119 protein-coding genes, 1 rRNA gene, 3 pseudogenes and 1 riboswitch are annotated in these 112,267 nt (G+C 50.3%); of the genes and pseudogenes, 92 read left to right on the plus strand and 31 right to left on the minus strand.

Annotation, left to right across the window (positions count from 1 at the left end):
* Positions 1-219, plus strand: a pseudogene (locus EDM52_RS17075) (3-phosphoserine/phosphohydroxythreonine transaminase); the annotation flags it as partial.
* A gap of 76 nt (positions 220-295) precedes the next feature.
* Here EDM52_RS17075 and EDM52_RS17080 read toward each other — a convergent pair.
* Together EDM52_RS17080 and EDM52_RS17085 are read right to left on the minus strand one after the other, a co-directional pair.
* A complete protein-coding gene (locus EDM52_RS17080; RefSeq protein ID WP_122910163.1) occupies positions 296-1,084 on the minus strand; it encodes an MFS transporter in 789 nt (262 codons plus the stop codon).
* Positions 1,085-1,150: 66 nt separating this feature from the next.
* On the minus strand, positions 1,151-1,678 hold the full coding sequence (locus tag EDM52_RS17085) for a GNAT family N-acetyltransferase (protein ID WP_122910164.1): 528 nt from the start codon (positions 1,676-1,678) through the stop codon (positions 1,151-1,153).
* A 171-nt stretch (positions 1,679-1,849) separates the two neighbouring features.
* On the opposite strand from EDM52_RS17085, the gene EDM52_RS17090 reads away from it, so the two are divergent.
* The 5 genes from EDM52_RS17090 (at position 1,850) to EDM52_RS17110 (ending at position 6,687) form a co-directional block, all read left to right on the plus strand.
* Positions 1,850-2,941 carry a sensor histidine kinase gene (locus tag EDM52_RS17090; protein WP_122910165.1) on the plus strand — a complete coding sequence of 364 codons (1,092 nt, stop codon included), beginning with the start codon at positions 1,850-1,852 and terminating at the stop codon, positions 2,939-2,941.
* A complete protein-coding gene (locus EDM52_RS17095; RefSeq protein WP_122910166.1) occupies positions 2,916-3,572 on the plus strand; it encodes a response regulator transcription factor in 657 nt (218 codons plus the stop codon). The genes EDM52_RS17090 and EDM52_RS17095 overlap by 26 nt, the downstream gene beginning before the upstream one ends.
* Positions 3,573-4,348: 776 nt before the next feature.
* The gene (locus tag EDM52_RS17100; protein WP_122910167.1) at positions 4,349-4,510 is read left to right on the plus strand and encodes a cytochrome c oxidase subunit 2A; all 162 of its coding nucleotides are present in this window, start codon (positions 4,349-4,351) and stop codon (positions 4,508-4,510) included.
* A gap of 27 nt (positions 4,511-4,537) precedes the next feature.
* Positions 4,538-5,005 (plus strand): cytochrome c oxidase subunit II, encoded by a 468-nt coding sequence (locus EDM52_RS17105; RefSeq protein ID WP_122910168.1) that lies wholly within the window; start codon positions 4,538-4,540, stop codon positions 5,003-5,005.
* A gap of 14 nt (positions 5,006-5,019) precedes the next feature.
* A complete protein-coding gene (locus EDM52_RS17110; protein WP_122910169.1) occupies positions 5,020-6,687 on the plus strand; it encodes a b(o/a)3-type cytochrome-c oxidase subunit 1 in 1,668 nt (555 codons plus the stop codon).
* A gap of 71 nt (positions 6,688-6,758) precedes the next feature.
* Here EDM52_RS17110 and cyoE read toward each other — a convergent pair whose 3' ends face one another.
* The 3 genes from cyoE to EDM52_RS17125 form a co-directional block, all read right to left on the minus strand.
* On the minus strand, positions 6,759-7,616 hold the full coding sequence (cyoE, locus tag EDM52_RS17115; RefSeq protein ID WP_122910170.1) for a heme o synthase: 858 nt from the start codon (positions 7,614-7,616) through the stop codon (positions 6,759-6,761).
* A gap of 18 nt (positions 7,617-7,634) precedes the next feature.
* Positions 7,635-8,168 (minus strand): TetR/AcrR family transcriptional regulator, encoded by a 534-nt coding sequence (locus tag EDM52_RS17120; RefSeq protein WP_245997035.1) that lies wholly within the window; start codon positions 8,166-8,168, stop codon positions 7,635-7,637.
* 407 nt (positions 8,169-8,575) lie between these two features.
* On the minus strand, positions 8,576-9,334 hold the full coding sequence (locus tag EDM52_RS17125; protein WP_122910172.1) for an SDR family NAD(P)-dependent oxidoreductase: 759 nt from the start codon (positions 9,332-9,334) through the stop codon (positions 8,576-8,578).
* 121 nt (positions 9,335-9,455) lie between these two features.
* On the opposite strand from EDM52_RS17125, the gene EDM52_RS17130 reads away from it, so the two are divergent.
* On the plus strand, positions 9,456-10,070 hold the full coding sequence (locus EDM52_RS17130) for a nitroreductase family protein (protein WP_122910266.1): 615 nt from the start codon (positions 9,456-9,458) through the stop codon (positions 10,068-10,070).
* A 49-nt stretch (positions 10,071-10,119) separates the two neighbouring features.
* Here EDM52_RS17130 and EDM52_RS17135 read toward each other — a convergent pair whose 3' ends face one another.
* Genes EDM52_RS17135 through EDM52_RS17145 form a run of 3 tightly spaced genes read right to left on the minus strand, consistent with a single transcriptional unit; the run spans position 10,120 to position 13,638 of the window.
* The gene (locus tag EDM52_RS17135) at positions 10,120-11,523 is read right to left on the minus strand and encodes a HAMP domain-containing sensor histidine kinase (protein ID WP_122910173.1); all 1,404 of its coding nucleotides are present in this window, start codon (positions 11,521-11,523) and stop codon (positions 10,120-10,122) included.
* Positions 11,510-12,223 carry a response regulator transcription factor gene (locus tag EDM52_RS17140; protein ID WP_122910174.1) on the minus strand — a complete coding sequence of 238 codons (714 nt, stop codon included), beginning with the start codon at positions 12,221-12,223 and terminating at the stop codon, positions 11,510-11,512. The genes EDM52_RS17135 and EDM52_RS17140 overlap by 14 nt, the downstream gene beginning before the upstream one ends.
* Before the next feature lie 50 nt (positions 12,224-12,273).
* On the minus strand, positions 12,274-13,638 hold the full coding sequence (locus tag EDM52_RS17145) for a VCBS repeat-containing protein (protein ID WP_122910267.1): 1,365 nt from the start codon (positions 13,636-13,638) through the stop codon (positions 12,274-12,276).
* A gap of 129 nt (positions 13,639-13,767) precedes the next feature.
* Here EDM52_RS17145 and EDM52_RS24375 point away from each other — a divergent pair, with 129 nt between their 5' ends.
* Positions 13,768-13,929, plus strand: coding sequence for a hypothetical protein (locus EDM52_RS24375; RefSeq protein WP_183185163.1), 162 nt, complete (start codon positions 13,768-13,770; stop codon positions 13,927-13,929).
* A 24-nt stretch (positions 13,930-13,953) separates the two neighbouring features.
* Here the strand turns inward: EDM52_RS24375 and EDM52_RS17150 are convergent, their stop codons facing one another.
* Positions 13,954-15,123: a cation:proton antiporter gene (locus EDM52_RS17150; RefSeq protein ID WP_122910175.1), complete on the minus strand. Its 1,170-nt coding sequence runs from the start codon at positions 15,121-15,123 to the stop codon at positions 13,954-13,956.
* Between the two features lie 231 nt (positions 15,124-15,354).
* Positions 15,355-15,795 (minus strand): MarR family winged helix-turn-helix transcriptional regulator, encoded by a 441-nt coding sequence (locus EDM52_RS17155; protein ID WP_122910176.1) that lies wholly within the window; start codon positions 15,793-15,795, stop codon positions 15,355-15,357.
* Between the two features lie 119 nt (positions 15,796-15,914).
* On the opposite strand from EDM52_RS17155, the gene EDM52_RS17160 reads away from it, so the two are divergent.
* The 3 genes and pseudogenes from EDM52_RS17160 to EDM52_RS24970 all read left to right on the plus strand — a co-directional run bounded on the left by EDM52_RS17160 (position 15,915) and on the right by EDM52_RS24970 (position 17,378).
* Positions 15,915-16,502, plus strand: coding sequence for an NAD(P)H-dependent oxidoreductase (locus EDM52_RS17160; protein WP_122910177.1), 588 nt, complete (start codon positions 15,915-15,917; stop codon positions 16,500-16,502).
* 78 nt (positions 16,503-16,580) lie between these two features.
* Positions 16,581-16,943: pseudogene (locus EDM52_RS24965) on the plus strand (DUF2500 domain-containing protein); the annotation flags it as partial.
* 54 nt (positions 16,944-16,997) lie between these two features.
* Positions 16,998-17,378, plus strand: a complete 381-nt coding sequence (locus tag EDM52_RS24970) for a cupin domain-containing protein (protein ID WP_221175557.1) — start codon at positions 16,998-17,000, stop codon at positions 17,376-17,378.
* 38 nt (positions 17,379-17,416) lie between these two features.
* On the opposite strand, the gene EDM52_RS25475 is transcribed toward EDM52_RS24970, so the two are convergent.
* Together EDM52_RS25475 and EDM52_RS17170 are read right to left on the minus strand one after the other, a co-directional pair.
* Positions 17,417-17,551 (minus strand): hypothetical protein, encoded by a 135-nt coding sequence (locus EDM52_RS25475; protein ID WP_276330125.1) that lies wholly within the window; start codon positions 17,549-17,551, stop codon positions 17,417-17,419.
* A 36-nt stretch (positions 17,552-17,587) separates the two neighbouring features.
* Positions 17,588-17,863 carry a hypothetical protein gene (locus EDM52_RS17170; protein ID WP_122910268.1) on the minus strand — a complete coding sequence of 92 codons (276 nt, stop codon included), beginning with the start codon at positions 17,861-17,863 and terminating at the stop codon, positions 17,588-17,590.
* A gap of 213 nt (positions 17,864-18,076) precedes the next feature.
* On the opposite strand from EDM52_RS17170, the gene EDM52_RS17175 reads away from it, so the two are divergent.
* The 5 genes from EDM52_RS17175 to EDM52_RS17195 all read left to right on the plus strand — a co-directional run bounded on the left by EDM52_RS17175 (position 18,077) and on the right by EDM52_RS17195 (position 22,428).
* The gene (locus EDM52_RS17175) at positions 18,077-18,670 is read left to right on the plus strand and encodes a winged helix-turn-helix domain-containing protein (protein WP_122910179.1); all 594 of its coding nucleotides are present in this window, start codon (positions 18,077-18,079) and stop codon (positions 18,668-18,670) included.
* Positions 18,667-18,933 carry a hypothetical protein gene (locus EDM52_RS17180; RefSeq protein ID WP_122910180.1) on the plus strand — a complete coding sequence of 89 codons (267 nt, stop codon included), beginning with the start codon at positions 18,667-18,669 and terminating at the stop codon, positions 18,931-18,933. Before EDM52_RS17175 ends, EDM52_RS17180 begins: the two co-directional genes overlap by 4 nt.
* A gap of 21 nt (positions 18,934-18,954) precedes the next feature.
* Positions 18,955-19,554: an ATP-dependent Clp endopeptidase proteolytic subunit ClpP gene (gene clpP, locus EDM52_RS17185; RefSeq protein ID WP_122910181.1), complete on the plus strand. Its 600-nt coding sequence runs from the start codon at positions 18,955-18,957 to the stop codon at positions 19,552-19,554.
* A 23-nt stretch (positions 19,555-19,577) separates the two neighbouring features.
* Positions 19,578-20,591: an NAD-dependent epimerase/dehydratase family protein gene (locus tag EDM52_RS17190; RefSeq protein ID WP_122910182.1), complete on the plus strand. Its 1,014-nt coding sequence runs from the start codon at positions 19,578-19,580 to the stop codon at positions 20,589-20,591.
* 154 nt (positions 20,592-20,745) lie between these two features.
* On the plus strand, positions 20,746-22,428 hold the full coding sequence (locus EDM52_RS17195) for a methyl-accepting chemotaxis protein (RefSeq protein ID WP_245997062.1): 1,683 nt from the start codon (positions 20,746-20,748) through the stop codon (positions 22,426-22,428).
* A gap of 70 nt (positions 22,429-22,498) precedes the next feature.
* On the opposite strand, the gene EDM52_RS17200 is transcribed toward EDM52_RS17195, so the two are convergent.
* A complete protein-coding gene (locus EDM52_RS17200; protein ID WP_338068325.1) occupies positions 22,499-23,878 on the minus strand; it encodes an MFS transporter in 1,380 nt (459 codons plus the stop codon).
* Here EDM52_RS17200 and EDM52_RS17205 point away from each other — a divergent pair.
* Together EDM52_RS17205 and EDM52_RS17210 are read left to right on the plus strand one after the other, a co-directional pair.
* The gene (locus EDM52_RS17205) at positions 23,812-25,632 is read left to right on the plus strand and encodes an SgrR family transcriptional regulator (RefSeq protein WP_122910185.1); all 1,821 of its coding nucleotides are present in this window, start codon (positions 23,812-23,814) and stop codon (positions 25,630-25,632) included. The genes EDM52_RS17200 and EDM52_RS17205 overlap by 67 nt on opposite strands.
* Before the next feature lie 38 nt (positions 25,633-25,670).
* On the plus strand, positions 25,671-26,039 hold the full coding sequence (locus EDM52_RS17210; protein WP_122910186.1) for a cupin: 369 nt from the start codon (positions 25,671-25,673) through the stop codon (positions 26,037-26,039).
* A gap of 61 nt (positions 26,040-26,100) precedes the next feature.
* Here EDM52_RS17210 and EDM52_RS17215 read toward each other — a convergent pair whose 3' ends face one another.
* A complete protein-coding gene (locus EDM52_RS17215; protein ID WP_122910187.1) occupies positions 26,101-27,747 on the minus strand; it encodes a DUF6583 family protein in 1,647 nt (548 codons plus the stop codon).
* 329 nt (positions 27,748-28,076) lie between these two features.
* On the opposite strand from EDM52_RS17215, the gene EDM52_RS17220 reads away from it, so the two are divergent.
* The 3 genes from EDM52_RS17220 (at position 28,077) to EDM52_RS17230 (ending at position 31,416) form a co-directional block, all read left to right on the plus strand.
* Positions 28,077-28,988 (plus strand): LysR family transcriptional regulator, encoded by a 912-nt coding sequence (locus tag EDM52_RS17220; RefSeq protein WP_122910188.1) that lies wholly within the window; start codon positions 28,077-28,079, stop codon positions 28,986-28,988.
* A gap of 115 nt (positions 28,989-29,103) precedes the next feature.
* A complete protein-coding gene (locus tag EDM52_RS17225) occupies positions 29,104-30,207 on the plus strand; it encodes a citrate synthase/methylcitrate synthase (RefSeq protein ID WP_122910189.1) in 1,104 nt (367 codons plus the stop codon).
* A 171-nt stretch (positions 30,208-30,378) separates the two neighbouring features.
* A complete protein-coding gene (locus EDM52_RS17230) occupies positions 30,379-31,416 on the plus strand; it encodes an NADH:flavin oxidoreductase/NADH oxidase (RefSeq protein ID WP_122910269.1) in 1,038 nt (345 codons plus the stop codon).
* Between the two features lie 45 nt (positions 31,417-31,461).
* On the opposite strand, the gene EDM52_RS17235 is transcribed toward EDM52_RS17230, so the two are convergent.
* From EDM52_RS17235 to EDM52_RS17265, 7 genes are all read right to left on the minus strand, one after another.
* Entirely contained in the window at positions 31,462-32,376 is a 915-nt protein-coding gene (locus EDM52_RS17235) for a Nif3-like dinuclear metal center hexameric protein (protein WP_122910190.1), read from the minus strand.
* Between the two features lie 26 nt (positions 32,377-32,402).
* A complete protein-coding gene (locus tag EDM52_RS17240) occupies positions 32,403-32,825 on the minus strand; it encodes a DUF5937 family protein (RefSeq protein WP_122910191.1) in 423 nt (140 codons plus the stop codon).
* Positions 32,826-32,992: 167 nt separating this feature from the next.
* On the minus strand, positions 32,993-34,315 hold the full coding sequence (locus EDM52_RS17245; RefSeq protein ID WP_122910192.1) for a DUF4129 domain-containing protein: 1,323 nt from the start codon (positions 34,313-34,315) through the stop codon (positions 32,993-32,995).
* Positions 34,312-35,502, minus strand: coding sequence for a DUF58 domain-containing protein (locus EDM52_RS17250; protein WP_122910193.1), 1,191 nt, complete (start codon positions 35,500-35,502; stop codon positions 34,312-34,314). Before EDM52_RS17250 ends, EDM52_RS17245 begins: the two co-directional genes overlap by 4 nt.
* A 3-nt stretch (positions 35,503-35,505) precedes the next feature.
* The gene (locus tag EDM52_RS17255) at positions 35,506-36,444 is read right to left on the minus strand and encodes an AAA family ATPase (protein WP_122910194.1); all 939 of its coding nucleotides are present in this window, start codon (positions 36,442-36,444) and stop codon (positions 35,506-35,508) included.
* A 138-nt stretch (positions 36,445-36,582) separates the two neighbouring features.
* Positions 36,583-37,824, minus strand: coding sequence for an MFS transporter (locus tag EDM52_RS17260; RefSeq protein ID WP_245997041.1), 1,242 nt, complete (start codon positions 37,822-37,824; stop codon positions 36,583-36,585).
* On the minus strand, positions 37,821-38,885 hold the full coding sequence (locus EDM52_RS17265; RefSeq protein ID WP_122910196.1) for an ArsR/SmtB family transcription factor: 1,065 nt from the start codon (positions 38,883-38,885) through the stop codon (positions 37,821-37,823). Before EDM52_RS17265 ends, EDM52_RS17260 begins: the two co-directional genes overlap by 4 nt.
* Before the next feature lie 196 nt (positions 38,886-39,081).
* Here EDM52_RS17265 and EDM52_RS17270 point away from each other — a divergent pair, with 196 nt between their 5' ends.
* A complete protein-coding gene (locus EDM52_RS17270) occupies positions 39,082-39,924 on the plus strand; it encodes an EcsC family protein (protein WP_122910197.1) in 843 nt (280 codons plus the stop codon).
* Between the two features lie 76 nt (positions 39,925-40,000).
* Here EDM52_RS17270 and EDM52_RS17275 read toward each other — a convergent pair whose 3' ends face one another.
* Positions 40,001-41,302, minus strand: coding sequence for a homocysteine synthase (locus EDM52_RS17275; protein ID WP_122910270.1), 1,302 nt, complete (start codon positions 41,300-41,302; stop codon positions 40,001-40,003).
* 102 nt (positions 41,303-41,404) lie between these two features.
* A riboswitch (SAM riboswitch) is annotated at positions 41,405-41,516 on the minus strand.
* A gap of 128 nt (positions 41,517-41,644) precedes the next feature.
* Here EDM52_RS17275 and EDM52_RS17280 point away from each other — a divergent pair.
* The 6 genes from EDM52_RS17280 (at position 41,645) to EDM52_RS17305 (ending at position 46,287) form a co-directional block, all read left to right on the plus strand.
* A complete protein-coding gene (locus EDM52_RS17280; RefSeq protein ID WP_122910198.1) occupies positions 41,645-41,869 on the plus strand; it encodes a hypothetical protein in 225 nt (74 codons plus the stop codon).
* Positions 41,870-42,343: 474 nt separating this feature from the next.
* Positions 42,344-42,658 (plus strand): rhodanese-like domain-containing protein, encoded by a 315-nt coding sequence (locus tag EDM52_RS17285; protein WP_122910199.1) that lies wholly within the window; start codon positions 42,344-42,346, stop codon positions 42,656-42,658.
* A gap of 82 nt (positions 42,659-42,740) precedes the next feature.
* Positions 42,741-43,379, plus strand: coding sequence for an SCO family protein (locus tag EDM52_RS17290; RefSeq protein WP_122910200.1), 639 nt, complete (start codon positions 42,741-42,743; stop codon positions 43,377-43,379).
* A gap of 203 nt (positions 43,380-43,582) precedes the next feature.
* A complete protein-coding gene (gene rnjA, locus EDM52_RS17295; RefSeq protein ID WP_183185167.1) occupies positions 43,583-45,256 on the plus strand; it encodes a ribonuclease J1 in 1,674 nt (557 codons plus the stop codon).
* A gap of 85 nt (positions 45,257-45,341) precedes the next feature.
* Positions 45,342-45,773, plus strand: coding sequence for a BrxA/BrxB family bacilliredoxin (locus EDM52_RS17300; RefSeq protein ID WP_122910202.1), 432 nt, complete (start codon positions 45,342-45,344; stop codon positions 45,771-45,773).
* 133 nt (positions 45,774-45,906) lie between these two features.
* Positions 45,907-46,287: an SDR family oxidoreductase gene (locus EDM52_RS17305; RefSeq protein ID WP_415783064.1), complete on the plus strand. Its 381-nt coding sequence runs from the start codon at positions 45,907-45,909 to the stop codon at positions 46,285-46,287.
* A 57-nt stretch (positions 46,288-46,344) separates the two neighbouring features.
* Here EDM52_RS17305 and EDM52_RS17310 read toward each other — a convergent pair whose 3' ends face one another.
* Positions 46,345-47,574 (minus strand): MFS transporter, encoded by a 1,230-nt coding sequence (locus EDM52_RS17310; protein ID WP_122910203.1) that lies wholly within the window; start codon positions 47,572-47,574, stop codon positions 46,345-46,347.
* Positions 47,575-47,813: 239 nt separating this feature from the next.
* On the opposite strand from EDM52_RS17310, the gene EDM52_RS17315 reads away from it, so the two are divergent.
* From EDM52_RS17315 to EDM52_RS17345, 7 genes are all read left to right on the plus strand, one after another.
* The gene (locus EDM52_RS17315; RefSeq protein ID WP_122910204.1) at positions 47,814-48,812 is read left to right on the plus strand and encodes an LCP family protein; all 999 of its coding nucleotides are present in this window, start codon (positions 47,814-47,816) and stop codon (positions 48,810-48,812) included.
* Between the two features lie 198 nt (positions 48,813-49,010).
* On the plus strand, positions 49,011-50,663 hold the full coding sequence (locus EDM52_RS17320; protein WP_122910205.1) for a peptide ABC transporter substrate-binding protein: 1,653 nt from the start codon (positions 49,011-49,013) through the stop codon (positions 50,661-50,663).
* A 254-nt stretch (positions 50,664-50,917) separates the two neighbouring features.
* Positions 50,918-52,552, plus strand: coding sequence for a peptide ABC transporter substrate-binding protein (locus EDM52_RS17325; protein WP_122910206.1), 1,635 nt, complete (start codon positions 50,918-50,920; stop codon positions 52,550-52,552).
* A gap of 130 nt (positions 52,553-52,682) precedes the next feature.
* Positions 52,683-52,940: a hypothetical protein gene (locus EDM52_RS17330; RefSeq protein ID WP_122910207.1), complete on the plus strand. Its 258-nt coding sequence runs from the start codon at positions 52,683-52,685 to the stop codon at positions 52,938-52,940.
* 104 nt (positions 52,941-53,044) lie between these two features.
* The gene (locus EDM52_RS17335) at positions 53,045-53,440 is read left to right on the plus strand and encodes a hypothetical protein (protein WP_245997044.1); all 396 of its coding nucleotides are present in this window, start codon (positions 53,045-53,047) and stop codon (positions 53,438-53,440) included.
* Positions 53,441-53,670: 230 nt separating this feature from the next.
* Complete coding sequence (locus tag EDM52_RS17340; RefSeq protein ID WP_122910209.1) at positions 53,671-55,344, plus strand: N-acetylmuramoyl-L-alanine amidase; 1,674 nt, start codon at positions 53,671-53,673, stop codon at positions 55,342-55,344.
* A gap of 27 nt (positions 55,345-55,371) precedes the next feature.
* On the plus strand, positions 55,372-55,929 hold the full coding sequence (locus EDM52_RS17345; RefSeq protein WP_122910210.1) for a GerMN domain-containing protein: 558 nt from the start codon (positions 55,372-55,374) through the stop codon (positions 55,927-55,929).
* A gap of 43 nt (positions 55,930-55,972) precedes the next feature.
* Here EDM52_RS17345 and EDM52_RS17350 read toward each other — a convergent pair whose 3' ends face one another.
* Positions 55,973-56,167: a DUF378 domain-containing protein gene (locus EDM52_RS17350; protein WP_122910211.1), complete on the minus strand. Its 195-nt coding sequence runs from the start codon at positions 56,165-56,167 to the stop codon at positions 55,973-55,975.
* A 186-nt stretch (positions 56,168-56,353) separates the two neighbouring features.
* On the opposite strand from EDM52_RS17350, the gene EDM52_RS17355 reads away from it, so the two are divergent.
* The 4 genes from EDM52_RS17355 to pstB (EDM52_RS17370) all read left to right on the plus strand — a co-directional run bounded on the left by EDM52_RS17355 (position 56,354) and on the right by pstB (EDM52_RS17370) (position 60,114).
* Positions 56,354-57,292: a phosphate ABC transporter substrate-binding protein gene (locus tag EDM52_RS17355; protein WP_122910212.1), complete on the plus strand. Its 939-nt coding sequence runs from the start codon at positions 56,354-56,356 to the stop codon at positions 57,290-57,292.
* A gap of 204 nt (positions 57,293-57,496) precedes the next feature.
* Complete coding sequence (gene pstC / locus EDM52_RS17360; RefSeq protein ID WP_122910213.1) at positions 57,497-58,438, plus strand: phosphate ABC transporter permease subunit PstC; 942 nt, start codon at positions 57,497-57,499, stop codon at positions 58,436-58,438.
* Positions 58,435-59,325, plus strand: coding sequence for a phosphate ABC transporter permease PstA (pstA, locus tag EDM52_RS17365; RefSeq protein ID WP_122910214.1), 891 nt, complete (start codon positions 58,435-58,437; stop codon positions 59,323-59,325). The genes pstC and pstA overlap by 4 nt, the downstream gene beginning before the upstream one ends.
* 15 nt (positions 59,326-59,340) lie before the next feature.
* Positions 59,341-60,114, plus strand: coding sequence for a phosphate ABC transporter ATP-binding protein PstB (pstB, locus tag EDM52_RS17370; RefSeq protein WP_122910215.1), 774 nt, complete (start codon positions 59,341-59,343; stop codon positions 60,112-60,114).
* A gap of 87 nt (positions 60,115-60,201) precedes the next feature.
* Here pstB (EDM52_RS17370) and pdxR read toward each other — a convergent pair whose 3' ends face one another.
* Positions 60,202-61,599, minus strand: coding sequence for a MocR-like pyridoxine biosynthesis transcription factor PdxR (gene pdxR, locus EDM52_RS17375; protein WP_122910216.1), 1,398 nt, complete (start codon positions 61,597-61,599; stop codon positions 60,202-60,204).
* A gap of 114 nt (positions 61,600-61,713) precedes the next feature.
* On the opposite strand from pdxR, the gene EDM52_RS17380 reads away from it, so the two are divergent.
* Together EDM52_RS17380 and EDM52_RS17385 are read left to right on the plus strand one after the other, a co-directional pair.
* Positions 61,714-62,352, plus strand: coding sequence for a LysE family translocator (locus EDM52_RS17380; protein WP_122910217.1), 639 nt, complete (start codon positions 61,714-61,716; stop codon positions 62,350-62,352).
* A 28-nt stretch (positions 62,353-62,380) separates the two neighbouring features.
* Positions 62,381-63,091, plus strand: a complete 711-nt coding sequence (locus EDM52_RS17385) for a B3/B4 domain-containing protein (RefSeq protein WP_122910218.1) — start codon at positions 62,381-62,383, stop codon at positions 63,089-63,091.
* Between the two features lie 20 nt (positions 63,092-63,111).
* Here the strand turns inward: EDM52_RS17385 and EDM52_RS17390 are convergent, their stop codons facing one another.
* A complete protein-coding gene (locus EDM52_RS17390; RefSeq protein ID WP_245997047.1) occupies positions 63,112-65,151 on the minus strand; it encodes a methyl-accepting chemotaxis protein in 2,040 nt (679 codons plus the stop codon).
* 199 nt (positions 65,152-65,350) lie between these two features.
* Here EDM52_RS17390 and pstB (EDM52_RS17395) point away from each other — a divergent pair, with 199 nt between their 5' ends.
* From pstB (EDM52_RS17395) to EDM52_RS17415, 5 genes are all read left to right on the plus strand, one after another.
* The gene (pstB, locus tag EDM52_RS17395) at positions 65,351-66,103 is read left to right on the plus strand and encodes a phosphate ABC transporter ATP-binding protein PstB (protein ID WP_122910220.1); all 753 of its coding nucleotides are present in this window, start codon (positions 65,351-65,353) and stop codon (positions 66,101-66,103) included.
* A gap of 190 nt (positions 66,104-66,293) precedes the next feature.
* Positions 66,294-66,686 (plus strand): hypothetical protein, encoded by a 393-nt coding sequence (locus tag EDM52_RS17400; RefSeq protein WP_122910221.1) that lies wholly within the window; start codon positions 66,294-66,296, stop codon positions 66,684-66,686.
* Positions 66,687-66,692: 6 nt separating this feature from the next.
* Positions 66,693-67,292, plus strand: coding sequence for a gluconate 2-dehydrogenase subunit 3 family protein (locus tag EDM52_RS17405; RefSeq protein WP_122910222.1), 600 nt, complete (start codon positions 66,693-66,695; stop codon positions 67,290-67,292).
* Between the two features lie 52 nt (positions 67,293-67,344).
* Complete coding sequence (locus tag EDM52_RS17410) at positions 67,345-68,919, plus strand: GMC family oxidoreductase (RefSeq protein WP_122910272.1); 1,575 nt, start codon at positions 67,345-67,347, stop codon at positions 68,917-68,919.
* Positions 68,920-69,108: 189 nt separating this feature from the next.
* Positions 69,109-69,444, plus strand: coding sequence for an ArsR/SmtB family transcription factor (locus EDM52_RS17415; protein ID WP_122910223.1), 336 nt, complete (start codon positions 69,109-69,111; stop codon positions 69,442-69,444).
* Between the two features lie 16 nt (positions 69,445-69,460).
* On the opposite strand, the gene EDM52_RS17420 is transcribed toward EDM52_RS17415, so the two are convergent.
* Positions 69,461-69,712, minus strand: coding sequence for a glutaredoxin family protein (locus tag EDM52_RS17420; protein ID WP_057134162.1), 252 nt, complete (start codon positions 69,710-69,712; stop codon positions 69,461-69,463).
* Positions 69,713-69,922: 210 nt separating this feature from the next.
* Here EDM52_RS17420 and EDM52_RS17425 point away from each other — a divergent pair, with 210 nt between their 5' ends.
* The 26 genes and pseudogenes from EDM52_RS17425 (at position 69,923) to EDM52_RS17545 (ending at position 90,463) form a co-directional block, all read left to right on the plus strand.
* A complete protein-coding gene (locus tag EDM52_RS17425; protein WP_122910224.1) occupies positions 69,923-70,096 on the plus strand; it encodes a gamma-type small acid-soluble spore protein in 174 nt (57 codons plus the stop codon).
* 238 nt (positions 70,097-70,334) lie between these two features.
* Positions 70,335-71,048 (plus strand): HAD family hydrolase, encoded by a 714-nt coding sequence (locus EDM52_RS17430; RefSeq protein WP_122910225.1) that lies wholly within the window; start codon positions 70,335-70,337, stop codon positions 71,046-71,048.
* Positions 71,049-71,063: 15 nt separating this feature from the next.
* Positions 71,064-71,906 carry a MurR/RpiR family transcriptional regulator gene (locus tag EDM52_RS17435; RefSeq protein WP_122910226.1) on the plus strand — a complete coding sequence of 281 codons (843 nt, stop codon included), beginning with the start codon at positions 71,064-71,066 and terminating at the stop codon, positions 71,904-71,906.
* The gene (locus EDM52_RS17440; protein WP_245997050.1) at positions 71,903-72,661 is read left to right on the plus strand and encodes an MBL fold metallo-hydrolase; all 759 of its coding nucleotides are present in this window, start codon (positions 71,903-71,905) and stop codon (positions 72,659-72,661) included. Before EDM52_RS17435 ends, EDM52_RS17440 begins: the two co-directional genes overlap by 4 nt.
* A gap of 21 nt (positions 72,662-72,682) precedes the next feature.
* On the plus strand, positions 72,683-74,275 hold the full coding sequence (locus EDM52_RS17445; RefSeq protein WP_122910227.1) for an ABC transporter substrate-binding protein: 1,593 nt from the start codon (positions 72,683-72,685) through the stop codon (positions 74,273-74,275).
* 15 nt (positions 74,276-74,290) lie between these two features.
* Positions 74,291-75,235 (plus strand): ABC transporter permease, encoded by a 945-nt coding sequence (locus EDM52_RS17450; RefSeq protein ID WP_122910228.1) that lies wholly within the window; start codon positions 74,291-74,293, stop codon positions 75,233-75,235.
* Positions 75,236-75,240: 5 nt separating this feature from the next.
* The gene (locus EDM52_RS17455; RefSeq protein ID WP_122910229.1) at positions 75,241-76,059 is read left to right on the plus strand and encodes an ABC transporter permease; all 819 of its coding nucleotides are present in this window, start codon (positions 75,241-75,243) and stop codon (positions 76,057-76,059) included.
* Between the two features lie 12 nt (positions 76,060-76,071).
* Positions 76,072-77,055: an ABC transporter ATP-binding protein gene (locus EDM52_RS17460; RefSeq protein WP_122910230.1), complete on the plus strand. Its 984-nt coding sequence runs from the start codon at positions 76,072-76,074 to the stop codon at positions 77,053-77,055.
* Positions 77,052-78,032 (plus strand): ABC transporter ATP-binding protein, encoded by a 981-nt coding sequence (locus tag EDM52_RS17465; protein WP_122910231.1) that lies wholly within the window; start codon positions 77,052-77,054, stop codon positions 78,030-78,032. Before EDM52_RS17460 ends, EDM52_RS17465 begins: the two co-directional genes overlap by 4 nt.
* A complete protein-coding gene (locus EDM52_RS17470) occupies positions 78,029-78,841 on the plus strand; it encodes a metallophosphoesterase (RefSeq protein WP_122910232.1) in 813 nt (270 codons plus the stop codon). Before EDM52_RS17465 ends, EDM52_RS17470 begins: the two co-directional genes overlap by 4 nt.
* Positions 78,842-79,003: 162 nt before the next feature.
* Positions 79,004-79,390, plus strand: a complete 387-nt coding sequence (gene acpS / locus EDM52_RS17475; RefSeq protein ID WP_122910233.1) for a holo-ACP synthase — start codon at positions 79,004-79,006, stop codon at positions 79,388-79,390.
* Positions 79,391-79,626: 236 nt separating this feature from the next.
* On the plus strand, positions 79,627-80,667 hold the full coding sequence (locus EDM52_RS17480; protein ID WP_122910234.1) for an outer membrane lipoprotein-sorting protein: 1,041 nt from the start codon (positions 79,627-79,629) through the stop codon (positions 80,665-80,667).
* A 174-nt stretch (positions 80,668-80,841) separates the two neighbouring features.
* Entirely contained in the window at positions 80,842-81,345 is a 504-nt protein-coding gene (locus EDM52_RS17485) for a hypothetical protein (RefSeq protein ID WP_122910235.1), read from the plus strand.
* Positions 81,346-81,507: 162 nt separating this feature from the next.
* Positions 81,508-81,705 (plus strand): hypothetical protein, encoded by a 198-nt coding sequence (locus tag EDM52_RS17490; RefSeq protein ID WP_148038774.1) that lies wholly within the window; start codon positions 81,508-81,510, stop codon positions 81,703-81,705.
* Positions 81,693-81,914 (plus strand): annotated as a pseudogene (locus tag EDM52_RS25225) (amidohydrolase family protein); the annotation flags it as partial. The gene EDM52_RS17490 and the pseudogene EDM52_RS25225, both read left to right, overlap by 13 nt.
* A gap of 43 nt (positions 81,915-81,957) precedes the next feature.
* The gene (locus EDM52_RS25230) at positions 81,958-82,155 is read left to right on the plus strand and encodes an adenine deaminase C-terminal domain-containing protein (protein WP_245997055.1); all 198 of its coding nucleotides are present in this window, start codon (positions 81,958-81,960) and stop codon (positions 82,153-82,155) included.
* A 161-nt stretch (positions 82,156-82,316) separates the two neighbouring features.
* Positions 82,317-82,757, plus strand: coding sequence for a hypothetical protein (locus EDM52_RS17500; RefSeq protein ID WP_122910237.1), 441 nt, complete (start codon positions 82,317-82,319; stop codon positions 82,755-82,757).
* Between the two features lie 2 nt (positions 82,758-82,759).
* Positions 82,760-83,932 carry an alanine racemase gene (alr, locus tag EDM52_RS17505; protein ID WP_122910238.1) on the plus strand — a complete coding sequence of 391 codons (1,173 nt, stop codon included), beginning with the start codon at positions 82,760-82,762 and terminating at the stop codon, positions 83,930-83,932.
* Positions 83,933-84,170: 238 nt separating this feature from the next.
* On the plus strand, positions 84,171-84,470 hold the full coding sequence (locus EDM52_RS17510) for a CopG family ribbon-helix-helix protein (RefSeq protein WP_122910239.1): 300 nt from the start codon (positions 84,171-84,173) through the stop codon (positions 84,468-84,470).
* Positions 84,471-84,473: 3 nt separating this feature from the next.
* Positions 84,474-84,824, plus strand: a complete 351-nt coding sequence (locus EDM52_RS17515) for a type II toxin-antitoxin system PemK/MazF family toxin (protein ID WP_023556675.1) — start codon at positions 84,474-84,476, stop codon at positions 84,822-84,824.
* A 243-nt stretch (positions 84,825-85,067) separates the two neighbouring features.
* Complete coding sequence (locus EDM52_RS17520; protein WP_412850236.1) at positions 85,068-85,475, plus strand: anti-sigma regulatory factor; 408 nt, start codon at positions 85,068-85,070, stop codon at positions 85,473-85,475.
* Positions 85,476-85,498: 23 nt separating this feature from the next.
* Entirely contained in the window at positions 85,499-86,497 is a 999-nt protein-coding gene (locus EDM52_RS17525) for a PP2C family protein-serine/threonine phosphatase (RefSeq protein ID WP_122910240.1), read from the plus strand.
* Between the two features lie 23 nt (positions 86,498-86,520).
* Positions 86,521-86,841 (plus strand): STAS domain-containing protein, encoded by a 321-nt coding sequence (locus tag EDM52_RS17530; protein WP_122910241.1) that lies wholly within the window; start codon positions 86,521-86,523, stop codon positions 86,839-86,841.
* Entirely contained in the window at positions 86,841-87,335 is a 495-nt protein-coding gene (rsbW, locus tag EDM52_RS17535) for an anti-sigma B factor RsbW (protein ID WP_122910242.1), read from the plus strand. The genes EDM52_RS17530 and rsbW overlap by 1 nt, the downstream gene beginning before the upstream one ends.
* Positions 87,304-88,107, plus strand: a complete 804-nt coding sequence (sigB, locus tag EDM52_RS17540; RefSeq protein WP_122910243.1) for an RNA polymerase sigma factor SigB — start codon at positions 87,304-87,306, stop codon at positions 88,105-88,107. The genes rsbW and sigB overlap by 32 nt, the downstream gene beginning before the upstream one ends.
* A 193-nt stretch (positions 88,108-88,300) precedes the next feature.
* Positions 88,301-90,463, plus strand: coding sequence for a Tex family protein (locus EDM52_RS17545; protein WP_122910244.1), 2,163 nt, complete (start codon positions 88,301-88,303; stop codon positions 90,461-90,463).
* 23 nt (positions 90,464-90,486) lie between these two features.
* On the opposite strand, the gene cmpA is transcribed toward EDM52_RS17545, so the two are convergent.
* Together cmpA and EDM52_RS17555 are read right to left on the minus strand one after the other, a co-directional pair.
* Positions 90,487-90,609 carry a cortex morphogenetic protein CmpA gene (cmpA, locus tag EDM52_RS17550; RefSeq protein ID WP_122910245.1) on the minus strand — a complete coding sequence of 41 codons (123 nt, stop codon included), beginning with the start codon at positions 90,607-90,609 and terminating at the stop codon, positions 90,487-90,489.
* A gap of 83 nt (positions 90,610-90,692) precedes the next feature.
* Positions 90,693-91,025: a hydrolase/acyltransferase gene (locus tag EDM52_RS17555; RefSeq protein ID WP_122910246.1), complete on the minus strand. Its 333-nt coding sequence runs from the start codon at positions 91,023-91,025 to the stop codon at positions 90,693-90,695.
* A gap of 106 nt (positions 91,026-91,131) precedes the next feature.
* On the opposite strand from EDM52_RS17555, the gene EDM52_RS17560 reads away from it, so the two are divergent.
* The 7 genes from EDM52_RS17560 (at position 91,132) to EDM52_RS17590 (ending at position 98,011) form a co-directional block, all read left to right on the plus strand.
* Positions 91,132-91,584 (plus strand): SprT family protein, encoded by a 453-nt coding sequence (locus tag EDM52_RS17560; protein ID WP_122910247.1) that lies wholly within the window; start codon positions 91,132-91,134, stop codon positions 91,582-91,584.
* 117 nt (positions 91,585-91,701) lie between these two features.
* Positions 91,702-92,721, plus strand: a complete 1,020-nt coding sequence (gene thiL, locus EDM52_RS17565; protein WP_122910248.1) for a thiamine-phosphate kinase — start codon at positions 91,702-91,704, stop codon at positions 92,719-92,721.
* Complete coding sequence (tsaE, locus tag EDM52_RS17570) at positions 92,718-93,179, plus strand: tRNA (adenosine(37)-N6)-threonylcarbamoyltransferase complex ATPase subunit type 1 TsaE (RefSeq protein ID WP_122910249.1); 462 nt, start codon at positions 92,718-92,720, stop codon at positions 93,177-93,179. Before thiL ends, tsaE begins: the two co-directional genes overlap by 4 nt.
* Positions 93,179-93,901, plus strand: a complete 723-nt coding sequence (gene tsaB, locus EDM52_RS17575) for a tRNA (adenosine(37)-N6)-threonylcarbamoyltransferase complex dimerization subunit type 1 TsaB (protein WP_122910250.1) — start codon at positions 93,179-93,181, stop codon at positions 93,899-93,901. Before tsaE ends, tsaB begins: the two co-directional genes overlap by 1 nt.
* Positions 93,902-93,905: 4 nt before the next feature.
* Positions 93,906-94,364, plus strand: coding sequence for a ribosomal protein S18-alanine N-acetyltransferase (gene rimI / locus EDM52_RS17580; RefSeq protein WP_122910251.1), 459 nt, complete (start codon positions 93,906-93,908; stop codon positions 94,362-94,364).
* Entirely contained in the window at positions 94,361-95,446 is a 1,086-nt protein-coding gene (gene tsaD, locus EDM52_RS17585; RefSeq protein ID WP_122910252.1) for a tRNA (adenosine(37)-N6)-threonylcarbamoyltransferase complex transferase subunit TsaD, read from the plus strand. The genes rimI and tsaD overlap by 4 nt, the downstream gene beginning before the upstream one ends.
* Before the next feature lie 306 nt (positions 95,447-95,752).
* A complete protein-coding gene (locus EDM52_RS17590; RefSeq protein ID WP_245997057.1) occupies positions 95,753-98,011 on the plus strand; it encodes a hypothetical protein in 2,259 nt (752 codons plus the stop codon).
* 5 nt (positions 98,012-98,016) lie between these two features.
* Here EDM52_RS17590 and EDM52_RS17595 read toward each other — a convergent pair whose 3' ends face one another.
* Positions 98,017-99,948, minus strand: coding sequence for an ABC-F family ATP-binding cassette domain-containing protein (locus EDM52_RS17595; protein WP_122910253.1), 1,932 nt, complete (start codon positions 99,946-99,948; stop codon positions 98,017-98,019).
* 110 nt (positions 99,949-100,058) lie between these two features.
* Between EDM52_RS17595 and EDM52_RS17600 the strand changes: the two genes are divergently transcribed.
* From EDM52_RS17600 to EDM52_RS17625, 6 genes are all read left to right on the plus strand, one after another.
* Positions 100,059-100,631, plus strand: coding sequence for a 5-formyltetrahydrofolate cyclo-ligase (locus tag EDM52_RS17600; protein ID WP_122910254.1), 573 nt, complete (start codon positions 100,059-100,061; stop codon positions 100,629-100,631).
* Between the two features lie 97 nt (positions 100,632-100,728).
* On the plus strand, positions 100,729-101,244 hold the full coding sequence (locus EDM52_RS17605; protein ID WP_122910255.1) for a MogA/MoaB family molybdenum cofactor biosynthesis protein: 516 nt from the start codon (positions 100,729-100,731) through the stop codon (positions 101,242-101,244).
* A complete protein-coding gene (locus tag EDM52_RS17610; protein ID WP_122910256.1) occupies positions 101,238-102,239 on the plus strand; it encodes a molybdopterin-binding protein in 1,002 nt (333 codons plus the stop codon). The genes EDM52_RS17605 and EDM52_RS17610 overlap by 7 nt, the downstream gene beginning before the upstream one ends.
* Positions 102,240-102,281: 42 nt before the next feature.
* A complete protein-coding gene (gene tatA, locus EDM52_RS17615) occupies positions 102,282-102,689 on the plus strand; it encodes a twin-arginine translocase TatA/TatE family subunit (protein WP_122910257.1) in 408 nt (135 codons plus the stop codon).
* An 18-nt stretch (positions 102,690-102,707) separates the two neighbouring features.
* Complete coding sequence (gene tatC, locus EDM52_RS17620; RefSeq protein WP_122910258.1) at positions 102,708-103,481, plus strand: twin-arginine translocase subunit TatC; 774 nt, start codon at positions 102,708-102,710, stop codon at positions 103,479-103,481.
* 116 nt (positions 103,482-103,597) lie between these two features.
* On the plus strand, positions 103,598-104,041 hold the full coding sequence (locus tag EDM52_RS17625) for a hypothetical protein (RefSeq protein WP_122910259.1): 444 nt from the start codon (positions 103,598-103,600) through the stop codon (positions 104,039-104,041).
* A gap of 40 nt (positions 104,042-104,081) precedes the next feature.
* Here the strand turns inward: EDM52_RS17625 and EDM52_RS17630 are convergent, their stop codons facing one another.
* Entirely contained in the window at positions 104,082-105,416 is a 1,335-nt protein-coding gene (locus EDM52_RS17630) for a CAP-associated domain-containing protein (RefSeq protein WP_122910260.1), read from the minus strand.
* Between the two features lie 261 nt (positions 105,417-105,677).
* Here EDM52_RS17630 and groES point away from each other — a divergent pair, with 261 nt between their 5' ends.
* The 7 genes from groES to EDM52_RS17665 all read left to right on the plus strand — a co-directional run.
* Positions 105,678-105,962, plus strand: a complete 285-nt coding sequence (groES, locus tag EDM52_RS17635) for a co-chaperone GroES (protein ID WP_122910261.1) — start codon at positions 105,678-105,680, stop codon at positions 105,960-105,962.
* Between the two features lie 58 nt (positions 105,963-106,020).
* Positions 106,021-107,652, plus strand: coding sequence for a chaperonin GroEL (gene groL, locus EDM52_RS17640; protein ID WP_122910262.1), 1,632 nt, complete (start codon positions 106,021-106,023; stop codon positions 107,650-107,652).
* A gap of 195 nt (positions 107,653-107,847) precedes the next feature.
* Entirely contained in the window at positions 107,848-109,164 is a 1,317-nt protein-coding gene (locus tag EDM52_RS17645) for an ABC transporter substrate-binding protein (RefSeq protein WP_245997058.1), read from the plus strand.
* A gap of 161 nt (positions 109,165-109,325) precedes the next feature.
* Complete coding sequence (locus EDM52_RS17650; protein ID WP_122910263.1) at positions 109,326-110,285, plus strand: carbohydrate ABC transporter permease; 960 nt, start codon at positions 109,326-109,328, stop codon at positions 110,283-110,285.
* A gap of 9 nt (positions 110,286-110,294) precedes the next feature.
* Complete coding sequence (locus EDM52_RS17655) at positions 110,295-111,116, plus strand: carbohydrate ABC transporter permease (RefSeq protein ID WP_122910264.1); 822 nt, start codon at positions 110,295-110,297, stop codon at positions 111,114-111,116.
* Complete coding sequence (locus tag EDM52_RS17660; protein ID WP_122910265.1) at positions 111,113-111,904, plus strand: HAD family hydrolase; 792 nt, start codon at positions 111,113-111,115, stop codon at positions 111,902-111,904. The genes EDM52_RS17655 and EDM52_RS17660 overlap by 4 nt, the downstream gene beginning before the upstream one ends.
* 264 nt (positions 111,905-112,168) lie before the next feature.
* Positions 112,169-112,267, plus strand: a 16S ribosomal RNA gene (locus EDM52_RS17665); the annotation flags it as partial.

Here is a 112,267-nt window from a genome sequence, read left to right on the forward strand (position 1 = left end):
GATGTGAACAGCCGTTCCTTGATGAATCTGACCTTCCGAGTCAAGGATGAGGAATTGGAGAAAAAATTCCTCGCCGAAGCCAAGAAAGAAGGCTTTGTAGGCTTGAATGGCCACCGTTCTGTAGGTGGATGCCGTGCTTCTGCTTACAACGCGGTTCCGTATGAAGCATGCAAGGCATTGAGCCAGTTTATGGTTTCGTTTCAACAAGCAAATAGCTGATATTCGAAAGAGACCCTCTTGTAGGGTCTTTTTTTGTACTATCGGAAAGTTTAAGTGCGCTAAAGCGTTAAAGAGATTAGCGGAAGATAGTATAAGTGCAACTAAGGCTCCGCCAAAAGCTTGGCGTAGCCAAGTTTTCTAATGGTGCAGGACGCAAGCTGCACAGACTGGCAACGAGGGCGACAGCGGCACTCAGGTAGGCAAGCTTGGAAAAGCCGGCGACCTGATAGATGGGACCGCCCAGATAAGCACCCAGCGTCATGCCGATATACATGCCTGTTATGTTCCAGGCCATGATCAAACCCAGATGGTGCGGGTATTCTACAGAAAGGCGCGATTGATAGGCTGGCACAAAAGCATAGCCGCCAAAATCCCAAGCAAATAGAAGCAGATAGAGCCAACCCGCATATTGATACAAGAGCCCAACAGCACCAAGAAGCACTACCAACCCCAACAGACTGGCAGACGAGACGTTCTTTGCTCCCCATCTGTCCGCCATGCGTCCGCCGTTCAGACTGCCGAGCATCGCACCCAGTCCGTAAGCGATCAGGGAAGAGGCGAGCTGTGAGGAAGTAAGCTGGCTGTCCTCTGTCAGGGCAGTCCCCAGATAGGTATAGACGGCATACATTGCCGTCGCCCAGAAAACGGTGACCAGCACAGAACGCAGCATCAGGCTTGTAGGCGCTGGGGCTATGCGGATAGCGATCGGGGCGGAACGTTTTTGTTTGGGCCATATGACGAGATTGACCCATGCGAGAAAAAAACTGAGAGACGGAAGTATCGGAGAAACGATAAAGACATCTGTCCCCACAATAAATAAAGTGGAGGCTCCTGTTACCAGCCAAGAGATTTCCTTGTTCACCATGAAACCGTTCACTCCTCAGCGAATAGGCCTTGTTACCAGTTATATGGAGCCAGATGCCCTTGGTGTCTAGATTTCACCTCCTGTGCCAATCTCGTATTTCATGCAGATGACACGCCCCAGCTTCGGTGTCACCCGCTCCTCATACACCGAAAAGCCAAGCTTTTCATAAATAGGAATAACGACTTGGTTCTTTTCCAACACTGCCAGATGCAGGGAGGAATAACCGTTCTCCGCATACCAGTCAATCAGGATGTCGAGAAATTCACGGGCGTATCCCTTCCCTTGATAGTGATGATCAAGCATGATCAATCCGAGCCAGGCCTGCTCGTCACGGGGATTGCGCAGAATAAATTGACTGATGCCGACGAGGGCGTCGCTGCATTGCTCTCTCAGCATGACGCTGTAGGAATCCGGAAAAGCGAGATTGTCTTTGTGATCCTGTTCGACGGTCTCCAGGGTGACAGTACGGTTTCCAAAGGCGTATTCCATGTAGTCGGGATTGGAATTGTAAAGACCCAGAAGCTCTGAAAAATCGTCAGGCGTGACAGGTACAAAATAAAGGCGATTGCTCGCGGATGGAAATGGGGTAGGCATGAAGGAACCTCCTTATGAAATTAAATATTTATCTAATTAGATATTAATCAAAATAAGGGAAGTGTCAAGCGTCCTACTGCGTTTTCTACAGTTAAGGGAATTCCCCGATACACATTCCCGCCTGTTCACTCTACAATAGCGATAGAATGTTTCTAGGAAAGGGAGGAGCGCATGAGTACGTTGTGGGAAGAACCGGGCCAGGCAAGTGAAGCAGTCTCTTTGATGGAGTCTATCTTTGCCAACGTAAGTGATGCGATCCTGGTGGTAGATGAGGCAGGCGTCATTGTGCGGGCGAATGCTGCACTGGAGCGAATGACTGGCTGGACCACCGAAGAGTTGATAGGAAAAAAACACATTTGCGAACTATGTCTGGGCATGGCGACTTGTATGGAAGATTCGACGTGTGCCGATTGTTTTTTCAAACAGGTGCAGATGCCGTCTTTTGAGATGCGCCTGCGAACCAAAGATGGACGAGAATACCCGGTAACCGCCAGCTCGGCAAGGCTTCCAGAGGAGTCCAAAAATAAAATCGTCATGATTATCCGCGATCTGTCTGTCCAGCAACGGACCGAAAAGGAGCGGAATCAGTACAAGCTGACCCATTTTGCGATCCAGGCTCAGGAAGAGGAGCGCAAGCGGATTGCCCGTGAGCTGCATGACGGAGTGGGACAGGCGCTTTACAGCATTCTGGTCGGGTTGAATGTGATTGGGCAGGACAATTTGACGGATCCGATCAAGCAGCATGTGAACGACCTCCTGCAAATGACGTCCAAGGCGATGGAGGAAGTGAAGCGCATGGCCTTGGAGCTGCGGCCTTCTGCGCTGGATGATCTGGGTCTTTTGCCAGCGCTTCGCTCGCTGATGAAGCGGGTGGAAAAAAGCTTTCACATCCAGGTGGAAATGCATGTACAAGGGGAGAAACGTCGGTATTCGGCTGCGATGGAAACAGCCTTGTACCGCATCGTGCAGGAAGCGATGACCAATACAGCCAAGTATGGCAAAGCCAGTCAGCTGGGGATCGTCTTTGAAAACAGGGAAAAGGAAGTCGTCGTGACGGTTGTAGATGACGGGGTCGGCTTTGATGTGGAGCAAGCCTTGAATGCAGGAAAAGGGCTCGGGCTGTTCGGCATGAGAGAGCGTGCCCAGCTCTTGGGCGGAACCTTCGATATTCGCTCTGCACCGGATGACGGCACGACTGTAATTATCCGAATTCCAGTGCCAAAGGAGGGAACGGAAGATGACCATTCGCGTATTGGTAGCTGACGACCATGCCATTGTACGGTCAGGTCTGGGGATGTTGATTGATGCCCAGGAAGGGATGCAGGTAGTCGGATTCGCAGCAGACGGGAAGGAAGCCTGTGAAAAGGCGATGGAGCTGCGTCCAGATGTTGTGCTCATGGATTTGAGCATGCCGCCAGGGGAGAACGGACTGACTGCTACAGCCAGACTGAAGGAAAACGCGCCGCAAATCCAGGTGCTGGTGCTGACCATGCATGATGATGAGGAGTATTTGTTCCGTGTGCTGCAAGCAGGAGCGGCAGGATACATTTTAAAAAGCGCTCCTGATCTGGATTTGATCCATGCGATCCGCACTGTCCATTCGGGAATGGCGTATCTCTACCCTTCGGCAACGAAATCGCTGATCGAGGAATTTCTGCACATGGTGAAGAACGGTGAGGAACAGGCAAAGTACGAAATCCTGACCGACCGCGAGAAGGAAGTGCTCGTCTTGATTGCAAAAGGCTTCAGCAACAAGGAGATTGCCGAGCAACTGGTCGTGTCGGTCAAGACAGTCGAGTCTCACAAAGCGCATATCATGGAAAAGCTGCACCTGCGCACACGTCCAGACCTGGTTCGCTATGCGATCAAAAAAGGCTGGCTGGATTTTGAATAAGGAAAGAATGGGATCAAATCCTTTGTGAAAGCGACCTTTGCGGGTCGTTTTTTTACGATAGGAATTTTAAAGTTTTTGGGATAGCCGAAAATGCCATGTTTTTTAATGATGGAAAAAGGGCATATCCCTCCAACCGCAGTGGCGGGCAGGAAACAGGAGAAAACGCTCCAGCTTCTTGGGCTACCAGCAGGGGAGACTCACTGCCCGACTCCATGAAAAAAACGAAACCGCGTCCAAAGCAGCCGTCTCCGAGGAGTCTCTCAGGGGTGGATGCTTAAAGGCGTGTTTCTTTTTTTTCACTCCGTATCGGTAGGTAGCCCAAGGATCTTCGCGTATTTCTCCTGTTTCCTGTGGACAGCTTTGTTTTAGCCCCGTTTTTGATTATTTAAAACCTGCTACGAAGCGAGTGCCAGCAAGGTATTAACTTAGATCAAGCCATTAAGCTGGTGAGAGAAAAAAGAAGAAAATAGCGAAAGTCTTTGGGTTTCCCTTTTTTGATGGAGCTGGGCAGGGATGACCCCCAGCAGGAGTCCCAAGAACTTGGAGCGTTTTCTTCTTTTTTCTCTCCTCCACCAAAGCACGACTGATTCCTTTGCATCGAAACAGCCCGTCCTTCTCTTATGTCCATAATGTGACAAAATTTAGGGAATATCAGGAGGTTTCCCGACCATTATAGGGGATTTCCCTGAATTACTTCCTCCATGCTCCGCAGGTAGAATGAAGGCGTAAAGAACAACGCCTCTGATGATCGGACGGAAGAAAGGAGCGTAAGCGTGATGGAGACACAACCAAACACCCAGCGTGATGTGAAAAAGGCACCTCAAACCAAGCCGCATCAGGAGAATCTAAAAGGGACGTTTGCTGCCGTAATAATCGTGGGACTCATTATTCTCGTTAGCTGGTTCGGCATCTTCGGACTTTTCCTGGATCGGGCGTAAGAGAGGACGTAAGGGAGGTTAGGGATCATGCATTTACACCGTTATGAAAAAATTTGGTTGATTTTGGGTGCTGGCGGACTAGCGCTGTTCATCCTGCTATTATGTATCAATGCTTTTGCGATGGGAATGGCACCGCCCAGCAATATGACCATGATCGATCCGACCAAGGTGACGGAAACACCACCGTTTGACAACCCTGGTCTGACAAAGGTGGGCGATCAGGAGTATGACGCCTACATGACTGCCTTCGCTTTCGGGTTTGCTCCCAATAAGATGGAGGTGCCGCTTGGTGCAAAGGTCAATTTTCATGTGACCAGTCCGGACGTCATCCACGGCTTCCAGATACCAGGGACCAACGTGAACTTCATGGTTTTGCCAGGACATATCAGTTCAGCGACCTATACATTTGACGAACCTGGTGAATTTCTGATTCTTTGCAATGAATACTGCGGAGCCGGTCATCAGGTGATGGCGACTACGATTATTGTGAAATAAGGTAGGTGATCGAGATGAATATCTTGCAAAAGGGTCAAATCCAGGAGGCAGCCGTTGATCGTCCTGCTGCCCGACTCAGTCTGGCGTATGTTTGGGTGGCGTATATCGCATTCGGTGTCGCAGCACTAGCAGGTATGCTGCAGGGCATGGTGCGTGGAGGAATCATGGAGCTGCCGAGCTGGATGAACTACTATCAAATTTTGACTGCGCACGGCGTATTAATGGCACTTATTTTTACAACCTTCTTCATCATCGGGTTCCTCTACTCAGGGGTAGCCAAAACGACAGGCGGGACTTTGCACGGCTCAGCACTTGGCTGGGGATGGTCAGGCTGGATTCTGATGGTCATCGGTACCTTGATGGCGGGCGTCATGATTATCCTGAATGAAGCCTCTGTCCTGTATACGTTTTATGCACCGCTCAAGGCTTCACCGGTCTTTTATATCGGAACGGCTCTGGTTGTCGTCGGCAGTTGGCTGGCAGGCTTCGGGATTTTCTCCCGCTACCGCAAATGGAGACGCTTGAACAAAGGACAAAACTCTCCGCTGTTCTTGTACATGTCTGTTACTACGTACATCCTGTGGATCGTCGCAACGATTCCCGTAGCGATTGAGGTATTGTTCCAATTGATTCCCTGGTCGCTCGGCTGGACGCCTACAATCAATATCATGCTAAGCCGCACCTTGTTCTGGTTCTTCGGACACCCATTGGTCTACTTCTGGTTGCTGCCAGCTTACATTGCCTGGTATGTCTGCGTACCGCGCGTGATCGGCGGCCATGTGTTCAGTGACTCGCTGAGTCGGCTTGCTTTCATCTGTCTCTTGCTCTTCTCTATCCCGGTCGGATTTCACCACCAATTGATGGAGCCGGGTATTTCCGAAGGGTGGAAAATGATTCACGTCATCCTGACCCTGATTGTGGTGGTTCCTTCCTTGATGACTGCCTTCTCCATGTTTGCGATCTTTGAGACAACAGGACGCAAAAAAGGCGGAGTTGGTCTCTTCGGATGGTTCAAAAAACTGCCTTGGACCGATGTGCGCTTCTTCGCACCGTTTATGGGGATGCTTTTCTTTATCCCTGGCGGAGCAGGGGGAATCATCAATGCAAGTAACCAGCTAAACGCGGTTGTCCACAATACGATCTGGGTAACCGGTCACTTCCACATCACGGTCGGAGCGGCTGTCGCTCTCACTTTCTTCGGTGTCAGCTTCTGGCTCGTTCCGGTATTGACCGGTCGCACGCTGACTCCGACTGCCAACCGGATGGGGATGGTGCAAACGGTCTTCTGGTCGGTAGGGATGTTCATCATGTCGGCTGCCATGCACACCATGGGGCTGGAAGGCGGACCTCGCCGTACGGATTACACGACTTACATGGATCACCCATTAGCCTTGGGCTGGATGGATTACCAACGCGTGATGGCGTTTGGCGGTGGTCTGCTCTTCGTAGCCGCGGTCCTGTTGATCCTGATTCTGCTCTATCTCACCTTTATGGCGCCAAAAGGGCATACGGAATATCCGATTGCCGAGACGGAGGAAGCTCAGCCTGTACCGCGCATTTTGGAGCGTTGGACCGTCTGGGTAGGCGTTCTCGTGGTACTGATCGTGCTGGCATACGGTTATCCGATCATGGAGCAAATTCAGCACCAAGCACCGGGTTCTCCGCCGTTCCGTACCTGGTAGGAGGGCTGCAAGTAAAAAAGAAGGGGCTGTCCCATTGGGGGATAGCTCCTTCTTTTGGCTAGGCGACTGAATTATGCGCTTACTGTATCGATCATCATCGTCACAAACACGATCATCAAATAATTGATGGAGATGAAAAAATTCGTTTTCGCCCACTTTTCCTCTTCCTTCGCACTGAAGCCGTATAGCGTGTGGACGAGCCACACCAAGGCCAGCACGATCGAGATGACGAGGAAATAGATGCCGACATAGTCATAGGTGTACATCAGGATGGAAGCAGGAAAAAGCAGCAAAATATAGGGAATCATCTGCTTTTTCGTGCGAGTGATTCCTTTTACGACCGGTAGCAGCGGAAACCCAGCCGCCCGATACTCTTCGACACGGCGGATGGCGAGGGACCAGAAATGGGCAGGCTGCCACAAGAACAGCAGAGCGAACAAAATCCACGCGCCCGCATCCAGCTCACCGGTGACGGCACAATAGCCAATGACCGGAGGCAGGGCACCGGATATACCACCAATAGAGGTGCTCCAGGTTGAATGGCGTTTCAGCCAGAGCGTATAGATGACATCATAGACAAAAATTGCGAGAAGTCCGAGCCATCCGACCAATGCATTGACCAAGCCAAACAGGATACTGATCCCGGCGACACCGAGGATGATCGCATAGAGGAGTACGCCTTGGGGCTTCATCCGTCCCTGTGGCAAGGCGCGATCGCGGGTACGCTCCATCTTGGTGTCGAAATCCCGATCCAGGTAGTTATTGAACACACAAGCCGAAGCCATCGTCAACGTGGAGCCGAGGAGCATCCACAGCAGGGTCCACAGGTCAAAATTCCACTGTGAGGCGACCCAGTATCCGCCGAATGCTGCAATCAAATTCAATCGAATGATACGTGGCTTCGTAAGCGCCACTAGATCTTTCAGCACAACAAACCTCCTGATAGGTCATGATTTCGCATTAGCTGTCCCGTGTAAAAAAATGGAAATAGCTGTATGGTGCAGCGAGGTGATTTCTTCCAGCCTTCGTTCATGGCGAACGGTACCTAAACCTGCTATGAGTGCGTACAGAATCATGGCCAGCTGTTCCCTGTCGTAGCCGCCAATTTCCTCTTCTTCGAGAGCCTCCTGGATGACCGAGTGGAAAATCTCACGCTGCCTGCGTACAGCAATCTTGATTTGCTCGGCTACAGCTGGGTCTGCTGCTACGCTGGACCGGAATTCGTCAGCTGCTTTCATGAGCGGGTTTCGCAAATCATCAGCGACGTGTTCGGCCAGACCGTATAATTTCTCGGTTGCGGTACGATAGTGATTTTCCTTGACAGACCATTGCACCAGCCATTCGTCCACCTGCTCCACCAGCAAATGAAGAAAAAGACCTTCCTTGCTTTTGAAGTGGTAATACAAATTGCCCTTGCTGCTCTCGGCTGCTTCCACGATCTCTTCAATCGAGGTTCCCAGATACCCCTTCTGTGAAAACAAATCTTTGGCAATTAGAGCAATTCGTTTTTTAATCTTGTCATTGCCGCGTGAACCTTTTGTACGGATAGACGCTCACTTCCTCTTTTTAAACAGAACGTTCGGTCTAATTTAAAATACCATACTGGTCAATGAAGCACAATAATAGCGTAACATACAATCGTTTGCTGAGGTGTGGGGAATAATGAGATAAAAAGTCCCTGAAGACATCTCGCCCTCAGGGACATACGGATACGGATGTGCTTGCTTAGTACGACAGTTCAGACCAAGCGACGAAGGCTAATATCAAATACCCGATTGCGAGCAGCCAGAGCGCGATCACTCTGAGGTCTTCCGCTTCAAATGGCATGAAACTCCTCCTTTCTGTGTTATCACAGGATATTCATGGAGGATGGGATTGGTTTGGCTGATTAAGGCAGGTAAATCATTTTACGGGTCATTCCGCCGTCGATAACAAGCTCCGCACCGGTGATAAAATCATTCTCCTTACGTGTCAAAAACAGGCAGGCGCGGGCGATATCGTCCGGTTTGCCGACGCGGCCTGCCGGATGCTGGTCATGATCTTCGGTTCGCAGGCTAGCGTAGTCGCCTGTCTCGATCCAGCCAGGTGAAAGAGCATTGACACTGATGCGGTCTGGGGCGAAAGAGACAGCCAAGGCATGGGTCAAGGCAAGAATTCCGCCCTTGGATGCTGCGTACGCTTCTGAGTGAGGCTCTGACATGTGTGCTCGGGTAGAGGAGAGGTTGATGATGGCACCGCCACCGTTCTTCCGCATGATTTTGGCTGCCTCCCGTGACCCGAGGAAGACACCTCGCAGATTTGTATTCAGGATGTAGTCCCATGCTTCGACGGTGAGATCGTAAGGGGACTCCCAGGTACTGATGCCCGCGTTATTGACCAGTACATCCAAACGGCCCCAACGTTCATCCACCATCTGCATCAGCTGCTCGATTTCATGCGGCTGACTGACATCGACAGGGTGGAAAAAGGCGCTTCCTCCAGCAAGGCTCTGCTCGTTGATGGCTTGAGCTGTAGCTTCGCCTGATGCAGCATCTCGTTCGGCGATGACGACATGAGCGCCGTTTTGGGCATACATCATCGCGATTGCGCGTCCGATACCTTGACCGCTTCCGGTGACAACCACTACGTGCTGAGCAAAGTTATTCATAAGAATCCCTCCAAATCAAATGCAATTAACATTAAAAAAGTTAGTTGCGAACAAAATGTAACTATAATACAATAGGGAACACATCGAGAGGAGGTTGGCATTTTTGCTACAAATCGATCAAATGACAGCAGAACAAGTCATCGAAGCGCGCCATAGTGTGCGAAAATACGATTCCAGTGTGGTCATTCCACAAGAAGAACTGGATGATATCCTCCGACTGGCTGCAAAAGCTCCTTCATCCTGGAATCTGCAGCACTGGCGTTTTCTCGTCGTGACAGACCAGGCAGTGAAGGAAAAGCTGTTGCCTATTGCCAATGGACAACAGCAGGTTGTAGACGCTTCGGCCACCATTATCATACTGGGAGATCTGGAGGCAGACAAGTCAGCCCGTCCGATCTATGAAGCTGCAGTGACGAACGGGTATATGGATGAACGCGTCCGCGACATCATGATTGGTCAGATCGAAGGGGCGTACAAGACAAACCCGCAATTTGCACGTGACGAGGCGATACGAAATTCTTCCTATGCCGCGATGCAGCTGATGCTCGCTGCTAAAGCCAAGGGCTATGATACTTGCCCAATGGGCGGCTACAATCGGGATGCTCTGATCGAAGCCTTGAACATTCCGCCGCGTTACCTGCCGACCTTGATGATTTCTTTGGGGAAGGCAAGAGTGGAAGCCTATCCGAGTGCCCGCTTTGGACTGGACGAACTGGTGATTCAAAACCAGTTTTAATAGAATCGCTGATCATAGCCGAAAAGGGTAGGGGTGCCAAATACACTCCCTACCCTTTTTCTATCGTCTGGACTAGCGGCAAATCGACGGTAACAGTCGTTCCGTGACCAAGCTTGCTGTGAATGGTGAGACTTCCTTTATGGAGCTGAACGATGTCCTTGCTGATCGCCAGACCCAGGCCGCTGCCGGACAGCTTGGAACGTCCTTTGTAGAACTTCCCTGTAATTCGGCCCAGATCATCGGGGTCAATCCCTTCGCCTGTGTCCTGGACTGTGGTGATCAACCGCCCGTCAGAGGAGGTCGCAACCACCGAGATGGTGCCATTGACAGGGGTAAATTTGATGGCATTATCCAGCAGATTGACGAATACCTGCTTCAGTCGATTGGAATCACCCATGACAGTCAAGGGGAGGGCAGGCATCTCCAATCGCAGCTCGATTTGCTTTTCTTGCGCCGGTATTGCGAATTGGACGTTCAAATCATCCAGTACCTCACGCATGTCGAGCTTTTCCTCGCACAACGTCATTTCACCAGACTGCAACTTGGAGAAGTCAAGCAGCTCTTCTACAAGGCCGATGAGTCGGTCTGTCTCCTTGGAGATGACCTCCAGTCCTAGTGTGGTCTCCTCATGATCCTTCAGGCCACCGGAGATCAGCGTCTCGCCCCAGCCTTTGATGGAGGTCAAGGGTGTACGCAATTCGTGGGAGACGGACGAAATAAAGTCGTTTTTCAGCTTTTCGTTTTTGCCAATCTCCGCTGCCATGTAATTAAACGTATCTGCGAGCGTTCCCACCTCATCATCGAATTGCTTGGCTGCTTGCACCGAGAAGTCACCTTTTGCCATTTGGATCGCGGCCTTGGTCAAATCCTCGATCGGATCGACGATGCGCTTGGCGATGATCCAGCTGAGGGACATCGCCAACAGAATGACGACAGCTCCGACACTTGCTCCGTAGAGGGCAATGCGATTGACGGCGTTGTACAGCGGTTCAGCCGAGATAGAGTAGCGAAGCACGCCAACGATTTCACCGCCGTACGTCAGGGAGTTGGACACGGCAATGACCCGTTCACGTGTCTGCGGTGTTTTTCCTACGTAGAGACCGGTTTTGCCTACCAGAGCTTCTGTCACATCCGGGGTGTTGATTCGTTCACCGGTCTGAAAGCCGTAGGAATTGAGCAGCAGCTTTCCATTGACGTCCAGCACCTCAATCTTGGCATACTCATCATCCGAAATACTCTCCAGAATATAGCGGGTTTTTTGCTTGAGACTGTAGCCAGAGGTGTACTTGTTAATAAAAGTGGTAAAGGTCGTCGTCCTCGTGACCAACGCTTCCGTAGCTGTCCCGAAGTAGTAGGTGTGCACTGCCCAGTAAAACAGGCCTTCGAGAAGCAGTACGATCAGCAGCAGAATCAGTCCGAAATGGACGATCATCCTGCTTTTAATGCCCCGCATCGACAGTGTCCTTTCGCCATAGGTACCCGTAGCCCCACACGGTTTCTAGGAAAGCGGGGTGAGCCGGGTCCTGTTCGATTTTTTGCCGGATTCTGCGGATATTGACATCAACCACCTTCAAATCACCCACAAAGAACTGCCCCCATACAGCAGTCAGGATTTCGTCGCGGCTGATCGCCTTGTTGACATTCTCGCCGAGCAATTTGATGATGGAAAATTCCTTTGGGGTCAAGACGATCTCTTGCCCCTGATTGATCAGCTTCCGTTCATCCAGCAGGAGGGTGAAGGGGTGCAGATTGATCTTGTTGGTCTCTTCCTGTTGTACGGGTGTCACAGGGGAGAGACGGCGGTGCAGGGCATTGACGCGGGCCAATAGCTCAGCAGGGCTGAACGGCTTGCTCATGTAGTCGTCTGCTCCGTTGTTCAGCCCCATGACCTTGTCTACTTCCTGGCTTTTGGCGGTCAGCATGATGATGCCAATCCGCGGATACTTTTGGCGCAATTCACTGCACACTTCAAAACCATCTATGCCTGGCAGCATCACGTCGAGGATTGCGATTTCGATGTCATGCTGCTCTTCCGCCAACGCCAGTGCTTCCTCTCCGGTAGCGGCTTCCACGACTTCATAGTTTTCACGCCGCAAGTTGATGCGGATAAAATCTCGAATTGATTTTTCATCTTCCAGCAGCAAAACTTTCATTTGTATTTCTCCTTATCTTCCTTACTGGCTCTTGCTTTGCTTGTCTGTCATTACATGGAATAGTGCAAGGGACGGTAATGCTGGCGTATTTCATCATGCGTTAACAGCATGGAGTTAACCAATTGCAGGACGGAAGGGCTCAGTTTTGGCATCTGGTTTGGAACGATCGCGACGTGGACCATTTTGCCCGCCTCTTTTACCAAGACGTAGGATTGCTGCTGTTGTTTCAGTTTTTCCTCCGCTTTGCTCCATTCTTGCTGCGGGACCGCCTGCAGCGTCAAGAGAAGCACTTTCTCCTTGCTGTCTTCCTCGTAATAGTAGAAGTGTACCTTTTGTGGATCTATCTCGGGCTCTGTTGAAACGCTGAACTTACCGGCCCATTTGGTTGGGATCTTGAAATCGAGTCCGAGACTGTAATTGCGATAGTGATCCACCACGTGAGACAGGCCGCTATGTCCATCCCATTGATAGTAGGAAGAGATCCAGGGAATAAAGGCCATCGGCAGTTCATCTGTTCCCGGAGGCTGTGAATGTATGCCAATCTCGATGATGCCGTCCTGATTAATATCTTCACTGAACAACGAATACGGCTTGAAGGTCAGATCCATTCCATCATTAGCTTTTGCAAAAGGATTGCGCAGCTTACCGTTTTCCCAAAGCCACAGCTCGGTGGATGCCGAATGAGCGCCGAGTCCTGCCTCGATGAAAAGTCCATTTTTATCGGTGGAAGCTTTGCCGATCAGCGCTTGTTCATAGCCGTTGATGTTGCCCTCCAGGGATTGCTCAGCCAGCTTGGCAAGCTGCTGGTCCCGTGCACCGTACAAGGACATGACGGAGGTGAATTGATTGTGATCGTGCAGAATCAACGCTAGCTCGGGCTGATCATCTCCGTCGAGATCACCGACAGCCAAGACAGAATAGGCTTGCTTCATCTGTTCCTGGAGTCTTCCTTGATCCAGGGTATAGACAGATAGCTCGCGATTCAGGTCGTCTCCACCGCCGAGTCCGATCAAAATCTCGGGTATGTTGTCACCGGTGAGATCGACAAATTGGACGTAATCGAGTCGGTTGCCAATGCTGGTAAAGGAGGTGAGCTTTTCCCAATGCCCCTGAATTTGTGTCAGGATCAGGACGCCGATCTCGTAGTCGTTCTTATCGGTTTTATAAAAGGCGATTGCTTCAGGCGTTCCGTCTGCATCCAGATCTCGTAAGGAAACCGCGCTGGACTCATCGGGATTGAGGGGCACGGTCAATTGAGCGCCAGCAGGCAAATACTGCATGATGGCCTGATTGATCGTCTTTTGATCGCCATCGGATGAAGGGGCACGCATCAGTTCATTCGGGGTCTCGACTAGTCCGCAGCCACTGGTAAACAGGGCAATCAGTGCGGCAGCGCAGAGCCAGGACTTGTTCATGTGTTTGGTTCCTTTCTGTGGCTGAATCCATTTGAATCTATTGTAGCTCGTACGAAGGGAAAAGTTGTTGCAAATCGGTAAAATGGGAAAGTAGAGCCGAGTGAAATATTGAATACGGCATTTCTTCTTTTGTCTATCGGTATTGAAATCGATCAGGTGCAGATTGAGAAAATGCTGAACGATTGCCTGCTGACCGATGAGGAATATGCTTCGGACTGGAGCCTCTTGCCTGACCCGATGCCTACTTCCGATGACCAAGTGAAAAAAGCTCTCCCTTCGTCAGAGCGATGAGGGAGAGCTTTTCTGTGTACGTATTTACGCGTTCTTTTTCAAAGCTACTGCATCTGACTCGTTTTGGAGTCTGCCGAAGAAGAATTTCATCAACGGCGGAGTGACGATGGTGGTCACCAGCACCACTACGATCAGGACGGCAAACAAGTCCGCTGGGAGCAGATTGTTTTCCAGACCAATCGCCGCGATAATCAGAGCCACCTCACCACGCGAGATCATCGCTGCACCGATTGCCATCGAATTTTTCCATTTGAAGCCGGAAATTCTCGCACCAATGGCTCCACCAACAAGTTTGGTCAAGATCGCGATGACACTCAGCAGGACGATGAGCCAGAGATTGCTTAAGATTCCCGAAAACTCAGCGCTCAATCCGATGGAGGTAAAGAATACGGGAACGAACAGAGAATAGCTGACCGTCTCTGCTTTGTGGGAAACCTCGTCCCGGAATTTGGTCAAGCTGATCGCAATACCTGCGATATACGCACCAATAATCGCAGCAACACCTGTATACTCTGCGAAGTAGGCAAAAAGGAAACAGATGATCAAGCCGCCTGTAAAAGTGCTTTCTGTGACTTGCAAGGCGGTGAAGCGCTTGAGAACCCAAGGGACAACCTTCCAGGAGAGCAAAATGATCGCTCCGAAGAAGATGACTTTTTTCAGTACAACCATGCCGAGGTCTACGTCCCCACCAGCAAAGCTCATCAGGAACGCCAGTCCAAGAATGACTAGCACATCGTCAATGACGGCAGCTCCCATGATCGTGGAGCCTTCCTTGGATTTCAGCTGGTTCAGCTCTTTAAGCGTTTGTACAGAGATGCTGACACTCGTGGCAGACAGCAACAGCCCCAGGAAGATGGATTCAAAAGTATGCATGCCCAAGCTCATCCCTGCGACATACCCCAGACCGAGGGGAGCGAGAATTCCGAACACCCCTACATTCGTAGCTGCTTTTGCAGATCGCTTGAATTCTTTGACGTCCGTCTCCAAACCTGCAACGAACATGAGCAGGATAACCCCGATGTTGCTGATTTCCTTCAAAATTTCCGAGTTGGTTACGAGCCCCAGGACGGATGGCCCCAAGATAATACCAACGAGAAGTTTCCCCAAAACAGATGGTTGGCCTAGCCTGACACTTAGGTCACCGGCAATTTTGGATGCTAACAAGATGATTGCCAACTGAAAAATGAGAAGCATATGGATCCCCCTTCGTGAAAAATGGATAAGAAAAAAAGGAACCTGTATGGATAAGGTTCCTTTGTATCACTAAAAATGGACAAAAAGAACCCTGTGTTGACAGGCTCCTCCAGTAGTGAAAACAATATTCATTTTGTGATCACTTTTCTATCTTAGCACGCGTTTTTTTGAAAGTAAATAAATATTAAATAAAAAGTCGGAAAAGGGAGAAAAGTGGAACCTCAAGCGCTTTCATCTTGGATTGACGTAGAAAAGCTTGCTAGAAAGCAAATCTATAGCGCGCTCGAGCTCGGCCAAATCCTCTAGAGTAGTCTCCTGTATCCGCTGGTTAAATAGAGTCGCAATGCGCTGAAAGGCCAGCTGCATCAAGACCTCACCATCGGCGGAAAGACGGATGACCTGCTTTCGCCGATCTTCGGCATCCGTCATTTTTTCACACAGGTTTTTCTCGCATAATTTTTTCAGCTCGCGGCTCGTATTGGGCATGGACATATGAAGACAGTCGCTGATTTCGCTCAAGGTAACGGGCTGACTGACGGTGATGTATTCCAGCATTTTATATTGCACGGGGGTGATATCGCCGGTTTTCACATCTTTGGTTAAATCATGCGTCACTTGGTGAACAGCAGCAGTAAAGCTGACTAGCTTTTGAAAAAACAGTTCCTTGTCCACAAAATCACCTCTCTATCGTAACGATAGCAAAATCATTATCAACAAACAATTATCAATTGACAACTAATTCATGGAGGTGGTATTTTTTACTTATCAAATGATAAGTAGGGGGCTGGGCATTGAAAACGCTGATTATCTACACACATCCAAATCACCAGAGTCTTAGCTATGCCTTTTTGCAAAAGGTCATTCAAGGAAGTACAGAGAATCCGCAAATCGAAGAAATCAAAGTGCTGGATCTGTACGAGGAAGGGTTCAATCCGGTCCTGGTTTTCAATGAGCAAAAACGTAGACGGGATATGCATGCGGACCCTGATTTAGAAATCTACCGGGAACAAATCCTCTGGGCTGACCAGCTGGTATTTGTGTATCCCATCTGGTGGGGCCGTCCCCCAGCCATGCTCATGGGGTATATCGACCAGCTTTTTGCTTCGGAGTTTGCATACAGGGAAAAAGGCGGGCTGCTACCCGAGGGGCTGTTGCGCGGAAAATCGGTTGTGTGCATTTCAACGATGAAGGGACCTACACATTATCCGTTGTTCTGGTTGAACAATGCACACAAGGCATTGATGAAGAAAGCCTTGTTTCAATACGTAGGGATACGCAAAGTGAAATTCTTTGAATTCGGCAATATGGAAAGTCCGAGGGGAGGGCAAGTCGAAAAGCTGGAGAAAGTGCGCCGTTACTTCCAGGCAGTCCGTGCATAAGGTGCCTCGTATGCAACCACACTCCTGCTATATCCGTATATGGTAAGATAAGCGGAAATGGAAAACATGGAGAAACCCATGCTACAGGAGGAGAGGCAGTTGTTTTTTGATCCTTTTTATTCCGATGGCTTTTCAATCTTCAATATCCTATTTGTCATCATTCCCCTGATTATTTTTGGGACCATTGCCTTTATTGTCATCAAAGGCGTGAGTACCTGGATGTCCAATAACGCTTCGCCTGTCAGAGAGGAAGAGGTGACGGTGATTGGCAAACGAATCCAGGTATGGGGAGGCTCCAATAATTCGAGTGCGAATACCTCGTACTATATTACTTTCGAGCTGGCTAATGGGGAACGAATTGAACTGGGTGTAAAAGGTTCCGTTTACGGCGCATGCAAAGAAGACGAGACCGGACTGCTGACTTTTCAAGGAACCCGATTTAAAAGCTTTCAGCCACGTGCTACTGCGTCGCGTAAAGTGGAGCAGCCTACGCCAGTGCAGCAGCAGGCGCCCGAGACGCATGAATTCTTTCGTCCCAATAAAATCAGCAAGAAAAGCGCGGAGCATTACAATTGGGGAGCGGCATGTGACGGCTGGCATCTGGCCAAGGGAAATAATCTGAGTGTGATCCATGAGCGGATGCCTGGAAAAACGGAAGAAGTACGGCATTATCATGAGCGCGCGCGACAGTTTTTCTTCGTCCTGTCGGGCGAGGCGATGCTGGAAGTGGACGGCGTGAGGCTGATGCTCCGAGAACAGGAGGGCGCAGAGGTCCCGCCGGGAGTGTGGCATCAGATGAAAAATGAGCGTTTTGACGAAGTGGAATTTCTCGTCATATCTACCCCTCCTACACGGGGGGATCGCAAAGAAGAATAAGAAAAAGCCTGACCATCAGCGGTCGGGCTTTTTTTGTATTACTTCATATTCATGAAATCGGACATTTGTGCAAACGCGTCAGCCAAAGCGTGCAGACCTTCGAACGTCTGATAAGCGAAAAGTGGCAGACTGACAACAAAAATCAAAGCTTCTCCGATATACTTGGCGATCATGGGATCGACCTCCTTTTGGTTTTTCCTGTGCGCGGATCAAGCCAAAAGGTGAACGTATGTATCGGATTCGCCGTCTGTATGCATGCGTCGGAACAACCGGTAGCGCAGCATTTGCCCTGCTTTCATCGGATATGCCTCCACCGTGTTCGGATGAATAGACGGTTGGTAGGCATCTCTCGCGTGCCAATGAATAGCCAGCTTTTGAGGATTGACGTAACGACGCAAATAGCAGGCAGTCGCTACTCCTCCCACGAGCATGGCCAGCAAGGCGAAGAGATCGTCCAACGAAAGCAAGAATAACAATTCTTCCATGACGATTCTCACCTCCTCGGTAAACTCCATTCTACTCCTGTTCCTCCATTCGGGCAATTGGAAATAAGACGGGGATTTGCAATCGACCCAAGTTCGGCAATTAAGCCTCGAAAAATAAAAGGTACATATTGGGCTCATCCAGCATTTGACAAAGGGAAATCTACGTAATAAACTATTTTTACGTAAATGATTAATGTCATGAGGTGTGAAAAGGTGGCACAAGAGCAGCTTGAAACCTATGTAGTCGAATCGCCAGAGCAGGCGATGGCCTTGTTGAACCCGCTTCGTGCAGAGATTTTAAGCCGACTGATGGAGCCTGCTTCTGCGGCAGAGGTAGCACGTGGGATCAATGAAATTCCGCAGAGAGTCAATTACCACCTGAAGGCACTGGAAAAAGTAGGCTTGGTGCGCAGGGTAGGGAGCCGCCAGGTGCGCAATCTGGTGGAGGTGCTTTACCTCGCGATCGCGCGCACGTACGTTTTGTCAGAAGGGCTGAACTGGGCAGGAAACACCGTGCAGCAGATGAAGGACCAAGGCTCGCTGTCGCATTTGGTTCATACCGCAGAGCGGATCAAGCGAGATGCCCTGCTGTTAATGGAGCGATCGGACCAGCAGGAGGAGATTCCGAGTGCCACGCTGGATACCCGGATTCAGCTGGCTAGTGCCGAGCAGCGCAGTGCCTTCGTCGAGGAGTACGTACAGCTGGTGAACCAGCTGGTGGAAAAGTACCAGACAGCCGCAGAAGGACAGGAGACGTATCAGGTCGTACTGGCTGTCTATCCAAAAGAAGGAGGCGAAGAAGGATGAAGGCAGAGGCAACAGCACAGAGAGCGTCGAGACCAGTCGTTGTATGGGAGAAAAGGGGAGAGCAGCCTGCGGAAAGCAATGTGATTCTATTCCCTCATTCCAGGGATGGAAACGTTCAGGCTGAGCAGGAAGCGACAGTGACCAGGCGGGAGGTCGGTTCTGCCAATCATCCTGCTGTCGTGACAGAAGTGTCCTCAGGCTTTTCCAGAAAAAGCACCTCGGTTTCGTCGCCGCAAGCTATGCACATGCGCATGGTCGCGTAGCGTGTATTCCAAAACAGGAATATGAAGGAGGATTTACGCATGAATCTAATCCCTATGGTAGTAGAGCAAACCAGCTATGGAGAGCGTTCGTACGATATCTACTCCCGTTTGCTGAAGGACAGGATTATTTTTCTGGGCAGCGTCATCGATGATCAGGTAGCCAATGCGGTCGTTGCGCAGCTGTTATTCCTGGCAGCAGAGGACCCGAAAAAGGACATCCATCTCTATATCAACTCTCCGGGTGGTTCTATCACGGCAGGGATGGCCGTTATCGATACGATGAATTTCATTGGGCCTGATGTCTCCACGATTTGCACGGGCTTTGCGGCTTCGATGGGCGCCATGCTGCTGGTAGCAGGAGCGCCAGGGAAGCGTTTTGCCTTGCCCAATGCAGAGGTCATGCTGCACCAGCCTTCGGGCGGAAGCCAGGGGCAGGCGAGTGACATGAAGATTGCTGCGGAACGCATCCTGAAGACGCGCCAGATGTTGTATCGTATCATCGCTGAGCGTACGGGCAAGAGTGTCGAGCAGATTGAGCGCGACTCCGATCGGGACTTTTTCCTCTCGGCTGAAGAAGCGCTGGAATACGGCTTGATTGACAAGATCATCGAAAAACGATAATCGTGACGAGGGGGGGAACAGGAGTGAGAATTCTGCTTTTGGGAGGAACGCGGTTTATCGGCCCGCATGTCATGAAAAGGCTGGCCTATGACGGTCATGACATCGCCATCTTCAACAGGGGTTTAAGCGATCCTAAGAAGCTTCCCGCAGGCTTGCTGACAATTGCAGGAGATCGAGCACGCCTCGGTGACTACCGCCGTGAGTTCGACTCCTTTTCCCCGGATGTTGTGCTCGATATGTTTCCTTATACAGAAAGGGAAGCACAGCTCGTCATGGAGACTTTTGCCGGGATCGCGGGCCGTGTCGTTGCTGTCAGCAGCTGTGATGTGTACCGGGCATTCGGCAAGGTCAACGGGATCGAGACAGGCCCGATCGAGGAAGGACTTCTGACGGAGGATTCCCCACTATGCGAGAAACGATATCCGTTTCGTGACAGGATCGATGGTCGCGAAGACTATGACAAGGTATTGGTCGAGAAGGTCGTGATGAATCATCCGGAACTGCCGGGCTCCGTCATTCGACTCCCGATGGTGTACGGACCAGGAGATTACCAGCACCGTCCGTACCCCTACCTGCAACAGATGCTGGATGGCCGACGAACAATCCTGCTCGAAGAAGAGTTTTCCGAGTGGCGATGGACGCGTGGCTATGTGGAGGATATTGCCCATGCGATTAGTCTGGTTACGACGGATAAGAGAGCTAGCGGCAGAGTCTACCACGTGGGTGAGGACGCTTTTCTGACCATGAAGGAATGGATTGTCCGAATTGCACAGGCGGTTGGCTGGAAGGGAGAAATCGTAACGATGCCAGCTCGTGAGCTACCAGAATTCATGCGCATACAGATCGACTCAAGGCAGCATATCCTCTTGGATACTAGCAGGATCAGAAGCGAGCTCGGCTACCGGGAGCTTTGTTCAGCGGACGAGGCGATGCGCAGGACGATTGAATGGGAGAGTGCTCATCCGCCTGAAAAGGTGCCAGGTCAGACAGAATATGACCTGGAGGATGAATGTCTGGCAAATCGGAGAACGAAATAGAATAGAGGAAGTAAACAGTCCTTGCCCGTTCGATGGTGCAGGGCTGTTTTTGCGTTTGGATGTTTAGGAGGATGCAAAAAAGGGAAACGGGAAATGGGAAAAATCAAGCGACAGACCATGTTGCAGGCAGACTAGAGGAGGCATCTTTGTGAAAATGAGAACCAAGTTTTTGATCGCGTTTGGTGTACTTTTGGTCATGATGATTAGTTCTTCCTATTATACGTACATCCAAAATGACAGGGTTACCAAATCGTATCAAAGAATGATGGATGAAGCGGAGACACTCAGTGACCTCCGGGAAATTCAGTTTGTCATGACTGGTCATAGCAATGATGAGCGCGGGTACTTGTTAACGGGTGAATCCCAGTACGTAGAGGGGATGCTGGCAAAAGGCGAGCGCTTGGAGGCGCTGTTCCAGAAATTGCGCGAGGTCAATTATTTGTCAGCCAGTCAAAAGGAAACCATTCAACAGATTGAAACCTTATACCGTGATTATGCGGATCAAAGTGGATTAGCTGTTAAATTTTGGGACCGCGGGAACCAGCTTGAAGCCCAGTTGCTGCATTTTGGGGAAGAAAGCCAATCTAGACTCGAATTGGACGAAGCTGTTGGTGCATTAATGGATGAGGTCATAATAAGCCAAGATGCCAGTGAAATGAAGCAGGCCAAACAATTGATGCTTGCCAACTCGATCCAGTTCATCGTGGCTGTTGTCAGCATTCTTTTTTCCATTATTATAGGGGTGTTTCTCGTTCGCTCTATCGTGACCCCACTGCATCGTATCAATGAACAGCTGCGATCCATCGCAGAAGGGGAAGGGGATCTGACAAGAGAGCTGAAGGTGTCCTCCAAGGATGAGATCGGGATGTTGGCAGCTTCCTTCAACCAGATGCTGCGTAATTTGCGCGAGTTGATCCTGCAAATCAAGGGACATGCCCAGCAGGTAGCAGCATCAGCGGAGCAGTTGTCAGCCAGCTCCGAACAGACAAGCCAGGCAACGGAGCAAATTTCGGCGACGATGCAGGAGCTTGCGGAGGGTACGGAAAAACAAGCGCATCATGTCGAGGAAAGTCACGTAGAAGTGGATCAAATGGCTTCTGGTATCAGCCAGATCGCGAACAGAGCGGAGCAAGTTACCAACACAGCGGTACACACTTCACAGCTGGCTGCTGACGGCAATCAGACGATTCAATCAGCCGTTGTACAGATGAACAGCATCGGCGAGACGATGACTCATTTGGCTGAAACGGTCGGCAAATTGGGAAAACGCTCCGAGCAAATCGGCGAAATCGTCAATGTGATCACGGACATTGCGGCACAGACCAACCTGCTGGCACTCAATGCGGCAATCGAAGCCGCTCGCGCCGGAGAGCACGGCAGAGGATTTGCTGTAGTAGCTGACGAAGTGCGCAAGCTGGCAGAACAGTCTTCCAATTCCACGCGTGAGATCACCGAGCTCGTGGAGATGATCCGCAACGAGACCAGAGACGCCGTTTCTTCCATGCAGACCGGGAAGGAAGAAGTGGCTTCAGGGGTTGAGGGAGTTACTCGTGCAGGAGGTGTCTTCTCGGACATTCGAGATGCAGTAGACGGTGTGGCGGCTCAGGTGCAGGACGTATCTTCTGCTTCGCGTACACTGACGGATAGTACGGATAAAGTGGCGCAGTCCATGCAGACGATGGCAGACGTAACCCAGCATGCCGTGTCCAAAACCCTGGATGTATCAGCTGCAGCGCAAGAGCAGCTCGCTTCGATGGAAGAAATCTATACCTCAGCCGCTTCGCTTACCCGATTGGCTGAAGAGTTGGAAAGAGGAATAGGACGTTTTAAAGTCTAGTCAGCACAAATCCCCAGTCAGCCGTGAGTACATGCTGTTTGGGGATTTTTTTCGGATGTCTGGCGTCTGCTTAGGCCAGACGCCACAGAGAAAGCTGTCGATAAACCAAAAAGATGATGAGATTTCCGACGGCCGCAGCCGTGAAGACAATTCCAGGCCCCATCCACTCTGTCACCCAACCCGACAGGTAGATGGAGAAGACCATGCCCAGCTTGAAAATGGAACCCGTGATGCCGGTAATTCTACCCATCATGGACAAGGGAGTGGTCTCCTGGCGAAACGTCCAGATGCAGATGTTTTCGATCGTACCAATCATGCCAGTGAGAAACAGGGCTAGGCACATTAGCCAGATGTTTTGGGCAAGTGCCATGAGGGCATACGAGACTCCCAACAGGAGGATGGTAGTGCCCAGCAGTCTTCCAGTGGGAAATTTCTTGCGCAAGTACACAACCAGGGAGCTGCCGACCAAGCCGCCTGCACCGATGACAGATAAAACCAGGCCTAATTGGGAGTTATCCAATCGCAGATGATCTTTGGCAAAGTAAACGATCATGGCGTCAAACATGCCAGACGTCGCATTCAAAAAGATCACGAGCACAGTGATTTGCCAGAGAGGACGGTTGCGCAAAAGCTCACGCCAGCCTGCAGCGAATTCCGTCCAAAATGATTCTTTTGCTGAAGGTGCAGACTCCTCCTTCTTCTCTAAAAAGGAGATGGCACACAAAGCGAGAAAATAAGCGGTACCGGTAATCAGGAATCCGTTGTGCAGGCTGGCGAACAACAGGATAAAACCCGATATGGCTGGCCCCATGATTTCGATGATCGTGTACATAAACGAAAAGCGGGCATTGGCTGAAGTGAGCAGCTCTTTGGGAACAACTTCTTTGATGATGCTCATCCGGGCATTGTGAAAACCGTAGTTGAAGGTCATCAAAAGGAAGCCTGCCATGTAAAAGTGAATGACTTCAGCAGCTCCTGTCTCGACCATGGCGTACAGCATGAACAGGAGAAGCATTTGGCCGAAAACCATCCATTGTGACCAGCGCTTTTTGGAAAAGCGGTCTACCCATACGCCGATAAACATGGCAAGCAGCAGATTGGGTAAAAACTCAATGGTTCTCATGGTTGCCATCGTGACCGGTGAGCGAGTCATTTCGTACAGCATCAGGGGAAGCGTTAATTCATAGACCTTGGCTCCGGCACTCACCAGCGCGGAAGTGGAAAAAAGAATGAGAAATGGGCGGTTACGCCAGATGGATTGAACAGCAGACATGGGTTTGACCTCCTCTTTCACCCCTAATTTTATATGGGATACCACATGGAAAAAGGGTAGAATGAGAAGCGTTCGTTTTCCTCTTTCTATAGAGAGTTGAGTGATGAAACATGCAAATGATGCAGTATTACGTGCGTTTGCGCGAGCGATATCAGGATGTGGCAGAAGGGGTGCCACAGGAGATCACTTTGCCCCAATTAGGGGAGATATTTTGTTGTACGGAAAGAAATGCAAAGCTGGTGATCAAGCAGTTTGTCCATAGACAATGGATCGAATGGACTCCTGGACGTGGAAGAGGGCATGTATCCAGGGTTACCTTCCTGTGTGGCGTTGAACACGTCGTGCTGGCTCAAGCACAGGAATGTGTAAGGCAAGGAGACGTGGAAAAAGCCCTGCAGCTGGTGCAGGATTCACACTTTTCTCCCCATGGAAAAGAAGGATTTTTGTCATGGCTTTCGGAACAGTTTGGCTTTCGGACGGAACCAGGGGACGAGCGACCGCTGGATACGTTGAGGATGTCATTTTACAGAACGATACCAGCTCTGGACCCGGCATTTGTGGGGCGCAGGACGGAATCACATATGGTCAACCAGATTTTTGATACGCTGATTCGCTATGATGAATCGACGGGAGCCTATCAGCCGCATCTTGCGCACCATTGGGAGGCGAACGACGTCGGCACTGAATGGACGATATATTTGCGCAAAGGAGTCCAGTTTCATCACGGTCGAGAGCTGATAGCCGATGATGTGGTGTGGACGCTGCGACGTATTGCGGATAAAGCTACCGGCTCTCCCTATCGATGGATGCTTCAGGATTTAGTAGAGGTGATCGCGCTTTCTCCTTACAAATTGCGCATAAAGCTGAAGCGTTCCAATCCTATGTGGCTCTCGATCCTCGCGTCTAATCGCTTGTCCATAGTACCCCGAGACATCGTACAGCAGAAAAAAGAGGCATTCTCCAGTGAGCCGATTGGAAGCGGACCATTCCGATTGACACGAAATGATGAGCGACTGTTTGTCTTGGAGGCATTTCCGCATTACTTCCAAGGCCGTGCCCATCTGGATCGGGTCGAGATATGGATTGTCTCCGCTATCAGCCAATGGCTTTTGACCGCTCATGATGGCAAGGACGACCACGAGCACTTGCGCCAGTCCACAACCATACGGGAGCTGAGAGACGAGTGGAGAGCGCTTCAACAGGTCGAGATGGGCTGCAAGTACATCATGTATAACTTAAATCGTGGCGGAATAGTCCAGAATCAGGTGTTTCGTGAAACGGTTGATCGCTTGCTGGATCGTGACTCGATGATTGCCCAACTAGGGGAGGAACGGCATCGGCCAGCAAATAGTTTTCTAATGGAACAAGCCAAGGAGAACCAGGACCAGCCGCCGCTGCAGCTGGAGGAAGCGCGTCATCTGTTGCAAGCCTGCGGCTATCAGGGAGAGACGATCAACCTGTACACCTATCAGGGGGCAGGAAATGAGAAGGATGTCTGCTGGGTACAGGAGAGATTAAGGGAAGCAGGGGTGAGTGTGTTCGTAAAGGCAGTCACGATTGAAGAGCTCAAGCAGCCGAATATGGCCTTGCAAGCTGATCTCTTGCTGGCAGGCGAAGTGTTCGAACACCCGCTGCTGATCGGAATGATCGAGATGTACAGGTCGGATCGCAGCTTTATACGGATGCTCTGTGATGTCAGTCTGCGGGAGGGGATCGACGACACGCTGGATCGAGCCATGTGTGAACCGGATTTGAAGCAACAGCAGCAGGATGTGCATAATGTGGAGACATTGCTCAAGAAGCGGGCGGCTATATCGTTACTGTACCACTCTACCCAACAGATTTCGTATCATGAAGCGCTGGCGGGCGTTTCCCTGACAGCATTGGGGCTGGTGAAGTACAAGGACATTTGGTTTCAGTCTGGGGAATAAGGCTGGCTGAACGAACTCATATCAGGAGGAGAACGTGTATGAAGCTGTTTCGTTTTGATCAACAGGTAGCGAGTGCGATTGAAGTATACGATTCTGTCAATGCTGCGATTGCGCGTATCGTACGAACTCAGGGACCGGTAGCCATTGGCTGTATTCGGTTGGGAACTAATAGCGTGCTTGGTTATCACCCTGCGGTCGTGGACCAGCTTTTTCTCGTGGTGGACGGGGAAGGCTGGGTTCGCGGCAAGGATGATACGGAACGTGTGTCGATCAGCGCCGGCCAGGCTGCTTTTTGGGTAGCAGGTGAGGGGCATGAGTCCGGAAGTGATGAAGGAATGGTGGTCATGGTGATCGAGGGAGAAGGATTGAATCCCGAGCGCTTCATGCCATTGCTTGAAAGGATATAAAAAACCTCGCCAAAGTCGTAGGGACTGACCCCGTATGACTGGCGAGGTTTTCTTCTTTCGATTAAGGCATCATCATAAATTCTTGAAACAGCTCCGCATTCTCTTCCATGAAGGTTTGCATGGAGATGCCCACTTCCTGCTGGATTTCCATCATTTGCTCTTCTGTGATGGTTGCCAGGTTGATGCCGTTGCTGTCGTTGACTTGAGGGATTTCAAGCGGTTTTCCGAATTCCTCTGTCGTTTTCAGCTTCATGCTTACGCCTTTTGGTAGTTCAGGTGTCTCATCGAAATGGAGTGTCACATCTGCTGTAGACTCGCGTCCGTTGTCGGTATTGGTAGTGGTGGAAGTGATTTTACCGGACAGGGATACAGTTTGCAGAGCGGTGTCATCCTGAAGGGCCAGGTTGAAATCGTAGGTGCCGTCTTCTTTTTTATCTTGTTTGGTTGTCTCAAAAGTGGTTTTCAGATCCATCACAGGCCGGGACTCGTCGACTAAGAGGAAGCCGAAGGTACCGTTCGTCTTGCCTTGTTCTTCCTTCGCTTTGTAGGAGAGACTCAGCTTGTTGCTATCAGCATTTTCCGGATCCTGCAGGGAATAACGGTGGTAGGTGTCTGCTCCGTTTTGATAAGAAACGCTTTGCCAGAAGACACTTTCTTTATCCTTCTCGGCAACCAGCAATTTGCGGGAAAGAATCTGGTGGTTGGAGTCGATCAGTACAACCATATTCAGTTTCTCTTCCTTGTTTGGTTCTTCTACCTTCACATCTTCAATCAGGTCGGTAAATGTCTGGTCAAAGGACTTCTTGAACTCTTCACGAGTGATCGATGGCCCTACTTCATAGCCTGTGTCGTTCATCAAGGTGTACATATTGTTGTATCGCGTGTAGATCAGGTCAAACAGCTTTTCATCTGTCTTGGCTTTTTCTGCGATCTGCGTCAGCAGGGCAGAGGCTTCCTCGGGGGTAAAGCTGACCGTTACTTCGCGAACGTTGGTCTGGTACCCTTCCTCGTTAAAGGCAACGTCCTTCTTCATGCTGATCTGACTGTCTTTCAAGCTGTTCGCATAGAGCAAGGCGTATGGCGTCATGATGCTTTTTACTTCGTCACTGTTGACTTCGACTGCTTTGAACAGATCGCCATAGGTGAGGAAGCGCTTCGGCAATTCTTCACCAAAATTCTGCGCGATGGTCTCGCGGTCTTTCAGGTCTACATACGCGTACTTGCTATAAAACTCCGGAAGCTTGAAGCCAACCAGCGTATCGTTCAGGAAAAACTCCAGGGTAGCCAGTTTCTTTTCGCTCAGGTGAACTTCCAGATTACCGGATTGCTGTTTCTTTTGTTCATCGATGTTGCTGTTCATGATGATTTTTGCGCTGCTCAGCAAGTCGAGCACTTTTTCTGCTTGCGGGTCTGGAATGTCTGCATCAATCTGAATATCACTCAACTCTGTCTTAGAGTGAACAGGTTTTTCCAGGTAAGGCTTCATGTACGCTTCATATTCTGCGTAGGATTTTGAAAAATCGCTGGAAAGCTTCATCATGCTCTCAGCTTCAGATTGCAGGTAAATCGTTTTTGAACTTTTGAACAGGTCCAGTTTGGCGTACGCAGTACCCAGTCCGCCGATGACAACTACCGCTGCAGCACCGATAATCAACAGTGTTTTTTTGTAGCTTTTGCGTGGCGGGTTGACATTTGTTGTGGTTTCCATCACTTTCTCCCCTTTAAGCTTTCTATCTGTTTAGTGAATACGTGTTTGAACAGCTATGGTTTCACGCACTCAGTTTTGTATTGTAACATATGGAAAAGCTTTGAAAATGATTTCCAGCAAAATGCTGTCGAAATGTGATAAAAAGTAACTTTATACCCAGTCAATCAGTCCTGATTTTTCCAATAACCGAGAAGTGGTGTTGGCAAAGAGGGTACCTGCCGATATAGGATTAAGCAGGATTATGGTTCAAATGAATTAGAATGATATGATATTGTAATTGGAAATATTCAATTCAGATAGATTCGGGACAACCAGGGGGAGGAATGTAAGTGGATTTTCGCGTGCTGCAAACATTCATGGTAGCGGCTACTACCGAAAATTTTCATCAGGCGGCTGAGGCGCTGTTTATTGCCCAGCCGACGGTTAGTCAGCACATTCGGCTGTTGGAAAAGGAATTGGGTATTTCTTTGTTTGAACGGGTGGGGAAGCGCGTTCGTTTGACGGCGGCGGGGAAACGGTATTTGCCCCATGCCAAAAGTCTTCTGGAGCAGTGGCATTATGGAATGGAGGATTTGCAGGCTTGGAGACAAGGGTATCAGGAAAAGCTGCAAATCGTCGTGTCACCGATCATTGCACGTGCTAGGCTGTCCCATTTGCTTCATCGCTACACAAAGCTGTATCCCGATGTCGATCTGTCGATTCGAATTGCCGATTCGGTCGAGATCGGTCCATTGGTGCAGAGCGGGCAAGCGGATCTCGGTCTGACCAGAATCATACCGGGCGAATTTCAATTGTCCACGTACTTGCTGTATGAAGATCCGATCGTGTTTGCGGTACCGCATAATGGAGGAGACATGGACGCGCCGTTGCCGGACTGGGAGCAGGAGCTGCAAACCAAGCGGCTTTTTACCTACAATCATCCGGGATATTGGGACGATCTGCTGCTGCAGCTGCGCCAGCGAGGGATTAGCCTGCGAACCATGACAGTCTCGCAGGTGGACATCACCAAGCGATTTATCGAGGATGGTCTGGGAGTATCTTTCCTGCCCCGCACAGCCGTCTACCGTGACTTGTTTGAAAACCGGTTCATTGAGTTGCCTACCCCAGGTCTGCATCTGCCCAAGGTAGCTTCTTATTTGGTCATGCCAAAGGGCGGTGTGTCAGCCGCGGTGCAGCATTTTGTAGAGATTTTGCAAAGCTTGTATCCGCCGATGCCGCTCGTACAGGGTGGTCGCAATTAATTGATAACGATTTATAATCAAAAACCCGATTTTATTTTATTTCATATTGCGAATCGCAATCGATATACTAGAAGAAGATAGAAAGATAGATCAATCGTTTAAGGGAGTGGGGATAATGAGTAAACAATCGCAGCTAGCCATTGGGTTGGATGGAATCGCAGTTGCCGAAACAGACCTGAGCCTGGTGGACGGTCTGGAAGGCTTATTGGTTTATCGCGGATATTGGGCGCGAGATTTGGCGATTCACCATACGTTCGAGGAAGTTGCTCATCTGCTCTGGTACGGACATTTGCCCAGCGAGGAAGAGTTGACTGCGCTCAAAAACAAGCTGAAGGAAAACCGCGAGCTTCCTGAGCACGTAAAAGGGCTACTGCGCATGATCCCCGCTGATGTCGATATGATGAGCGTGCTTCGTACAGGGGTATCTGCTCTCGGCAGCTCTGCTCACGGCTGGCCTCCAACTATTGACGAAGTGATCGCTGTCACCGCCAAAATGCCGACTATCGTGGCTTTCCGCTACGCCTGTCTGCAAGGCCGTGAACCGCTCGCTCCCAAGTTCGAACTGGATCATACGGCCAATTACCTGTACATGCTCAAAGGAACAGAACCTAGTCACGCACATGTTCGCGCACTGGATGCGTACCTGATTTTGACGCAGGAGCATGGCATGAATGCCTCTACCTTTACCGGGCGCGTGGTCACCTCGACAGAATCCGATCTGATCTCTGCGATCACAGGTGCGATCGGGACCTTGAAGGGACCTTTGCACGGTGGAGCACCATCGGAAGTAACGGAAATGATCGAGGCCATCGGTACCAAGGAAAATGCAGAACCATGGCTTCGTAACAAACTTGAAAACGGCGGACGTCTGATGGGCTTCGGTCATCGTGTCTACAAAACCATCGATCCCCGTGCAACGGCCCTGCGCGTCGTAGCAGAGCAGCTGTCCGGTGATGACCCATGGTTTGATCTCGCCACACATGTAGAGCAGGTAGGGCTGCGACTGTTGGCGGAGTACAAACCGGGCCGCAAGCTGAATACCAATGTAGAATTCTTTGCTGCAGCTGTGATGCGTGCTGTCGGTCTGGATGACGACCTGTTCACGCCAAGCTTTGCAGTAAGCCGTGTCGTAGGCTGGAGCGCTCATATCCTGGAACAGGCTGCGAGCAACCGGATCATCCGTCCGCAGTCCAACTACATTGGCTCGATGCCGGAGTAAAACGTAAATATACCGGTATATCCTCCCCCTTTTGGCAGACCGAACAGGTCTGTCGAGGGGGTGTTTTCATATTAATGTCCACAGAAATGCGGAGTGCAGTCCAAGTGCAGTTCGGGATTGCATGTGCGTCTTTGTTTTGGCATGATGAGAAAAAAAGAAGGGGTGGAGCATATGGTGTTATTAGCATCTCCGTTTCAATTCAAAGGACTTACCTTGAAAAATCGCGTAGTCATGCCGCCGATGTGTCAGTATTCAGTGGATGCCCATGATGGAACTCCAAATGACTGGCATTTTGTTCACTACGTTTCCCGTGCTGTAGGGGGGACCGGACTGATCATCGTAGAAATGACGGATGTGGAGCCCGATGGCCGAATTTCCAATGGCGATCTGGGATTGTGGTCGGACGAGCAGATTCCTGCCTATGCCCGAATCGTGAAGGAAGTACATAAATACGGAGCCAAAATCGGGATCCAGATTGGTCATGCCGGCAGAAAAGCCGAGGATGCCGAGGTTCCTGTCTCTTCGTCTGCGATCAAGTTTCCAGGCGATGTGTACAAAACACCTCGCGCATTGACGACAGAAGAAGTGCAGCAGATGGTGGAGAAGTTTGCCGAGTCTGCTCGTCGTGCAGTGGAAGCGGGCATGGATACGATCGAGGTGCACGGTGCTCACGGCTACCTGATTCATCAATTCCATTCGCCGCTGACGAACCAGCGTGAGGATCAGTACGGACGCGACCTCGCCCTGTTTGGTGTAGAGGTGATTCAGGCGATCAAAAAAGTCATTCCTGCCGACATGCCTCTGATCATGCGTATTTCTGCCGTCGAGTATGTAGATGACGGATATGGTCTGGAACACAGCATCGAGCTGTGCCGTCGATACAAGGAAGCCGGAATCGACATCTTCCACATCTCCAGTGGCGGTGAAGGTCCGATTGGCTCACGTGGCCGTCCTGGCATTCATCCTGGCTACCAGGTACCACTCGCCAGAGCGATCCGGCAGGCGCTAGGCGTTCCGGTGATTGCAGTAGGCAAGCTGGATGATGCCAGCCTGGCAGAAGCTACGCTGGGCAATGGCGATGCCGATCTGATCGCAGTAGGCCGTGGAATTTTGCATGATCCGTATTGGGCGATTCATGCGATCCGTGAGCTTTCGGGTGAAGTAGGAATCCCAAGGCAGTATGGACCAGGTTTTCCGACAAAGCGATAAGGAAGCGAAAAAAAGAGCCGTTACGGCTCTTTTTTTGTACGTCTGTTACACCCACCAACGCTTTTGCGGCAGCAAGACGACGTTCAGCGAGGTATGCTGCTCAAACCAGCGCTTCATTTGCGTTTTCATCACCAGGTACTCGGAAGCTGCGTGTGAAACCCCGATTAGCGACAGGGAGGTTTTCTGCACGTATTCCATCATCTGGTTGAAACGCTGCCTGCCGTAGGGATTGTCAATATGGCAATGAATTTCACCGGTGATGTAAGCCTGAGCCCCGAGGGCTTCCGCTTCTTGCATGTCACGTACCACGTCACCACAGCCAGGCACGATGGCAACCGTATCGATACTTGTACGTCGGATCCCTTCAAAGTCGGTGTATGGAATATCAAATATCGCTGTTAGTTGCGTGACCAACGCATCTGTATTCGTCTCTTTTACCCGGAAAATGCCGCCCACATGCCCGTTTCCATGAGGGATAAACGGCTGGATCAGCTCCGCATCCAGCGCCTCCATGATCGCTCCGCCTGTGCCAATCGGCATGCTCGTATCCATCGGCAGATGACAGGTAAAAACGGATAGCTCCTTGTCCTTTAAGCGTTGTAAAAGATCAGGTTGTATCGGTAAAAAACCTCGGCCCCATTTCCCTCGTGGATCACCACACTCCATGAACAGGGGATGATGCATGAACAAGAGGTCGCCAGGTGCAGCCTGCTGGATGAAGGACTGCAGGACTTCTTCGGTAGGAAAAACAGCGAGAAAAACCGTTTCCACCTCTTCGCGTCCTGCCAGCATGAAACCATTGAAACGCGAAACGAATTCCGGTTCAAAATAGTGAGCCCAGTCAAACCCCAGAGGATCGTATACCATCGGAATAAAACGGCTAAAGGCAGGGTCAGTCTCCCACTCTTCGATGTGAAATAGCTTGCTGAGCGCGTTTCCTAAAGCAACTCGTGATTCCATCTCCCCCACATCTCCTTCCTCTGTTCCTAATACAACACCATGTTCCCGGTCTCCTTCATATGCCGCTCTGCGCGTCTGACCAAGAGGAGAGTGGCTGTGATGAGCAAAAGCAGGACTACCCCCAGAAGCCCCAGGTCGGGTAGTAGCGCTGTAAAAGCCGTGCCTTCCATCACCAGCGCTCGTACCAGCGCTGCGATAGAGTGGTGATATGTATCCTCCCAAGGCAGGAAAAAGTCCAACACGTTCAGGAATTGATTGGAGAGGGCATCCATCTCCTGGAGCTGATGGCGCAAGGATGTCGGGATGGAAGGGAGGATCTCCTCGGTCCATGCCAAGCGAGTTGCATGATGCTCTGGGTTGGCTAATACGTGAAGACTATGGAAAAATTCATTCCCTGGCAGATAGACGATAGAGAGATGCTTTCGCAGCCACAGGGGAAGGTCTTGCATGAGCTGACTCCTTTCTTTATTTCAATTAACCGATTGGTAAATCGAGAATTCAGGTTGCCAAAAGTGAAGTGATTATGCTGGAAGCCGTATGGAAAGTCAAGAGATGCAAGCGAAAAAACCACGCTCTTTCGAAAGCGTGGTTGATCATACATGACGGACTATGGGGCTCAGGCGGAAGACGCGATGAGCTGGCGAACGGCATGCTGCATGGCCACGAGATCTTCAGGCGAGAGAGAATGCTCCTGATAGCGGTATTGCTCATAGTAACGCGTGATGCGCTCAGCCAGAGCCAGGTGCTCAGCGTTGTCTAGCTTTCTGCGAAGTCGTTGCAGGAATTCCTGGCTTGTTTCGTAGCGATAGATTTGGATGCCTTGTCTGGACATGTGCTGTAAAAACTCGAAGTACGCGTACCGAACCGGTTCTTCAGACGGGCCGGGACGACGATGGAAAAAGCGCTCCAAATCGAGCACAGGCTGCCCGGGTTCTTCTGGCGGAGCGAGATCGGTCAGCACGCTGCTCGCGATCGGTTGGCTTTCCTGATGGTCGGCCTCTGCTTTCGTAAGATTTCGCTGCCTCCAGATGTACAGGGCGAGCAGGACTGCTACGAGGAGGATGGTTCCACCGATCAGATACGGCTCCAGTGAAGTAAAGAGGGGCTCCCCGGTTCCGTCCATATTTTCGTAGGCCTGCTCGGCTGCACCACCTTGATCATTGATCATATCCGTGATGCGCTCATTTTTGGCGAAAAGGCTCGCCAAACTCTCTGACCAATCGGACAAAGCCTGCAGGACCGGGCTGAATATCAGATAAAGCAGCTCGTAAACAGGCTCCTTCAACCACGCCCAAAGAGAGCCGATCAGCCACAGCAGCAAAGAGGCGCAAAGCACATAACCGGCAACAACGAGGCTACGTGTCGCAAGCAGCTGTGTCCCAAGCGATAAAGTCATGCCCACTGAAGGACGAGCCTGTGTGTTCCGCAGGTCAGTCATGTAGACGAGCCAGTTCAACACCAGATAACTGGCCAGGATCAGGATGAACATTCCGTAGAAGGGCACGGGGTCAATAGTAGCTCCATCACCTGAACGGAGAAACAGGACGGCTATGATTAAATGCGTCAGGCAGATCCATACGGTCAGAAAAAAACGATTTTGCAGGTTGTCATACTGAAAGCTGCTTTGCGAGATGGATTGAACGCGCCAATACAACAGGCCGGTCAAGAGCAGGGCGATCAGCCAGGAGTCGAAGAACAAATAGCCGAGCATACCTATTCCAGCAAAGAGCGGGTACATGAGCAGATGCAACAACAGGATGCGGCTGCCTGACTGATGCAGCCAGCTGCCCATCAGAAAAAGCGCGGAAGCAGCCAACCCGAAGACGAGCATATGTGTAACGCTGATCGACAGGAAGCCAAAGAGCATCAGAAGGCCAGCTGTCATCAAAGCCTCCATCCAAAAGTGGATGCCCAATCGTCCAAGGGCGAAGAAGCTCATGGCGACACCGCCCTTCTCCGCTGTATGGCGGTGGTTTCATATCGACGTAAAGCGGCCTGCTCGCCGGAAACGTCCAGCACAGCTACTCGATGACCACGCCGAAGCAACCGATCAATCGATGCCTGCACGTGCTCATCCAGACGAGGCGTGATGAGCAGGATCGCATCTTTGGACGAGCTGTCCTCCAATCGACGCAATAACGAGGTGAGTGGAGTCGTGAAATAGTGATGAAGCTGGGCAAGCTGTGTCATGACATAGAGATGATGGGATTTTCCGCTTCCTGCTGGCAGATGGTAGAGCTCCCGCCCGCGTTGTTTGACTGTAAGGAACAGCTCATAGCTGAGTGAATGTCGTCTGCAATAGACGGAGATCGCAGCCATGCAGGAGATGGTTCGCTCATTCTCGTCGTGATTATGCCGTTGTAAGGACGGTTCATAGGAAGGCAGAATATGGCCCACGACTCTCCAGTTGGAGCGAGCAGTATGTTCAAACAGCCTGGTTTGCAGGGTATTGGTTTTGGCTGTCGCTTTCCAGTGAATGTTTTTGATTCGGTCACCCGGAAAATACGGTCTTACCCCACGCAAAAAGGTCATATCTTCCTGCTGTCTTTGCCGGGAAAGGCTGCTACCTTCAGGCTCCGTCTCGTCGAAAGCAAGCGGGGGAAGCGGCAGCGGAGTCGGATAGACAAGCAGTGAAAAAGAGAGTGGCAGCGTCAACGTGCTCGGCTCACCGAGAAACAGCGGGATGGTTTCACACTCTACATCGGTTAGCCAGACCACTCCACGTTTGTGTGGGGTTAGGTCCAAGGTAAGAGCAGCCGTTTTGCGTGCTGGCACATCAAAGCGTAGTCGAATATACGTCCGTTGATTGCTCTGGCTGCTCTCGGCTGCTCCGGTTACGGTGACGTGATCCGGCAGGGTGATCCGAAGCCAGGTAGCAGGCAACGGCAGCCAGGAGCGATTGTGCAAGCGGACCGTTACTTGAACGGGGGTACCCGGCATGACCCGGCTTTGATCAGCAGTCCAATCCACCTTCAGCCAGCGGCCAATTCGTGTCTGCCACCACTCTTGCGCTGCCGGCAGGAAAAGGAAAAGGCCGCCGAAAATCCAGAGAAAGCCGCTCCCGGAAAGCAGGGCTCCAAACAGGAGAATAAAGCCGATCAGCTGAAAAGGTTGCTTCGCGTTCATTGCTTACACGCTTTCTTCGACCGGAGTCGGTACGCTTTGCAGAATTTGCTCGATGACTTCCTCCTCGGTCACATGCAGCTCGGCTTCCATAGACAGTCGGATGCGATGTGTGGCGAGGTAGGGAAAAACATGCTTCACATCATCTGGTAGTACAAAACGGCGACCATCGAGATAGGCGGCTGCCTGTGCACAGCGAACCAGGGCAAGCATAGCCCGCGGACTGATCCCGACCTCCACAGAGCGGTTATGACGTGTCGCTTCTGTCAGGTCGATCACATAATCTTCTACAGTCGGGCTGACATGAACCTTCGTTACTTCCTGTTGCAGAGAGATGATCTCTTCAACAGAGATGACCGGTTGTACCTCGTCGAGGGGGGATTGACTGCGGAAGCGACGCAAAATCTCCCGCGCATCCTCTTTATTGCCGTACCCGAGCGAAATTTTAAACAAAAAACGGTCCAATTGCGCTTCTGGCAGTGGATAAGTCCCTTCTGACTCAATCGGATTTTGTGTCGCGATGACCAGCATGGCAGGGGAGAGCGGCAACGTAACGCCTTCAATCGTCACCTGGCGCTCCTCCATGCACTCTAATAGACCTGATTGCGTACGTGGTGTAGCACGGTTGATCTCATCGGCGAGCAAAACGTCAGCAAACACGGGACCCTTGCGCAATTCGAAATCTTGGCTGCGTTGATTGAAAACGTGCAGTCCCACGATGTCGGACGGAAGCAGGTCAGCGGTAAATTGCACGCGATTGTAGCTGCCCCCGATCGCCTGTGCCAGCGTTTTGGCCAGTACGGTTTTTCCCATGCCAGGCAAATCCTCCAGCAAGACATGGCCGCGAGCCAGCAAGGCCGTGACAAGCAAACGGATTTGTTTGTCTTTTCCGACAATGACGCGGTTAACGGCGTCGAGCAAGGTATTCAAAGAAGAATTGGACATAGCAGATAGTCTCCTTTTTATTCTTTCCATCCATCAAACGATAGTACCCGTCCTTCATTATACACATTCTCGATATGTAATTTGGGAAAATTTACAATATTTTATTGATCCAGTAGGTACACACATTCAGCATGCTCGCTATTGCTGCGCTTCTTTCAGACGGGTCTCGTGGCTTTGCGATAGTGCGCGAAAATAGGGCAGGAATATGCCTAACAAGGCGACGGCTACGATCAGGCATCCCATACTGATATAGATAGGACGAATGCCGATAGTCTCGCCCCATTGTCCACCTAGCCAGACACCGAGCGGCATCGTCATACGCATGATCAGCAGCCGGACGGAAAATACGCGTCCCATGAGATCCGACGGTACGGAGAGCTGGTACAGATTGGTGCTGTGAACATGGAAAAAGGGAGCGGCTATTCCCGCGATCACTTCAATGAAAATCGCCAGGTAGAGATCCTGTACGACACCGAGAGCGATGAAGGTAGCGCCACCAAGCGCGATCGACCCGAGCATGATCACATGCTTTACCCGGAAATAGCGAGAAAGATAGGGTACGAGTAGCGAGCCAAGCAGATATCCCAATGGAAAGCCTGCCTGGAAAATTCCTACATGTAGCGAGGACCCATGCAGCTCGTCCACGATAAACGGGATGGTCAGCACAATAGTAATGCCGACTGCGAACTGGACGACAGCCAAAAAAATGCCCAGCCACAGAAGGAGCGGCTTTTCCTGAAATACGCGGAATCCCGCGAGAAACATCCTGACCCACGATTGGGACTTCTCTGCCTTCTTTTCCTGATGGATCGGGCTTTTCCACAAGAGTAGACCGCTAAGCGCAAAGCCTGCCGCCACCAGAACCAGCGACCAGGTTCCTTCCAGTGCGGCTACAATGACCCCACCAAGCACAGGACCGCAGATCATCGCCATGCGAAGGACTGCATCGAGGTAGGAATTGGCCGAAAGCAGCTGCTCCTTTTTCACCACAGAAGGGAGCAAGGACTGACTGGCTGGTACGTAGAGCGGCTGGATGAGTCCGTTGATCAGGGAAATGAGATAGAATGGCCACTGCACCTCGGGCCAGAGGAGCAGACAGAGAAATGACAGACAAAAAGCCATACTTCTCGTCCATTGGCAGAAGACAAGGACCCGTTTTTTTTCCCAGCGATCCAGGTAGGGTCCCGCGATCAGTTGTACAGCCAGAGAAGGCAAAAAGTAGAGAAGCCACAAACCGCCAACAGCGGTGTAGGAGCCAGTAGCCTGATAAATCAGCCAGCTGTTGGCCAAGGTTCCAAGGGTAGCTCCCAGCTCCGAGACAAGCTGCCCTATCAGGATATACAAATAGGAAGGTTGGCGAAAGAGGGAAGGAACCGTCAAAAAGATTCCCCCTCTGGTCTCTTATCGCTAACGAATTGTTCGAGCAGCAGAGGCAGCCTGTCCAAGGCCGTTCGTTTCCATCTATACTTCGTACCTTGTGTTTCCACCAAGCGGGCTGCGCGCAGCATGGACAGATGATGGTGTACGGTGGATTTGCCAAGCTGCAAACGCTCAGTCAGTTCTTGCAGACTCATTTCCTGTTCAGCAAGGATTTTGAGCAGTCGCAGTCGATGTTCGTCGCCTAATGCTTTCAAGAGCTGGACAAGCAATTGAGGTGGACGATACGGGTCGGCCTGTTCAAAGAGATGCTGCTCTGCGACTGGATAGTAGAAAATTTTTGTCTGTGGGGCGTCTGCCTGTACGGTCCAGGGACGGTAAATCGCTTGAGGAACAAGCAGCACGCGTGTAACAGTCGGCTCAGGAGGATATTCGCCGTCCGTGGCCAGCGAAACGAGTTCCTCAGGTGACATTTTTCCCATCCAGGCCTCTTTTTGTGCCCGGTCACGTTCCAGCATGCGGGAGATTTCCAGCTCTCGCGGCTTGACATGTGCGAGATACCAGCCCTGGATCAATACGCTCAAATGCTTCCGCAGCTCACCTGGATTGACGGTGGCCACATGAGAGATGTATGCAGGAAAGAAGAGGTGGTCATGGCATGTCTGGCGCAAATACAAGATGTCCCCTTCATTGCCAGCAGCAGCCCGGAGTCTTGCTGGTTGATGCTCTTCTCCAAGATAGGGCAGGGCCAGATAGCGCAGCTCCTCATCAGATAGCTGCTGAAGAAAAGCCAGAAATGCTTCCAGGTCAGAAAATGCCTGGACATGAAGCAGCTGCAGGAGTGTTTTCCACGTGTTGTGCTCCTTCGCATAGGCCACTTCCGCGTGAACGTCAGGGGGGAGGTCAGCCAGCAGCTGATGCCAGTACTCACTTGGCTGTTCCAAAGTGGGGTGGATCGAGTCATAGGTTGCAGCAGCGATTCCCAATGCAGCTTCAAATAGCGGGGAATGCGACAACTCTACCCGATAGGTGGTACGGCTGATACCCATGTTTAACCGTTTCATTGGATCACTCTTTCAACTGGATTCATTGTTGATATTCTAAAATATTCGAACGATAAATTCAATATTTTTAGAAACAGAGCATTTGATTGTTGGAATCAGGCCGTAGCTCGAACCTACCATGCTGCAAGTGAAACATTTGAAGCCGGGTATCGTAAGAGAGATATTATGCGTGAAATCTGGGAGGGAAATGCGACCGATGGAGTCAAAAGAGTCATTGATACAGTCTTTGAAAGAAGTGGAGGCTTGGGAGAAGGGACAGAACGATTTGTGGTTCTGGGAAAAGCTCGGAAGGCTTCCTTTTGTCCTTTTGGACCGCATTACGCCAGCCTTTGTCAGGGAAAAGCTGGGCTTGGCCGTAGACGAAATGACAGCATTTCTCGAAACAGGTGGAACCTATCTCGTGCAGGACGAACCCATTTACAACAGATTTCGCAAGCGGATGAAGGAGGGGAGCTCCTCCAACATTGGAGTGGACGAGATTGCAGCAGCGCCGCTCTCGTTGATGAACGAGGTAGCGATGGAGCTGAGGGAATCGCGGGCAACCTTTGCCACTGTGCAAGGAGCGACGACAGGGATCGGCGGGATTTTTACGCTGGCTTTGGATATTCCTTTGCTGATCGGGACATCGCTGAAAGTGTTGCAGGAAATGTCGCTCAGCTACGGGTATCGTCCGGAGGAGAAGAAGGAGCGTCTGTTTGTGGTGAAATGTCTGCAGTTTGCCTCGTCAGATATCGTGGGGAAAAAAGCGATATTGGCCGAGCTTTCGCACTTTGACGATCCTCATGCGCAGAAGGATGTGATCGCGCAATTGCAGGGCTGGCGTGAAGTCGTCGTGACGTACACGGAGAATTTTGGTTGGAAAAAGCTGTTTCAAATGGTGCCGATCGCAGGAATTTTGTTCGGGGCGTATTTGAATCGCTCCACTGTGCAGGATGTGGCGGAAGCGGGAATGATGCTGTACCGCAAGCGGCGGATACTGGAGCGCATGCGAGAGATCGATCAGCGCGATCGGATCAATTCGACGATACCGCCGCAGTGAGAGGCGATTCGAGGTAGAAAAGACCGGTTCTCGAGTAGAAATCTACTTTTGAACCGGCCTTGTTTTGGTCGAGAGTTTAAACAGCACTTACAGCAACAGCTTGTTTCAATGCCTGTTCCAGATCTCCGATGATGTCGTCGATGGCTTCTGTTCCGACAGACAAGCGAATCATGCCAGGCGAAACGCCTGCCGCAACCTGCTCGGCCTCTGTCAGCTGCTGGTGTGTCGTGCTGGCAGGGTGAATGATCAACGACTTGGAGTCACCGACATTTGCCAGGTGCGAGAAGAGCTTCACGGATTCGATCAGCTTTTGACCTTCCTTCACGCCACCGCGGATACCAAAGGTAAGAATCGCGCCTGCGCCTTTTGGCAAATACTTTTTCGCCAGCTCATACTCAGAATCGGATTCAAGTCCAGGATAGTTGACCCATTCCACGTCAGGGTGAGCAGCCAGGAAGCGGGCGACTGCCAGCGTATTTTCGCTATGACGCTCCATCCGCAGATGCAAAGTCTCCAGACCTTGCAGGAACAGGAAGGAGTTGAATGGTGCGACGGCTGCTCCGATGTCGCGTTGCAGCTGTACGCGCGCCTTGAGAATATAGGCCAACGGTCCAAGTGCTTCTGTGTACACTACGCCGTGATAGCTTGGATCTGGTGTCGTCAAGCCAGGGAATTTTCCGTTGGTCCAGTCAAATTTGCCGGAGTCGACGATGATGCCGCCAATCGCGGTTCCATGTCCACCGATGAATTTGGTTGTGGAGTGAACGACGATATCTGCACCGTGATCAAATGGGCGGCAGAGGATCGGTGTAGCGAATGTGTTGTCGACGATCAAAGGAATGCCATTATCGTGTGCGACAGCAGAGATGGCTTCCAGATCAGCGACGTTGATGCGCGGGTTGCCGATTGTCTCGACGAAAACAGCCTTTGTCTTTTCGTTAATCAGCGCGCGAAAATTTTCTGGGTTGGATTGATCCGCAAATACAACCTTGATACCCAGACGTGGCAATGTATGCGCGAACAAATTGTAAGTACCGCCGTACAGGCTGCTGGAGGCGACGATTTCATCCCCGGCCTGGGCGATGTTGAGAATAGAGAAAGTGATGGCTGCCTGACCGGAAGCAGTAGCGAGCGCACCCACGCCACCCTCAAGCAAGGCGACACGTTTTTCGAAAGCGTCCTGAGTCGGGTTCATGATGCGCGTGTAGATGTTGCCCAATTCCTTGAGCGCGAACAGATTTGCTGCATGCTCCGTATCGCGGAAGACGTACGAGCTTGTTTGATAGATAGGAACCGCTCTGGAGCCAGTGACGGGGTCTACCTCCTGGCCTCCGTGTACAGCAATCGTTTCCGGTTTCCATTGTTGTTGATCTGACATGGTCATCTCTCCCTTTTTCTGTGGTAAAATGGGCAAAACGGTGAAAATAAAACAAAAGCCTACTTCTGGGAAGAAGAAGGCTCCGGCTATACCGTACGCAAACATTCATCTCCCAGAATCTACAGATTCGATCCTGCAGGAATTGGCACCTCGCATTAGACATGCAGGTTGCCGGGCTTCATCGGGCCTGTCCCTCCGCCACTCTTGATGAAAATCGTGAGTTTTCGTATTAATTATCACAATTGTATGAAAGTGATACTCTTCTGTCAATTAAAATATTAGTTTTCATAGTGGTTTATGTGGCATTCGATTAAGTATAGGAAGGAAAGGCTGTGAACGCTTATGAGCACGAAGAAACATGGCAAGCTTCGGATCGCCTATCTGATTCCGAATATCGGCTGCTACCTGATGATTCTGTACATCGGTTTCTTCATATTTCAAAACGCCCGGGAGCTGGAGGAGATCGGTCAGTTGGGCATGTGGCTATTGATGCTGATCCTGCTTACACTGGTAAGTCTCTACGGCTCGTATCGGATCGCTACGTGGATTAAGCAAGGAAAAGTATAAACTTCGTTTCATAAAAAAAGAGGAGAGCAGCTGATCTGCCTCCTCTTTTCTTTCATTTGTCATTAGTCTTTTTTGATCGTAGCGTGTGTACCATCGCAGTTTCCGTTTGCGTTTTTAGTTTGACCGCATTTACAGGTTCCCATTCTTTTCCCCTCCAGTCCTTATTACAATGCCTATTATAATCAATTAACTTACTAAAAACAAGTTAATTACATTTGATAATGAATCTCAAATACAGGCGTGGCGCATAAAAAACATGACGTTAATTTGTAACGCTTTCGCCTTCGCTCGTTCACAAATACTTTGCCGGTGTAAAGGGATTCGTCCTGCATTTTGTGCTAAGCTTCACCTGAGTTCATCTGTTTGAAGTCGCCTTTTGTGAAGTGTCGTTCAGTTAGAAAATAAAACGTGCATATGTTATGATGAAGCAGGAAAAAATCGATTGCGTAATCGTACATATAGGGGGATTTCAGGATGAACGAACAGGTAAAAGAAATAACTCCACAAGAATTGCTGGAAAAACTCGAAGCAAAAGAACCGGTGCAGGTTATTGACGTTCGTGAAGTGGATGAGTGGAATGCTGGTCATATCAAACAAGCGAAGCTGATTCCGCTTGGATTCTTGCCTCATCGAGTGGATGAGCTGGATAAAAATATTCCCGTAGTGATGGTGTGCCGCAGCGGTGCGCGCAGCCACAGAGCGACCGAGTATTTGAGCGAGATGGGCTATGATGTAGCCAATATGGTCGGTGGCATGCTCGCTTGGCCGGGAGAGAAAGAAGAATCCTAAGCAAGACGTGTACGCACGTAAAATGCGGCTGGCATGAGGAGAGGTGTGAAGCCGCAGGGAAGAGCATGGGGAGGCAATACTCGTGAGTGAAGGTGCAAAGAAAGAATCATCTGTTCAAAAACACTGGTTTCCAGTATTAGCTGGTGTGCTGATTTTGGCGATTATCGGGATCTTTGGTTACCAATACATGCAGAAGACCCAGATTCCGGTCATCAAGGCATTGAATGATTTCACATTGGACAATATTGACGGCTCGAAGTATACCTTCTCGGAGAGTGCGGGCAAGGTGCGATTGGTTGAATTCATCTTCACCAATTGCCCGGATATTTGTCCTGCGACGACTTACAATATGTCCCAGCTGCAAGAGCAGTTGAAGGAAAAGGGATTGTTTGGGGACAAGGTAGAGTTCCTCACCATTACCTTTGATCCGGATTATGATACTCCAGAAGTGCTGCAGCAGTACGCGGAAAAATTCCACGCTGACCAGAGCGGCTGGAAGTTTTTGCGCGGCGACAATGCAGCCATTGAAACGGTCACTAAAGACTTTGGGATGGCTGTCATGAAGCTGCCGGATGAGAATTCGCCGTCTGGGTATTCGATTACCCATACAGCCCGTATGTTCCTCGTCGATGGTGATGGCAACATGCGTCAAGCCTATGGCATGGCAGCGGACATGGATATGGATTTGATGATGAAAGAGATGTCGATCCTCGCAGATTAGGATAAGTTGGCAGTCCAATCGGATGTTGCGAACGCCCACTTGCGATTGCTTAGTAAAGCAAGAGCAGGTGGGCGTTTTGTGTCCCTTTTCTCGTCAAAATGTAGGAGATAGGCCGAGATTGGCAAGACTAGATGAAACGAATGCCTTCCGGTGTGATACAATAGAGGTGGCATGCTTGGTTCGGGTTCCCAAAATCATGCACGATGACGTTAGGAGGAAAGAGTTTGAGCGACGTTAAGATTTTCGCAATGGGCGGCCTCGGCGAGATCGGAAAAAATATGTACTGCGTCGAGTACGAGGATGAAATCATCATCATTGATTGTGGGGTTAAATTTCCGGAAAACGAGATGTTCGGGATTGATTTGGTGATTCCGGATGTTTCCTATCTGGTGGCAAATCAGCACAAGATCAAAGCTTTGTTGCTGACGCACGGCCACGAGGATCACATTGGAGCGATTCCTTATGTGTTGAAACAAATCAAGGTGCCGATCTACGGCGGACGCCTGACCCTGGGCTTGGTCAAGGCAAAGCTGGAAGAGCACCGCATGCAAAATGACGTATCGTTGATTCCGATTTCGGAAGACACGGAGATCCCTTTCAATCAGTTGAAGGCGGCATTCTTCCGCACCAATCACAGTATTCCGGATTCGTTTGGGGTCGTTCTACATACACCGGAGGGCATGGTGATCCACACAGGTGACTTCAAGTTTGACATGACGCCTGTAGGGCAAACGACCGAGTACGGAAAAATTGCCCGGATCGGCGCGAGCGGAGATGTATTGGCACTGCTCTCTGACAGTACGAACAGCGAACGTCCTGGTTATACCATGTCGGAACGCACAGTAGGCGAAGGGATTCTGGAGGTTGTGCAAAAAGCGCGTGGCCGCATCATTTTGGCTACATTCGCATCGAACGTACATCGCCTTCAGCAGGTAGTCGATGCCGCACAGGAGTGCAATCGCAAAGTAGCTGTCATTGGCCGCAGTATGGAAAAAGTCTTTTTGATTGGACAAGAACTGGGCTATATTCAGATGCCGGAGGGTATGCTGATCGACATCAAGCATATTGACAACTACGCGGACAACCAGGTGCTGATCATTTGTACCGGCAGCCAGGGTGAGCCGATGGCAGCTTTGACGCGCATTGCTTCGGGATCGCATCGCACCGTCTCCATCTATCCGGATGACACGGTGATTATCTCTGCATCACCGATTCCGGGGAATACCATCAACGTAAGCCGGACGATTGATAAATTGTATCGCGCTGGCGCCAACGTCGTGTTGAGCCATGCTTTTGACATTCACGCCTCCGGTCACGGCAGCAGTGAAGAGCTGAAGCTGATGCTCAACTTTATCCGTCCACGCTACTTTATCCCAATTCACGGGGAGTATCGCATGCTGAAGACGCACTCCAAGCTGGCACAGCAGGTCGGGATCGAGGAGAGCAACATCTTCCTGATGGATAATGGGGAAGTGCTCAACTGCTCGAGGGAAAAAACCTGGATGAGCAAGGTACAAGCCGGTATCGTTCTGATCGACGGCAGCGGCATCGGGGACGTAGGCAATATCGTTCTGCGCGATCGCAAGCATTTGGCGGAGGATGGTCTGATGGTCGTGGTCGTCAGCCTCGACATGAAAAACTTCAAGATCCTGACGGGTCCCGACATCGTCAGCCGAGGCTTCGTTTACGTGCGTGGCTCCGAATCCCTGATTCAGGAAGCGACGCTGCTCGTTCGTCAGCGCCTCCAGGAAGCTTTGGAGAAGAAGATCAAGGAATGGTCGGAGCTGAAGTCGCAGGTCAACGAAGTGATCAAACCGTTCATTTACGAAAAAACGGGGCGCAACCCGATGATCCTTACCATTTTGATGGAAGTGTAATCCTACACACTTCCGGATTCTCCTAATGGAATGAACGGGTTATAATAGTGGTAATGGAATTGAGAAAAAAAGGAGAGACTGCCCGATGATGTCTTATGAAGCATATATGAGCCAAGTGATCCAGCCCATGCGTGACGAGTTGACTCGCAATGGTTTTCAAGAGCTTCGCACTGCTGAAGAAGTGGAGCAAACCCTGCCAAATGCGAAAGGATTGACGCTGGTTGTTGTCAACTCCGTTTGCGGCTGTGCAGCAGGACTTGCACGTCCAGCTGTTGTTCATTCCTTGAACCATGCGAAAAAACCGGATAACATTTACACTGTGTTTGCCGGACAAGATAAGGAAGCGACTGCAAAAGCCCGCGAGTACTTCGAAGGCTATGCTCCGTCTTCCCCATCCTTTGCGATCATGAAGGACGGCAAAATCATGACGATGATCGAACGTCATCAGATCGAAAACAACGATCTGCAAACGATCTCCAACCTGTTGACCAGTGCTTACGACAAGTACAGTGAATAAGGCATAGGCAAGCTAAAAAGGCGCTCTGCAAGGGCGTCTTTATTATTTCCCACATATAGGTTGTGCATGAGTCCCTTCTATTATTATAATAAACATATTTGTTTAAAAAGTATAAGAGGGAGGGAACTTGCGCTTGAAGCAAAAACTGGTGATTATTACAGAAGTTACACGCGGTTTGGGTCGGGCGATGGTGGAGCGGGCAGAAGGGGTGATCATTAACATCAGCTCTTATTGGGGACGTCATGGAGAGGGGATGGTTGCTCCGTATTGTGCATCCAAGTTTGCCGTAGAAGGTCTGTCCCGGTCACTGGCTCAGGAGCTGCCTAAAGGGATGGCCGTGGTGGCACTCGATCCGGGAGGGAGTATCGACACTGCGATGCTTCAGCAGTGTTCCCCGGGAGAGGTGGAGACAGCGCCTTCCCCCGAAGCGTGGAGCCGCGTAGCCGTACCGTATCTTCTCAAGATCGGTCCAAAGGAAAATGGCAAGTCACTTACCTGTCCCCGGGCCGTCTGAATAGGAAAAGTCGCTCATTCCCAAAGGGGAGGGCGACTTTTTGTTTTCGATGAATTCCTATAAGGATCGGACCTGATTCTGCCGATCCCGTTGCAAAAAGGCGTGAAGCAGACAGAGAAGCACGGCGCTAAAGGCAACGATGGTAGAAATCAGAAGACTGGACTGCACGCCACCCTGATCGTAGCTATAGCCCAAGGCCAGCGGACCCAAGAGACGACCGACTGTGGTAATCGATCCCACCACTCCCAGATAAAAAGGAGCCATGTCCCCCGTTTTTTCTGAGACAAAGGTGGGGATAGTAGGGGCAATCAACATTTCGCCAAACGTCGTAATGATCATGCCCGTAATAAAAGCTGCGTAGCTGTCGTGGAAGAACAGCATGAATGCAAAGCCAAGGCCGTAGGCAACAGCACTGGCGACGAGCTGGGCGGACAGATTTTGCTGCAGCAGGCGCTTGAACCAGGCAATGACAGGCTGACCTGCGAAAATGACGATTCCGTTGACCGTCCAAAGCCAGCTGTAAGCCGAGAGTGGCATGCCCTGACTGGTCAGATAAGGGGCTACACCCGTGTTCCAGACCGTAGTAGAGAAAAAGATAAAGCCGCCGCCGAGAGCCATGAACAGGTATACGCGATAATTGAACAGCAGCTTGAGTGTCTCCAGACCAGTACGTTTGACCGCCTTTTCGCCGTCTTTGCCGACCAGCTCCTGATGGGAAATATGTTTCATGATCAGGAAGAAGAACAGGGCGAACAAAAGCGTACTGATACTGTTGATAAAAAAGGTAAGCTGAAAGGAAATCGTGGCAATCAATCCGGCAAGCGCAGTACCGATTGCCATACCCATATTGTTGCCCACATAGACGACGTTAAAAATTTCACGTCGCTGCTCTTTCCAGCGAAATCCGATAAATGCCTGAATGGCAGGAGCGGAAAGATTGTAGGTAAAACCAAGACACATCATGACGGCTAAATAGACAGGCCAGCTATGAATCAGTGGTATTGTAAACTGAAACATGCCTTGCAGAAAGAGAGCCCCGACAATAAGCCGTTTTGCTCCCAGACGGTGAAAAAGCGTACCACCGACAAACTGGCCGACAATGCCAGCGATGGACTGAAGCATGAGAACAAAGCCAGCTTCTGTCATCGAACGGCCCAGAATCGTATGTACGTACAACGTGGTCAAGGGCCACATGAATGCACTGCCAGAGGCATTGATAAAGCTGGCAGTGAGGAAAAGCAATGCTTCACGAGGATAGCGGTTCAACAAAGAAAATGGCGAAACCATAGGAAGTCACACCTTTGCGGTAATATATTCTAAGTATAGAATTTTTTGTATACTTTGTAAATAAAAATGTTTAGTAAATAGTTATTGCTCACCCAAATAAAGGCTGCTCCGTGATGATTATATTCGAGTATACTAAGAAAAGTGGAGAGGTGGACTCAAGCCCCACTTCGGCTTCAGCCCAAGGCTTGGCGGAGAACTGCTAACTACAGAATAGAAAGAGCTTAAAGGTGGAGTCGTTCTTGAAACGAGTATGGAAACGCGTATTTGTCCTGTTATTTCTTTGTATAGTGGCAACGACGGGTTATTACGGATATGCCTTTTACGAATTCTCACAAGGGATTCAGCAGCCCAATCTGGTAGATGAGACAGAAGCGCCTTCTGGAGGCGGCCAGGAAACGAAGGCGGCGGAGATTCCGCAATGGGATGGCAAGGATCGTGTCAACATTTTGCTGATGGGTGTGGATCGCCGAGGGGTTCGCAACAGCGGATTGCCGCGTTCGGATTCGATGATGGTCGTGAGCATAGACCCTGAACGCAAGCGCTTTGACCTTTTTTCCATTTTAAGGGATACGTATGTTGAAATTCCTGAACACGGCATGTCGCGCATTAATGCGGCGGTCGTGAATGGCGGTCCGGAGCTGGCGATGAAAACGGTCAGTCATTTTACGGGCCTACCCATCAACCGGTATGTCATCACAGATTTCGAAGGCTTCAAGGCGCTGATTGACGCAATGGGCGGCGTGAAGCTGGATGTCGAAAAAAACATGTACTACCATGATCCGACTGACAAAGGTATGTATGACATCAACCTCAAGAAGGGTCTGCAGACCTTGGATGGAGACAAAGCATTGCAGTACGTGCGATTCCGTCACGATGCAACCTCTGACTACACCCGCACTGAGCGTCAACGCAAGCTGTTGGCTGCCGTAGCGGATCAGATGAAGCAGGGAACGACATTGATCCAGCTGCCGACGATCCTGAAAGAAGTGACGCCGTATATTCAAACCAACATCAGCTCCATGGATATGCTGAAGCTTTCATCCCTTGGACTCATGTTGAATACGGATAATCCGGGTAATTACCAGGTTCCTCCGATGGGAATGTTCCGCGAATCCAATCGTGCGGGCTCCGTTCTTATTCCCGACGTCAAGCAAGTGCAGGCGTTTATTCAGGAATCCCTCAATCCGCCTGTTCAGGAAAAAGGAAACAGAATTGCCGAAGGATGGAGCACCAAATGACAACAGCACGCAGCATTAAGCGGGCTGTTGTTTTTTTGCTTTTGGTGAGCCAGAAGAGGAGCTGCTTTATTTTTATTCACATTTGAATAAATATTCGTAAAACTTAATTAAATCATTTCAAATCCCATTCCCAAATCCGCATTTGTCGAGTATATTTTGGGGGCAGTGGGTTTTTTTAGATAAAGGGGGAAAATTTTAATGAGAAAAAATATTTCAATGCTGGCTGGCATTACCTTGCTGGTAGGCACCATTCTGGCTGGCTGCACGGGCGGCGGGCAAGCACCGACCACCCAACCAGGAGCGGTTCAGTCTCCTGATGCATCGGCCCCTGCTCCTGCAAGCAATGTGGAGCAAGTATTCCGTGCCAATCTGACGAGCGAGCCTTCTACTGCTGACCCGGGTCTGGCGAAGGATGCCACTTCCGGTACGCTGGTACGCGCGACATTTGACGGTTTGACTCGCCTGGATGGAGATTCCAAACCAATGAACTCCGTAGCTTCTGATGTGAAGCTGTCCGATGACAACCTGGTTTACACCTTCACGATCCGTGATTCCAAGTGGAGCAATGGAGATCCGGTAACGGCACACGACTTTGAATTTGCCTGGAAACGTGCCCTGGACGCGAATTTTGGTGCTGAGTACGCATACCAGCTGTACTACATCAAGAATGCTGAAAAAGTAAACAAAGGTGAAGTTTCTGCAGACCAGCTGGGTGTAAAAGCCCTGGATGATAAAACGCTGGAAGTAACGTTGGAAAACCCAACACCGTTCTTCCTTCAACTGACTGCTTTCTATACCTACTACCCAGTGAACAAAAAAGTGGTAGAAGCCAATCCGAACTGGGCGATGGAAGCTGCTACTCACGTAAGCAATGGTCCTTTCAAATTGACTGCTTGGGAGCACAAAAGCAAGATCATTCTGGAAAAGAACGAGCATTATTGGGATAAAGACGCTGTGAAGCTGGAGAAGATCGACTTTGCAATGATCGAGGATGACAACACAGCATTGTCCATGTTTGATAACGGCGAACTGGATTGGGCAGGTCAACCACTCGGCGGATTGCCTGTAGATGCAGTACCGGCTTTGAAGGACTCAGGTAAACTGGTTGTACATCCAAAAGCGACCATGTACTGGTACAAAATGAACACAACCAAAGGTCCTTTGGCTAATGTGAAGATCCGCAAGGCGCTGTCCCTGGCTGTAAATCGTCAGGAAATCGTGGACAACATCACACAAGTAGGTCAGGTTCCAACCATGGGAATGCTGCCACAGTCGATGATCATCAAAAAAGAAGGTTATTTCAAAGACAACGATGTAGAGACCGCAAAACAATTGCTGGCTGAAGGGATGAAAGAACTGGGTGTAACTCAGCTTCCAACGATCACTTTGTCCTACAATACAACTGACCGTCACAAGAAAATTGCCGAAGCGATTCAGGACCAATGGAGAAAGGCTCTGGGTATTGATGTAAAACTGATGAACAAAGAATTCAAGGTACACTTGGATGACATGCATCAGCTGAACTATGAAGTAGCACGTATCGGTTGGAACGCAGACTTTAACGATCCGATCAACTACATGGAAATGTTCCGTGACCAGAATACAGGTAACAACGACACCGGTTGGGAAAATGAGCGCTACAAGGAATTGCTGAAGCTGTCTGCAACTGAAAATGATCCTGCAAAACGGACCCAGCTGTTCGCGGAAGCAGAGGAAATTTTCATGAACGAGATGCCGCTCATTCCGCTCTTCACAGACGTGGACATCTGGGTACAAAGCGACAAAGTGAAAGGCGTACAAGTGGATGGACTCGGCTTTATCGACCTGAAATGGGCTGAGAAAGTAGAGTAGGAACGTCAATAATTAGATGATAAGTAAACAAAAAACAAAGGCCGCGAGAATAATCGCGGTTTTTGTATTTTTATTTCTAGAATAGGAGAGTATAGTAAGAGCATATTTATTGTGTTTTTTAAATAATTTTTTACAATAAAATAATAATATTTAATGAATAAATAAAATTTTATTAAATCACTCTAAAACATGTTTAAAAATAATATAAAAGGATGTATATTGATAAAGGATTTAGAAAAGGGGGATTTAGTTGTATGAAAAAGAATGTGTTCGTGGCAATGAGTTCGATTCTCGTACTTGGTGCAGCACTTGCAGGATGCGGTGGCGGCAACCAAGCGGCACCAGAAAATAATTCAGGTAGCAACGCTGAGGCGCCAGCAACTGGTCCTAAAGTTCTGAAACTGAACCTGCGCTCCGAACCACCTACAGCTGACCCAGGAATCGCGGAAGACTCTACTTCCGGTACTATTATCCGTGCAACCTTTGAAGGTCTGACCCGTACTGGTGAAGACGGTAAAGTGCATGAAGCTGCTGCGGAAAGCTATGAAGTTTCCGAAGACGGAACAAAATATACATTCAAACTGCGTGATGCAAAATGGAGCAACGGTGATCCAGTAACAGCAGGCGACTTCGAATTCGCTTGGAAACGCGCTCTGGATCCAAAAACAGCTTCCAACTATGCTTACCAGCTCTATTACATTAAAAACGGTGAAGCCTTCAACAAAGGCGAAGCTACAATGGATGACGTTGGCGTAAAAGCGCTCGACGATAAAACTTTGGAAGTAACGCTGCAAAACCCAACTCCGTTCTTTACTGAACTGACTGCTTTCTACACCTACTACCCAGTAAACAAAAAAGTAGTAGAAGCCAATGAAAAATGGGCAGCAGACGCTGCTACGCACGTAGGTAACGGTCCTTTCAAATTGACCACTTGGGAGCACAAAAACAAGCTGGTTGTAGAGAAAAACGAAAACTATTGGGATAACAGCGCTGTAAAAGTGGACAAGATCGAGTTCTCCATGGTTGAAGACGAGAATACAGAGCTGTCCATGTTTGACAACGGCGAATTGGATTGGGCAGGTGCACCTACAAGCGCGCTCCCAACCGATGCTATTCCGGCTCTGAAAGATTCCGGAAAAATGAAGACTCAACCAACGGCAGGTACGTACTGGTATAAATTCAATACAGAAAAAGCGCCTTTCAACAACGTGAAAATCCGTAAAGCATTTGCTTATGCGATTGATCGTCAAGGCCTGATCGACAACGTGCTGCAAGCAGGTCAGCTTCCAGCAACAGGTGCGGTACCACCATCCATGGCGCTGAACAAAGATGGCTACTTCAAAGACAACGATGTGGAAACAGCGAAAAAATTGCTGGAAGAGGGTATGAAGGAAGAGGGAATCACTTCTATGCCTACCGTTACACTCTCCTACAACACATCCGAAGGGCACAAAAAGATTGCAGAAGCGATCCAAGACCAATGGAAGAAAAACCTTGGCGTAGATGTAAAACTGGAAAACAAAGAATGGAAAGTTTACATCGAAGACCTGCATCAAGGAAACTACCAAATCGGTCGTATGGGCTGGTTGGGTGACTTCAACGATCCAATCAACTTCTTGGAGCTGTACAAGGATAAAAAAGGTGGCAACAACGACACCAACTGGGAAAATCCGAAGTACAAAGAACTGCTGAACCAATCCGCTCTGGAGCAAGATCCAGCGAAACGTTCTGCAATCTTGGCTGAAGCTGAGCAAATCCTGATGGATGAAATGCCAATCATGCCAATCTACTTCTACACGCAATCTTGGGTACAAAATGAGAAGGTTACAGGCGTAATCGTAGACGGTTTGGGTAACGTTGACTACAAATACGCTGATAAAGCTGAGTAATTTTAGTTCGACCGACGAGGGGTGCGCTACGCGCCTCTCGTTTTTTTTTATGCATATGGACAAATGACCAATCCATTCCGCGCTTCCTGACATAGAGTGAAAGGAACAAACTGTACCAGGGGGGATAGCTGTGGATTTGGGCAAGCTGATGAGCTTTATTCGAACGATTCCGAAGGATAAGCTGAAGACGGATGCTGGTTTGAAAGAAGTGATTCGCGACTTGGGGAAAAAGTCTGGAAAAAACTTTACTGATCAAGAACTCAATCGGTATGTGGCTCAGTTCAGAAGCATGTACAAGACAGAAAACGTGGGAAGTCTGTTGGATAAACTCTCCAAAAAGGGCATGAGCTCCAAAGAATTGGATAACATCAAGAAGCGCTTCAAATAAGGGGAGGTGACATTATCGCTGCCAAGGCAAAAAGAAAGAAAAAGCCGGCTAATCCCCAAGAGCATTTGGTGGAGATGATGAATAGACTTGCTGATTCCACTCATGTGAGCAACGAACAGATGATGCGGGAAATGAGCGAGGTGCGTCAGGAGCTGAAAGATATGAAAGAGCAGCTGGGTCGACTCAAGGCAAAGCCCTCGGTCACCACGCAGAGACGCAGTATTCTCTTTCGTCCCAGAAGCACCGTTCCTGTCCAGGTTGAGCCGGAAAAACCGAAGCCGGTTCTTTCGCTGGAAGACCTGCTTCCACTGTTGCCGCATCTGAGCAGTGCGATTCCTCAACTGAAAAACCCCAAAGTGGCTGATTCGATCAAGGTTCTCTCCAATCCGGCTGTTCTTTCAATGATTCAACAATTTGTCGCTAATGGTGGATTAAATGCTTTGAAGCAGAAGCCGGTCACGCAGGTAAGTCGGCGTGAGCGACGCGGGCTGTTTCGCTAGTTTAAATACGCATAACTATTCGTGGCTGCCTTTCTTGGTTCTCAGGAGGCAGTCTTTTCTTTCGGCAAGTTCAAGAGCAGAAGAGAGACTTATAAAAAAGAATGCGATTTTCGTCGAGATTGGTACCAATTGACTATAAACTTTATGGTTCAACGAGCGTCTAATAGAATGTTGAGCGTGGCATGTGTGCGAAACGCGAGTAAAGAGGAGAAATCACGGAGGAGGTCAGGATGAAAAGAAGTTTATACCCCATGTTGCTCATGCTGCTGGTCCTGTTGCTCATCCCTGGTTGGGCGGCTGCGGCCACTACAGCCCAGGATCAACCGGTCAATCTGATCATTGGTGGACAAGCTGTAACCCCCGATGTTCCACCTGTAATCAAAGGGGGACGCACGCTTGTTCCAGTGCGGGTGATCGCAGAGGGATTAGGTGCTGAAGTGGACTGGAATGCAGAAAAAAAGACTGCAGAAATCACGCGTAATGGTCAGAAGCTTGTGCTGACGCTCAATTCTCGACAAGCTGTGGTCAACGGCAAGCCGGTTCAATTGGATACGCCGCCGGTGATCAACCAGCAGCGTATGCTTTTGCCACTCCGCTTTGTCGGAGAATCATTGGGAATTACGGTCGGTTGGGAAAATAACAACCGGACGGTCATCGCCAACGAAACTCCGCAAGCAACGTTGAATGGACAAAAGGCTCCTGAGGCGGTCAAGTTTTATCAGGTAAACGATACCTTGTACATGACCGTACAGACAATTGCCGATCAGTTTGGTCTGAAGAATCATTCCTGGAAGCGACCAGAGCGAGGCCTCAACATGGATGGACTGCTCGCTTTGCCACTGGATCAGATGGAATCGGAATTAGGCGGTACATTTACCTGGAGTCAAAAGAAGAACCAAGTAGAGATCGAACGAATCAGCTATTTGACTGACGTGAAGCAAAAAGGTGAGACTGTACATATTCAAACGACACTGCCTGTTGGATCAGAAGCGATCGTACTCAATGGACCGCATCGCATCGTGCTGGATCTGCCACAGACTGTCCTCGACGAGGATCTGGTGCCACTCAGCTACGGCAATAAAGAAGCTTCCACTGCGGAAAAAGAGTCTGACGAAGCAGATGAATCCACAGACGAGGATGGACAAGCTGTTGAGGATGAAGATCAAACAGCTGAGGCTGTCCAAGCAGATAAAGACGTTGAGCCTGTACAGGATGAACTGGTGTCCGACCTGCGCTTTAGCCAGTTTCATTCGTCGCCCAACACGGTTCGCGTCGTCATCGAGTTGAACCAAAAGAGCAAATACAACCTGACTTACACCGATCGAGGCATCGAAGTACAGCTGATTCCTCAACCGAGAAAAACAGGCTATCTGATCGTGGTAGATGCAGGGCATGGCGGAAAAGACCCTGGGGCTCTAGGGGTAACCGGCAACCACGAGAAGGATTATACCCTTGCAGTAGCCAATAAGACTGTAGAGCTGTTGAAGCAGTATCCGGAGTTTCAGGTGGTATCGACGCGCAGCACGGACGTATTCCTGGAATTGTCTGAGCGCGTGGCTATAGCGAACGATTGGGATGCAGACCTGTTCCTTTCCATTCATGCCAACTCCTTCTCAAATCCAAAAAGCGGTGGTACGGAAAGCTTCTATTACAATGCGAACAGCAAGGAGTTTGCACAGCTTGTTCACAAGCATCTGCAGGGAGCTACCGGTTTCCAGGATCGAGGAGTAAAGTCTTCCGGTTTCTATGTCATCAAGCATACGAAAATGCCGGCGGTTCTGACTGAAACAGGCTTCCTCTCCAACCCAGCGGAGAACAGCAAGCTCACGTCGCCAGCGTTTCAAGAAAAAATCGCAAAATCGCTTGTAGCTGCCATACGTGAATACTATCAGTCTTATCAGTAGGCAGTGAACCGTAAGGAGGAAATAACGATGAAGAACAGACGTCGTCTGATCGGACTGGCCATTTTTGCCCTGGTGCTTGTCGCGGGTTGCGGCCAACAAAATGCCACACCAGCACCGACACCCACACCTGCACCACAGCCCAACACATCTGCAGAGCAGCCGGCCGGTCCTGAATTGACCAAACAAACGATATCTGTATTTTATTCGGATGGGGATCTGCTGTCCTTGCAGGAAGAAAAACAGGAAATTGCTTTTGCGGATGATCTGGAGAAGTACAAAAAGGCAATCGCGACCCTGGAAGTTCCGAAGGACAAGGAGAAGCACTTTCCTCTGTGGGTAGATTTCAAGTATCACTCGCTCACCTTTGATAAAGGGAGAATCACGATTGATTCAGATGGTAAAAATCTTTACAATCTGGGGTCCGGCGGTGAAGGCATGGCACTGGAAGCCCTGACGAAAACCCTCTTTCAGTTTCCAGAGGTAGAGAGCATCGCGATTCTTCGGGATGGTGAGGTTGTCGATTCCCTGATGGGGCACGTCGAGATCACGGAGCCTTTTACGCGTGATCAGCTAGAGAATAAATAAATGAAAAAGCACTTCCCTGCTGTAATCGGGGAAGTGCTTTTTTTTAGGCGGGCTCACGTTCGCTGAATAGGAACTTGATGGAGTAAATACCTGCCAGACCTACAATCGTATAGACAATTCGGCTTACAATCGAATAATTGCCGCCAAACAGCGTGGCGACCAGGTCGAACTGAAAGAGCCCGATCAATCCCCAGTTAATAGCTCCAATGATGACCAGAATCAAGAACAATTTATCCATCCTGCACCACCCTAGCCCAAGAATAGTAGTAAGTTGCCCCTATTTTGGTTTTTTCATAAGCGAAATCAGGACGATCTTTAAGAAAGCTTAACAATCACAACACAATACAACAACATTCGCGCTGTAAACTTTGTAAGTGAAAAGACCAAAAAAAAACTCTACTTTAATGGGGAGGATTTTCATCCAATGAAAAAACTCAGCAAAATGTTTATGGCACTTACCGTTGTGGGCGCATTGCTCGCAGGCTGTGGGAGTAATAGTGCAGCTCCGACGCAACCACAACAGCAATCTGGTACAGCAACTCCAGCTCCGGAATCGAACTCTGGTAATGCAGGGACTGAACAAACTAGCAATGAACCGATCACAGCGGTTGGATCTACTGCTATGCAACCATTGATTGAACAAGCAGCAAAAGACTTCATGGCAAAGAATCAAGGCCTGCAAATTCAAGTTCAAGGTGGCGGTAGCGGTACCGGCTTGAGCCAAGTAGCGAGCGGCGCTGCTACAATCGGTAACTCTGATATTTTTGCAGAAGAGAAAAAAGACATTCCTGCTGCTGAGCTGGTAGACCACAAAATCGCAGTTGTCGGTATGGCTGCAGTTGTGAATCCAGAAATCAACATTGATAACCTGACAAAACAACAACTGATCGATATCTTCAGCGGTAAAGTGACCAACTGGAAAGAGGTTGGCGGTCCAGATCAAAAGGTAACACTGGTTAACCGTCCAAAATCCTCTGGTACTCGCGCAACCTTCAGCAAATTCGCACTTGATGGAACAGAAGAAGCAGAAGGCATCACAGAGGATTCCTCGGGTACTGTACGCAAAATCATCTCTGAAACACCTGGTGCGATTGGATACCTGGCGCTGTCCTACATCAATGATTCTGTAAAAGCGTTGAAACTCGATGGCGTGGAAGCAAACGGCGAAAACATCGCTACGAACAAATACCCGGTATGGGCGTATCAACACATGTACACCAAAGGTGAGCCGACTGGAAGCGCAAAAGCTTTCCTCGAGTTCATGCTGACTGAAGAAGTACAAAAGAAAACCGTTACTGATCTGGGCTTCTTGCCTATCACAGACATGAAAGTAGATCGCGGTGCAGACGGAAGCGTTAAATAAAACAGTCACGACCGTTTTATTTGACCGCAAGCGGTGACATCGACTTTTATGAAAAACGTCGAGATGTTTCGATCCCCCGATGAGAGGGGACGTTTTTCACTGACAAAATAAACAGCACGCAAGCGGTAGAAGCGAAATGAGGGGTGGGGGGCGCTTACCCCTCATTTTGCTGCTTGCTTAGCCCGTTTTTTCAAGGAGGAGATCATGAGCCATCGTTCTGACACTGAGCGTCAATCCGGGATTGCGCGCAAAATGCTGAGTTATAACAAACGTCAATGGACGGAAAATGTGACAGGCAAGGTCATCGCAACGGTATGTGCGGCTTTGCTGATCGTAGTGGTCTTGTCGATTACGTATTTCATTGCTTCAAAAGGATTGTCCACCTTTTTTGTAAATGGTGTCAGCATCACCGAATTTTTGACTCAAATCAAATGGGACCCTGAGGGTGAACCTGCAATCTACGGTGTTTTCCCGTTCATTCTCGGTTCTTTTCTCGTGACGACCCTGGCAGCTTTGATCGCTGCGCCGCTGGGAATTGGTGCGGCTATTTTCATGGTTGAGCTGTTTCCCAACTTCGGGAAGAAAGTACTGAAGCCTGTTATTGAACTTTTGGTAGGGATTCCATCCGTCGTATACGGCTATGTGGGACTAACCCTGCTCGTTCCGTTTATCCGTGAGCAATTTGATGTGCTGGGCTTTAGCTTGCTGGCAGGGGGACTTGTTCTTGCTTTGATGATCCTGCCTACCATCACCAGCGTGGCAGCCGATTCGATTGCTGCGGTGCCGCAGGATTTGCGCAATGCTTCGCTCGCGCTCGGAGCGACCCGCTGGCAGACGATCTGGAACGTCGTCCTTCACTCTTCATTGCCAGGATGCCTCACCGCTATTGTATTGGGAATGGCCCGTGCCTTTGGCGAAGCCCTTGCTGTCCAGATGGTCATCGGGAACACAACCAAGCTACCGGGCAGTCTGCTTGATCCGATCAGTACATTGACAAGCGGTATTACCCTGAACATGGGGAATACGATTCAGGGAACCCCTTACAATAATGCGCTGTGGTCGATGGCGCTGCTGCTCTTGTTGATGTCGTTCGTCTTCATCATGATCTTGCGGATTATCGGTAGAAAAGGGCTGGTGAACAAATGAGAGCGAAAATCATGGATCGCGCAGCGACAGTCATCTTGACCCTGATTGCTGTTCTGATCATCGGTACGCTGGTAGGCTTGCTCGGGTTTATCCTGACTCAAGGCTGGCATAAGCTGAATCTGGATTTTCTCACCTCACCACCCGATATCGTCAACGCAGGCGGCGGGGTTGGACCGCAGCTGTTCAACTCTTTGTATCTGCTTGTTCTGACGATGCTGATCGCGGTACCGCTTGGCCTTGGAGCAGGAATTTATATGGCTGAATATGCACCGGATAACAAGTTTACGCAGTTTATCCGGATGAGTATAGAAGTGTTGTCCTCACTGCCTTCCATTGTCGTGGGTTTGTTTGGACTCTTGGTGTTCGTGAATATGACTGGATGGGGCTACACCCTGTTTTCCGGTGCATTGGCTTTGACTGTATTTAACTTGCCTTTGCTGGTGCGCGTAACAGAGGATGCCATCCGCAATGTACCGCGCAGCCAAAAAGAAGCCAGCTTGGCTCTGGGGATTACCAAATGGCGCACGATTGTATCCGTCATCCTGCCGGCAGCTCTACCGGGGATTCTCACCGGAACGATTCTTGCCGCCGGACGTGTATTCGGGGAAGCGGCCGCACTCTTGTTTACAGCTGGAATGTCTTCACCTAACCTGGACTTTACGAATTTTGCCCTGAACAGTCCTACATCTCCGTTAAATCCATTCCGTCCTGCGGAAACGCTGGCGGTGCATATCTGGAAGGTAAACAGCGAAGGCTTGGCGCCGGATGCACGCGACGTAGCCGATGGCGCTGCTGCTGTTCTGATTATCGCCGTGCTGATTTTCAATCTTTCGGCACGCTGGTTTGGTACGTGGATCTACAAAAAGATGACTTCAGGATCAAACTAGGAAAGGGTGGGAGTCATGACGGTAAGTACCTTGGAAGAGACAATCATTCGGACGCGCGATGTCTCCGTCTATTATGGAGAAAAACGTGCGGTGTCCAATATCAATATGGATATTAAACGCAATTCGGTCACTGCTTTCATCGGACCCTCCGGCTGTGGAAAGTCTACGCTGCTGCGCAGCATGAATCGTATGAATGACCTGGTTCCTTCCTGCCGTGTGACAGGGTCCATCACGGTCGATGGAACAGATATCAACAGTCCGAACGTGAATATTGAGGGGTTGCGTCAAGTAGTAGGAATGGTTTTTCAGCGTGCCAATCCATTTTTCAAGTCGATTTATGAAAACATTGCTTTTGCTCCGCGTTTTCACGGTTTGACCGATAAACGAAAGCTCGATGAAGTGGTGGAAGAGAGCTTGCGCAAGGCTGCGCTGTGGGATGAAGTCAAGGATCGGCTGCGTGAGTCCGCGCTCTCCCTATCTGGTGGTCAGCAGCAGCGGCTTTGCATCGCCAGGGCAATCGCCATGCAGCCGACTGTCCTGCTGCTCGACGAACCAGCTTCGGCACTCGACCCGATCTCTACGATGAAAATCGAAGAGCTGGTGATGACGTTAAAGGATGAGTACACGATTGTGATCGTCACGCATAACCTGCACCAGGCAGCGCGTGTCTCTGAAAAAACCGCCTTTTTCCTGTTGGGGGAGCTGGTGGAATACAATGATACCTCGAAAATGTTTACCTCTCCTGACCACGAGAAAACCGAAGCGTATATCAGTGGGCGTTTTGGCTGATTTTTGAGTAGCTGAATCGGAAAGGCTGTCGACAAATGGATCGACAGCCTTTTTGGTACGTTCGGAAAGTGTAAGTGCGATAAAGTGCTAAAAGACGACGGACTCGTTTAACCAAGCCTTTTTCAAGAGCTTTACACCAAGCTGGATATCATCAAGTGATAAATTGCTGAAACCAAGTTTGATCATGGGTTCTTCGGTTTTGTTATGCAAGAAGAAGGGTGAAGTAGGGTAGACTTTAACCCCCTGAATGGAAGCTTGCTGAATGAGCCATTCTTCTGAACGCTCCAGGTGTACTTTGACTAACACGTACAAACCCGATTGCTCGCCGATAATCGATAAATGTTGGTTGAAATGATTCCTTAATTCAAAAACGAGGTGCTGCATTTTTCGTTTATACACAAGCCGCATGCGTTTTATATGGCGATTCCATTCCCCTTCCTCCATGAATTTCGACATGGCGAATTGGCTCAATAGTGAAGTGGTGCTCTCAAAATGGGTGAATTGATTTCTATAAGCGTTTATTAGTGGCTGTGGCAATACCATATAACTTAAACGGATTCCTGGAAGAAAGCACTTTGAGAAATTGCCGAGATAAATCACTCTCGACGAATCTATGGAAGCGAGAGCGGGAAAAGGTTGTTGGGTATAGCGAAATTCACTGTCATAATCGTCTTCGATAATATATCCTTTCATCTTGTTTGCCCAATGGATCAGTGCATGCCTTTGTTGGATGGGCATGCTCACCCCGTATGGACTGTGATGGGACGGCGCCACATAAATTAATCGCGATTTCATCTGTTCTAAGTGTGAAAAATCGGCACCTGTCTCATAAACAGGTACCGTTTCAAGCGTAAAACGATTTAGTTGAAAAGCTTCCCTAGCGCCATCATAACCAGGATCCTCCACAATCAAGCTAGAAAAATCATGTTTCAGGACATGACCGAGATAGACGAGCATTTGTTGGGTACTGCTTCCGATGAAGATTGCATGTGGATCTGTTCTCACCCCACGAGACTGGAGTAGATATGCTGCGATTTGTTCGCGTAGGCACCATTCGCCAAAAGGTTCCCCGTATCGAAAGCTGTCCTTTTCCGTTAATACCTGATTCGAGATCCTCCTCCACGCTTTTAAAGGGAAATGCGCTTGATCGACAACGTCTGCGCGGAAATCGATGCGAACAGGTGGTACCGGCTCTGTTTGCTTGTGATGAGAAGAGCCGCGAGCCTCTTGAAAGGAAAGGGGCTCTATTTCATTAACAAAATAACCTTTTCGTCCTTCCCCGCGAATATAGCCTTCAGCAACCAACTGCTCATAGGCCATTAATGTTGTATTGCGACTTACTTGAAGAGATTGTGCAAGATGACGAATGGAGGGCAATGGCTCATCTGCTTTTATGTCGCCATGTTCAATGAATGATTTGAAATGCTCGTAGATTTGTTTGTATTTGGGGGAGCTATTCGTAAATGCAAAAATGGTGGTTATCATGTTTTATCTCCCTGACATGTGCATTTTTTCAGTATTGTACCTTTTTTAATGTCAGTTTGAAATATATCATACCGTGTAAAGGATATCTGCTGTTGAGGAGGTTTGGTGCATGCTATGGAGTTTTCAACAATTTGGCTATTTGTAATAGCTGCTGCAACATTATTAATCATACCTGGACCAGCTGTGTTCTATATTATGGCAAGAAGTATTGAACAAGGAAAGAAAGCAGGCCTGGTATCCGTTCTTGGTGTATCTCTTGGTGGTGCTGTTCACGTATTAGCTGGAGCAATTGGAGTTTCTGCGATCCTGATGACATCAGCTACAGCCTTTCATCTCGTCAAATACTTGGGTGCTGCCTATCTGATCTATCTGGGGTGTAAGACTTTATTTTCTGCATCTGATAGAACGAAGTCAGAAAATCCAAAAGTCACACGTGAAAAATGTGGTAAGATTTTTTACCAATCAGCGCTCATAGAAGTCATGAATCCGAAGACAGCACTCTTTTTTTTAGCCTTCTTTCCGCAATTCATTACACCTACTGCTGGATCAGTCGCCGTACAATTTTTGCTTTTAGGGTCGATTTTTATTATGCTGGCTTTTATTAGTGATGGTCTGTATGCCATTCTTGCAGCAAGTATGAGAAAGTGGATTCTGGGTAGGAAAGCGAGCTCAAAGCTGCAGAGTCGGATTACTGGTTATTTTTATATTGTGTTAGGGGTATTCTCCGCCTTTGCGAGCCCCTCCAAAACATAAATGTGAGGATGAAATGGAGAGATATGGTATGACTAGATTTATCATTGAAGATGATTTTTGGTCGTTATTCCCTCATGCCAAAATAGGCACTGTCATTTGCCGGGGGATTGATAATTCGATCAGGGACGTTGAAATTTACGAGAAGCTGCTGCAGGAGGCAGAGAAAGAAGCCCATGCATTTTTAAGTATGGAGGATTTCAGCAGCAATCCAGTGATATCCGTTTGGCGAGAAGCTTTTCAGAAGTTCAAGACAAAGAAAGGGGCAAGGTGTTCCATTGAAGCTTTATTAAAAAGAGTGAAAAATGGCAATCAGATCGGAACAATAAACCCGCTTGTCGACATTTACAATTCCATCTCATTGCGCTACGCTCTTCCGTGTGGTGGGGAGGATATCGACACGTTTGCAGGCGATATCCGGCTTACGCTGGCAAATGGAAGCGAACCGTTTATTCCATTGGGAAGTGAAGAAAATGCTCCTCCATATGCAGGGGAAATTGTTTATAAGGATGATGAAGGCGCAATATGCAGATGCTGGAACTGGCGTGAAGCCCAGAGGACAATGCTAACAGAAAATACGAAAAATGCATTTCTCTGTATGGAATTAATCGATGAAACAAGAAGCGATGAGTTTCATATGGCCTTGAAAGAATTGTCTGATTTAGTGTCGCATCATCTTGGTGGTACTGTGAAAATTGAAGTGTTAGATATCCATCATCGGGAAGTGAAGATCTTTGGTTGATATCGAACATAAAAGCCCTCTTATGCAGAGGGCGTTTTTGTCGTCTGGAAGAAGCGAATCTCTTGTTCCAGATCTTCTACAATAAAAGTGAGCTTGCCGGAATCGTGGAGAAATTGCTGGGAGTACGACAGGCTTTCCTGATTGGAGGCTACGGCTTGCTGCATGCCGCCGATGACTTCCAAAGCAGATGCGGATAGCGCATCGACACGTTCCAGAATCAATTGGCTATGCTGGTGAATGTGGGTAGAGAGCTGATCGATAGCCTGGAATTGACCCGTGAGCGTATCGCTGATTTGCACGGTATTCGTGAAGGTTTCGGTAGCCTGCTGCAGGGTTTGGATGGCCTCCAGCGTGGCTGTATCCGTCGTCTGCATGCAGTGGGAGACATGCTCCATGCGCTTTTCGCCTTCCGCAATCACCTGCTGGATGCGGGAAGTAGCCGTTTCGGTTTGTGCACTGAGCAGTCCGATTTCGTCCGCAACTACGCCAAATCCCAGCCCCGCTTGTCCGGCTCGTGATGCCTCTATACGTGCATTGAGGGACAAGAGCTTGGTTCGTTTGGAAATGTCCAGAATCATGCCGGATATATCGCTAATATCCAGCATGCTTTCCTTCATGGCAGATACAGCAAGGAGTGACGTGCGCATATCCTCTGATATTTTCACCATTTCAACCTGCAATTGCTGGATGGAGTCTGATGCGCTGGAGGTTTGCTGCCGCGACTCCAGATTTTGACCCACTGCGGTCTGCATCAGACTGGTGATCCGATTCATCTCCTGGGTGATTCCGTTTACATGCGTGTGAATCTCTGTAATTTGCGTTTGCTGTTCGTCCATCTCGTGGGACAACTGCTCGGTGACGTGTACGACTTCGCTTTGCACATCGTGGGAGCGGCGAGAACCCGCTTCTACATGCTTGGCCACCTGTTTGACATCCGAGATGACGTGCTGAATCTTGCTAATGATCGAACCAATCTGTCCGGTCATCCGATTGAAGCTGTCAGCCAATTGGCGCAGCTCGTCATTGGTTTGTACCTGCATGGATAAGGAAAGATTGCCGTTGCTGAAGGCGGTCATTTTTTGCTGCACTTCTTTGATCGGATTGACGATTTTGCGGACGAAGCCAAAGAGCAGCACGGCAAGTGCAGCGAGTCCAATCAAAGAGACAGTGAGAATCGTGAGCTGCAATAGCTCTACCTCTCGTTCGACCTCGGACACCCCCTGGGTGACGATGATTCCCCAACGGAGCCATGGCTCGTACTGATACGCGGCGAGGTAATCCGCCTGATCCAGAGTGAGCAGATCGATGCCCGATTTTTCTGCCATCACTTCCTGGACGACTGGTAGCTGATCCAGAGAAGGGCGTTGCAGCGCATAGTTTTTATCCGGATGGGCGACTAGTGTCCCCTTTTGGTCGACAATCATGGCGTAGCCGGTCTGCCCAATCTTGATGGTTCCGATGAATTCGCTCAGCTTGGGAACCGAGACAAAAGCGACGACAACCCCGGCGGTGTCACCGTCCTCTGTGAAGAGGGGCACTGACACGGCGATCTTGGGAAACTCAGTCTCGGAGAATTGAAAGACATCCGAAACATAGGCAGGCTGCTGAGACAACGCCAATGCTTGTGAATACCACTCCGATTCCCGCGGATCATAGGCATCAATGGGCGAGCTGGGAAATGTCACGTATTTCCCGTCTGCGGTAGCCAGCTGCAGCTCCGAAATGGTGGGATGCTGAGCCGCAAGATCTGTAAAAATGCCAAATACCTGACTGTTTGACACTTTGCTGTTTTTGTAGGTGGAAGCAAAGGATTGCAGTGTTACAACGATCGAATGAACGCGATTGCTGGCTTCTGCTAGCGTGGAGTGAGCTGCTTGAGAGAGTTGCTGTCTGGATTTCTCGTGGAGCATGGCATCGGATTGATTGCCGATGAAGAAGCCTGCGGTCACCATCATGCCGACCACCATAGCCAAGATCCCGAAGAACAGCCTGGTAAAAATAGAACGATAATGAATGGATGATTTCTTTGTTTGGGGCATCATCAGCTCTCCCTTATTCATGACAATACCTGTCTTCAGCCTTTATTGTAGGAGTCAGTAAGAGAAAGGTCGATAGATGGACGCCAACATTTACCTGATCTTAAACTTTCGGAAAAACTTTATCAAAACTTAATATTCTCCATACGGAAACACCATATTTCGCCGCTATAGTGGAAGAGCGAGAGCAAATTCTAAGCGACAACGAAGGAGCGAGAACCGTATGAGTGTCATTTCGGTGCGAGAGCTTAATCTCTTCTACGGTAAGCAGCAGGCCCTCTATGACATCAACCTGGATGTCGACTCCCATGCCATCACAGCGCTGATCGGACCATCAGGTTGTGGGAAATCGACTTTTTTACGTACGTTGAATCGAATGAACGATTCCATTGCCCATACAAAAATTACCGGATCGGTAAAAGTATTTGACGAGGATATCTACAGTTCCCAGGTCGATGTGGAAAGACTGCGAAAAAATATCGGAATGGTGTTTCAGCACCCTAATCCTTTTCCGAAAAGCATTTACGACAATATTACCTACGGTCCCAAGCTGCACGGAATGAGTGATCGCAGCAAGCTTGATGAAATCGTGGAGTCCAGCCTGAAGGCAGCAGCTCTCTGGGACGAGGTGAAGGATGTTCTGAAAAAACCGGCGACAGGACTTTCCGGGGGACAGCAGCAACGTCTTTGCATTGCACGCGCACTGGCCGTTCAGCCGCAGATTCTCCTGATGGACGAGCCGACTTCCGCACTCGACCCGATTTCTACGGCAAAAATCGAAGAACTGTTGGAAGAATTGAAATCGACATATACGATTGTCATTGTGACGCACAATATGCAGCAGGCTGCGCGCATTTCTGACAAAACCGCGTTTTTCCTCAATGGTGTGCTGGTCGAGGTCGATCAAACACCGACAATCTTTCAGAATCCATCTGACAAACGAACCGAGGATTACATTACGGGACGTTTTGGCTAATCGCATACTGGCATGAAGCAGAGTTATTCCAGAGGTCTCGAGCTGACTGAGGAATGGCTCTTTTTTTGCGTGTAGGAAAAGATCGATGCAAAGAAGAGGAGAAATTCCCTCTATCCGTACAAAAAACAGAATAGGACACTCAGCACGCGGAGAAAATAGGCGCATCGCACCATAAAAGGAGGATGTTTCCATGTGGCATGGATGGCCGATTGAACGCGTGCTGATCTTGTTTGCAGGGATTGCGTTTGCGCTGTTAGCGGTACAGGTCACCCTTTTTCATTCGCGGCAAAATTTTCGACACTGGGCCATGTGGCTGCCTGTTATTGAGCTTCCTTTGTTTGCTGTTACCGCCATTGTCTTGTCCTTCTACAACGCAGGCTGGCTGCGCTGGGTATTTGCCCTGTGGATGCTGATGGGGGTAGCTGGAGGGGTATACGGAGCCTATTTGCATACAGTGGGAGTGGGACAACGAGTAGGCGGTTACGGACAAAGCCAGAACTTTCTTGTCGGACCACCTGTCATCTTGCCTTTGTTTATGACGGCGCTCTCCGCATTGGGGCTCATCGCCCTGTTCTGGGGGTGATCGGATATGAGCAAAAATAGTCGCTATCCTGCTTATGACGTGTGGGCAGAGCATACGCATTGGGACGATCACACGAAGCAGGTCGTAGGCTCCAGGCGCTCACCTCAGGTTGCCTATCAGTTTTTTAGCCATTCAGAAGGACTGCTGGTACAGACCGCGGCGAGTGAGCTGGTGAACGATCATCGTCTGGAGGTACTGACATTCGTCACGCAGCATCTCGACGAAGCATTGGCGAGTCCCATCGGAGAGGCACAGCGAAAGGTAGGGGTGCCTCCGAAAAAGCAATTGTATCGCTGGGGTCTTGCCGGTATCGAAGCGGAGAGTCAAGCCAGATACGGAACGGGGTACGTAGCGCTGAAGAAAGAAGAGCAGCAAGCTATTCTGCAGGAAATAGCGGCAGGGAGGACCCAGGCCAAGGAGGAGTGGTCACAGCTTTCACCAGTTGATTTTTTCAAACGTTTCCTGCGTGACGCCGTAGATGCCTACTATTCTCACCCGCTGGTCTGGTCGGATATCGGGTATGGTGGTCCAGCTTATCCGCGCGGGTATGTGCGTGTAGAAAAAGGGCTGACAGATCCCTGGGAGGCGAAAGCGGATGACAAATGACAGCGAATTGACGCATCACAGTGTTCACTACGATGGACATCATTCGAATCAAATGAGTCAGCGAAAGTATCAGGATGGGGCCGACGTCTGTATTGTCGGAGCAGGTGCGGCTGGGGGTGTTTTGGCGCATGAGCTGGCACAAGCCGGGCTCAAGGTCGTCGTCATTGAAGCAGGTCCATATTGGAATCCGCAGCTTGATTTTGCAAGCGACGAGCTCGCCATGCGCAGGTTGGGCTGGCAGGAGACGCGCCTGGTTGATGGTCAAGATCCGCTTCGCCTTGGACATAACAACTCAGGTCGCGGTGTTGGTGGCGGCACGGTGCATTTCACGGGTGTTTTTTTGCGCCTGCACGAGAGCGATTTTATGACCAGAACCATAGATGGGGTCGGTGAGGATTGGCCGATTCGCTATCAGGATCTGGCTCCTTATTATGACAAAATCGAGCGGGAAATCGCTGTCTCCGGTCCAGATCATTTTCCCTGGGGAGCGTTTCAGGGGCCGTATCCTTACCCGGTACGGGAGCCGATCAGCGCCAATGCACAGCTCTTCCGCGAAGCTTGTGAAAAGCTGGGGATGGAAAGTGTCGTTGCACCTCTGGCGATATTATCTGGCCCGTTCGACGGGCGTCCGCCCTGCATCAATCGCGGCTTTTGCAATCAGGGATGCATGCCAAATGCCAAGTACAGCGGGTTGATTCATCACATCCCCAAAGCCATTCAGGCAGGGGCGGAAGTGTTGTCTGACTGCATGGTGACGGAGATTTTGATGGATGGAAGCCGGGTGAGCGGTGTTGTATTTTCGCATCATGGACTGACTTACCGACAAAAGGCGCGGGTAGTGATCCTCGCAGGATTTGTCGTCGAAACTCCCCGCTTGCTTCTCCATTCCGCAACGCCTCACTTTCCGGACGGATTGGCCAATTCCAGCGGATGGGTAGGCAAGGCCATCATGCCACACTCCAGTCACGACGTGTACGGACGTCTTCCGGAAGAGGTGCGCTTGTACAAGGGAACTCCTGTGCTTGCATTGACTCAGCATTATTATGAAACGGACCGGGATCGGGGATTTGCTAGGGGATACACCTTGAGTGCGCACGGGTCAAGACCTGTATCCATGGCGGGGGCCATCGCGGCAGAGCGGGAGGACGGCACGTTTTTGTGGGGGCAACAGCTGCGTGAAGCCATGCTGGATTACAATATGTACGCCCGCATCACATTGGTTGGAGAAGTACTTCCACACCCGGAAAATGCCGTTACACTGAGCGGCTTGAAGGACGAGTACGGGATGCCGATTCCGAAGGTGAGCTTCAGCTATCAGGAAAATGATAGGAAGCTCTACAAGCACGCGATTGGTGAAATGAATCGGCTGATCGGGGCAATGGGGGGAACGCCTGAGCATGTGGTTTCGGATACCGCTCATCTGATGGGGGGATGTCGAATGGGGAGGGACCCGCAGACGTCTGTTGTCAATGAGTACGGACAGACACACGATATTCCCAATCTTTTTATTGCAGGAGCGTCCACCTTCGTCACTTCCGGGGGGGCCAATCCGACAAACACAGTGATGGCGTTAGCTGCGCGGACGGCCGACAAGCTGATCGAAGCCATGCAACTTCGTGAAGTATAGCTTGTTCACTTTCTCCAAAAAGGGATTTTATACGCGTTCTGCCCATACGCACCAAGATTTTTTCTCCACGAAAACAGCAATATGGTTTATGGATTCTTATGGAAGTTTCGTGAACCTATCTTCCCCTACTAATATGGCGTATAGTATACTGAGAGTCAGATATGCAACGCAAGGCAAAGGTGGGTTCATATGGAAGCGGATTTGATGCAGGTTTTGCTTTTGTCGGAGGTTTACAAGCTGCTTGGCGACAAGACTCGCTTGACGATCATGGCTCTCTTGCAGGCACAGTCTCTTTGTGTCCGTGATCTCGTGGAGATTCTGCAGACGTCCCAGCCATCTGTCTCCCAGCACCTGGCAAAGTTAAAGACACATGGACTGGTGAAAGAGCGAAGAAAAGGACCTTGGGTGTTTTACTCCGTCAACTCAGAGTGCTCCCCGCAAGTCAAACAAATTTTATCGAGCTTGCCAGATATGTCAACGGTCGTCAAACAAAAATCAGCCGAAAGCGCTCCCTCGTTCGGCTGAGTCGGAAAGCGTTGGATCACGAGAGATCCAGCGCTTTTTTTATTTGTTCTTTATCGAATCCATGAATGACAACTTCTTCACCGTTTTCTTTTTTAATCCATGTTACGGGTGTCATGCTGGCTCCGAGATTGATTGCTTCCTGGAAATATGCTTCGTTCTTGCGGATATCTCTGTCCTCAAAGGGGATATTGTGTTGGGTCAACCACATTTTCTCCTCTTGGCAAGGACCGCAGGTGGTCTGCGTGTACACAATCACGTTTTGCGCCATTTTCCCTTCCTCCTTTCCTGATGTCGTACTCCATAAGAGTATTTCTCCTTTTTCAGATAAAAACCCTCTAGCTCCAACACTTTGCCCTGCTTGGCCCATGAGCCGTACCAAGCAAAAGGCAAGTGGGATTGTGGAAAAAAAAGGGCAGGATAAGGCACATGCTCATGGTGCAAATTATATACAGTGACATCGAGGAGGTGAGTTGGAACAATGGCTAAGCAAAACAAACAAGCGATGAGACAAGCTCAACAACAAGCGCAACAGCAAGCTCAAAACGCTGCTGCAACTGAATTTGCGAGCGAGACGAACGTGTCGGAAGTACGCCGTCAAAACCAGCAATCTGCTGCGAAGTCTGCGCAACAATCCGGCCAACCTACTGAATAGAAACGGGTAAAACGAAGGGCTGTCCCATTGTCATGATCAGACAATCGGGGATAGCCCTTTTTTATTTGAATGGCTGGACAACCAGCCTTTTTTATTGTGAACATCCAATCACAGAAATTTACGAATTCAACAATTTGGGTTAATGCTGGACTAATACTCGTTCACTATGATGACTTTGAAGGAAATAAATCACAACCAAAGATATGAAGGAAATCCTACGAAGGAGAGGTTATACAGCATGATTCGATTTATATGGTTCGATCTTGGATACACACTGGTAAGGATGAACAGGGAAGAGGTCTATCAGAAGGTGCTGGGGGATTTTGACGTATACCGCAGTGTGGAGGAAATCGCGCTTGCCTACCATCGGACAGACAAGCTGTTTATGCGCGAGTACCAAGGTGTCCTGGGCAAAGATAGCAGAGCGTTTCTTCCTTGGTATGTCGGTGCGTTGAACTACAAGCTGCGGCTTTCTCTCCCGATCGAGGATGTGGTTCAGGTGTATCGGCAGAGGGCCAGCGAATACCCGTTGCAGTGGACAGCTTACGAAGGGGCAAAAGAGACGCTGCAGGGGCTGAAAAATCTCGGCTATCAGCTCGGCTTGATTTCCAACTGGGATCAAACGGCCAGGCAGGTGCTGAAAAAAAACGGGCTGGACGAGGTTCTGGATGAAATCGTCATCTCCTCGGAAGTAGGGCTGGAAAAGCCTGATCCGGGCATCTTCCGGCTGGCGATGGAAAAAGGAAACGTGACATCCAATCAATCGCTGTATATCGGGGACAACTACTACGACGATGTAATTGGCTGCCAGAAGGTCGGCATGCACTGCCTGCTCATTAATCCATATGGAAATTGCGGTGTAGAAGAATTGACGTATCAGCCGGTTATTCGCGGCATTCAAGACGTGGCAGACTACCTCGGTCATCCGCAGCAGCGGCGTGAGGTCAATTAACAGGAGAGATTTGCAATGACGTTTGTAGAAAGAATTCAGGAGCATTTTGACTCTTTGAGCGCCGGCCAGAAAAAAGCCGCTCATTATATTCAAACCAACATGCAGGATGCTGTCATGCAGTCGGCGCACAAGATCGCCAGCCATTCAGGGGTTAGCGAAGCGACGGTCCATCGCCTGGCACAAGCCCTTTCCTATGCCAGCTTCTCCGCTATGCTTCAGGACCTGCGGCAATTTGTACTGAAGGATCAGCGAGCTGTGAGAAATTTCATGCTGTCTACGAGCCATCAGGAGGATTCCTGGCTGGAGAAGCATTTTCAGCAAGAGATCGATAACCTGCATGAGACGATGGCGCGTTCAAACAAGCTGCACATCCATCAAGCTGCTCACATGCTGCTGGAAGCGGATCGCATCTGGGTTGTAGGATGGCGGATGGGCTTGTCGGTCACATCGTACCTGAGCTTTGTCCTGAAGTACATGCTGGGCAACTGCGAATTGATCCCGCAAGGAGGTGTTGCGGAATACGCGACCTACATAAAGCCGAATGATACGGTGTTTGCCTGTGGCTTTCCGCGGTATTGCTCCCGGACGCTAAAGGTGGCTGCACTCGCCAAGGAAGAGGGAGCGAGGGTCATTGCACTTACGGATTCTGAGCTGTCACCATTCGCGAAGCTCGCGAATCTGACGCTGCTGGCTTCTGGTAAATCGACCGGATTTTTGGATTCGTATACGGCTTCCTTGTCAGTGGCCAGTGCGATCATTAACGAAATCTCGTATCTGGAGAAAGCGCGTGTGCAACGCAATATTGAGAAGATGGAAATGATGTTCAAGGAATTTCAGGATCATTTCGAGTGGAAATGAAGCCGGGAAAGGAACGTTGGATGAAAGCGACAGTCATCGGTTGTTGGGGGGCTTACCCCGAAAAGAATGAAGCGACCTCAGGATACCTGGTCGAATGCGGCGGGAGTAAGATTTTGCTGGATTGCGGCAGCGGTGTGCTGTCTCGTCTGCAAAATCACTGCTCACTCGAAGAGCTGGACGCCGTCATCATTACCCACACGCACGCCGATCATATCGCGGATGTGTACAGCCTGGAATTTGCGATTCTGATTCTTACGCAAATCGGAAAACGGACGAAGCCGCTTGATGTGTATGTGTATGGTGCGGAGCCGGACAGCTTGCCATTTTGCTTCCCTCAGTACGTGTGTGTACATCCGATCCGCCTTGGCGTGCCACTGGTGATCGGCACGGTGACGCTCACATTTTCCGAGAATGTTCACGACGTACCCTGCTGCGCGGTACGACTGTCTTCTGAGGACGGGAAGACGCTTGTGTATTCTGGCGATACCGGCTATTACCAATCATTGATCGATTTCACTCGCAATGCCGATGTGCTGTTGATTGAGAGCAGCTTTTACGATTGGCAGAAAGGAAAGATGGGCGGCCACTTGACGGCTGGAGAAGCGGGGGAAATTGCTGCTTTGGCTGGGGTCAGGCAATTGGTGCTGACACATTTTCCTCATTATGGCGACCTGCAGCAATTAGCTGAGGAAGCAGCACGGCAGTATGACGGACAAATCCATTTGGCTTATGGCGACATGAAAATCACGATGTAAACCTGGAAAGGGGTTTTTCCCATGTTGAAAATCAGGAAAACGTTCGTAACAGGCTTCTCTACACTGGCGGTATTGTCGATGGTCATTTCCGGCTGTGGCAGCAGCGCTTCCCCTGCTCCGGCAGCGTCAGGCACTGCGCAAACAACAAATGGCAACTCACCGGCGAAAGACAGCAGCTCTATGGAGAGAGTGGAGGGAGGGACTGTACGAGTCGCGATGTCGACGGAGCCGGATAATCTTGATCCGTATCTGTCTGCTGCGACAGACACCAGCTCGATGATGGACAACGTATTCGACGGGTTGTTTGAGGCAGGAGAGAACAGTGAGCTGGTTCCGGCCGTGGCAGAATCGTATCAGATCTCCGAGGATGGATTGACCTATACCTTCAACATTCGGAAAGGGATCAAATTCCACGATGGCTCGGATTTGACTGCAGAAGACGTTGCGTATTCGTATGCAAAGCTGTCGGGCTTAAACGGCAAGGAGCCGCTTTCTTCGAAGTTTGCTGTGATCGAAAAGATTGAAACACCGGATGACTCCACGGTTGTGGTCAAGCTCAAGGCAAAGGACGCAGCGTTCCTGGCTGCCAACATCGTGGCTATTGTGCCGAAAGATTATGAAAAGCAGAGTGAAAAGCCGATCGGTGCAGGTCCGTTCCAGTTCGTCTCGTACGCGCCTGGCCAGCAGCTTGTTCTGGAGAAAAACGATCAGTTCTACGATCAGGAGCGGAAGCCTGCGCTGGATCGGGTAGAGTTCAAAATCATGCCGGATACGAATTCTTCCGTGCTGGCTCTGCAATCCGGCGATATTGACATGATTCCGGGCATTTCCGCGCAAGGCGCGCTGCAGTTGGGAACGGGATTCCAAATCGTCTCCGGTCCGCAGAATATGGTTCAGTTGATGGCGTTGAACAATACAGAAAAGCCGCTGGATGATGTCAGAGTGCGTCAGGCGATCAACCATGCGATCGACAAAGATGTGATTATCCAGACAGTCGCAGAGGGCAACGGGGCAAAGCTGGGGTCCAATATGAGCCCGGCCATGAAAATGTACTACCAGGAAGGATTGGAGAATCGCTATCAGCCAGATGTCCAAAAAGCGAAGGCGCTGCTCAAGGAGGCTGGCTACGAAAACGGCTTTAAGCTGACGATTACGGTTCCTTCCAACTACGCCTTTCACGTCGATACGGCACAGGTCATTGCCGAGCAGCTGAAAGCGGTAGGGATTGACGCTCAAATCAAGCAGATCGAGTGGAGCAGCTGGCTAGAAGACGTATACAACAACGCCAAGTATGAAGCGACCATCGTCGGTCTGACAGGCAAGCTCGATCCGCATGAAGTCCTGGGCAGATACGAGACGACCTATGGCAAAAACTTCTTCAAGTTCAGCAACGCCGAGTTCGATGACATTGTCAATCGCGCGCGAACTGAAATTGACGTGACCAAACGAGCTGATATGTACAAGCAAGCACAGACCGTCCTCACCGAGCAGGCAGCCGCTGTTTACATTATGGACCCTAGCCGCTCCGTTGCGCTGAAGGAGAATTTGCACGGCTTCACCATGTATCCGGTGCAAAAATACGATTTCGCCGCGATGTACTTTTCCAAGAAGTAAACGAGGGGTGCCGAAGTGAGATTTTACATCCGGAAGCTGGCTACTTTCCTTTCCACTGTCTTGCTCGTCTCGGTCATTACGTTTCTCGTCTTTCAAATCCTGCCGGGTGACCCTGCCGAGATCGTGCTCGGCGTGGACGCAGACCCGCATCAGCTCGTTGAATTGCGCAAGACCATGGGGCTGGAACGACCAGCTGCAGAGCGTTATGCGTCATGGGTCACGGACACGGTGACCGGAGATTTCGGTACTTCGCTCCGCTATCAGCGTCCGGTGGCGGACATCGTGGCCGAACGATTGCCGGTTACCCTGTCCCTTTCTGTGATGTCCGTGGGGTTGACCTTGTTGATCGGTCTGCCCCTCGGCATCTACATCGCGCGAAAGGATGGCCAGCTCTCCTCCATGCTGTTGTCTGTCTTCACGCAGCTCGGGCTGGCGGTCCCTTCTTTTTGGCTGGGATTTATTTTGATCCTAGTGTTCTCGGTCACCTTCAAGCTGTTTCCCACTTACGGCTATGTTCCATGGAGCGAAGACCCGGTGGGGGCATTCAAATCGATGTTTCTGCCTTCGCTTGCCCTTGCGATTCCAGGCATCGCGGTCGTGATTCGGTATTTGCGCAACACCCTGCTGGACCAGTTTCGCATGGACTACGTGCGAACGGCCAGAAGCAAAGGCTTGCGAGAAAAGAGCATCATGTACCGCCATATTTTGCGCAACTCCCTGATTCCGGTACTGACGATTGTCGGCTTGCTGATCGCAGACACGCTGGGAGGCAGCATTGTCGTAGAAAATGTTTTTGCTCTTCCGGGGCTGGGCAATCTGCTGATTACTTCGATTGGTACGCGTGATCTGCCCCTGCTGCAAACCCTTGTGCTTTACATTGCGATTATTGTGGTTTTGATCAACTTTGTCGTCGACATCCTGTACAAGGTGATTGATCCGCGAATTCGATTGAAAAGGTGAACGTGATGAGATGGAATCAGCTAGTCCGCAATAAGCCGTTCATGATCGGCGGTTGCTTGCTTGTTTTACTCCTGGGACTGATGGTGACAAGTCTGTTCTATACCCCGTACGGTCCCAACGACATGAATACGGCAATGCGCCTAGCGCCACCACAAGCCTCCCATTGGTTTGGAACGGATAATTTCGGGAGGGACATTTTCAGCAGGATTATGGAGGGGTCACAGACGTCCTTTGTGATCGGAACCGCATCTGTCGCCATCGGCTTGGTCATTGGACTTTTGATCGGTGCCATCGCTGGTTATTGGGGAGGGTGGATGGACGAAATGTTGATGCGGATCATCGACGCGATGCTGGCGTTTCCCGGCATCCTGCTGGCGATCATGCTTGTTTCCGTATTCGGTCCGGGGTTCGGCAATACGATCGTCGCGCTTGGAATCATGAGCATTCCGGCGTTTGCAAGAATTGCCCGCAGCGGCTTCATTCAGTACAAGGAGTTCGCTTTCGTAAAGGCGGCGAAAGCTAGAGGTGCGAGCTCGCTGCGCATTATTTCCCGGCATATTCTGCCCAATATGGCATCACCGCTTATCGTGGCCTCCACCATGCGGTTTTCCGGCTCGATTCTGGCCGAGGCAGGTTTGAGCTATCTGGGATTGGGCGTTCAGCCTCCCGATCCTAGCTGGGGCCGCATGCTGAGCGAAGCACAACCCTTTATTATCAACGCGCCGTGGTACGTGTTTATTACAGGGGCAGTCATCACGGCGATGGTTCTCGGATTCAATCTGCTTGGCGACGGGATTAGAGACGGCTTTGACAAAAAGCGCTAGGAGGGACGCACAATGGCAAACACGCTGCTCGCGATCGATGAACTGGATGTGGCGTTTACAATCGGAGGGAAGCAATATCCGGCGTTGCGGCAACTGAGCTTTGAGGTCAGGGAAAAGGAAAGGGTTGGCATCGTCGGAGAATCTGGCTGCGGGAAAAGTCTTACTTCCTTGTCTGTCATGGGTCTTTTGCCAGAGTCGGCTGCGATTACGCGGGGACAGATCAGCTTGGCAGGAAAAACACTGTCGGCCGGGTTGAGGGAAGAATGGCATTCCACCAGAGGCAGGCAAGTCGCGATGATCTTCCAGGATCCCATGACGGCGCTCAATCCGCTCATGCCGGTAGGAAAGCAAATTGCAGAAATGGCCTTGACCCATCTAGCCGTCACGCGGAAAGAAGCAAAGCAAATGGCTTTGGAGATGATGGCAAAAGTCGGACTATCCCGGATCGAACAGCTTTACGGGGAATATCCGCATCGACTCTCCGGCGGCATGATGCAGCGAATGATGATCGCGATGGCCTTGATTTGCCAGCCCAAGCTACTGATCGCAGACGAGCCGACGACGGCGCTTGACGTTACGATCCAGGCACAAATTCTGGCCTTGCTCCGAGAGATGAATCGGTCTACAGGAACGGCGATGCTGTTCATCTCTCATGATTTGGGCGTTATTCGCGAGGTGTGTGAACGAGTCATCGTGATGTATGCGGGATTTATCGTGGAGGACGCTCCCGTTCAGGATATTTTGGAAAATCCGAAGCACCCGTATACGGCTGCTTTGCTGCAGGCGCTGCCGAGTGTGGAAAAGAGAGGGCAAGCGCTCTACACGATCCCGGGACGAGTTCCACCGCTTACGGAGCGGGGAGGAGGCTGTCCATTCGCAGGTCGCTGTCCGAGAGCTTTCGGCATTTGCCATACGATCACGCCCGAGCTGGATACAGGCATGGATGGTCATCGGGTGCGCTGTCATCTTTATGTGGAAGGGAGACTGTGCGGATGAGCGAACCACTAATCCGGGTAGAAGAGCTGACGAAACATTATTACCTCCCCAAAACGAAGCTGCTGGAAAAGCGGAATGCCGTACGGGCGGTTGATGGGATCTCGTTCGATATCGCAGAGGGCGAGATATTTGGACTCGTTGGCGAAAGTGGCTGCGGCAAGTCCACGACAGGTCAGATGATCGTGCAGCTGGTGAAGGAAACGCATGGTGGCATCTATTACCGAGACCGGCAAATCAACGCATTGCCTGCAAACGAAATGAAGGCGCTCAGGCGGGAGCTGCAAATCGTATTCCAGGACCCGTCGTCTTCACTAAATCCAAAGAAGACGATTGGCTGGCTGCTGGAGGAACCGCTTGTGATTCACGGTGTCGCAGACAGGGCCAAGAGAAGGGAAATCGTGCTCAAGACACTGGAGCAGGTCGGACTCGGTGCGGATTACCTGAAGCGGTATCCCCATGAATTAAGCGGCGGGCAGAAGCAGCGCGTAGGCATTGCTGCGGCACTTGTCCTGAAGCCGAAGTTCATCGTCATTGACGAGGCGGTATCAGCATTGGACGTGTCGGTGCAATCACAGATTTTAAATCTGCTAAAGGAGCTGCGTGATAAGCTTCGGTTGACCTATCTGTTCATCTCCCACGATCTGAATGTCGTACAGTATCTCAGTGATCGGGTAGGCGTCATGTACCTAGGGAAGCTGGTTGAAATTTTTGATGTCAGTACATCAGCAGTCGGACCACTGCATCCGTATACGAAGGCGCTGTTCTCAGCAATTCCCGATGTAAAGGGGACGAGGGAAAGGGTACTGCTGAAAGGTGACGTTCCCAATCCGATCCACCCGCCTGACGGATGCGCCTTTCATCCGAGGTGTCCGCTTGCCGTGGACAGATGCAGCCAGGAGCGGCCAGGTTTGCAGAAGGTAGCTCCACGTCATGAAGTCAGCTGTCATTTATTCGAGGAGGGGGACTTTCCTTCATGAAACTAGGAATCATCTCGGATTTGCATGTCGATCTCAATGAGCTACCCGGTGAACCGCTTGTAGAGGAGGCCTTGCTGGAACAAGCCGTCCAGAGCAAACTGGATGGCTTGATCATTGCAGGAGACATTTCCAACGATGTTCACCGAAGCCTGGAGGTTCTCGAAATGCTCCAGGAGCAATCCGGCATTCCTGTCTTATTCGTGCCAGGCAATCACGATTATTGGAGTAAGGACAACGGGATTGCGGACACGTGGGAAATCTATCGGAAATTTCAATCGTATACAGGCTGTTTGAGCGAAAGACCGTACACGCTCGACAATGGATGGGCGGTCGTCGGCAATTCGGGCTGGTACGATTACTCGATGGGCGAGCCGGGATATACGTTTGAGCAGTTTGAACAGATGCATGCGATGGACAGAACCTGGCAGGATAGCATCTATGTGCGGTGGGGCATGAGCAACGGCGATATTCACGGGTATTTTTACGAGCGCATGGAACAAGAATTGGCACAATACCGCGACAGGCCCGTCATCATGGTGACGCACATGCTGGCGCATCCTTATTTCAAGGTGCCGATGCCACACCCGCAGTGGTCGTATTTCAACGCCTTTTTGGGAAGCGTAGACTACGCTGAGCTGTACAGAAAATACGGTGTGCGCTATGGCATCATGGGCCATGTTCATTACCGCAAGAGACATGTCGAACAGGGGACAGAAATGATCTGCGCCTGCCTCGGCTACCGAAAGGAATGGCGGAATACATCTGTTGCGGCAGAGCTTCGTGAATGTCTGCAAATCATTCAGCTTTAAGGCATCTTTGCGGTTGACTGTATCGACATTCGAGCTGATCGCGACAGGCTCCGAAAAACGAGAAGTCTTGAGATGTCGTTTTTTTCGTTTTGCTTGTCAAGAATGAAGAGAGAGTGATACGGTTTCATCAGAAGGCTGAAACAAGCAAGGGGCGTTTGAAGCATGATTGTCGGAATTGGAATAGATCTCGTAGAAATCGAACGGATTGCCGCGTTGATGAAGCGACAGTCACGTGCACTGGATCGTATTTTAACTATTCAGGAGCGGAGTCTGCTGGAAGGGAAATCAGAGGGGCGACAGATTGAATTCGTCGCTGGTAGATTTGCAGCCAAGGAGGCAGCCTCCAAAGCCTTGGGGACGGGGATTGGATCAATGATTGGTTTTCTGGATATGGAAGTGCTGCCCAATGAATGGGGGAAGCCGGAATTGAAGATCGATCCGGAGGTCTTTCGCAGGCTTGGCCTGGATCCATCACACATGCGCGTTCACCTGAGCATTTCACACAGTACGTATCAGGCGATGGCACAGGTACTTGTAGAAGAACTGTAAACTTGTCTGCATAACGGGACGAGGATGGACATACATTTATATCGCGTAGATCAGGAGGGACTACCTGCTCTGGTTCAGAGTAAGTCTTTTGCCGATTGAAGCGATATCGCGTCCCAATATGTAGAAAAAAAGCAGACACGATGTTCGTCTTTGTCGCGGGGGGCTGACAGATTTCCCAGGAAATAGACAGGGGTGCCCTTCTTTGTCGAATAATTTGACAAGGAGGAATTCATTCTATGAAACGAGCAGCTTTTCCACTGGTGTTATTGATGGTCTTCACTCTGCTGCTCGGCGGCTGCTTTGGTCAAAAGACACCAGAAGATGTGGTGGGTGACTTGAGTGGTACGCTGGACAAAATGCAAGGCTACAAGTCACAGGCAGTGTTGACCATGCAAACCGGTTCCACCCCGATGGAGTACGATGTCCAGGTTTGGTACGAAAAACCGACCAATTACCGAGTGGCACTTACCTCCAAGCAGCGTGGCATCACCCAGATCATCCTGCGAAATGACGAAGGGGTTTTCGTTCTCACACCACATCTGAACAAGAGTTTTCGCTTCCAGAGCGGTTGGCCGGAAAATAACGGCCCCCTTTACCTCTATGAGACGCTGGCACGCAGCATCATCGATGATACGGATCGTCAAATGCAAATGGATGACAAGCAGTATGTGTTTGAAGTCAAGGCCAATTACAGCGGGAATCGCTCGCTGACCAAACAAAAGATTTGGCTGACAGAAGATTTCAAACCGACACACGCAGAAATCATGGATTCCAGCATGAATCCATTGGTGAAAATCGATTTTACCGAATTTGTGTTCAATCCGTCGTTTGAGAACAATGCTTTTGACAAGGATCACAACATGAGCACCAGTTCTCTGCCATCTGTACCGACGATGGGGCAGGTTGGCGGTGGGGCTACACAGGAGCAGCCTTCCAGCCAGTTTGGCGTGATTGTTCCGACTTATGTGCCAGATGGTGTACAGCAAGGAGACATCGAGCCTGTGACACGCGATGGTGAGCGCACAGTGGTTCTCATGTACAAGGGAGCTTACAACTACAGGCTGATTGAAGCCCGACCTACAGCTGCCACCGTCTCTTACGAACAGGGAATGCCTGTTGACCTTGGCTTCACGATTGGTGTCTTGACCCAGACAGTCGACAGTCAGAGATATCTGACTTGGGAGCTGGATGGCGTGGAGTTTACACTTACAGGAGATTTGCCTGAAGAAGAAATGGTGAAAGTAGCGCAATCCACCTATGGAGTAGGCGGAAAATAAGAATGGGAGAGGGGACGGTATATGCCGTCCTTTTTTCATTTTGCAATTCCCACATCGATTCCGCTGTTTTCCCTTCAGATTTCCATCATTCTCAAACGCGAATCTAAAAATGCTCAGCTACACTAGGTCTTGTACCAAGGAGGTACATAACCTGAAGTGAAAGGATGAGAGAATATGTTGAGCAAAGCGAAAATGGGAATGCTGTTCGGATCTATGGCAGCGGTGCTTAGCCTGGGTGTGCTGGGAAGCGCCTATGCAGCGGATGCGGATCAAGCAAAAATCAATTATACAGTAGAAGGTAAACAAGGCTTTGGTATAGGAAAGATGGGACATTATGGATTTGGAGGCGGATTTGCGGTAAAAGAAAACGCCGACCTGCTCGCCCTGCTGAATCTGGATGCAGAAGAGCTGCAGGAAGCGCTAAAAGCGGGCAAATCGCTGGCTGAGGTAGCGGAAGAACAGGGTGTAGACAAGCAGGAAGTAGTAGATCTGCTTCTGGAGCAACAAGCAGACAAACTGGCTGAAGCAGTCAAAGCAGGCAAGCTGACGCAGGAGCAAGCTGACCAGAAGCTGGCAGAGAGTAAAGAACGTGCCTCCAAGATGGTAGAGGGCACATTCGAAAAGGGAGCTTTCCCCGGCAAGCAAAAAGATAGCGTTCAAGACAATCCAACCGCGTAGTCAACAGGGATCTCGGAGCAAACTAGCTTCCGAGATCCCTTTTTCTTCACGTCCCCTGTCTACCACCTGTGGACCTTTCTGAAAGAATCATGCATAGTTGGGGGAGATGTATGAAGGTAGGGAAGTACGGTACGTGAATGAGAGGAAGAGGTGAGCACAGCTGTGAAATATACAACTGAGAATTTGCGCAAACGAATTGCCGTGTCGGCAGGCAGGGCAAAGGCCGATGTCGTGATCAAGAATGGCACGATCATTGATGTATTTAATGGAGAAACATTTACAGGTGACGTCGCGATCGTCGACGGGGTCATCGCAGGAATCGGAGATTATGAAGGTGAGACGGAGCTCTGCTTCCCGTAGTGACAGAGCGCAATGCGCGCAGATGTCTTTTCGTAACGGATGACAAGCATCTGGATGAGCTGATGCTGGAGGGCAGCATTGCCTGTCATGTGCGCAGGGCGATTCAGGCGGGCATTCCTGCACCTACGGCTATCGCGATGGCTTCACTCAATGCAGCGGAATGTTTTCGTTTGGCCAATCGTGGAGCTATAGCCCCTGGCTACATTGCCTTCTCCGATTGCAGGATTAATTGCCGATCTGACTGCCGGTGAAGTGTGCGCCAGTCTGCAAAAATTGGAGCAGGCTTTGCGAGTGCTTGAAGCCCCGACTCACTTTCAGCCGTTCCTTACCTTGTCTTTTTTGGCACTGCCCGTCATTCCTGCATTAAAGCTCACAGATCAAGGCTTGTTTGATGTACGTCGTTTTGCCCATATCGCAGTGGAGAATGAACAATCGGATTCCGTTCATTGACACATGACGTGCAAAAGCGATACATTCAAGATAACTTATAACCTTTCGTAAAAGTCGGTCTTTCACAAGCTCGATCATAGATGAAGGTATAAGGACATTTAAGGCTCCGCCAAAAGGCTTGGCGTGGTCCAGTCTTCGAATAATGGGGTGGCATACGTTTCATGAAAAAACCGGTGTCAGATGTTTTGTATCAGGAGGAATCTACATACAAGGATATGCTCCTGCGCAAAAGCATGAAAATGCGTATCATGGAAACAGTGGCTTTCGTGTTTGGGATGATGATCCTGGCACAGTTTTTTCCTAGTGATGCCACAGCGTTTAAGGTGCTCGCCTTTGCGATTGCCATTGCCGTCGTGGGGCTATCACCGTTTTTGTACAAAGCCATACTCCGACCGGTGTACAAGCTGACAAAAACACACTTGATAATCTCGATGTCAGGCCAGGAAAAAAGCGTTCCACTTAATGAGGTGGAGCAGATTTATGAAGGGCGGCATCTCTATCGAGTGAGTGGAAAAAGGGAATCGCTCATGGTATCTCGTCAATTCCTTACTCATTTGAACGAGCGATTATTTTATTATCAAAAAGGGAACAAGAGGCGATAAGGATGAAACCGTTTTGTCGTGACACTTGGGTTGAGGTAGATTTGGATGCTATTCGCGCCAATGTCGAGACGTTCAGGGGGCATTTGCCTGCACAGACTGGCATCATGGCTGTAGTCAAAGCAGATGGATACGGTCACGGATCGGTTCATGTGGGCAAGGAAGCGCTGGACGCTGGGGCGGATTCGCTTGGAGTGGCGCTGCTCGACGAGGCTATTGTCCTGCGGGAAGCAGGAATTGAGGCGCCGATTTTGGTATTGGGCTACACGCCGGTTGATTCAGTCGCAATAGCCAGCAAGCTGAAGGTAGAGCTGACCGCCTACAGTGAAGCATGGATTTTGGAAGCAGAACAAGCCTTGCAGCGAGATGAACTTGGACCTGTCGGTATTCATGTAAAGACCGATACGGGGATGGGCCGGCTCGGCGTGCGCAGTGAAGAAGAGCTGCTGCGTGTTGTGTCAGCGCTCGAAAATAGCTCCAAGCTGGTTTGGTCTGGGTTGTTTACTCACTTTGCATGCGCAGACGAACCTGATCAAACGCATGTGCGACGACAGTACGAAACGTTTCAATCCTTCATACAAGCCTTGCGTGCAGCGGGCAAGAAATTGCCGAAGGTACACTGCTGCAATACGGCTGCCGCTATTGCACATCCGGAATGGGGGTATGATACGATCCGATTGGGCATAGGTTTATACGGATTGTATCCTTCACCGTACATGAAAGAACGTGCAGATGTTCCGTTGGTACCTGCTCTTTCATTGAAAACAAAAATAGCACATGTGAAAGTGGCGGATGAACCATTTACCGTCAGCTATGGGGCGACCTACACAGCACAGCCGCATGAGCAGATCGCGACGCTGCCGATTGGGTATGCAGACGGTTATTCGCGACTTTTGTCCAATCGAGGTGCCGTTCTGTTTAACGGTGAACGGGCTCCGATTGTCGGAAGAGTCTGCATGGACCAAATCATGGTGAAGATCCCGAATGAGTCCGCCCAAGTAGGAGACGAGATCGTATTGTACGGAAGACAAGGCGATGAAGAGATATCCTTGGACGAAATAGCCGCGCTCACTGGTACGATCAACTATGAAGTGCCATGCTTGCTCAATTTCCGCATTCCCAAGGTCTATTATCGCGCGGGAAAAGAGTGCACTGTGCATCATCTGCTCACAAAGTAACACGTTTTTTCGGGCATAACGTCGATACGTTTTCGAAAAATGGGAAAAAGTGTCTAACATAAAGCGGCAGGATTTTACCTGCAAAACGCGAATTATAGCTAAGCGTCAAACCGTATAACAGAATTTTGCTTAAAGCGAGCTTGAAGAGGTATATTTTTGCAATGGTTTCGACATAATGGTATTGTTCATACTGGCAATAGTCAGTATCTAACAAGTATAGCGGATGGAAGTTACGGTCATGGTTGGAGGTGGAGTTGTCTTGTCGAAGTCTAACACGAAACGCATCATGATCAGTTTGCCGCATCACTTGCTCCAGGAAGTGGATGGGGTCATTGAGAAAGAAAATTCCAATCGCAGCGAGTTTATTCGCCAGGCGATGCACCTGTACTTAAAGGAGCGCAAAAAACGCACAATCCGTGAAACGATGCAAAAAGGGTACATGGAAATGGCGAAGATCAATCTAAAAATGGCATCGGAGGCATTTGGCGCTGAAGAAGAGGCTGACCATACTCTTGTCCGCTTAGTTAGCGGGGTGTGACCAGTGATTGTCAAACGTGGCGATGTGTTTTTCGCGGACCTGTCACCGGTCGTTGGCTCTGAGCAAGGAGGCGTACGGCCTGTTTTAGTCATTCAGAACGACATTGGAAATCGTTTCAGTCCGACGGTCATCGTCGCCGCCATCACGGCGCAGATTCAAAAGGCGAAATTGCCAACACATGTTGAGATTGACGCAAAATTATATGGATTTGATCGTGACTCCGTCATTCTGTTGGAACAAATTCGAACCATTGACAAACAACGACTGACCGACAAGATTACCCATCTTGATGATGAGATGATGGATCGTGTCAATGAATCCCTGCAAATCAGTTTGGGGCTTATTGATTTTTAAGGATATATCAGTCGCGCGTGTAAAAAACCACTTGGATGGGTGTACGCCAGGTGGTTTTTTGTCGTGTCTCAAAGGTAGAGATGTGCAAGTCAGCATACAGGTTTTGTTCACCACGGTGCAGGAAAAAATCCGTAAATAGCGAATCATTTTGGATAGTGAATATTAGACAAAAAGTGACATGATTTGCTAATCATTCCGCGTATCACGAAAGGAATATGGAAGCAGCGGAAGGGGTTTGTGATTGTGGCAGCGTCTAATTCGGAAACGATCCCGATTGAGAAAGAGACAGATATTGTGACGGCCAGACAAGTAGGGCGAAACATGTCGAGACAGCTAGGGTTTGGGACGATCATGCAATCTCGGATCGCAACCTCGATCTCGGAGCTGGCTCGCAATATTTACTTGTATGCCGGTACCGGAACAATCACAATAGAAACCGTTGAAAACGACGAAAAAACCGGACTGAAAATTACTGCTTTAGATGAAGGTCCAGGCATTGCCGATCTTCGAAAAGCGCTGGAGGACGGGTTCACCACGTCAGGAGCTTTGGGTGCAGGTCTGCCTGGCGTCAGGCGAATGATGGATGATTTCCAGATGGAGAGCACACTGGGAAAAGGAACGCGTGTCGTAGTGATCAAATGGCGCGAGTAAGCTAGGGAAGGTGGCAAAAAGGTATGACCCGGGGGTTGGAAGCGGAATATGTTCAAATCCTCAGGGATTATTTGGACAGCCAAGAAGAGGACGAGCTGTACGGCGCTCAAAAGCTGGGTAAGTTTCTGCTGCGAAGAGATATTTCGCCAGAGGAAATGGTTGATCTGCATGGTAGAGCTTTGGAGAAGCTGGGGGATGTACCCGAGTTTGTTCGGGCTTCCTTTCGCATTTTGACAGAAGTAATGATTGAATACGGCAACGCGCAGCGTTCCCTGAACAGCTGGCGAAGCAAGCATGCGCAATTGCAATCGGAAGTGGCGGTTGCGTCCGCCATGCAGCAAGCACTGTTGCCGCAAAATATGCCAACATATCCCAGTGTGGAGATCGGGGCAATCAGCATTGCAGCGCATGAGATTTCAGGCGATTACTACGATTTCATGTATGTGGATGAGCACCAGTTTAGTCTGACGATTGGCGATATTACCGGGAAAGGCATTCCAGCAGCCATGTGTATGTCCATGCTGAAGTACGCCGTGGACAGCTTGGGCGAGATCAGGCTGGGGCCGGATCAAATGCTGCGTCACCTGAATAGGGTCGTGGAACGTAATATTGATGCCAGTATGTTTGTGACGATGCTGTTTGGTTGCTACGATACCCAATCTCATGTCTTTCGCTATGCTGTAGCCGGTCATGAGCCAGGATTTTTGTACCGGGCGCAGGAAGGACGCTTTTACGATCTGGCAGGCAGTGGAGTCGCTCTGGGGATTGATGGGAACAGTCAGTACAAGGAGCAAGAGGTTCACCTGCAGATTGGCGATCTATTGATCCTGTTGACGGATGGCGTAACGGAATGCAAGCTGGGCCGCTCGTACATGACAAGGGAAGAGCTGATTTCCAATCTACAGCATGAGGTGCATCTTCCTTCACAGAACATGGTGGATCAGATTTATCGCAGGCTCCTGATGCTCACACAGTTTGAACAACGGGATGATTACACGATGATCGTATTGAAAAGGATCTGAGGACCATATAGGAGGAATTTGGGATGGAGCTGACTATCCAGACAATCAATCATGAGACAGAGCATTGTGTCGTCCTGGGTGGGGAAATTGATGCCTACACGGGACCCAAAGTAAAAGAGACGCTCATGTCTCTCATTGAGCCGGGAATGACTCTTGCCGTCGATCTGGAAGCAGTCGAGTACATGGACAGTACAGGAATTGGTGTTTTCGTGGCGGTCATGAAGGCGTCCAAAAAGGCAGGCTGTCCCTTCTATGTACAAAACATGTCTTCGCGTGTGGAAAGGCTGTTTCGCATCACCGGTTTTTACGAATTCATTGCCATCCGCAAAGGAGAGGACAAGTAATGGATCCAAACAACCCTTCTGCAGACGTGATCCAGCTTACGTTGCCCAATCGGGTGGAGTACCTGGGAGTAGCCCGTCTTTTGGTGTCGGGAGTAGCCAATCGCATGGGATTTTCCTATGAAGATATAGAAGATATCAAGCTGGCAGTAGGTGAAGCGTGCACGAATGCTGTAGAGCATGCATACGAACAGGAAGACGGAACGAATTCCCTTCATTTGGAATGTCGGGTTTATGAGGATCGGCTTGTGATCGAAGTAGCGGATCAGGGGAAAGGATTTTCCGTTGAATCGGCAAAGAAACAAGCGACACCACTCTACTCTGGGATCGATCAGGAGGATCTCGTAGAGGGGGGATTGGGCTTGTATCTGATTCATGCGTTGATGGATGAGGTTGTCTTTCATACAGATGCGGGCGTGTCGGTCTCCATGACGAAGTATCTGCGGCGAGATGGGGTGGCTGGCGATGACCGGACAATCTCGAAGAACCAGATATAGCCGAGAGGAATGCAAGGAGCTCCTCATGCAGTACCAAGAGACAGGTGAAGCGAGCTTGCAGGAGCAGCTGGTAGAAGCGTACACGCCTATGGTCGAGATGCTCGCCAAGAAATTCGTGCGTGGCCAGATCATGTATGAAGACCTGGTGCAGGTTGGGATGATTGGCTTGCTTTCTTCGTTTCGCAGGTATGACGCAGCTTTCGAGAGAAACTTTGAGAGCTACGCGATTCCGACCATTGTCGGGGAGATCAAGCGCTTCATTCGGGACAAGACCTGGAGTGTACATGTTCCGCGAAGAGTGAAGGAGCTCAGCCCCAAAATCAAGCGGGTAGTCGACGAATTGACCATACAGCTGCAGCGCTCCCCGCAGATCGCCGATATTGCCCGATGTCTGGGCGTGTCAGAGGAAGACATTCTGGAAACGCTGGAGATGGGACGCAGCTATCACGCGCTTTCGATGGATAGCGAGCTGGAAGCAGACAGCGATGGCAACACGATTTCGCTTTTCGATCTGGTCGGAGAAAATGAAGAAGGCTACAACCGGGTGGATGAACATTTGACAATCGACCATGCCTTGTATGTGCTGGAACCGCGTGAGAGGGAAATCATTCAGTTAACCTTCTATCAAAATTTGAGTCAGAAGCAGGCCGGGGATTTATTGGGCATGTCCCAGATGCATGTTTCGAGACTGCAGCGAAGGGCACTGGCCAAGCTGCGGGAAACGTTAAAAATAGATCAGCAATCGGAATCCATATCGCGTAAAACCAGGTAAGGGTGTCAATGGACACCTTTTTATTTTTTACTATCGGAAAGTTTAAGTGCGCTAAAGCGCTAAAAAGATTAGCGGAAGATAGTATAAGTGCAACTAAGGCTCCGCCAAAAGCTTGGCGTAGCCAAGTTTTCTAATTAGCGAAAAGATCAAGTATGATACAATATCGGCTATAGTACACGTGCAGGAGGAATGTATGGAGCTAACGTTACTGATCCAGACAATCGCCCAGGATACGGGTGTCAAACCTCATCAGGCAGAGCGCACCATTGCTTTGCTGGACGAGGGGAATACGGTTCCTTTTATTGCCCGTTACCGCAAGGAGATGACGGGACAATTAGATGAAACGCAGATTCGTGCGATTGAAGAACGGCTTCGCTATTTGCGCAACCTGTCTGTGCGCAAAGAAGAGGTCTTACGCCTGATCGAGGAACAAGGAAAGCTGACTGATGAACTGAAGATGGCGATCGAACGAGCGGTAAAGCTCCAGGAAGTCGAGGATCTGTATCGGCCCTACAAACAAAAGCGCCGCACACGTGCGACAATGGCCAAGGAAAAGGGCCTGGAGCCGTTAGCCGAGTATTTGTTGACACTGCCGAAAGCAGGAGATCCCGAGCAGGAAGCGGCCCGGTATATCAATCCTGAGAAAGGTGTCCAGTCCGTGGAGGAGGCACTGCAGGGGGCGAAGGACATCGTGGCTGAGCAGCTCGCGGACGACCCGGATATTCGCCAGTGGATTCGGAAGCAAACGCTTCAAAAAGGCCTCCTGCTCTCAGAGCAGAAAGCGGAAGAAGCGGATGAGAAAAATGTTTATCAAATGTATTATGCGTATAGTGAGCCTGTGAAAAAAGTAGTGCCGCATCGCGTCCTGGCGATCAATCGCGGAGAGAGCGAAGGCATTTTGAAAGTGGCGGTAGAAGCGCCTGTTGCCGAAATCGTGGCTTGGGTGGAGAGACGCGTCATCCGTCATGAGACGGTCGTTCGCCCCCTTTTGCAGCAAACGGTAGAGGATGCTTATAAACGCCTGATTGCACCATCCATCGAACGGGAGGTGCGCTCGGAGCTTACCGAAGCAGCAGAAGAGCAAGCGATTCACATTTTTTCGGAAAATCTGCGCAATCTGCTGCTGCAGCCGCCAGTCAAAGGCAAGGTCGTGCTTGGCGTCGATCCCGCATATCGCACCGGGTGCAAGCTGGCAGTCGTAGGCGAGACAGGCAAGCTGCTGGAGGTAGCAGTGGTGTACCCTACACCACCTGCCAATAAGGTCGCAGAGGCATCAGCCAAGGTAAAACAATTGATTTCGACGTACGGCGTCACGCTGATTGCGATCGGCAACGGAACCGCTTCACGCGAGACAGAGCAGTTCGTTGCCAACGTACTGAAGGAATTGAAGCAGGACATCCACTACCTGATCGTCAACGAAGCAGGTGCATCCGTCTATTCCGCATCGGAGCTGGCGAAGGAAGAATTCCCTGATCTGGATGTCGCCGAACGAAGCGCAGCCTCGATTGCACGACGCCTGCAAGATCCTTTGGCAGAGCTGGTAAAAATCGATCCCAAATCCGTAGGGGTCGGACAGTACCAGCATGACGTCTCTCAAGCCCGACTGGCGGACAGCCTGCAATTTGTCGTGGAATCCGCAGTAAACCACGTGGGAGTAGACGTGAATACGGCATCTCCGTCGCTGCTTCAGTACGTCTCCGGCATCAGCCGTCAGGTGGCTGGCAACATCGTCAAAAAACGGGACGAAGTTGGCAAGTTTACAGCTCGCTCCCAGCTGAAGGACGTGCCGCGCTTAGGCGCCAAGACGTTTGAGCAATGCATCGGCTTCTTGCGGATCGCCGACGGCAGCAATCCTTTGGACAAGACGCCGATCCACCCGGAATCCTATGATGCTACACACAAGCTGTTGGCGATGATGGATATAGCGGCTGAGGAGATCGGCAGTGAGATGTGCCGGGAGCGGTTGCAGTCGCTTCAGCTAGCTGAGACGGCAGAGAAGCTGGGCATTGGGGAGCCGACGCTCAAGGACATCGTGGAGAGCCTGCTGCGTCCTGGACGCGACCCGCGCGACGAGCTGCCCAAGCCGCTTTTGCGCAGTGATGTTCTCCAGCTGGCAGACCTGAGCGCAGGAATGAAGCTGCAAGGAACCGTGCGCAATGTAGTGGACTTCGGTGCATTCGTGGATATCGGGTTGAAAAATGATGGGCTCGTACACATTTCCCGCCTGAGAAAAGGCTTCGTCAAGCACCCGCTCGACGTGGTAACGGTAGGGGATATCGTGGACGTGTGGGTTGAGGATATTGATGAAAAGCGGCAGCGAGTAGGTCTGACGATGATCTCGCCAGTGGCTGAATAGGAAATAAAAAAGGTGGCGTCCTGTCATTGGGGACGTCCACCATGTTTTTCCCAGTATAAGAACCAACAGCTGTTCAGCAAGCGAATCTGGCGAACATCCTTCCCGATGAAGGCACGTTGCAACTGCTTGCGCATCCATTGTGGCATGAAGGTACCTCCTGGTGTTATTCGTCTATTGGCATTGTATGCACGTAGACGAACAGGAGGTACCTATTATTTCATGGCCAGGCTTATTCTTCATTCAAATACTCCAACTGAGCCTGTAGGGCACGGATTTCAGTCAAAAGGGAAATCAGCGGATATTCACTTTCTTTCAAAGCCGCAAAGCGTTGTTCCAATTGGCTGACGTAGTCCAACCCTTCTGTGACGCGATGCGCGGTGTCCAGAATTTCCAGGTCAGAACATTCTGCAAGGACATCAGGCAGCTTTGGCCGATCCGGGATGGTCAGCTTGCCGATCTCCTTGTCCAGTCTTTTCAACAAAGCGATGAGTTGATACATATGCGATTCGGGCATGGCGACGAATTGCAGCCCGGATTCATCTTGTAGCAGCAAATAACGCATAAGCTCCTCCACATTCAACGTTTTTCTCCCACCAAGTGTAGCCTATCCTTCTGGCACATTTCAACAGGAACTGCTATCGTGGAGGAAAGGAAGGCAGGGACGAGACATGACCGATCAGGAGCTGCAAATACTGGTGGAGGAGATCTCCAACCGCTATTTTGGCGTGGCATTTCACCACCAAGCTCGCTTCAACAGCAGATTGCGGACGACAGGTGGACGCTACCTGCTGCGGACGCACAATATTGAATTGAATCCACGCCATCTGGAAGAGCACGGAGAAGAGGAACTGGTGGGAATTATCAAGCATGAGCTGTGCCACTATCATCTTCATCTGGCAAAGCGCGGGTATCGTCACGCGGATCGTGACTTTCAGGAGCTGCTGAAAAAGGTCGGAGGGAGCCGTTATTGTCAACAGGTGGGCGGAGGGCGAACACAGCTTCCTTATCGCTACGAGCTCATCTGCACGTCATGCCAAATGAGCTACAGGCGCAAAAGGAAGATGAATCCTGCACGCTACCGCTGCGGACGATGCACGGGAAAGCTGATCCTGCGTGAGTAGAATCCGGCCAATGCCCAGCAGCAGAACTAAGCTGGCACTTGTGCAGAGCGGCTTTCTTGCGTCCCTTCCGACGGCAACGGTATAATGGACTAACTATGCAGCAAAGGAGCGTTTCGGGTGGCACAAGATGAATTTTCCTTGATCCGGCAATGGACGAGCCGTTCGAACGGACAAGAAGGTGACGGCCTTACTGTCGGGATCGGGGATGATGCTGCCGTCTTTACCCCGGCGCATGAGATGGAAGTCGTGGCTTGTTGCGATGCAATGACAGAGACTGTGCATTTTCTGAAGGAGACGATGAAGCCTGCTGATATCGGCTACAAGGCGGTCATCAGCAATATCAGCGATATCGCAGCCATGGGGGGCATTGCTCGGTACGCACTGATCAGTATTGCGGTATCCCCGAACTGGACAAAAGCCGAGTACGAGCAAATCTACGATGGGATCTACGAAGCGTGTGAACAGTACGGAGTGCGTGTCATCGGAGGGGATACGGTCTCCTCGCCAGTCTCGCTGCACCTGTCTGTGACGGTGCTTGGAGAGGTGGAAAAGGGACGCGCTATTCGTCGTTCCCAGGCTTCAGCGGGACAGCTCGTTTTTGTGACCGGGCATGTCGGCAGTTCTGCTGCTGGTCTTGACTTGCTGCTGAACCAAGAACGCCAGGAAGGTGAAGCTGGTGGGCAGGAGCTGATCGCTGCCCATCAACGACCGGCTGCCCAAATCAATGCGGGCAGATTGCTGCAAGCTTCTGAAGCGTGCGGGGCCTTGAACGATGTGAGCGATGGCTTGGCATCGGAGCTGTGGGAAATTGCCGAGGCCAGCGACGTGAGGATTGTCGTCGAGGTGGATCACATCCCGATATTGGAAGCAGCTCGAACCTATGCCCGGCAGCGCGGCAAGGATCCGTTGGATTGGGCGCTGTATGGCGGAGAAGACTACCAGCTGGTTGGAACCATTGAGGCAGACAGTTTGGCTGATCTCTCAGGCCGATTTGCAGAGCAATATATACCGTTTACGGTGATCGGACGAGTAGAAGCACAAGGAACAGCTGTGGTGATTGCGCGTGAGGGCCAGCGAAAAGTGCTGCCTAAAGCGGGCTTCAACCACTTTGGACATGTGGATGGAGAGAGGAGATGACGGCAGTGGCGTACCAGTGGACACTCACAGGAGTGGAAGAGACACAGCGTTTTGCCGAGCGTCTGGCCGTCTTCCTGCAGCCCGCAGACCTGTTGGCGCTGGAGGGCGATCTAGGTGCAGGCAAAACGACGTTTACCCAAGGGCTGGCACGAGGATTGGGAGTGCGGAGTGTGGTGAACAGTCCGACCTTTACCATCATAAAAGAGTATCAGGGGAGCTTGCCGTTGTACCATATGGATGTCTACCGGGTCGGGGATGATGTGGATTCGCTAGGCCTGGATGACTATTTTTTTGGTGAAGGAATATGTGTGGTGGAATGGGCATCCTTGATCGAGGATGTCTTGCCGCCGGAGCGTTTGACGATTTACCTGCGCAGGATCAGCGACGAGCAGCGCTTAGTCGAGATGGTGCCGCAGGGAGAGCGCTACGTGAGATTGTGTGAGGAGTTTGATTTTTGATGCGCGTACTGGCGATTGATACATCCAATCTGGTATTAAGTGTAGCCGTAGTGGAGGAAGAACGGGTCCTGGCCGAGATGACGACCAATCAGCAGAAAAACCACTCTGTTCACATGATGGATTGTGTAAGCGAGCTGCTCGACGCTACGAATACGTCACCGGAGGAATTGAGCGGGATTGGGGTAGCGAACGGACCTGGTTCGTATACCGGGGTACGCATCGGGGTTGCTTCGGCCAAAAGCATCGCCTGGTCACTCGGCTTGCCGATCATAGGCGTCTCCAGCCTGCAGACGATTGCCATGAATGCGCTGGGCTTTCCGGGATTGATTGTGCCCTTGTTTGATGCACGCAGAGGGCAGGTTTACTCGGGCTGCTTTAAGGCGCAGGATATGCAGGTGGCCCATGTGCACGAGAAGGAAAGAATCATTCTGCTGCAAGAGTGGCTGCCCCTCCTGCGAGATCAGGCTTCTGGGGAGCCGATACTCTTTCTCGGAGAGGACGTGCGCATGCATCGTCAGACGATCGAGCAGGTATTGGGGGAGCAGGCACGCTTTGCTACTCCTGCGTTTAACCATCCTCGGGCAGCCCACATCGGCTACCTGGCCATGCGCCAGCTGCAGGAGAGCGGCAATGTGCATGAGCTGGTCCCAGAATATCTCCAGTTGGCGGAAGCAGAAGCGAAATGGATGGCCCAAAAGCAGGAGGGTTCGGTAAAGGAGTAATCATATGGAACAAAAGTTTGAGCTTGGATTCCGTTTTATGACGCTTGAGGATATTCCTGCCGTCACCGAGCTGGAACGACTGTCGTTCACGACTCCTTGGCCGCATGATGCCTTTGTCAACGAGCTGACGAAAAATCCCAACGCTCGTTATGTCGTCGCTTTGCATGAGAATAAAGTGGTCGCTTACTGCGGGATGTGGATCATCCTGGATGAAGCGCATATTACGAATGTGGCTGTTCATCCCTCGTATCGCGGACAGAAGATCGGCGTCCGGATGATGCAAAAAATGATGGGTGTTGCGGTGATGTTCGGGGCAAAAAGCATGACGCTTGAAGTGCGGCCTTCCAACACGGTAGCACGCAGCATGTACGTCAAGCTGGGCTTTAAGGAACATGGGGTCAGGAAACGATATTATTCGGATAACAACGAGGATGCCATTATTATGTGGGTGACTTTGCAATGAACAATACGAACCTATCGCGCTACGAACAGCGCGTAAAGCAAGCTTTTCAGGCACACAAGGAATCGGGTGGCCCGACTTATATTTTGGGTATTGAAACGAGCTGCGACGAGACCTCGGCATCTGTCGTAAGAGACGGACGTGAGGTCCTGTCCAATGTGATCGCCTCCCAGGCCGATATTCACAAACGTTTTGGCGGTGTCGTGCCGGAGGTGGCTTCCAGGCGTCACGTGGAGAATATCACGCTGACGATTGAAGAAGCGCTGCGCGATGCAGACAAAAAACTCGAGGATATCCACGCTATCGCGGTCACGTACGGCCCCGGTCTTGTCGGTGCCCTTTTGGTAGGGGTGGCGGCAGCCAAGGCCATTTCGCTGGCACGTGGCATCCCGCTGATCGGGGTCCATCATATAGCAGGGCATATCTACGCCAATCGTTTGGTGGAAGAGATGGATTTCCCGCTGATTGCCCTGGTCGTATCAGGGGGACATACGGAATTGGTCTGGATGAAGGGGCACGGTCAGTTTGAGATATTGGGCGAGACGAGAGACGATGCAGCCGGGGAAGCTTACGACAAGGTAGCCCGTGCGCTCAACCTGCCTTATCCGGGTGGTCCGCACATCGATCGTCTGGCGTTGGAAGGGGAACCCAATGTACCCCTTCCTCGCTCCTGGCTGGAGCCGAACTCCTATGATTTCAGCTTCAGTGGTCTTAAATCCGCTGTTTTGAATACCTTGCATAATGCGGCGCAGCGCGGCGAAACGATTCAGCCGGCCAACCTGGCTGCCAGCTTTCAGGATTCGGTCACTGAGGTTCTGGTGGAAAAAACGCTGCGCGCCGTCCGGGAATTCGGAGCGAAGCAGGTATTGCTGGCTGGTGGTGTGGCGGCAAACCGTGGTCTGCGTGAGCGGCTGCAAGCGCGATGTCAACAGGAAGGCGTACCGCTAGTCATTCCGCCACTCTCCCTGTGTACCGACAACGCGGCCATGATCGCGGCAGCTGGCTTTATTCGCTATGAAAAAGGAGAGTTTGCAGGGCTGAATCTCAACGGTGTACCTGGACTGTCGCTGTCTGAGCATGAATGATAATAAAACGGGGGTTGTTCCTTTTTGGGACAAACTCCCGTTTTTCATTTCCGCTCGGTAAAAGCAAAGAGCGTAACTTGTTTCTCTGTTCGTTTTTCCTCTCCTCCACCAAAGCACAGTCAATAACAAAAGGGGTTTCTCTTTCTTATCCACAAACTTTGGATAACTTTTTTGTCTGTTCTTCCCTTCCCCTGTGAATACTGGTGATAACTATGAAAAATGACCGGGAAAATGGCCTGGAACCTGTGGATTCTTCTGTGGAATATGTGGATAAAGCGGGTGCAGTTATCAACAGGGGGATACAAGATGATGAGAAAATGCCTTATTTTTCTGTCAGTTTTACTGCTGCTTTCCTTTGCGCAAAAATCGGATGCAATCCAGCCATCGCAAGGATCACAGGTGATTGTGCTGTTCGTGGAGGGGATGTCTTTTTTCGATTTGGAGGAGCTTCGGAAATATCCACATGTGGATAGGTGGATGGATGATGCCGGGGCAGGGGCGATGTCTGCGCGCACGCCGGGGACACGAAATGCAGCCAATACCTACCTGCTGATGGGAGGAGGCTCCCAAGCCCTGTATACGGACCGAAGCGGTACGGCCTATCATTTCGATGAAGCGTTGCCTACCAAAAAGACGGCAGGTGAACACGCCGCAGAGCTGGGGCTTGACCATACGGGAGCAAACATCGTGTTTCCCGGTATTTTCCGGCTGCTGACAGACAATCAGAACAAGCCATACACACCGCGAATCGGTTTGCTGGGTAGCACGCTGGCAACACACCAGGTACCGATTGCAGCTTACGGAAATGGTGATCATGGGGATGTACGGCAACGTCACGCCGTTTTGTTTGCGATGGACGAGCAGGGGCGTGTGCCTGATGGGGATGTTTCCAGCTCAACGCTTCAGTCTGTGGCAGGGTATCCTTACGGCGTAAAAACGAATTACTCCTACCTGGAGGAAAACATCCTGAAGGACACCCGTTCCGGCGTCATTGTGGTTCAGCTGTCTGACCTGTCTCGACTTTATCAGCTGGCAGACGAGATGGAGTCCGGTCAGTTTGCTCGACAATACGAACGTGTCTTAACCGAGTTGTCCGTGTTTCTCGATCACCTCCTCTCCGCTCGCAGGGACAACCAGATGGTCATGCTCGTCTCGCCAGCTGTTCACGCCAAGGCAGTCCAGGAAAAGAAGCTGCTGACTCCAATCATGATCTGGCGGGGAGAGGAGCATGGCCTGATTACCTCTTCCACTACGAGACAGCCAGGGCTGGTCAGTGGACTGGATGTACTGCCTTCGATTTTGAACTGGTTGAAAGTCCCGATGCCTGAAGGGGTCACAGGTCACGCATTTCGTGTACAACAGAATGGACAGGATGTAACAGACCTTTTCAGGCAGGTGGAGTACATTCACCATACGTATGCTACGCGTTCCTCCGTACTGTACACGTATGTCATGCTGCAGATGATTACGCTAGCCAGCGCGGTCATCCTCTGGATATGGGGGAGAAAAAATCATGAAGGAGAGAGAGGCGAACGTGTACGTAGAGGAGTAAGGCTAGCGCTGCTGGCCATGCTCTGGTTTCCCTTTTTGCTTCTGGTCGAAGCTGCCGTGTCCTGGCAGGTAGCCGGGCCAGTCGTTTTGGGCGTCCTGATCATGGTTTCCTTGCTTCTTGCCTTTGTCCTGGAAAGCTTTCCATTGTCTCGCACAGTGGCGATTGTCAGCGGATTGACTGTATTCGGGCTGCTGCTGGACGGATGGACGGGAGCGACGCTGATGCGGCAGTCTTATTTGGGGTATGACCCGGTTATTGGGGCCAGATTTTACGGGCTGGGGAATGAGTATGAAGGCGTTTTGATCGGAGCTGCCACTCTGTTCGTGGCAGCACTGTACCAGATGTTCGCAGCCAGACAGAGCAGTCGAGGGTGGAGAAGGCATATTCTTCCTGTGAGCTCGGCCATTCTGTTCGCAACTGTACTCTACTACATGGTAGCGCCTGATCTTGGGACGGATGCAGGGGGCTTTCTTGCGGGGATGATTGGCTTTTTTGTAGCGGGGACACGTCTTCAAGGCTGGACGCTGGGAAAAAAAGGCCTCCTGCTGTTGGCAGGTGGCCTCGTAGGTGGTGTGCTTGTTCTCATGGCAGGCAGCTTGCTGACCGATCAGCCATTGACGCATGTGGGACGCGTATCGCAGCAGATCGTATCCGGCAATTGGATGGAAGTAGCCCAGATGGTGGAACGCAAGCTGGAGATGAATATCCGCTTGATTCGCGTCTCGATCTGGAGCAAGGTATTTGTCGTATCGCTCATCATACTGGGCTTGCTGTCCTTGAAAAATGACCGCTTCCTGCGACATCTGGCACTCGATTACCCATATTTGGTCAAAGGCTTTGCAGGGGTGATCGCGGGTTCGCTCGCAGGTCTTGTCTTGAATGATTCCGGAATTGTGACGGCTGCTACCTGCATCATGTTTTTGGTCGTACCAGCGCTTTATGCGGCGCTCGGAAACGGACCGATGACGGATGTACCGCCAGAAGGAACGAAGCTCAGGGATGTGGGTGACTGATGGCTTTACTCCTGGGAGAGCTGGCTCCACTCATCGTACAGCAGCTCCAGCTCTTCCTTTGCAGCCTGGATCTGATCATTTCGCTCCTTGGCTTGCATATGATCGCTGTAGACCTCGGGAAGACATAATTCCTCTTCCCATTTGCTGATCGCGGTTTCCCGCATCTGGATCGTCTCTTCGATCTCTTCAAGACGGCGCTGGCGTTGACGCTCGCGTCGTTTTGCCTCTTTATCCAGCTCGTAGGAGCTTTTTTCTGTCTGGACAGGAGCAGCTCCTGTCTTTTTTGCCTGTAGGGCGACTTGTTCGGCTGCCAGCTCGGCCAATTCCTGTTTCTTTTCCACGTAGTAATCGTAGTTGCCCAGATAGCTGGTTACGCCATTTGCAGACAGTTCCAGCACACGGCTTGCGATTTTGTTGAGGAAGTAGCGGTCATGGGAGACGAACAGGATCGTACCGGGATATTCATCGAGTGCGTTCTCCAGCACTTCCTTGCTGTAGATGTCCAGATGGTTGGTCGGCTCGTCAAAGATCAGAAAATTGGCCTGTTTGAGCATCAGCTTGGCCAAGGAGACGCGAGCGCGTTCACCGCCTGATAGATCCGAGATCTTCTTCTGCACATCGTCGCCGCTAAACAGGAAGTTGCCGAGCAAGGTGCGCACGTCTTTTTCGAGCATTTGCGGGTATTCGTCCCAGATTTCACCGAGTACGGTGCTGCGTTCATTCAAATTCCGGTGCTCCTGGTCGTAGTATCCGATAGTGACGTTGCTGCCGAGCTGAATATCACCTCTCAACGCTTGTAGCTGAGAGACGATAGTTTTGAGCAGCGTTGATTTGCCGATACCGTTGGGACCGACCAGTGCGACCCTCTCTTCCCGTTCGATCTCAAAAGTAAGCCCGGAGGAGAGGACAGCATCAGGGTAACCGATCGCGACATTGTTCGCTTTCATGACGATATTTCCGCTCATCTTGGCGACGTCGAAGGAAAAGTGGACCGACTTGTTTCTCATGATCGGCTTATCCAGGCGGTCCATTTTTTCCAGCGTTTTGCGCCGGCTTTGTGCCCGCTTGGTCGTCGTAGCGCGAGCGATATTGCGGGCGATGAAATCCTCCAGCTTGGCGATTTCCTCCTGCTGCTTGTCGAAGCGTTTCAAATCCTGTTCCAGACGAGCAGCCTTCTGATCGAGAAATTGACTGTAGTTGCCGACATAGCGGGTTGCGCGGGTCCGCTCAATTTCGTAGACGACCGTGACCAGCTTGTCCAGGAAGTAGCGGTCGTGGGAGACGACGAGAATGGCGCCCTGGTAGTTTTGCAAATAGCTCTCCAGCCATGTGAGTGTTTCGATATCCAGATAGTTGGTAGGCTCGTCCAGCAGCAGGATGGTAGGAGACTGCAAAAGCAGCTTGGCCAAAGCCAGGCGCGTCTTCTGACCGCCGCTCAGCGTGCGAATCGGGGTCGTGTAGTCCATGTCGGCAAAGCGCAAACCATGCAAGACGCCACGGATGGAGCCTTCATAGCTGTAACCGCCCTTTTCCTTGAATGCCTCAAAGCGGCGCGCGTAATCCTCCATGATTTGCTGATAGCGCTTTTCGTCGGCGATTACTGTGGAATCCCCCATCTTGGCTTCCAGCTCGCGCAAATCACGCTCTTCCTTTTGCAGATGCGAAAATACGCTGAGCAACTCGTCCCAGATCGAGCGTTCCGATTCCAGACCGCCATTTTGCGCCAGATAGCCGATCGAGACATCCTTGGGAATCCGCACAATGCCGCTGTCGTAGCTCAATTCTCCCGATAGGATCTTCATCAGGGTTGATTTTCCCGCACCATTGACACCGACCAGACCGACGCGTTCTCCGGTTTGTACTTGCAGAGAAATGTCCTGTAAAATGGTCTCGACTCCGTACGTTTTTTCTATATGTTCAGCTTGCAGCAAGATCATCTGTTTCACCTCTTTATATACTATATTCAAGTGTAGCTTAGAGAGCGAGCGCGGGACAAGTCTGTAGACCTGTTCCTGACGTATACGCCAGATGCGGGGAGGATAAAAGCATGGATAAAAAAGAGCTTCGCCGTCATTTGCTGCAAAAACGAAAACTGCTGTCGCCAGAGCTCCGAGAAGCTTTTTCGCAAAGAGCCTGCGAATGGATGCTCGACTGTGAAGAGCTGAAAAAAGCGAAAGTGATCATGGCTTTTCATCCATTTGGGGAGGAACTGGACATTCTGCCGTTTGTCGAAGAGGTTAGGAAACGAGGGGGAGAGATATGGCTGCCCCTGACCATTTCGGCAGAGCGTCGCCTTGTTCCGTATCGATATGACGGACCTCATATGCTGAAGCAAGGGGTGTACGGGATTTGGGAGCCGGACCCGGCAAAAGCAGTGGTGATGGATTGCAGCAGACTGGATGCCATTTTGGTTCCAGGTGTGGCATTTGATTTGCGCGGTGGCAGAATGGGGTACGGAGCGGGATATTACGATCGCTTTCTCGATGGTCTGTCGCACTCGCACCGTCCTTTTTTACTCGGAGTCGGCTTCTCTATGCAGGTGGTGGATGAGGTGCCCTTGGAGCCCCACGATATTTTATTGGATGGGATTGTCACAGAAGAAGGTTGTTTCCATTCGTGAAGGTTTTGTGTCAGAGCGCTCTTTTCTGCCAGCGGTATCTACAGCACGGACAAAAAAGTGTACAATACTATCGAATGATAAAACGGAGGTATGAGCTGTGGGTAGATGGAAGGTAGGAGTGATTTCGGCAAGTGATTCGATCGCGAGAGGTGAGCGAGCGGACGACCGAATTCCGATTATTCGACAACTGACTCGTGAATGGCTGCAGGTTGACGTAGCTATATACCGCGCTGTTACTGATGATATGGAAGATCTGAAAGAAAATATGATTGAACTGGTGGATCGGGAAAAATGCGATCTGCTAATCGTGACTGGAGGCACTGGACTCAGTCCGCGTGACGTAACGCCAGAGGTGACAGCTTGGGTCATGGACAGGCCTGTTCCGGGGCTGGCTGAAGAGATGCGGCGTGCTGGACTCCAACAATCGCGTCGTGCTATGCTGACACGTGCGGTAGCAGGTACCCGCGGCAACTCCTTGATCATCAACCTTCCGGGAAATCCGAAGGGTGTAGAGATTTGCTTTAACGCAATTGGAGACATGCTTTCCGATGCTCTGCATATCTTGCAGGGAACGGGTGAGGCCAATGAAGATTGGGGAGGATACGGTTGGTAGAAAAACCGAAGATGCGGGAAGTGCCGGTACGCGAGGCCATCGGCATGATGCTTCCGCACGATATGACTCAAATTCTCCCTGGTGAATTTAAAGGGCGCTTGTTCAAAAAAGGACATGTCGTCACGGCAGAAGATATTGAACCGCTGCTCTCGATCGGGAAGGAGCATATTTACGTACTGGAAATGCCAGAAGGCTTTATCCACGAAGAAGAAGCGGGAATTCGAATTGCGCAGGCCGTTTCTGGAGAAGGCTTGACGCTGACAGAGCCGTATGAAGGAAAAGTGTCGATGAAGGCAGCTTACAAGGGACTTGCCAAAATCAATGAACAAGCTGTACATGCCCTGAATGCACTGGAGGGCATTGCGTTTTCTACGATTTATGGCGATCAGGTCGTACAGCCAGGAGATACGCTGGCAGCGACTCGAATCATTCCGCTGATCATGGAGGAAGCGCGCATTGTAGAGCTGGAGCAGCTGGCCCAAACCTTTGCAGGTCCGATTGTGCAGGTAAAGCCGTTTTTGAAGAAACGGGTAGGTCTGGTCACCACAGGTGGCGAAGTATTTACCGGAAGAATTGCCGACAAGTTTGGTCCGGCTATTCGCGCCAAGGTAGAGGCACTCGGGTCTGAAGTGGTCGAACAGCGCTTTGCGCCTGACGATAAAGAGGCGATTGAGAAAGAGATCAAATGGTTCCTGGATCAAGGAGTGGACCTGGTGTTGGTCACAGGCGGGATGTCCGTCGATCCGGACGACCGGACTCCGGGAGCGATTGCAGGGGTAGGCGCGCAGGTTGTGCGTTATGGAACACCGATGCTGCCGGGTTCGATGCTGTTGGTATCCTACTACGGAGAGATCCCGGTTTTGGGTCTTCCAGGGGCTGTCATGCATGAGCCGTTTACGTCGTTTGATGTATTTTTGCCGCGCATCCTTGCAGGGGAGCGCATTGAAGAGTCGGATATGACGCGTTTAGGATATGGCGGTTTACGCAAGTGTTAGCTGGTTAGACTGGCATATAACAGGATAAAGGAGTGAAACAAGATGAGTACGATTGGAATTCCTGGTTTAATTCTTATTTTGGTTTTGGCACTTGTATTATTTGGACCTAAGAAGCTTCCGGAGCTGGGGCGGGCAGTGGGACATACACTGAAGGAGTTTAAAAATGCCACGCGAAGCCTGACCAGCGACGATGATGAAGAAGATGATAAGGCGAAGGCCAAGGAGCTAGCAGCGAAAACGGCAACGCCTGCCCCTGCTGCAACAACCGCAACTACCGCCGCAACTTCAACTGACAAGACGACAGCCGCTGCGGATCAGGATGCTTTGGATCGTGAGAGAATCGAGCGGGAGGTTCGGGAGCGTCTCGAGCGTGAACGCCTGGAAAAAGAAATCCGCGCAAAGCTAGAACAAGAGCGTCTGCAAGCTGAACAAGGACAGCATAAGGCGTAATTGGGTAAGGTGGGTTCCATGACCGAACAAGAAATGACAGTGGTTGAGCATCTGACAGAGTTGCGCAAGCGAATCATGTGGGTGTTGGCCGTTTTTATTGTTGCGTTGATTGCCGGCTTCTTTTTGGCTGGTCCGCTGATTGAGTATTTAAAGCAACAACCGATTGCTGACGGCGTTCCGATCATCTCGCTTCATCCATCTGACGCCCTGCGTGTGTACATGCAGGTGGCTGTCCTGGTAGGAGTCGTTGTGGTACTGCCCGTAGCACTGTATCACATTTGGCGTTTTGTTTCCCCGGGTCTGCGGGAGACTGAGCGCCGCGGTACGCTGTACTTCATTCCGGCAGCGTTCCTGTTGTTTATCATGGGACTTCTATTTGGCTACTACATCGTCTTCCCGATGCTGATGCAATTCATGTCCAATCTTTCTGGAAGCATGGGGATTAATCCCAATTACGGCATCGGAGAATTCTTCAGCTTCATGTTTAACATGGTGATCCCTTTCGGAGTGCTTTTTCAATTGCCGATTGTCGTGATGTTTCTTACTCGCTTGAAGATCCTCAATCCGATGAGACTTGCCAAAATGAGACGCTACGCCTATTTTATCCTGGCTGTGATCGCCATTACGCTGACACCGCCCGATATTATGAGTGACGTCCTGGTGACGATCCCGCTCTTGCTTTTATACGAGATCAGCACCTGGCTGTCCCGGATTGTCTATCGCAAGCAGCTGAAGGAACAAGAACAATGGGAAAAGGAATATAACATGGAAGCGGATGAAGTAAGCCGCTAAAAAGGCAAGTCCCCTGATACAAGTGCAGGGGACTTTTTCTTATGCGGTTTCAAAAAAATAGGATGTGACAGCTTCTCACTAGACATACTAGTACAGAGCAATGGGGAGGTGGTCGTATGTGGCTTATTCTTTCTTTGGCACTGCTGTTTTCACCGGCTCATGCAGGCGCGATGGCAAAACCGGTAGAGCTGGCTGATCAGTCGGAGCGCGTAGAACTGTTTGATACGGACAAGCAGCAGGTCGTCGAGACGTTTCCCAATTCTTCAACCTTTCAGGATCAGGCGGGCAAGATTCTAGACAGTGTGAGTGGTCGGGTACTGGAGCTGAATCCAGTTTTGGAACACGCCATGATCGTGAAAATTCCTTTGGTGCCGCCCAAACGATTGGTGCATAAACCTTCGCGACTTGATACACAGATCGCGGCGATGTTTGTGGTCATGCCGAAAACGGGTAGGCGGGCACCGTGGCTGATTTTGCATACCAAGCAATACGAGACCGTCGTCGTCGAGTTTTCTGCAAAAGTAGACGCGTTACGCGTGCAGCTCCGCCTGCCCAAGTAAAAGAAACCCGGCTTGTGAAAAAAGGTGTGGCGAAGCACGGTTACTTGGAGATAGTCAGGAAAGCTTGCGTGTAATAATCGGTGATCACTCCGACACCGAGCTGGGAGAAGCCTTTTTCCAGGACGTTTTTACGGTGTCCGGGACTGTTCATCCAGCTTTCATGGGCCTCAATCGCGTCGGGATAGCCAGCTGCGATATTTTCACCTGCCATCGTGTAGCGGATGTTGGCTTGCTTCAGGCGAGCGAAAGGATCCAGGCCAGTAGTTGCCGAGACATGGTCGAAGAAGTCGTGGTTGGCCATGTCCTGACTATGCTTCCGGGCCACTTCTGCAGCTTCGCCGTGCCATTGGAGCGGTGGCAGCTTGTAGCGGTAGCGGGTGACGTTGACCAGATCCAGGATTTGTCGCTCGTACGCGGCATTGACCAGCTCTCTTTGCTTCACCGTGAGCGCCGGAGGATCGAAGTTGGGAGCTTGTCCGGTGTACGTCCATTTCGTTTCATAAAAACCGCCGCGCAGCAGCATTTTTGTATCCATCATCCGCACAGCTGTTACCTTGCTGCTGTTTTGCTGATCCAGGTAATAGATCACCGGCTTGCTGTCTTTCATAACCAGCGGGCGTTGATGCTTCTGGTTGGTGATCTGGACTTTTGCTCCCATATACGAAAAGGTAACGATATTTTGCAGCGGGTGTTTGTTTTCAATCGATTTCAGGCTGGCTCCGATACCTGTGCCGCCCAGCTTTGCCAAAGGAGCGTTGGAATACAGATCGACGACCTTGTCATCCACGACGCCCACCTGGAGATAGGAGGCATAATCCTTGTTATAGATCCACCATTGATAGCCGAGGCTGCTCGGTTCCATGCGATCAGGCTCGCCAAGCAGATCAGTGACTTCCTTGGCTGACATGCCGAGCTTTAATCCGAATAGCTCGTAAGCCGGTTCGACAACAGCGCCTGTCTTTTTGGGAGCGGACACAGGCTGACTTGGCTCAGCTTTGGCAGGGGGAGCTGCCTGGGTTACCGCAGGCTTTATCGCGCTCGCATCCGCCACCATAGTAGGGGATGAAGCTTCAGGCGCTTTACCCACCCAGGCCGTTGAACTCTTTTGGTCCCATCCGACTTGCTTGTCGAGCTGTTCCCCGATCAGAGAAAGTGGAACGTACAAGGTTCCCTGATACTCCAGGGTGGTGGGGAGCGATTTTCCGTCTTTCTGCCTGTCAGCCGACAGGGTACTGGCGTTAATTTCCTGACCGTCCCAATAGATGGCCGCAGGATTGACGTTTACCCGAACCGTTGAGGAATTGTCCCAAGAGATAAGTCGTGTGATCCCGACCATCGTAAGTGTAATCACACCAAGTAAAAACCAATTGCGCATTTCAGGGTCCCTCCTTGGACGTCTGGACTGAACTCTATGCTTGGATTATATGAGCCCGTTTTTTTGCTAGAACCTCGTTGCTAGAAAAATGCCAACTGCTAGAGAGAGTTGAAAGAACTGATAGATGGAAAAAAGTGAGGGAAACTACTTGCAAAGTAAAAGGTGATTCATTATTATAGGAATTGGGTGTTAGCACTCGCTCAAGTTGAGTGCTAACAACACATACTTTCTAACCTACATTTTTTGAGGAGGGTGTTTTTAGTGCTGAAGCCATTGGGTGACCGTGTGGTAATTGAAGCTATCTCCAAAGACGAAACGACCGCAAGCGGGATCGTTCTGCCTGACACGGCAAAGGAAAAACCGCAAGAAGGCCGCATTATCGCTGTAGGCTCTGGTCGTGTTGCTGACAACGGCGAGCGCATCGCGTTGGAAGTAAAAGAAGGCGACAAGGTAATTTTCTCCAAGTACGCCGGCACTGAAGTGAAAGTGGATAACAAAGAATATCTGGTGCTTCGCGAATCCGATATCCTGGCGATCATCGGTTAACTAGCTCTTCACATAGGAATACGATTGGAAAACACATAAAGCAGGAGGTAGAGATCAGATGGCAAAACAAATCAAGTTCTCTGAAGACGCTCGCCGCTCGATGCTCCGTGGTGTGGAAACACTGGCAAACGCGGTAAAAGTAACACTCGGTCCAAAAGGACGCAACGTGGTACTGGAGAAAAAATTCGGTTCCCCGCTGATCACCAACGACGGTGTAACTATCGCGAAAGAAATCGAGCTGGAAGACGCTTACGAAAACATGGGTGCGCAGCTGGTTAAAGAAGTTGCGACCAAAACAAATGACATCGCTGGTGACGGTACCACGACTGCAACGGTTCTGGCTGCTGCTATGATCCGTGAAGGTCTGAAAAACGTAACCGCTGGTGCCAACCCGATGGTAATCCGTCGCGGTATGGAAAAAGCAGTTCGCGCTGCTGTAGAAGAAATCAAATCTATCGCGAAGCCGGTTGAGAACAAATCCTCGATCGCACAAGTAGCGGCCATTTCTGCTGACGATCAAGAGGTAGGAAACCTGATCGCAGAAGCGATGGAAAAAGTGGGCAAAGACGGCGTTATCACTGTTGAAGAGTCCAAAGGCTTCATTACAGAGCTGGAAGTAGTAGAAGGTATGCAATTTGACCGTGGTTACGCTTCCCCTTACATGATCACGGATACTGACAAGATGGAAGCGGTTCTGAACAACCCTTACATCCTGATCACAGATAAAAAAATCTCCAACATCCAGGAAGTTCTGCCTGTACTGGAGCAAGTTGTACAAAGCGGCAAACCACTCCTGATCATCGCAGAAGATGTGGAAGGCGAAGCACTGGCTACTCTCGTAGTGAACAAACTGCGTGGTACCTTCACAGCTGTAGCGGTTAAAGCTCCTGGCTTTGGCGACCGCCGTAAAGCAATGCTGCAAGACATCGCTGCTTTGACTGGTGGCGAAGTGATCACAGAAGAGCTGGGTCTGGATCTGAAATCCACCAAGCTGGAACAACTGGGCCGCGCAGGCAAAATCGTGGTTACCAAAGAAAACACAACGGTTGTTGAAGGTGCTGGCGACAAAGCTGCTATCGAAGGCCGCGTAGCGCAAATCCGTCAACAAATCGAAGACACCACTTCCGATTTCGATCGTGAAAAACTGCAAGAGCGTCTGGCGAAACTGGCTGGCGGCGTAGCGGTTATCAAAGTGGGTGCAGCTACTGAAACTGAATTGAAAGAGAAGAAGCTCCGCATCGAGGACGCGCTCAACTCTACTCGCGCAGCGGTAGAAGAGGGTATCGTACCTGGTGGTGGTACTACTCTGATCAATGCAATCAAAGCTGTTGAAGCTGTAAAAGTAGAAGGCGAAGAGGCAGTAGGTGTACAAATCGTACTCCGCTCCCTGGAAGAGCCAGTTCGTCAAATCGCAGCGAACGCAGGACTGGAAGGTTCTGTAATCGTAGAGCGTCTGAAAAAAGAGCCTGTAGGCATCGGTTTCAACGCTGCCAGCGAAGAGTATGTTAACATGCTCGAAGCAGGTATCGTAGACGCTGCGAAAGTAACTCGCTCCGCACTCTCCAACGCTGCATCTGTAGCGGCTATGTTCCTGACTACAGAAGCGGTAATCGCGGACAAACCAGAAGAAAACAAAGCTCCTATGGGCATGCCGGATATGGGTGGCATGGGCGGTATGGGCATGATGTAAGAAACGGTCTCGTACACCGTTTCGAAAAGAGGCAGACAACACGTCTGTCTCTTTTTTTAATGGTTGTTTTCGGAAAAATTAAAATAAAGATTGAAAAAATATTTCCTGAATTATTATAATATTATAAAATAATACTACATAGTGCATTACACAGATGGGCAGGCAACAAATAGCTGACGTGGAGGCGATTTTACAGTGAGACGTGTAGGGGTTTGGTTATTTAGCGCTGTACTGATGTTTGTTTTATCCGGATGTAGTGGTGGTGGTGCATCCACATCTGCTCCAGCTGAGCAGACGCCTGCAGCACAGCAGCCGCAGCCGGCGGCAGAAGAAGCAAAGAAGGATCCGGTAGAACTGGTCATGTACAGCTGGCGCCCGGAGGACAAAGAGGCGTATGAAGGCTTTATTGCCGAGTTTCAAAAGATGCATCCGCACGTGAAGGTGAATTTTCGCTCTTTCAAATCTACGGAGTACAATACGATCTTGACCAACTCGCTGACAGCGGGATCCGGAGTTGACATCTTGCAGCTTCGTCCATACGCAGGTGCTGCTTCGATCGCTGATGCAGGCTATCTGCTGCCGATTGACGACGTTCCGGGCGTAGCAGACATCCCGCAGTCTTATCTGGATGCTGCTCGTGGAGAAGATGGCAAAGTATACGGCGTACCGCTCTTCATCAACTCAGCCGTTATTTTCTACAACAAGCAGCTTTTCCAGGATCACGGGTTGCAGACACCAACGACATGGGAAGAGTTTTTGCAAGTATGTGAAGCCCTTTCTCAAAAAGGTATTATTCCCGTAGCGCAAGCAGGCAAGGCCGCTTACTTGCTCTCGTACACGCACAATGTCATCGGGACGAGCGCATTCGGCGGAGAGGAGTATGTAGAAAAGCTGCTATCTGGCGAGGTTAACTTTACCGACCCAGCGTTTAAAGAGTCGATCAAGCGGATGAGCGATCTGGTGCCGTACTTCCCGAAAGATTTCATCGCCATCGACGACAAGGATGCACAAGCGCTCTTTTACACCGGAAAAGCAGCGATGTACATCAACGGCAGCCACCGCCTGGAGACATTTGAAAACCTGAACGCTGACTTGCCGCTCGATATTATGCCGGCACTGGCGAAGGAAAAGGGCGGCGAGACACCGATGATCAACTGGGTCGATGGCTCCTATGGAATAGCTAAGGCAACCAAGCACCCGGAGGAAGCAAAAGCCTTCATCCAATTCCTCGCTTCCAAGGAGTTTGGTCAGATGTTCAGTGATCAGTTGAACAGGCTTAGCGCGATCCCAGGGGTAGTGCCTCAGCATCCGATGTTGAAAAAGATGACCGAGCTAAGCGAAAAAAGCATGACCAGTTATATGATGCTTGTTCACTTTAGTGAAGGCACACCTACCACCAAGACGACATTTGAGAATTCATTGCAGGGAATGTATATTGGGCAGCTGGCGGTAGACAAAGTGGCAGAGGATACGCAGGCTTCGCTTGAAAAGTGGTTCCAGCCGAAGAAGTAGCGGGTTAACCAGCAGGGACACGCAGGTACAGTCCAGGCAAGTCGCTTGGCTGTACCTGTTTTCACTTTTGTATCTGTGCTTGGTTTGTCTGCTGATTAACCTTGGTTGTCTGCTTCCCGATGAGCCACATACAGTTTTTGTTGAAGGAGGGATTGGAGCGTATGGCTGTTTTGCAAAAAGAGACTGAGCCAAAACTCAAGGTGCCCAAGCAAAAACGCATCAATTGGAAAAAACAGCTCGTCCATCTGTTTTTGCTGCCTGCCCTGGTATTGTTTATCTGGTTCCAGCTATATCCGATTTTGTCTGCATTCTTAAACAGTTTTTACTCATTCCAAGGGATGCGACGAGGTGAGTTTGTCGGTTTAGACAATTTTGTTCTCCTATTCACGGAGTCTCCGTTCAAGGAAACCTTTAGCCGAGCCTTTGGCCACAACCTCATCTTTTTCGTGGGGACAATTATTTTCAAAATGGCGGTCGCATTTTTGCTCGCTTTGCTGATCAATAGCAAAATCCGCGGCAAAGAGTTTTTTAAAACGGTTATTTTTCTGCCGAAGCTCTTATCCGTGATCGTCGTCGGCTTTTTGTTCAGCCTGATTTTGAATCCTACGTACGGTGCGCTTAACACGATTTTGCAATTCATCGGGTTGGAAGAGTGGGCGCGTCCCTGGCTGGGTGATCCCGATACAGCACTGTATACGATCATCCTGGTCAATAGCTGGTACGGATTAGGCTTTTCCATGCTGATCTTTCTCGCAGGACTGCAGGCAATTCCTCAGGAGATTTACGATGCAGCCAAAATGGATGGTGCATCCGGATTGACGATGTTGCTGAAGATTACCATTCCATTGGCGATGCCTGCCATTATGGTGATGTCGATCCTTACCTTTATCGGGGCGTTTGAGACGTTTGAGTTGATCTTTGCGATGCAAGGCTCGCAAGCGGGCCCGTACTATTCGACCGATGTATTGGCTACCTATTTTTACCGCTTAGCGTTTGGTTCTGTAGATGGCGGAGAATCGATCGGTTTAGGTTCAGCCCTTGCTGTCGTACTCTTTTTAATGATTTCCAGCGCAACGGCTGTGCTGCTGTTTTTCTTCAAGAAAAAAGAATTTGAACAATAGGAGGAGAGCATGGCGGGACGAATTGGACAGTTTGCCAAATACCTGATTTTGTCGCTTGTATCCCTATCTATACTGTATCCGTTCTTTCTCATGATCTCCTCATCGCTGAAAAGCAATGTGGAGATTCTTACCTCGCCACTTGGGCTGCCTTCCAACTTTTCGTTGGAGAACTACGTTTTGGTCTGGGAAAAGGTGAGCTTTGGCAAGTACGTATGGAATAGCATCTACGTAAGCGGGCTATCGGTCATATTGATTTTGTTTGTCTCTTCGTTAGCTGCCTTCTATCTTTCCCGCTTTACGTTTCGCTGGAATGCTTACATTCTGTTTTTCTTTATGGTTGGGTTGATGTTGCCGATGAAGCTAGCCATTTTGCCGCTTTATATGATCATGCTGCAGCTTAACTTGCTTGACACACTGACTTCCTTGGTCGTTTTGTACGTTGCTGGAGGAATACCGTTTGCCGTATTCGTGTTTTATGGTTTTTTTCGCACGTTGCCTACCGAGTTGGATCAATCTGCGCGATTGGACGGGTGCAACAACTTTCAGGTTTATTATAAAATCATTCTCCCTTTGATGAAGCCGGCACTTGGAACCGTAGCGATCGTTCAGTTGATCGGCGTCTGGAACGATTTCTTTTACCCGCTCATCTTTTTAAAAAGCGAAGAGCTGAGCACGATTCCGCTTGGCGTGCTGACGCTGTTCGGTGAGTATGACACGGAATGGAATCTGCTGTTTGCCAGCTTGACGATTTCTTCTCTGCCCATGATCATAGCGTTTTTGTTTGCATCCAGGCAGTTTATTGAAGGACTTACTTCGGGGGCGATAAAATGAGTCGGCGATGGATTACGTTTGATCTGGATGGTACGTTGATGCAAAATCCTTTTTCAAAATGGGTATTCCCGGAGATTGCTGCTGCAGTCTCCGGTCAGTTGGGCCAATCATACGACTCTGTTTCCGCCCTGACGGCTGAGCATGAGCGACGAATGGAACAAGGCAGGTACGTGGAAGCTTATGACTGGGACGAGATGCTCGCCAGGTTGTGCCAAGAGTTGGGCATCGAGAAGTCTGTTGACATAGAGGAGTTGGTACAAAAGCATTCTATTTCTCCCAAGGTGTATTTGCTTGAACCGGAGATTCCACAGCTGTTGCTTGAGATGAAGGCTCAAGGTTATGCTTTGGCTGCAGTGACAAACGGTTTTTACAAATACCAAGCACCTGTGATGCAAGCATTGAGTCTGCTCGATTGCTTTGATGAGGTCGTCACACCGGAGAGAGCAGGTACGGGCAAGCCTGACACGGTGATCCTGGATATGCTGGCAGGGAAAGTAGTGGCTCATGTAGGGGATCGTTTGGATCACGATATACTGCTGGCCAATCGTGCCAACGCTGTCTCTGTTCTAATAGAAAGGGGTCTTTCGCAGAGGGCCAGCTCGCTTTTCCCTGTACAGCGACCGCATGACGATGAGGTCGTCCAAGTGTTGCAGGAAAAGCGGCGGAAGGAAAGCGGGAGAATGCAAGGCATAACGGAAACTGTGCTTCCTAGTGAATACAGGCCGACTATTGTAATCCGTTCCATACAAGAACTGATGCCATTTTTGAAAGAATGGAAGGGGGGGTGATTTTTTCTTGATCTTTTGCTTGCTTTTTTTGATTGGAGTTGCTATGATAACTCTTGTCGCTTTTGAGAGTGTTTTTAAAGAGAATGAAAAAAACATCACTTTTTTAAAAATAACTCTTGATTTCCCAGCTAAGACGTGATAAAGTTTAAAGGGTCGGCAACGAAACGCTGACGAGAAAACGAAATGCTCTTTGAAAACTGAACAGCGAAAGCGTTGATGAGTCTATCATGAAATGATTTGCCAGCTTTGAACCAGTAACAAACTTTATTGGAGAGTTTGATCCTGGCTCAGGACGAACGCTGGCGGCGTGCCTAATACATGCAAGTCGAGCGAGGGTTTTCGGACCCTAGCGGCGGACGGGTG

It is taken from the genome of Brevibacillus invocatus (assembly GCF_003710915.1).
Taxonomy (GTDB): domain Bacteria; phylum Bacillota; class Bacilli; order Brevibacillales; family Brevibacillaceae; genus Brevibacillus; species Brevibacillus invocatus.

Coding starts and splice junctions, on each gene's coding strand:
- EDM52_RS17080 (WP_122910163.1), bottom strand. CDS start 1,084: ATGGTGAACAAGGAAATCTCTTGGCTGGTAACAGGAGCCTCCACTTTA.
- EDM52_RS17085 (WP_122910164.1), bottom strand. CDS start 1,678: ATGCCTACCCCATTTCCATCCGCGAGCAATCGCCTTTATTTTGTACCT.
- EDM52_RS17090 (WP_122910165.1), top strand. CDS start 1,850: ATGAGTACGTTGTGGGAAGAACCGGGCCAGGCAAGTGAAGCAGTCTCT.
- EDM52_RS17095 (WP_122910166.1), top strand. CDS start 2,916: ATGACCATTCGCGTATTGGTAGCTGACGACCATGCCATTGTACGGTCA.
- EDM52_RS17100 (WP_122910167.1), top strand. CDS start 4,349: ATGGAGACACAACCAAACACCCAGCGTGATGTGAAAAAGGCACCTCAA.
- EDM52_RS17105 (WP_122910168.1), top strand. CDS start 4,538: ATGCATTTACACCGTTATGAAAAAATTTGGTTGATTTTGGGTGCTGGC.
- EDM52_RS17110 (WP_122910169.1), top strand. CDS start 5,020: ATGAATATCTTGCAAAAGGGTCAAATCCAGGAGGCAGCCGTTGATCGT.
- EDM52_RS17125 (WP_122910172.1), bottom strand. CDS start 9,334: ATGAATAACTTTGCTCAGCACGTAGTGGTTGTCACCGGAAGCGGTCAA.
- EDM52_RS17130 (WP_122910266.1), top strand. CDS start 9,456: ATGACAGCAGAACAAGTCATCGAAGCGCGCCATAGTGTGCGAAAATAC.
- EDM52_RS17135 (WP_122910173.1), bottom strand. CDS start 11,523: ATGCGGGGCATTAAAAGCAGGATGATCGTCCATTTCGGACTGATTCTG.
- EDM52_RS17140 (WP_122910174.1), bottom strand. CDS start 12,223: ATGAAAGTTTTGCTGCTGGAAGATGAAAAATCAATTCGAGATTTTATC.
- EDM52_RS17145 (WP_122910267.1), bottom strand. CDS start 13,638: ATGAACAAGTCCTGGCTCTGCGCTGCCGCACTGATTGCCCTGTTTACC.
- EDM52_RS17150 (WP_122910175.1), bottom strand. CDS start 15,123: ATGCTTCTCATTTTTCAGTTGGCAATCATCTTGTTAGCATCCAAAATT.
- EDM52_RS25475 (WP_276330125.1), bottom strand. CDS start 17,551: ATGATCGCCAAGTATATCGGAGAAGCTTTGATTTTTGTTGTCAGTCTG.
- EDM52_RS17170 (WP_122910268.1), bottom strand. CDS start 17,863: ATGGAAGAATTGTTATTCTTGCTTTCGTTGGACGATCTCTTCGCCTTG.
- EDM52_RS17180 (WP_122910180.1), top strand. CDS start 18,667: ATGAAGGCAGAGGCAACAGCACAGAGAGCGTCGAGACCAGTCGTTGTA.
- clpP (WP_122910181.1), top strand. CDS start 18,955: ATGAAGGAGGATTTACGCATGAATCTAATCCCTATGGTAGTAGAGCAA.
- EDM52_RS17195 (WP_245997062.1), top strand. CDS start 20,746: ATGAGAACCAAGTTTTTGATCGCGTTTGGTGTACTTTTGGTCATGATG.
- EDM52_RS17205 (WP_122910185.1), top strand. CDS start 23,812: ATGCAAATGATGCAGTATTACGTGCGTTTGCGCGAGCGATATCAGGAT.
- EDM52_RS17210 (WP_122910186.1), top strand. CDS start 25,671: ATGAAGCTGTTTCGTTTTGATCAACAGGTAGCGAGTGCGATTGAAGTA.
- EDM52_RS17215 (WP_122910187.1), bottom strand. CDS start 27,747: ATGGAAACCACAACAAATGTCAACCCGCCACGCAAAAGCTACAAAAAA.
- EDM52_RS17225 (WP_122910189.1), top strand. CDS start 29,104: ATGAGTAAACAATCGCAGCTAGCCATTGGGTTGGATGGAATCGCAGTT.
- EDM52_RS17230 (WP_122910269.1), top strand. CDS start 30,379: ATGGTGTTATTAGCATCTCCGTTTCAATTCAAAGGACTTACCTTGAAA.
- EDM52_RS17235 (WP_122910190.1), bottom strand. CDS start 32,376: ATGGAATCACGAGTTGCTTTAGGAAACGCGCTCAGCAAGCTATTTCAC.
- EDM52_RS17240 (WP_122910191.1), bottom strand. CDS start 32,825: ATGCAAGACCTTCCCCTGTGGCTGCGAAAGCATCTCTCTATCGTCTAT.
- EDM52_RS17245 (WP_122910192.1), bottom strand. CDS start 34,315: ATGAGCTTCTTCGCCCTTGGACGATTGGGCATCCACTTTTGGATGGAG.
- EDM52_RS17250 (WP_122910193.1), bottom strand. CDS start 35,502: ATGAACGCGAAGCAACCTTTTCAGCTGATCGGCTTTATTCTCCTGTTT.
- EDM52_RS17255 (WP_122910194.1), bottom strand. CDS start 36,444: ATGTCCAATTCTTCTTTGAATACCTTGCTCGACGCCGTTAACCGCGTC.
- EDM52_RS17265 (WP_122910196.1), bottom strand. CDS start 38,885: ATGAAACGGTTAAACATGGGTATCAGCCGTACCACCTATCGGGTAGAG.
- EDM52_RS17270 (WP_122910197.1), top strand. CDS start 39,082: ATGGAGTCAAAAGAGTCATTGATACAGTCTTTGAAAGAAGTGGAGGCT.
- EDM52_RS17275 (WP_122910270.1), bottom strand. CDS start 41,302: ATGTCAGATCAACAACAATGGAAACCGGAAACGATTGCTGTACACGGA.
- EDM52_RS17280 (WP_122910198.1), top strand. CDS start 41,645: ATGAGCACGAAGAAACATGGCAAGCTTCGGATCGCCTATCTGATTCCG.
- EDM52_RS17285 (WP_122910199.1), top strand. CDS start 42,344: ATGAACGAACAGGTAAAAGAAATAACTCCACAAGAATTGCTGGAAAAA.
- rnjA (WP_183185167.1), top strand. CDS start 43,583: ATGACGTTAGGAGGAAAGAGTTTGAGCGACGTTAAGATTTTCGCAATG.
- EDM52_RS17300 (WP_122910202.1), top strand. CDS start 45,342: ATGATGTCTTATGAAGCATATATGAGCCAAGTGATCCAGCCCATGCGT.
- EDM52_RS17310 (WP_122910203.1), bottom strand. CDS start 47,574: ATGGTTTCGCCATTTTCTTTGTTGAACCGCTATCCTCGTGAAGCATTG.
- EDM52_RS17320 (WP_122910205.1), top strand. CDS start 49,011: ATGAGAAAAAATATTTCAATGCTGGCTGGCATTACCTTGCTGGTAGGC.
- EDM52_RS17325 (WP_122910206.1), top strand. CDS start 50,918: ATGAAAAAGAATGTGTTCGTGGCAATGAGTTCGATTCTCGTACTTGGT.
- EDM52_RS17340 (WP_122910209.1), top strand. CDS start 53,671: ATGAAAAGAAGTTTATACCCCATGTTGCTCATGCTGCTGGTCCTGTTG.
- EDM52_RS17345 (WP_122910210.1), top strand. CDS start 55,372: ATGAAGAACAGACGTCGTCTGATCGGACTGGCCATTTTTGCCCTGGTG.
- EDM52_RS17350 (WP_122910211.1), bottom strand. CDS start 56,167: ATGGATAAATTGTTCTTGATTCTGGTCATCATTGGAGCTATTAACTGG.
- EDM52_RS17355 (WP_122910212.1), top strand. CDS start 56,354: ATGAAAAAACTCAGCAAAATGTTTATGGCACTTACCGTTGTGGGCGCA.
- pstC (WP_122910213.1), top strand. CDS start 57,497: ATGAGCCATCGTTCTGACACTGAGCGTCAATCCGGGATTGCGCGCAAA.
- pstA (WP_122910214.1), top strand. CDS start 58,435: ATGAGAGCGAAAATCATGGATCGCGCAGCGACAGTCATCTTGACCCTG.
- pstB (WP_122910215.1), top strand. CDS start 59,341: ATGACGGTAAGTACCTTGGAAGAGACAATCATTCGGACGCGCGATGTC.
- pdxR (WP_122910216.1), bottom strand. CDS start 61,599: ATGATAACCACCATTTTTGCATTTACGAATAGCTCCCCCAAATACAAA.
- EDM52_RS17380 (WP_122910217.1), top strand. CDS start 61,714: ATGGAGTTTTCAACAATTTGGCTATTTGTAATAGCTGCTGCAACATTA.
- EDM52_RS17385 (WP_122910218.1), top strand. CDS start 62,381: ATGACTAGATTTATCATTGAAGATGATTTTTGGTCGTTATTCCCTCAT.
- EDM52_RS17390 (WP_245997047.1), bottom strand. CDS start 65,151: ATGAATAAGGGAGAGCTGATGATGCCCCAAACAAAGAAATCATCCATT.
- pstB (WP_122910220.1), top strand. CDS start 65,351: ATGAGTGTCATTTCGGTGCGAGAGCTTAATCTCTTCTACGGTAAGCAG.
- EDM52_RS17400 (WP_122910221.1), top strand. CDS start 66,294: ATGTGGCATGGATGGCCGATTGAACGCGTGCTGATCTTGTTTGCAGGG.
- EDM52_RS17405 (WP_122910222.1), top strand. CDS start 66,693: ATGAGCAAAAATAGTCGCTATCCTGCTTATGACGTGTGGGCAGAGCAT.
- EDM52_RS17410 (WP_122910272.1), top strand. CDS start 67,345: ATGAGTCAGCGAAAGTATCAGGATGGGGCCGACGTCTGTATTGTCGGA.
- EDM52_RS17415 (WP_122910223.1), top strand. CDS start 69,109: ATGGAAGCGGATTTGATGCAGGTTTTGCTTTTGTCGGAGGTTTACAAG.
- EDM52_RS17420 (WP_057134162.1), bottom strand. CDS start 69,712: ATGGCGCAAAACGTGATTGTGTACACGCAGACCACCTGCGGTCCTTGC.
- EDM52_RS17425 (WP_122910224.1), top strand. CDS start 69,923: ATGGCTAAGCAAAACAAACAAGCGATGAGACAAGCTCAACAACAAGCG.
- EDM52_RS17430 (WP_122910225.1), top strand. CDS start 70,335: ATGATTCGATTTATATGGTTCGATCTTGGATACACACTGGTAAGGATG.
- EDM52_RS17435 (WP_122910226.1), top strand. CDS start 71,064: ATGACGTTTGTAGAAAGAATTCAGGAGCATTTTGACTCTTTGAGCGCC.
- EDM52_RS17440 (WP_245997050.1), top strand. CDS start 71,903: ATGAAGCCGGGAAAGGAACGTTGGATGAAAGCGACAGTCATCGGTTGT.
- EDM52_RS17445 (WP_122910227.1), top strand. CDS start 72,683: ATGTTGAAAATCAGGAAAACGTTCGTAACAGGCTTCTCTACACTGGCG.
- EDM52_RS17455 (WP_122910229.1), top strand. CDS start 75,241: ATGAGATGGAATCAGCTAGTCCGCAATAAGCCGTTCATGATCGGCGGT.
- EDM52_RS17460 (WP_122910230.1), top strand. CDS start 76,072: ATGGCAAACACGCTGCTCGCGATCGATGAACTGGATGTGGCGTTTACA.
- EDM52_RS17465 (WP_122910231.1), top strand. CDS start 77,052: ATGAGCGAACCACTAATCCGGGTAGAAGAGCTGACGAAACATTATTAC.
- EDM52_RS17470 (WP_122910232.1), top strand. CDS start 78,029: ATGAAACTAGGAATCATCTCGGATTTGCATGTCGATCTCAATGAGCTA.
- acpS (WP_122910233.1), top strand. CDS start 79,004: ATGATTGTCGGAATTGGAATAGATCTCGTAGAAATCGAACGGATTGCC.
- EDM52_RS17480 (WP_122910234.1), top strand. CDS start 79,627: ATGAAACGAGCAGCTTTTCCACTGGTGTTATTGATGGTCTTCACTCTG.
- EDM52_RS17485 (WP_122910235.1), top strand. CDS start 80,842: ATGTTGAGCAAAGCGAAAATGGGAATGCTGTTCGGATCTATGGCAGCG.
- EDM52_RS17500 (WP_122910237.1), top strand. CDS start 82,317: ATGAAAAAACCGGTGTCAGATGTTTTGTATCAGGAGGAATCTACATAC.
- alr (WP_122910238.1), top strand. CDS start 82,760: ATGAAACCGTTTTGTCGTGACACTTGGGTTGAGGTAGATTTGGATGCT.
- EDM52_RS17510 (WP_122910239.1), top strand. CDS start 84,171: ATGGTTGGAGGTGGAGTTGTCTTGTCGAAGTCTAACACGAAACGCATC.
- EDM52_RS17525 (WP_122910240.1), top strand. CDS start 85,499: ATGACCCGGGGGTTGGAAGCGGAATATGTTCAAATCCTCAGGGATTAT.
- EDM52_RS17530 (WP_122910241.1), top strand. CDS start 86,521: ATGGAGCTGACTATCCAGACAATCAATCATGAGACAGAGCATTGTGTC.
- rsbW (WP_122910242.1), top strand. CDS start 86,841: ATGGATCCAAACAACCCTTCTGCAGACGTGATCCAGCTTACGTTGCCC.
- sigB (WP_122910243.1), top strand. CDS start 87,304: ATGACCGGACAATCTCGAAGAACCAGATATAGCCGAGAGGAATGCAAG.
- EDM52_RS17545 (WP_122910244.1), top strand. CDS start 88,301: ATGGAGCTAACGTTACTGATCCAGACAATCGCCCAGGATACGGGTGTC.
- cmpA (WP_122910245.1), bottom strand. CDS start 90,609: ATGCCACAATGGATGCGCAAGCAGTTGCAACGTGCCTTCATCGGGAAG.
- EDM52_RS17555 (WP_122910246.1), bottom strand. CDS start 91,025: ATGCGTTATTTGCTGCTACAAGATGAATCCGGGCTGCAATTCGTCGCC.
- EDM52_RS17560 (WP_122910247.1), top strand. CDS start 91,132: ATGACCGATCAGGAGCTGCAAATACTGGTGGAGGAGATCTCCAACCGC.
- tsaE (WP_122910249.1), top strand. CDS start 92,718: ATGACGGCAGTGGCGTACCAGTGGACACTCACAGGAGTGGAAGAGACA.
- tsaB (WP_122910250.1), top strand. CDS start 93,179: ATGCGCGTACTGGCGATTGATACATCCAATCTGGTATTAAGTGTAGCC.
- rimI (WP_122910251.1), top strand. CDS start 93,906: ATGGAACAAAAGTTTGAGCTTGGATTCCGTTTTATGACGCTTGAGGAT.
- tsaD (WP_122910252.1), top strand. CDS start 94,361: ATGAACAATACGAACCTATCGCGCTACGAACAGCGCGTAAAGCAAGCT.
- EDM52_RS17590 (WP_245997057.1), top strand. CDS start 95,753: ATGATGAGAAAATGCCTTATTTTTCTGTCAGTTTTACTGCTGCTTTCC.
- EDM52_RS17595 (WP_122910253.1), bottom strand. CDS start 99,948: ATGATCTTGCTGCAAGCTGAACATATAGAAAAAACGTACGGAGTCGAG.
- EDM52_RS17600 (WP_122910254.1), top strand. CDS start 100,059: ATGGATAAAAAAGAGCTTCGCCGTCATTTGCTGCAAAAACGAAAACTG.
- tatA (WP_122910257.1), top strand. CDS start 102,282: ATGAGTACGATTGGAATTCCTGGTTTAATTCTTATTTTGGTTTTGGCA.
- tatC (WP_122910258.1), top strand. CDS start 102,708: ATGACCGAACAAGAAATGACAGTGGTTGAGCATCTGACAGAGTTGCGC.
- EDM52_RS17625 (WP_122910259.1), top strand. CDS start 103,598: ATGTGGCTTATTCTTTCTTTGGCACTGCTGTTTTCACCGGCTCATGCA.
- EDM52_RS17630 (WP_122910260.1), bottom strand. CDS start 105,416: ATGCGCAATTGGTTTTTACTTGGTGTGATTACACTTACGATGGTCGGG.
- groL (WP_122910262.1), top strand. CDS start 106,021: ATGGCAAAACAAATCAAGTTCTCTGAAGACGCTCGCCGCTCGATGCTC.
- EDM52_RS17650 (WP_122910263.1), top strand. CDS start 109,326: ATGGCTGTTTTGCAAAAAGAGACTGAGCCAAAACTCAAGGTGCCCAAG.
- EDM52_RS17655 (WP_122910264.1), top strand. CDS start 110,295: ATGGCGGGACGAATTGGACAGTTTGCCAAATACCTGATTTTGTCGCTT.
- EDM52_RS17660 (WP_122910265.1), top strand. CDS start 111,113: ATGAGTCGGCGATGGATTACGTTTGATCTGGATGGTACGTTGATGCAA.